This is a genomic window from Actinosynnema sp. ALI-1.44 (assembly GCF_001984155.1).
Classification (GTDB): Bacteria; Actinomycetota; Actinomycetes; order Mycobacteriales; family Pseudonocardiaceae; genus Kibdelosporangium.
Map to the genome: position 1 here is coordinate 286,849 of NZ_MTQO01000044.1, position 114,240 is coordinate 401,088.

The 114,240-nt window shown below is 68.2% G+C and carries 106 protein-coding genes and 2 tRNA genes (2 of these 108 cut by a window edge); 62 read left to right on the forward strand and 46 right to left on the reverse strand.

Annotation, left to right across the window (positions count from 1 at the left end; all coding sequences use genetic code 11):
* The 4 genes from ALI144C_RS19980 to ALI144C_RS19995 form a co-directional block, all read right to left on the reverse strand.
* Positions 1 to 516 carry the 5' portion of a class I SAM-dependent methyltransferase gene (locus tag ALI144C_RS19980; RefSeq protein WP_076988618.1) on the reverse strand. It extends 135 nt beyond the left edge of the window, so 516 of the gene's 651 nt are visible here — the first part of the coding sequence; its start codon is at positions 514 to 516; its stop codon lies beyond the left edge, outside the window.
* Positions 513 to 1,991 carry an MFS transporter gene (locus ALI144C_RS19985; RefSeq protein WP_076988619.1) on the reverse strand — a complete coding sequence of 493 codons (1,479 nt, stop codon included), beginning with the start codon at positions 1,989 to 1,991 and terminating at the stop codon, positions 513 to 515. The genes ALI144C_RS19980 and ALI144C_RS19985 overlap by 4 nt, the downstream gene beginning before the upstream one ends.
* A 153-nt stretch (positions 1,992 to 2,144) precedes the next feature.
* A complete protein-coding gene (locus ALI144C_RS19990; protein ID WP_076988748.1) occupies positions 2,145 to 2,459 on the reverse strand; it encodes an NIPSNAP family protein in 315 nt (104 codons plus the stop codon).
* Positions 2,460 to 2,507: 48 nt separating this feature from the next.
* Entirely contained in the window at positions 2,508 to 3,530 is a 1,023-nt protein-coding gene (locus ALI144C_RS19995) for a medium chain dehydrogenase/reductase family protein (protein ID WP_076988749.1), read from the reverse strand.
* A gap of 379 nt (positions 3,531 to 3,909) precedes the next feature.
* On the opposite strand from ALI144C_RS19995, the gene ALI144C_RS20000 reads away from it, so the two are divergent.
* Positions 3,910 to 4,248 (forward strand): hypothetical protein, encoded by a 339-nt coding sequence (locus ALI144C_RS20000; RefSeq protein ID WP_076988620.1) that lies wholly within the window; start codon positions 3,910 to 3,912, stop codon positions 4,246 to 4,248.
* A gap of 2 nt (positions 4,249 to 4,250) precedes the next feature.
* Here ALI144C_RS20000 and ALI144C_RS20005 read toward each other — a convergent pair whose 3' ends face one another.
* The 6 genes from ALI144C_RS20005 to ALI144C_RS20030 all read right to left on the reverse strand — a co-directional run bounded on the left by ALI144C_RS20005 (position 4,251) and on the right by ALI144C_RS20030 (position 10,058).
* Positions 4,251 to 5,108: a carbohydrate ABC transporter permease gene (locus ALI144C_RS20005; RefSeq protein WP_076988621.1), complete on the reverse strand. Its 858-nt coding sequence runs from the start codon at positions 5,106 to 5,108 to the stop codon at positions 4,251 to 4,253.
* Entirely contained in the window at positions 5,089 to 5,967 is an 879-nt protein-coding gene (locus tag ALI144C_RS20010) for a carbohydrate ABC transporter permease (protein WP_076988622.1), read from the reverse strand. Before ALI144C_RS20010 ends, ALI144C_RS20005 begins: the two co-directional genes overlap by 20 nt.
* A gap of 11 nt (positions 5,968 to 5,978) precedes the next feature.
* On the reverse strand, positions 5,979 to 7,322 hold the full coding sequence (locus tag ALI144C_RS20015; protein WP_076988623.1) for an ABC transporter substrate-binding protein: 1,344 nt from the start codon (positions 7,320 to 7,322) through the stop codon (positions 5,979 to 5,981).
* Between the two features lie 328 nt (positions 7,323 to 7,650).
* Entirely contained in the window at positions 7,651 to 8,694 is a 1,044-nt protein-coding gene (locus ALI144C_RS20020; RefSeq protein WP_076988624.1) for a CU044_5270 family protein, read from the reverse strand.
* Between the two features lie 8 nt (positions 8,695 to 8,702).
* Entirely contained in the window at positions 8,703 to 9,248 is a 546-nt protein-coding gene (locus ALI144C_RS20025) for an RNA polymerase sigma factor (protein ID WP_076988625.1), read from the reverse strand.
* A gap of 48 nt (positions 9,249 to 9,296) precedes the next feature.
* Positions 9,297 to 10,058, reverse strand: coding sequence for a beta-N-acetylglucosaminidase domain-containing protein (locus ALI144C_RS20030; protein ID WP_202819000.1), 762 nt, complete (start codon positions 10,056 to 10,058; stop codon positions 9,297 to 9,299).
* A gap of 202 nt (positions 10,059 to 10,260) precedes the next feature.
* Between ALI144C_RS20030 and ALI144C_RS20035 the strand changes: the two genes are divergently transcribed.
* Both ALI144C_RS20035 and ALI144C_RS20040 read left to right on the forward strand, forming a co-directional pair.
* A complete protein-coding gene (locus ALI144C_RS20035; RefSeq protein ID WP_076988627.1) occupies positions 10,261 to 11,088 on the forward strand; it encodes an LLM class flavin-dependent oxidoreductase in 828 nt (275 codons plus the stop codon).
* Between the two features lie 100 nt (positions 11,089 to 11,188).
* The gene (locus ALI144C_RS20040; protein ID WP_076988628.1) at positions 11,189 to 12,130 is read left to right on the forward strand and encodes an outer membrane protein assembly factor BamB family protein; all 942 of its coding nucleotides are present in this window, start codon (positions 11,189 to 11,191) and stop codon (positions 12,128 to 12,130) included.
* A 263-nt stretch (positions 12,131 to 12,393) separates the two neighbouring features.
* On the opposite strand, the gene ALI144C_RS20045 is transcribed toward ALI144C_RS20040, so the two are convergent.
* On the reverse strand, positions 12,394 to 12,825 hold the full coding sequence (locus ALI144C_RS20045; RefSeq protein ID WP_076988629.1) for a hypothetical protein: 432 nt from the start codon (positions 12,823 to 12,825) through the stop codon (positions 12,394 to 12,396).
* 132 nt (positions 12,826 to 12,957) lie between these two features.
* Here ALI144C_RS20045 and ALI144C_RS56780 point away from each other — a divergent pair, with 132 nt between their 5' ends.
* Entirely contained in the window at positions 12,958 to 13,293 is a 336-nt protein-coding gene (locus ALI144C_RS56780; protein WP_202819001.1) for a hypothetical protein, read from the forward strand.
* Positions 13,294 to 13,564: 271 nt separating this feature from the next.
* Positions 13,565 to 13,690 (forward strand): hypothetical protein, encoded by a 126-nt coding sequence (locus ALI144C_RS58435; protein WP_269086687.1) that lies wholly within the window; start codon positions 13,565 to 13,567, stop codon positions 13,688 to 13,690.
* A gap of 60 nt (positions 13,691 to 13,750) precedes the next feature.
* On the opposite strand, the gene ALI144C_RS20055 is transcribed toward ALI144C_RS58435, so the two are convergent.
* From ALI144C_RS20055 to ALI144C_RS20075, 5 genes are all read right to left on the reverse strand, one after another.
* Positions 13,751 to 13,824: transfer RNA gene (locus ALI144C_RS20055), tRNA-Ile, on the reverse strand.
* Between the two features lie 131 nt (positions 13,825 to 13,955).
* Entirely contained in the window at positions 13,956 to 16,517 is a 2,562-nt protein-coding gene (locus tag ALI144C_RS20060) for a DUF6493 family protein (protein WP_076988630.1), read from the reverse strand.
* Positions 16,514 to 17,845: an SWIM zinc finger family protein gene (locus tag ALI144C_RS20065; RefSeq protein ID WP_076988631.1), complete on the reverse strand. Its 1,332-nt coding sequence runs from the start codon at positions 17,843 to 17,845 to the stop codon at positions 16,514 to 16,516. The genes ALI144C_RS20060 and ALI144C_RS20065 overlap by 4 nt, the downstream gene beginning before the upstream one ends.
* 38 nt (positions 17,846 to 17,883) lie before the next feature.
* Positions 17,884 to 18,189: a hypothetical protein gene (locus tag ALI144C_RS55605; RefSeq protein ID WP_168211299.1), complete on the reverse strand. Its 306-nt coding sequence runs from the start codon at positions 18,187 to 18,189 to the stop codon at positions 17,884 to 17,886.
* A gap of 165 nt (positions 18,190 to 18,354) precedes the next feature.
* Entirely contained in the window at positions 18,355 to 19,512 is a 1,158-nt protein-coding gene (locus tag ALI144C_RS20075; protein WP_076988633.1) for a cytochrome P450 family protein, read from the reverse strand.
* 271 nt (positions 19,513 to 19,783) lie between these two features.
* On the opposite strand from ALI144C_RS20075, the gene ALI144C_RS20080 reads away from it, so the two are divergent.
* The gene (locus ALI144C_RS20080) at positions 19,784 to 21,253 is read left to right on the forward strand and encodes an FAD-dependent monooxygenase (protein WP_076988634.1); all 1,470 of its coding nucleotides are present in this window, start codon (positions 19,784 to 19,786) and stop codon (positions 21,251 to 21,253) included.
* A gap of 72 nt (positions 21,254 to 21,325) precedes the next feature.
* Here the strand turns inward: ALI144C_RS20080 and ALI144C_RS20085 are convergent, their stop codons facing one another.
* From ALI144C_RS20085 to ALI144C_RS20095, 3 genes are all read right to left on the reverse strand, one after another.
* On the reverse strand, positions 21,326 to 22,648 hold the full coding sequence (locus ALI144C_RS20085) for an MFS transporter (RefSeq protein ID WP_168211300.1): 1,323 nt from the start codon (positions 22,646 to 22,648) through the stop codon (positions 21,326 to 21,328).
* Between the two features lie 2 nt (positions 22,649 to 22,650).
* Positions 22,651 to 23,061, reverse strand: coding sequence for a PPOX class F420-dependent oxidoreductase (locus ALI144C_RS20090; protein ID WP_076988636.1), 411 nt, complete (start codon positions 23,059 to 23,061; stop codon positions 22,651 to 22,653).
* Positions 23,062 to 23,134: 73 nt separating this feature from the next.
* Positions 23,135 to 23,584: a nuclear transport factor 2 family protein gene (locus ALI144C_RS20095; RefSeq protein WP_076988637.1), complete on the reverse strand. Its 450-nt coding sequence runs from the start codon at positions 23,582 to 23,584 to the stop codon at positions 23,135 to 23,137.
* A gap of 856 nt (positions 23,585 to 24,440) precedes the next feature.
* Here ALI144C_RS20095 and ALI144C_RS20100 point away from each other — a divergent pair.
* The 12 genes from ALI144C_RS20100 to ALI144C_RS20155 all read left to right on the forward strand — a co-directional run bounded on the left by ALI144C_RS20100 (position 24,441) and on the right by ALI144C_RS20155 (position 36,028).
* Positions 24,441 to 25,130 carry a response regulator transcription factor gene (locus tag ALI144C_RS20100; RefSeq protein ID WP_076988750.1) on the forward strand — a complete coding sequence of 230 codons (690 nt, stop codon included), beginning with the start codon at positions 24,441 to 24,443 and terminating at the stop codon, positions 25,128 to 25,130.
* Between the two features lie 270 nt (positions 25,131 to 25,400).
* On the forward strand, positions 25,401 to 26,885 hold the full coding sequence (locus tag ALI144C_RS20105; RefSeq protein WP_076988638.1) for an FAD-dependent monooxygenase: 1,485 nt from the start codon (positions 25,401 to 25,403) through the stop codon (positions 26,883 to 26,885).
* Positions 26,882 to 28,150 carry a beta-ketoacyl-[acyl-carrier-protein] synthase family protein gene (locus ALI144C_RS20110; protein ID WP_076988639.1) on the forward strand — a complete coding sequence of 423 codons (1,269 nt, stop codon included), beginning with the start codon at positions 26,882 to 26,884 and terminating at the stop codon, positions 28,148 to 28,150. Before ALI144C_RS20105 ends, ALI144C_RS20110 begins: the two co-directional genes overlap by 4 nt.
* Positions 28,147 to 29,358, forward strand: coding sequence for a ketosynthase chain-length factor (locus tag ALI144C_RS20115; protein WP_076988640.1), 1,212 nt, complete (start codon positions 28,147 to 28,149; stop codon positions 29,356 to 29,358). Before ALI144C_RS20110 ends, ALI144C_RS20115 begins: the two co-directional genes overlap by 4 nt.
* Before the next feature lie 8 nt (positions 29,359 to 29,366).
* Positions 29,367 to 29,627: an acyl carrier protein gene (locus ALI144C_RS20120; RefSeq protein ID WP_076988641.1), complete on the forward strand. Its 261-nt coding sequence runs from the start codon at positions 29,367 to 29,369 to the stop codon at positions 29,625 to 29,627.
* 21 nt (positions 29,628 to 29,648) lie between these two features.
* Positions 29,649 to 30,422, forward strand: a complete 774-nt coding sequence (fabG, locus tag ALI144C_RS20125) for a 3-oxoacyl-ACP reductase FabG (protein ID WP_076988642.1) — start codon at positions 29,649 to 29,651, stop codon at positions 30,420 to 30,422.
* Between the two features lie 11 nt (positions 30,423 to 30,433).
* The gene (locus ALI144C_RS20130; protein ID WP_076988643.1) at positions 30,434 to 31,384 is read left to right on the forward strand and encodes an aromatase/cyclase; all 951 of its coding nucleotides are present in this window, start codon (positions 30,434 to 30,436) and stop codon (positions 31,382 to 31,384) included.
* 6 nt (positions 31,385 to 31,390) lie between these two features.
* The gene (locus ALI144C_RS55610) at positions 31,391 to 32,746 is read left to right on the forward strand and encodes an FAD-dependent monooxygenase (protein WP_076988644.1); all 1,356 of its coding nucleotides are present in this window, start codon (positions 31,391 to 31,393) and stop codon (positions 32,744 to 32,746) included.
* On the forward strand, positions 32,743 to 33,492 hold the full coding sequence (locus ALI144C_RS55615; protein ID WP_076988645.1) for an SDR family oxidoreductase: 750 nt from the start codon (positions 32,743 to 32,745) through the stop codon (positions 33,490 to 33,492). The genes ALI144C_RS55610 and ALI144C_RS55615 overlap by 4 nt, the downstream gene beginning before the upstream one ends.
* Before the next feature lie 30 nt (positions 33,493 to 33,522).
* Positions 33,523 to 34,098, forward strand: coding sequence for an NADPH-dependent FMN reductase (locus ALI144C_RS20145; protein ID WP_083753230.1), 576 nt, complete (start codon positions 33,523 to 33,525; stop codon positions 34,096 to 34,098).
* 9 nt (positions 34,099 to 34,107) lie between these two features.
* Positions 34,108 to 34,932, forward strand: a complete 825-nt coding sequence (locus ALI144C_RS20150) for an LLM class flavin-dependent oxidoreductase (RefSeq protein WP_076988647.1) — start codon at positions 34,108 to 34,110, stop codon at positions 34,930 to 34,932.
* Between the two features lies 1 nt (position 34,933).
* Positions 34,934 to 36,028 (forward strand): FAD-dependent monooxygenase, encoded by a 1,095-nt coding sequence (locus ALI144C_RS20155; RefSeq protein ID WP_076988648.1) that lies wholly within the window; start codon positions 34,934 to 34,936, stop codon positions 36,026 to 36,028.
* Between the two features lie 3 nt (positions 36,029 to 36,031).
* Here ALI144C_RS20155 and ALI144C_RS20160 read toward each other — a convergent pair whose 3' ends face one another.
* Positions 36,032 to 36,370 (reverse strand): hypothetical protein, encoded by a 339-nt coding sequence (locus ALI144C_RS20160; RefSeq protein WP_076988649.1) that lies wholly within the window; start codon positions 36,368 to 36,370, stop codon positions 36,032 to 36,034.
* A gap of 111 nt (positions 36,371 to 36,481) precedes the next feature.
* Here ALI144C_RS20160 and ALI144C_RS55620 point away from each other — a divergent pair, with 111 nt between their 5' ends.
* Positions 36,482 to 36,820: a hypothetical protein gene (locus tag ALI144C_RS55620; RefSeq protein ID WP_168211301.1), complete on the forward strand. Its 339-nt coding sequence runs from the start codon at positions 36,482 to 36,484 to the stop codon at positions 36,818 to 36,820.
* Between the two features lie 73 nt (positions 36,821 to 36,893).
* Here ALI144C_RS55620 and ALI144C_RS20170 read toward each other — a convergent pair whose 3' ends face one another.
* On the reverse strand, positions 36,894 to 37,262 hold the full coding sequence (locus ALI144C_RS20170) for a DUF6907 domain-containing protein (RefSeq protein ID WP_076988651.1): 369 nt from the start codon (positions 37,260 to 37,262) through the stop codon (positions 36,894 to 36,896).
* A 748-nt stretch (positions 37,263 to 38,010) separates the two neighbouring features.
* Between ALI144C_RS20170 and ALI144C_RS20180 the strand changes: the two genes are divergently transcribed.
* Positions 38,011 to 38,697, forward strand: coding sequence for a helix-turn-helix domain-containing protein (locus ALI144C_RS20180; protein WP_076988652.1), 687 nt, complete (start codon positions 38,011 to 38,013; stop codon positions 38,695 to 38,697).
* 48 nt (positions 38,698 to 38,745) lie between these two features.
* On the opposite strand, the gene ALI144C_RS20185 is transcribed toward ALI144C_RS20180, so the two are convergent.
* From ALI144C_RS20185 to ALI144C_RS20195, 3 genes are read right to left on the reverse strand one after another with little or no spacing between them, the layout of a single operon-like run.
* Positions 38,746 to 39,705, reverse strand: coding sequence for an acyltransferase domain-containing protein (locus tag ALI144C_RS20185; protein WP_076988653.1), 960 nt, complete (start codon positions 39,703 to 39,705; stop codon positions 38,746 to 38,748).
* Positions 39,706 to 39,707: 2 nt separating this feature from the next.
* Entirely contained in the window at positions 39,708 to 40,034 is a 327-nt protein-coding gene (locus tag ALI144C_RS20190) for a TcmI family type II polyketide cyclase (protein ID WP_076988654.1), read from the reverse strand.
* Between the two features lie 16 nt (positions 40,035 to 40,050).
* The gene (locus ALI144C_RS20195; RefSeq protein WP_076988655.1) at positions 40,051 to 40,869 is read right to left on the reverse strand and encodes an SAM-dependent methyltransferase; all 819 of its coding nucleotides are present in this window, start codon (positions 40,867 to 40,869) and stop codon (positions 40,051 to 40,053) included.
* Positions 40,870 to 41,054: 185 nt separating this feature from the next.
* Between ALI144C_RS20195 and ALI144C_RS20200 the strand changes: the two genes are divergently transcribed.
* The 13 genes from ALI144C_RS20200 (at position 41,055) to ALI144C_RS20260 (ending at position 54,093) form a co-directional block, all read left to right on the forward strand.
* Positions 41,055 to 42,083: a methyltransferase gene (locus ALI144C_RS20200; RefSeq protein WP_083753212.1), complete on the forward strand. Its 1,029-nt coding sequence runs from the start codon at positions 41,055 to 41,057 to the stop codon at positions 42,081 to 42,083.
* Between the two features lie 9 nt (positions 42,084 to 42,092).
* Positions 42,093 to 43,211: an acyl carrier protein gene (locus tag ALI144C_RS20205; protein ID WP_076988657.1), complete on the forward strand. Its 1,119-nt coding sequence runs from the start codon at positions 42,093 to 42,095 to the stop codon at positions 43,209 to 43,211.
* A complete protein-coding gene (locus ALI144C_RS20210; RefSeq protein ID WP_076988658.1) occupies positions 43,208 to 44,674 on the forward strand; it encodes a class I adenylate-forming enzyme family protein in 1,467 nt (488 codons plus the stop codon). Before ALI144C_RS20205 ends, ALI144C_RS20210 begins: the two co-directional genes overlap by 4 nt.
* Positions 44,667 to 45,854, forward strand: coding sequence for a decarboxylase (locus tag ALI144C_RS20215; protein ID WP_076988659.1), 1,188 nt, complete (start codon positions 44,667 to 44,669; stop codon positions 45,852 to 45,854). The genes ALI144C_RS20210 and ALI144C_RS20215 overlap by 8 nt, the downstream gene beginning before the upstream one ends.
* A gap of 1 nt (position 45,855) precedes the next feature.
* The gene (locus ALI144C_RS20220; protein ID WP_076988660.1) at positions 45,856 to 46,095 is read left to right on the forward strand and encodes an acyl carrier protein; all 240 of its coding nucleotides are present in this window, start codon (positions 45,856 to 45,858) and stop codon (positions 46,093 to 46,095) included.
* Complete coding sequence (locus ALI144C_RS20225; RefSeq protein WP_076988752.1) at positions 46,092 to 47,231, forward strand: acyl-CoA dehydrogenase family protein; 1,140 nt, start codon at positions 46,092 to 46,094, stop codon at positions 47,229 to 47,231. The genes ALI144C_RS20220 and ALI144C_RS20225 overlap by 4 nt, the downstream gene beginning before the upstream one ends.
* The gene (locus tag ALI144C_RS20230; protein ID WP_237774230.1) at positions 47,224 to 48,297 is read left to right on the forward strand and encodes an acyl-CoA dehydrogenase; all 1,074 of its coding nucleotides are present in this window, start codon (positions 47,224 to 47,226) and stop codon (positions 48,295 to 48,297) included. The genes ALI144C_RS20225 and ALI144C_RS20230 overlap by 8 nt, the downstream gene beginning before the upstream one ends.
* Positions 48,276 to 48,764, forward strand: a complete 489-nt coding sequence (locus tag ALI144C_RS20235) for a 4'-phosphopantetheinyl transferase family protein (protein WP_076988661.1) — start codon at positions 48,276 to 48,278, stop codon at positions 48,762 to 48,764. The genes ALI144C_RS20230 and ALI144C_RS20235 overlap by 22 nt, the downstream gene beginning before the upstream one ends.
* Positions 48,761 to 49,684 carry a hypothetical protein gene (locus tag ALI144C_RS20240; protein WP_083753213.1) on the forward strand — a complete coding sequence of 308 codons (924 nt, stop codon included), beginning with the start codon at positions 48,761 to 48,763 and terminating at the stop codon, positions 49,682 to 49,684. Before ALI144C_RS20235 ends, ALI144C_RS20240 begins: the two co-directional genes overlap by 4 nt.
* Positions 49,681 to 51,168 carry an amino acid adenylation domain-containing protein gene (locus tag ALI144C_RS20245; protein WP_076988662.1) on the forward strand — a complete coding sequence of 496 codons (1,488 nt, stop codon included), beginning with the start codon at positions 49,681 to 49,683 and terminating at the stop codon, positions 51,166 to 51,168. The genes ALI144C_RS20240 and ALI144C_RS20245 overlap by 4 nt, the downstream gene beginning before the upstream one ends.
* 271 nt (positions 51,169 to 51,439) lie before the next feature.
* A complete protein-coding gene (locus ALI144C_RS20250; protein ID WP_076988663.1) occupies positions 51,440 to 52,888 on the forward strand; it encodes an MDR family MFS transporter in 1,449 nt (482 codons plus the stop codon).
* A gap of 258 nt (positions 52,889 to 53,146) precedes the next feature.
* Complete coding sequence (locus ALI144C_RS20255; protein ID WP_076988664.1) at positions 53,147 to 53,617, forward strand: NUDIX hydrolase; 471 nt, start codon at positions 53,147 to 53,149, stop codon at positions 53,615 to 53,617.
* The gene (locus ALI144C_RS20260; protein ID WP_076988665.1) at positions 53,614 to 54,093 is read left to right on the forward strand and encodes a hypothetical protein; all 480 of its coding nucleotides are present in this window, start codon (positions 53,614 to 53,616) and stop codon (positions 54,091 to 54,093) included. Before ALI144C_RS20255 ends, ALI144C_RS20260 begins: the two co-directional genes overlap by 4 nt.
* A gap of 12 nt (positions 54,094 to 54,105) precedes the next feature.
* On the opposite strand, the gene ALI144C_RS20265 is transcribed toward ALI144C_RS20260, so the two are convergent.
* Positions 54,106 to 55,143, reverse strand: a complete 1,038-nt coding sequence (locus tag ALI144C_RS20265) for a LacI family DNA-binding transcriptional regulator (protein WP_076988666.1) — start codon at positions 55,141 to 55,143, stop codon at positions 54,106 to 54,108.
* A gap of 32 nt (positions 55,144 to 55,175) precedes the next feature.
* Between ALI144C_RS20265 and ALI144C_RS20270 the strand changes: the two genes are divergently transcribed.
* On the forward strand, positions 55,176 to 56,381 hold the full coding sequence (locus ALI144C_RS20270) for an MFS transporter (protein WP_076988667.1): 1,206 nt from the start codon (positions 55,176 to 55,178) through the stop codon (positions 56,379 to 56,381).
* Here the strand turns inward: ALI144C_RS20270 and selD are convergent.
* On the reverse strand, positions 56,326 to 57,309 hold the full coding sequence (gene selD, locus ALI144C_RS20275; protein ID WP_076988668.1) for a selenide, water dikinase SelD: 984 nt from the start codon (positions 57,307 to 57,309) through the stop codon (positions 56,326 to 56,328). The two genes, ALI144C_RS20270 and selD, sit on opposite strands and share 56 nt — an antisense overlap.
* Before the next feature lie 23 nt (positions 57,310 to 57,332).
* Here selD and ALI144C_RS20280 point away from each other — a divergent pair.
* From ALI144C_RS20280 to selB, 3 genes are all read left to right on the forward strand, one after another.
* A tRNA-Sec gene (locus tag ALI144C_RS20280) sits at positions 57,333 to 57,427 on the forward strand.
* A 21-nt stretch (positions 57,428 to 57,448) separates the two neighbouring features.
* Positions 57,449 to 58,726 carry an L-seryl-tRNA(Sec) selenium transferase gene (selA, locus tag ALI144C_RS20285; RefSeq protein ID WP_076988669.1) on the forward strand — a complete coding sequence of 426 codons (1,278 nt, stop codon included), beginning with the start codon at positions 57,449 to 57,451 and terminating at the stop codon, positions 58,724 to 58,726.
* Complete coding sequence (gene selB / locus ALI144C_RS20290; RefSeq protein WP_076988670.1) at positions 58,717 to 60,444, forward strand: selenocysteine-specific translation elongation factor; 1,728 nt, start codon at positions 58,717 to 58,719, stop codon at positions 60,442 to 60,444. Before selA ends, selB begins: the two co-directional genes overlap by 10 nt.
* Here selB and ALI144C_RS20295 read toward each other — a convergent pair.
* Entirely contained in the window at positions 60,434 to 60,838 is a 405-nt protein-coding gene (locus ALI144C_RS20295; RefSeq protein ID WP_076988671.1) for a VOC family protein, read from the reverse strand. The genes selB and ALI144C_RS20295 overlap by 11 nt on opposite strands.
* A gap of 86 nt (positions 60,839 to 60,924) precedes the next feature.
* On the opposite strand from ALI144C_RS20295, the gene ALI144C_RS20300 reads away from it, so the two are divergent.
* A complete protein-coding gene (locus ALI144C_RS20300; RefSeq protein WP_076988672.1) occupies positions 60,925 to 61,512 on the forward strand; it encodes a TetR/AcrR family transcriptional regulator in 588 nt (195 codons plus the stop codon).
* A gap of 8 nt (positions 61,513 to 61,520) precedes the next feature.
* Here ALI144C_RS20300 and ALI144C_RS20305 read toward each other — a convergent pair whose 3' ends face one another.
* A complete protein-coding gene (locus tag ALI144C_RS20305) occupies positions 61,521 to 62,225 on the reverse strand; it encodes a TetR/AcrR family transcriptional regulator (protein ID WP_076988673.1) in 705 nt (234 codons plus the stop codon).
* 107 nt (positions 62,226 to 62,332) lie between these two features.
* Between ALI144C_RS20305 and ALI144C_RS20310 the strand changes: the two genes are divergently transcribed.
* Both ALI144C_RS20310 and ALI144C_RS20315 read left to right on the forward strand, forming a co-directional pair.
* Entirely contained in the window at positions 62,333 to 63,133 is an 801-nt protein-coding gene (locus tag ALI144C_RS20310) for a sigma-70 family RNA polymerase sigma factor (protein WP_076988674.1), read from the forward strand.
* 160 nt (positions 63,134 to 63,293) lie between these two features.
* Positions 63,294 to 64,121, forward strand: a complete 828-nt coding sequence (locus tag ALI144C_RS20315) for a class I SAM-dependent methyltransferase (protein WP_237774231.1) — start codon at positions 63,294 to 63,296, stop codon at positions 64,119 to 64,121.
* Positions 64,122 to 64,151: 30 nt separating this feature from the next.
* On the opposite strand, the gene ALI144C_RS20320 is transcribed toward ALI144C_RS20315, so the two are convergent.
* Positions 64,152 to 64,739, reverse strand: coding sequence for a DUF2087 domain-containing protein (locus tag ALI144C_RS20320; RefSeq protein WP_143230744.1), 588 nt, complete (start codon positions 64,737 to 64,739; stop codon positions 64,152 to 64,154).
* Positions 64,740 to 64,906: 167 nt separating this feature from the next.
* Between ALI144C_RS20320 and ALI144C_RS20325 the strand changes: the two genes are divergently transcribed.
* Positions 64,907 to 66,016 carry a S1 family peptidase gene (locus ALI144C_RS20325; protein ID WP_076988756.1) on the forward strand — a complete coding sequence of 370 codons (1,110 nt, stop codon included), beginning with the start codon at positions 64,907 to 64,909 and terminating at the stop codon, positions 66,014 to 66,016.
* Between the two features lie 37 nt (positions 66,017 to 66,053).
* Here the strand turns inward: ALI144C_RS20325 and ALI144C_RS20330 are convergent, their stop codons facing one another.
* Positions 66,054 to 66,908 carry a LysR family transcriptional regulator gene (locus ALI144C_RS20330; protein ID WP_076988676.1) on the reverse strand — a complete coding sequence of 285 codons (855 nt, stop codon included), beginning with the start codon at positions 66,906 to 66,908 and terminating at the stop codon, positions 66,054 to 66,056.
* A gap of 71 nt (positions 66,909 to 66,979) precedes the next feature.
* Between ALI144C_RS20330 and ALI144C_RS20335 the strand changes: the two genes are divergently transcribed.
* Positions 66,980 to 67,939 carry a nitrilase family protein gene (locus ALI144C_RS20335; protein WP_202819002.1) on the forward strand — a complete coding sequence of 320 codons (960 nt, stop codon included), beginning with the start codon at positions 66,980 to 66,982 and terminating at the stop codon, positions 67,937 to 67,939.
* Positions 67,940 to 68,416: 477 nt separating this feature from the next.
* Here the strand turns inward: ALI144C_RS20335 and ALI144C_RS20340 are convergent, their stop codons facing one another.
* Together ALI144C_RS20340 and ALI144C_RS20345 are read right to left on the reverse strand one after the other, a co-directional pair.
* Positions 68,417 to 69,355, reverse strand: coding sequence for a hypothetical protein (locus ALI144C_RS20340; protein WP_076988677.1), 939 nt, complete (start codon positions 69,353 to 69,355; stop codon positions 68,417 to 68,419).
* Positions 69,356 to 69,383: 28 nt separating this feature from the next.
* Complete coding sequence (locus tag ALI144C_RS20345; protein WP_143230745.1) at positions 69,384 to 70,298, reverse strand: hypothetical protein; 915 nt, start codon at positions 70,296 to 70,298, stop codon at positions 69,384 to 69,386.
* 560 nt (positions 70,299 to 70,858) lie between these two features.
* Here ALI144C_RS20345 and ALI144C_RS20350 point away from each other — a divergent pair.
* From ALI144C_RS20350 to ALI144C_RS20385, 8 genes are all read left to right on the forward strand, one after another.
* A complete protein-coding gene (locus ALI144C_RS20350; protein WP_076988679.1) occupies positions 70,859 to 71,677 on the forward strand; it encodes an alpha/beta fold hydrolase in 819 nt (272 codons plus the stop codon).
* Positions 71,678 to 71,726: 49 nt separating this feature from the next.
* Positions 71,727 to 72,446, forward strand: coding sequence for a type 1 glutamine amidotransferase domain-containing protein (locus tag ALI144C_RS20355; RefSeq protein WP_076988680.1), 720 nt, complete (start codon positions 71,727 to 71,729; stop codon positions 72,444 to 72,446).
* 25 nt (positions 72,447 to 72,471) lie between these two features.
* Positions 72,472 to 73,170: a phosphoribosylanthranilate isomerase gene (locus ALI144C_RS20360; protein ID WP_076988681.1), complete on the forward strand. Its 699-nt coding sequence runs from the start codon at positions 72,472 to 72,474 to the stop codon at positions 73,168 to 73,170.
* Entirely contained in the window at positions 73,171 to 73,860 is a 690-nt protein-coding gene (gene upp / locus ALI144C_RS20365; protein WP_076988682.1) for a uracil phosphoribosyltransferase, read from the forward strand. It abuts the gene before it with no gap.
* Between the two features lie 113 nt (positions 73,861 to 73,973).
* Positions 73,974 to 78,002 carry an amino acid adenylation domain-containing protein gene (locus ALI144C_RS20370; protein WP_202819003.1) on the forward strand — a complete coding sequence of 1,343 codons (4,029 nt, stop codon included), beginning with the start codon at positions 73,974 to 73,976 and terminating at the stop codon, positions 78,000 to 78,002.
* 3 nt (positions 78,003 to 78,005) lie between these two features.
* The gene (locus ALI144C_RS20375) at positions 78,006 to 78,959 is read left to right on the forward strand and encodes a pseudouridine-5'-phosphate glycosidase (RefSeq protein ID WP_076988684.1); all 954 of its coding nucleotides are present in this window, start codon (positions 78,006 to 78,008) and stop codon (positions 78,957 to 78,959) included.
* A 98-nt stretch (positions 78,960 to 79,057) separates the two neighbouring features.
* Entirely contained in the window at positions 79,058 to 79,783 is a 726-nt protein-coding gene (locus ALI144C_RS20380) for a HemK2/MTQ2 family protein methyltransferase (protein ID WP_237774232.1), read from the forward strand.
* Positions 79,784 to 80,013: 230 nt separating this feature from the next.
* Positions 80,014 to 81,351 carry an FAD-binding protein gene (locus ALI144C_RS20385; protein ID WP_076988685.1) on the forward strand — a complete coding sequence of 446 codons (1,338 nt, stop codon included), beginning with the start codon at positions 80,014 to 80,016 and terminating at the stop codon, positions 81,349 to 81,351.
* Positions 81,352 to 81,430: 79 nt separating this feature from the next.
* On the opposite strand, the gene ALI144C_RS20390 is transcribed toward ALI144C_RS20385, so the two are convergent.
* The 3 genes from ALI144C_RS20390 to ALI144C_RS20405 all read right to left on the reverse strand — a co-directional run bounded on the left by ALI144C_RS20390 (position 81,431) and on the right by ALI144C_RS20405 (position 84,659).
* Positions 81,431 to 82,648, reverse strand: coding sequence for an MFS transporter (locus tag ALI144C_RS20390; RefSeq protein WP_076988686.1), 1,218 nt, complete (start codon positions 82,646 to 82,648; stop codon positions 81,431 to 81,433).
* 234 nt (positions 82,649 to 82,882) lie between these two features.
* Entirely contained in the window at positions 82,883 to 83,536 is a 654-nt protein-coding gene (locus ALI144C_RS20395) for a TetR-like C-terminal domain-containing protein (protein ID WP_076988687.1), read from the reverse strand.
* A 415-nt stretch (positions 83,537 to 83,951) separates the two neighbouring features.
* The gene (locus tag ALI144C_RS20405) at positions 83,952 to 84,659 is read right to left on the reverse strand and encodes a response regulator transcription factor (RefSeq protein ID WP_083753215.1); all 708 of its coding nucleotides are present in this window, start codon (positions 84,657 to 84,659) and stop codon (positions 83,952 to 83,954) included.
* A 424-nt stretch (positions 84,660 to 85,083) separates the two neighbouring features.
* Between ALI144C_RS20405 and ALI144C_RS20410 the strand changes: the two genes are divergently transcribed.
* From ALI144C_RS20410 to ALI144C_RS20420, 3 genes are all read left to right on the forward strand, one after another.
* A complete protein-coding gene (locus ALI144C_RS20410; RefSeq protein WP_237774233.1) occupies positions 85,084 to 85,557 on the forward strand; it encodes a MarR family winged helix-turn-helix transcriptional regulator in 474 nt (157 codons plus the stop codon).
* A 151-nt stretch (positions 85,558 to 85,708) separates the two neighbouring features.
* Entirely contained in the window at positions 85,709 to 86,362 is a 654-nt protein-coding gene (locus tag ALI144C_RS20415) for a mycothiol-dependent nitroreductase Rv2466c family protein (RefSeq protein WP_076988691.1), read from the forward strand.
* Between the two features lie 83 nt (positions 86,363 to 86,445).
* Positions 86,446 to 87,417, forward strand: a complete 972-nt coding sequence (locus tag ALI144C_RS20420) for an EamA family transporter (RefSeq protein ID WP_083753217.1) — start codon at positions 86,446 to 86,448, stop codon at positions 87,415 to 87,417.
* Here the strand turns inward: ALI144C_RS20420 and ALI144C_RS20425 are convergent.
* From ALI144C_RS20425 to ALI144C_RS20435, 3 genes are read right to left on the reverse strand one after another with little or no spacing between them, the layout of a single operon-like run.
* A complete protein-coding gene (locus ALI144C_RS20425; RefSeq protein WP_076988692.1) occupies positions 87,414 to 88,613 on the reverse strand; it encodes an MFS transporter in 1,200 nt (399 codons plus the stop codon). The two genes, ALI144C_RS20420 and ALI144C_RS20425, sit on opposite strands and share 4 nt — an antisense overlap.
* Positions 88,610 to 89,833: an alpha/beta hydrolase gene (locus ALI144C_RS20430; protein WP_076988693.1), complete on the reverse strand. Its 1,224-nt coding sequence runs from the start codon at positions 89,831 to 89,833 to the stop codon at positions 88,610 to 88,612. Before ALI144C_RS20430 ends, ALI144C_RS20425 begins: the two co-directional genes overlap by 4 nt.
* Positions 89,830 to 91,248 carry an AMP-binding protein gene (locus ALI144C_RS20435; protein ID WP_076988759.1) on the reverse strand — a complete coding sequence of 473 codons (1,419 nt, stop codon included), beginning with the start codon at positions 91,246 to 91,248 and terminating at the stop codon, positions 89,830 to 89,832. Before ALI144C_RS20435 ends, ALI144C_RS20430 begins: the two co-directional genes overlap by 4 nt.
* 132 nt (positions 91,249 to 91,380) lie before the next feature.
* Here ALI144C_RS20435 and ALI144C_RS20440 point away from each other — a divergent pair, with 132 nt between their 5' ends.
* Positions 91,381 to 92,499, forward strand: coding sequence for a PucR family transcriptional regulator (locus ALI144C_RS20440; protein ID WP_076988694.1), 1,119 nt, complete (start codon positions 91,381 to 91,383; stop codon positions 92,497 to 92,499).
* A 44-nt stretch (positions 92,500 to 92,543) separates the two neighbouring features.
* On the opposite strand, the gene ALI144C_RS20445 is transcribed toward ALI144C_RS20440, so the two are convergent.
* From ALI144C_RS20445 to ALI144C_RS20455, 3 genes are all read right to left on the reverse strand, one after another.
* Complete coding sequence (locus ALI144C_RS20445; RefSeq protein WP_076988695.1) at positions 92,544 to 99,068, reverse strand: type I polyketide synthase; 6,525 nt, start codon at positions 99,066 to 99,068, stop codon at positions 92,544 to 92,546.
* Complete coding sequence (locus tag ALI144C_RS20450) at positions 99,065 to 100,816, reverse strand: fatty acyl-AMP ligase (protein WP_076988696.1); 1,752 nt, start codon at positions 100,814 to 100,816, stop codon at positions 99,065 to 99,067. Before ALI144C_RS20450 ends, ALI144C_RS20445 begins: the two co-directional genes overlap by 4 nt.
* 319 nt (positions 100,817 to 101,135) lie before the next feature.
* Positions 101,136 to 101,990, reverse strand: coding sequence for an alpha/beta hydrolase (locus tag ALI144C_RS20455; RefSeq protein WP_076988697.1), 855 nt, complete (start codon positions 101,988 to 101,990; stop codon positions 101,136 to 101,138).
* 131 nt (positions 101,991 to 102,121) lie between these two features.
* On the opposite strand from ALI144C_RS20455, the gene ALI144C_RS20460 reads away from it, so the two are divergent.
* Positions 102,122 to 103,438: an MFS transporter gene (locus ALI144C_RS20460; protein WP_076988698.1), complete on the forward strand. Its 1,317-nt coding sequence runs from the start codon at positions 102,122 to 102,124 to the stop codon at positions 103,436 to 103,438.
* Here ALI144C_RS20460 and ALI144C_RS20465 read toward each other — a convergent pair.
* Positions 103,358 to 105,433, reverse strand: coding sequence for an MMPL family transporter (locus ALI144C_RS20465; RefSeq protein ID WP_076988760.1), 2,076 nt, complete (start codon positions 105,431 to 105,433; stop codon positions 103,358 to 103,360). The two genes, ALI144C_RS20460 and ALI144C_RS20465, sit on opposite strands and share 81 nt — an antisense overlap.
* Positions 105,434 to 105,803: 370 nt before the next feature.
* Positions 105,804 to 107,333, reverse strand: a complete 1,530-nt coding sequence (locus tag ALI144C_RS20470; protein ID WP_083753219.1) for an FAD-dependent monooxygenase — start codon at positions 107,331 to 107,333, stop codon at positions 105,804 to 105,806.
* Positions 107,334 to 107,410: 77 nt separating this feature from the next.
* Here ALI144C_RS20470 and ALI144C_RS20475 point away from each other — a divergent pair, with 77 nt between their 5' ends.
* Genes ALI144C_RS20475 through ALI144C_RS20485 form a run of 3 tightly spaced genes read left to right on the forward strand, consistent with a single transcriptional unit; the run spans position 107,411 to position 108,625 of the window.
* Positions 107,411 to 108,073, forward strand: coding sequence for a TetR/AcrR family transcriptional regulator C-terminal domain-containing protein (locus ALI144C_RS20475; protein ID WP_076988699.1), 663 nt, complete (start codon positions 107,411 to 107,413; stop codon positions 108,071 to 108,073).
* Between the two features lie 46 nt (positions 108,074 to 108,119).
* Positions 108,120 to 108,449, forward strand: coding sequence for a plasmid stabilization protein (locus ALI144C_RS20480; RefSeq protein ID WP_076988700.1), 330 nt, complete (start codon positions 108,120 to 108,122; stop codon positions 108,447 to 108,449).
* Positions 108,446 to 108,625 carry a hypothetical protein gene (locus ALI144C_RS20485; protein WP_076988701.1) on the forward strand — a complete coding sequence of 60 codons (180 nt, stop codon included), beginning with the start codon at positions 108,446 to 108,448 and terminating at the stop codon, positions 108,623 to 108,625. Before ALI144C_RS20480 ends, ALI144C_RS20485 begins: the two co-directional genes overlap by 4 nt.
* Position 108,626: 1 nt before the next feature.
* Here ALI144C_RS20485 and ALI144C_RS20490 read toward each other — a convergent pair whose 3' ends face one another.
* Complete coding sequence (locus ALI144C_RS20490; RefSeq protein ID WP_076988702.1) at positions 108,627 to 109,355, reverse strand: GAF and ANTAR domain-containing protein; 729 nt, start codon at positions 109,353 to 109,355, stop codon at positions 108,627 to 108,629.
* 237 nt (positions 109,356 to 109,592) lie between these two features.
* Between ALI144C_RS20490 and ALI144C_RS20495 the strand changes: the two genes are divergently transcribed.
* From ALI144C_RS20495 to ALI144C_RS20505, 4 genes are all read left to right on the forward strand, one after another.
* Complete coding sequence (locus ALI144C_RS20495) at positions 109,593 to 110,120, forward strand: DUF6328 family protein (protein WP_143230748.1); 528 nt, start codon at positions 109,593 to 109,595, stop codon at positions 110,118 to 110,120.
* The gene (locus tag ALI144C_RS20500; protein WP_143230749.1) at positions 110,092 to 111,174 is read left to right on the forward strand and encodes a carboxylate-amine ligase; all 1,083 of its coding nucleotides are present in this window, start codon (positions 110,092 to 110,094) and stop codon (positions 111,172 to 111,174) included. Before ALI144C_RS20495 ends, ALI144C_RS20500 begins: the two co-directional genes overlap by 29 nt.
* Positions 111,175 to 111,294: 120 nt before the next feature.
* A complete protein-coding gene (locus ALI144C_RS55625) occupies positions 111,295 to 111,438 on the forward strand; it encodes a hypothetical protein (RefSeq protein WP_168211302.1) in 144 nt (47 codons plus the stop codon).
* Between the two features lie 152 nt (positions 111,439 to 111,590).
* Positions 111,591 to 112,883, forward strand: a complete 1,293-nt coding sequence (locus ALI144C_RS20505) for a M28 family metallopeptidase (protein ID WP_076988703.1) — start codon at positions 111,591 to 111,593, stop codon at positions 112,881 to 112,883.
* A 51-nt stretch (positions 112,884 to 112,934) separates the two neighbouring features.
* Here the strand turns inward: ALI144C_RS20505 and ALI144C_RS20510 are convergent, their stop codons facing one another.
* A complete protein-coding gene (locus ALI144C_RS20510) occupies positions 112,935 to 113,690 on the reverse strand; it encodes an SDR family oxidoreductase (RefSeq protein WP_076988704.1) in 756 nt (251 codons plus the stop codon).
* Positions 113,691 to 113,723: 33 nt separating this feature from the next.
* Positions 113,724 to 114,240, reverse strand: the 3' portion of a protein-coding gene (locus ALI144C_RS20515) for a class I SAM-dependent methyltransferase (RefSeq protein WP_237774234.1). The gene runs 215 nt beyond the window's last position; 517 of the gene's 732 nt are visible here — the last part of the coding sequence; its start codon lies beyond the right edge, outside the window; it ends in the stop codon at positions 113,724 to 113,726.

Sequence of the window (114,240 nt, forward strand, 5' to 3'; positions counted from 1 at the left end):
GTCGACCACCGGGCGTCGGCGATGGCGGTTCATCACCGGACGCCACAGGAACAGCACGAGGTCCCCGCCTGGTTTCAGGACCCGGTGCGCCTCGCGAACCGCGCCGACCGGGTCGGGCATCTCCTCCAGGCTGTAGCCGTAGAACAGCGTGTCGGCCGTGTCGTCGGCCATGGGGAGTTTGCAGCCGTCGCCGGTGACGCACACCGTGTCCGCGCCCGGCAGGCCGTCGAGGTCCTGCTGGAGGGATCGCGTGCCACGGGCGGAAGGGTCCAGTGCGATCAGGGTGCTGCCCGCACCGAGGTGGGCTTTCAGTGCCCGCGTGTAGAAACCGCCGCCGCTGCCGACCTCGAGGCACACCCCGCCGGGCTTGCGGGCGATCACGCGGACGTCGTAGCGGGGCAGGTCCCAACCCAGTACCGCACGCAGCGCCGGGCTGCTGATCAGCTTGTACAGCGCGGCCGGCGTGCGCCATCCCCCGCGGACAACGGGGTCGGACGTGCGCTCAATCGTGGTCATGCTGTGGTTTCCTTCGTTTTCGGGAGGGCACGCGCCGCTGCGATCGCGGCGACGACGAACAGGACGGCACCGGTGACCATGGCCAGGCGCAGGCCGTCGACGAACGCGGACTTGGCCAGTTCCACCAAGTTCGCACCGGCGTCCGCGGGCAGGCCCGAGGCGATGGTGATCGCCTCGGTGAGACCGTCGCGGGCAGGAGTGGCGGGCATGCCCGCGGCGTACGCGGCAGTGGCGAGGCTGCCGAGGACAGCGACACCCAGTCCCGCGCCGAGTTCGTAGGCGGTTTCCTCCACGGCCGCTGCCGCGCCTGCTTGGTGCGCCGGCGCGGCGGCGAGCAAGGCGTCGGACGCCGCCGTGAGGGACACCGAGACGCCGAAGCCGATGGCCCCGAGGACGGGCCCCAGCAGCCAGAGGTTCTCGGTCTCGGTCATCCCGGCCGCGGCGCACAGCAGGGCCAGCGCGCCGATCGCGAAACCGGCGAGGGTCATCATGCGGTTGCCGAACCACTGCAGCAACGGACCCGCCACGACACTGCCGACCACGGCCGCGCCCATCACGAACAGCAGTCGCAGCGCGGCCTGCATCGGCTCCAGCGCCAGCACCAGTTGGAGGTACTGGGCGAACAACAGGCCAAGGCCGACAACGGACATCAGCACGAGCAACACACTGCCGACCGCGACCCGGAACGCGGGCTGGCGGAACAGCGACACGTCGAGCAGCGGCGCGGTCAGGTGGCGTTGCCGGTTGACGAAGACCGCCAGCAGCACGAGCCCGATCAGCCCGGCGAGCGGGCCGAGCACGTACATCGCCCCGCCGTGCGGGGTCTGCTTGACCGCGAAGGCGACTCCGACGACGCCGAGGGCGGCCAGCACCGCGCTGCGCACGTCCCACGGGCCGTCCGGCGGGTCGGCGGATTCGGGGATCAGCCAGTAGGTCAACGGAATCGCCAGTACCATCACCGGCACGTTGATCAGGAACGCGGCGTGCCACGAGAACGTCTCGACCAGGAAACCGCCGAGCAGCGGCCCGAGCACCGCGCCGGAACCGGCGATGCCGCTCCAGATCCCGATCGCCATCCGGCGCTCGGCCCGGTCGGGAAACGCCTGGCGCAACAGGGACAGCGTGGCAGGCATGATCATCGCGCCACCGACGCCGAGCAACGCCCGCGCCGCGATCAGCACCGCCACGTTTCCAGCCAGCGCGCAGGCCAGCGACGCCAGCCCGAACACGACGTAGCCCAGCACGAGGACCTTGCGTCTGCCGTAGCGATCGCCCAGCGTGCCGAACGCGAGCAACAGAGGCGCGGCTACCAGCGAGTAGGCCGCGATGATCCACAACTGGCCAGTGGCGGACGGACGCAGGTCCGCGGCGAGGGCGGGCAAGGCCATGTGCAGCACTGTGGCGTCCACGGAGACCAGCAGAAGACTGGCGCAGAGGACAGCCAGCACGACCCAACGCCGACGGATCACAGGCATGGGCCCCGGCTCGTCATCAGTGGTAACGGGATGCACGTCTCCACTGTGACCAAGACCTGTCGTGCCCACCTCATCCCTGAGGATTCTCTCAGGTCATCCTTTGGTCGAACCTCGACCCCGACCCGAGTGGCCGTGTTTCGTGTGGTAGAGACGTCAGCGCACCGTTGCGGCGGGCAGAACCACCGTGTGGTACGACTCGATCCGCGAAACAACGGACTCCCGAGGCCCCTGCCGCCAGATGTCGCTGCCGTAGAAGGCGCCCTCGAGCTCTTCGCGCTGTTCCACGGAGTCGAACGCCCGGATCAGGTACGCCTCCTCGTCGCCGTCTTCGCTGACCATCGACGCGCCGCTGGCGACGACGTGGATGCCCGCTGCCGCAAGGAGGGGAGTGACTTCGTCCCGCATGATGGAGACGAAGTCGTCGATCGTCCCCGGCTTGAGCCGGTACGTTCGGATCTCCAGGATCATCGTGTCCTCCCCCATGGTCGACAGGCCCCAGGGTAGTGCCGGACGCGATCACGCGGGGTCGGGAACGAGGACGACCTTGCCCGCCGCGGTACCGGACTCCGCGAACCGCATCGCGTCGGCGACGTCCAACAGCGGGAAGGCGCGGGCGATGCGTGCGGTGATCGCACCGGCGGCGACCTGCCCGAACACGGCTTCCATATCCGCGCGCAGTGCGGCCTGGTGGCGCTGCGGGTTCAGCTTGCGGCCCGCCCAGATGTTGAAGAACGTCGCGGAGCGGCCGTTGGGCAGCGCGTTCCACAGCAGGAGCTGGCCGATCAGGGCCAGTACCGGCAGTTTGGCGTTGCCCTGCTGGTCACGGGTGGCGGCGGTGCCGTACGACACGAGCACTCCGCCGCGGCCGAGCATCGACCACGAGGTGCGGATGCCTTCGCCGCCGACGTGGTCGAACACGGCTTGCACGCCGTTCGGGGCGATGGCACGGACCGCGGCGGCGGTGTCGGTCTCCCGGTCGACCGCGATCGCGCCGAGCTGCTCGACGTACGGCATGTGCCGCTTGGACACGATCCCCACGACCTGGGCGCCCATGTGCTGGGCGAGCTCCACCAGCAGCGAGCCGACCCCGCCGTTGGCGCCGAGCACGACCACGGTGTCACCACGGCCGACCTTGCCGATCGTGAGCATGCGCCGTGCCGTGACGCCGTTGACGATCACCGCTTCCGCGGCCTCGGCGGTCACGCCGTCCGGCACGGGAACGAGGTCGCTGGTGGGCAGCACCAGCCGGTTCGCCCAGCCGCCGACCTTGGTCAACGACGCCACCCGCTGCCCGACGACGAACCCGGAGTTCCGGTCGCCGAGCGCCTCGATCACGCCGACGACGTCGTAGCCGGGCACGAAGGGGAACGGTGGCTGGTCGTAGTACTTGCCGCGGCGCATCTGCTGCTCGGCGAACGACACCCCGGTCGCCTCCATCCGCACCAGCGCCTCCCCGCCCGCCAGCCGCGGCACATTCCTGGTGCGCACCTGCAGGCCCTCCGGCTCGACCACACCGGGCAACTGGATCTCCGTGATCATGATGTCTCCTCCGTCTGGCGTCCTGCCTGATGGGGACAACGATGCCGGGGCGGTGGCCGCGGTCGCGTCGGTGACGATTACGTAGATCACCGCCGAGTACGCAGTCACAGGTCAGAGCGAGTTCGCGGCTAGGTCGTGTTTCACATGTCCGGTCGATGAGAGGCGGGATCGGGGCGGTTCCTGGCGTCGCCGCGCGGACGCCGGAATACTGGTTGTCTTTTGGTGTTCGCGCGGTGGCGTCAGGGACCGCATCCGGCCCGGCTATCGCGATCGGACATGTGAAACACGGCCTAGGTAGTCGTCACCGACGCGAGCGGGACCGCGCCAGGGGAAAGGTTGTTGTCAGCACACAGCGACTCGAACTCTCTCGGAGGAAACAATGACCACCCAGCGCCCCACTCTGCTCGTCCTCATCTCGGCCTGGGCCGTCGCCGTCATGGTCGCGGGCCAGTTCGCGATGATCGCGATCGTCCCGGTCGCGCTCGTGCTCTACGGCAGCCTGCGCGGCCCCAGCGTACCGCTGCTTCGCTGGTCAGGCGTCGCGCTGGCCGCCGTCTACGCGACCCCGCTGGCCATGTGGGCGATCGGCCCCGACCGCGCGCCGAGCCTGTCCAAGGACATGCACCCCGCCCTCGCGGGTCTCGTCGTCGCCACGGCCGTCGTGGTCGCCGTCGTCAACCACCTCGCGCGGCGCAGGTCCGTGGCGAAGGCGGGGTGAGATCAACCCTTGAGCGCCCCGGTGGTGAGACCTTTGGTGATCTGGTTGTGCATGATCGCCGCCACCAGCAGCACGGGGACGACCGTGATCAGCATCCCGGCGAACAGCGTGACCCAGTTGGTGCCGTAGTTCGCCGCCTGGCCGAGCTGGAACAGCCCCAAGGGCAGCGTCATGTTCTCGTCGGACTGGATCAGCACCAGCGCGTAGAAGAACTCGTTCCAGTTCTGCAGGAAGCTGATGATCGTCACGGAGGCCAGCCCCGGCCCGAGCAGCGGGGCGATCACCGAGAGGAAGGTCCTGGTCGGGCCGGCGCCGTCGACGGCGGCGGCCTCCTCCAGTTCCCCCGGCAGCGTCCGCATGAACCCCACCAGCACGAACACGTTGAACGGCAGGTTGTAGGTCGCGTAGACCAGGATCAGCCCGAGCTTGGTGTCCAGCAGACCGAGGTCCAGCAGGGTCAGGTACAGCGGGATGAAGGTCACCATCCACGGCACCATCAACCCGAGCAGGAACACAGTCAGCACCACACCGTTGCCCCTGAACGGGATCCGCGCGAGCGGGTAGGCGGCGAACGCGGCGACCACCACGCCGAGCACGGTCGCCGACACGCTGACGATCACACTGTTGCCGAAGTACGACCCGACGTGCGCGTCGGCCCAAGCGTTCGCGTAGTTCTCCCAGTGCGATGACGTCGCCCAACTCCACGGCGAGGTCTGCAGGAACTCGGTGTTCGTCTTCATCGACGAGTTGAACACCCAGGCGAACGCGCTCACGCTGGACAGCGCCACGGCGCCGAGGCACAGGTAGATCACCAGGTGGTTGCGGCGCCACGGCGCACGGTCAGTATTCGAGCGGATCACGCTTCAGCACCTTGTTCAGGATGACAGCCACCACCAGGATGATCACGACGAGCACGACGCCCATCGTCGCCGCGTAGCCGAACTGGCCGAACTCGAAAGCGATGCGGTACGACAGCGTCCCCACCAGCTCCGTCGACATGAACGGGCCGCCGCGGGTCATGATGTACACGTACGCGAACGCCTGCATGCTCTGCACGAACCAGAGCACGATCAACACCCGAAACAGGTCGCGCATCATCGGCAGCATGACGCTGCGGAACACGCGCCACTCCCCCGCCCCGTCGATCCGGGCCGCCTCCAGCACTTCCTTCGGCAGCCGCTCGAACCCGGCCGACAGCAGCACGACCCAGATCCCGATGCCGTGCCACACCGTGACGAACGCGACCGACGCCAGCGCGGTGGCCGGGTCGCCGAGCCAGGTCTTGGCCAGCGCGCCGAGCCCGACGTTCGCCAACGCCGGGTTGATCAGCCCCAGTGTGGGGTGCAGCAGGAACTTCCACAGCAGCGACACGATCGCGACCGACAGCACGACCGGCGCGAAGACCACGAACCGGAAGAACCGTTCGCCGCGGAGGCGCTGGTTCAACGCCCACGCGATGGCCACCGCGGGCGGGAACAGCATGCAGCCGCCGATCAGCGTGATCAGGAACGTGTTCGCCAGCGCACCGCCGTAGTCCGGATCGCCGAACAACCGCTGGTACTGCTCGAGCCCCACGAACCGGGACATCCCGGTCCGCGAGAACTCGTTGAACGACAACACGACCGTACTTCCCAGCGGGTACAGGAAGAACACCCCGAGCAGTGCGACCGCCGGCAGCAGGAACGGGATGACGATCCGCCGCTGGGCGACCCGGTACACAGCGAAGCCCCTCAGTTGCCGTGGACCCGGCGCAGGCCCTTGTCGAGCTCGTCCAGTGTCTGCTTGGCGTCCTGCTTGCCGAACATCAGCTTCGCGATCTGCGGGTACACGACGTCCTTCGCCTTGCTCTGGGTCAGCGCGTACTCACGCGGGTTGAACGCGTCCGCCCCGGCCATCACCTTGTCGATCCCCGGGATGCCGGGCGGGCTCGGCACGCCGGTCACCGCGGACACCTCGCCGATCTCGTCGGCTCGCTTGGTCTGCACGTCGACACTGGTCAACCTGCGGGCCCATTCCAGTGCCAGCGGGATGTTCCGGCTCTTGGCGGCGACGGCGACGTTCTGCAGCGCGGCCATCATCGCCTTCTGGTCACCCGCGCCACCCGGCACGGACGGGAACGCGACCACGCCGATCTCGAAGTCCCGGGGGATGACGTTGGCCATCTCGCTGACCAGCCAGGTGCCCATCAAGATCATGCCCGCCTTGCCCTGGAAGAACTGCGCCTGCGCGGCGGTGAAGTCCGTCCCCTCGAACCCCTTGAGGAACGAGCCCTTGTCACGCAACTGCTGCAGCATCTGCAGGCCCTGCAGGAACCCGGGGTTCTCGGTGATGTGGCCCTTGCCCTCGGTCAGCACCGCCCTGGTCTTGTCGTAGCCGACCGTGCGCATCCAGAGGTGGTCGCTCCACATTCCCATGTACGGCTCGAACAGGCCGGTGATCGCGATCGGGTCGACGCCACCCGCCTTGAGCTTGTCGGCCACCGCGAGCAGTTCGTCCCAGGTCGTCGGCGGCTGGATGCCCTGCTGGCGGAAGATCTTGGCGTTGTAGAACAGCACGTGCAGCGACAGCTCGGACGGGACGCCGTAGATCTTGCCGTCCTTGGGGTGCTGCATGAACTTGCGCAGTGTGGGGTTGAACCGCTCCAGCCACGGCTTGCCGGTCTGCGGGTCGACCTGTTCCAGGTACGGCTTGAGGTCGAGCAGCGCACCGCTGTCGGCCCATTCGACCTTCGCCGGGTTGGTGCCGTCGAACATCTCGTAGTCGACGTCGAGCGGCTTGCCCGCGCGCCAGCGCTGTTCGATCGCCGGACGGGCCAGGGTGTTGGCGAACGTCAGCTTGATGTCCGTGCCGCTGTAGTCGGCCTTGACGCCGTCCGCGATCCCTTGCAGCAGCTTGAGACCGGGCGTGCCCTCGGCCGACAGCACACCGACCTCCAGCGCCCTGCCCTTGATCGAGTCACGCCAGTTCGCCGGGTCGGGCCCGGCGGTCGGCGTACCGCCGCCACCACTGCAGCCGGTCACCACGAGGCTGAGCGCCACGGCCCCCAGGGCGGCCAGCCTGCGCATCGGTGTCATCGAGGAACTCCTTCTTCGGCGCAGCCTGACGTGCGCGCGTTCCAACTCATCCGTTCAGGGAAACTGATGCCCACAATGGACAGAGGAGGAGCCCGCACCCATCCCCCCAGTGGATCGGCGTGTTCTTCTCGGCGCAGAACATACTCGGCCCGGGCACGGATTGGCCAGCCGGTTGCCGCGATCATTTCCGGGAGCGCTCCCAGAGCCGCCCGAACAAAGCTCCACAGTGGAACAGACGCGCGGAAACCGCAGGTGCCCGGCGCACACGGCGAACGCTGCGGAAAACGGCAGATTCGCCGTGTGCGAAACGGCACAGTGGGCAACCCGGTCAGGACGGGCGGGTCCCCATCCCGTCCACGACCGCTGTCCTGGACGACCAGGTGCTGTGCAGCCTGCCGTTGGTCCATTCCCGCGTCCCGATGAACCGGCCCGTCTTCGGGTCGACGACGATCTCCATCTTGGCCACACCGCCGTCGACGCCGATCGCGACACCGACCTGCCCATCCAAATTGGAAGACTGGTCGGTGATGCGCAATGACGGCATCAGCGCGAGCGCCCGGTAGTAGGCCGCCCGGATCCGGGCCGGTGCCGCCGGGGAGCCGATCACGTAGCCGGTCTGCACCAGCATCTGCACGTCGGGGTGCTGGCCCCGGTCGGCCGTTTCCCTGCGCAGCTGGTCGTACAGCTCCTGCTGGCCGGTCGGTATCTTGTCGTAGGCCTCCGGTGGCGTACCGCCGAACCAGCCGTTGCGGCCGTCGCACGGCTTGCGGCCCGCCTCCGCGGCGCCCCAGTCGCCGCAGGGCGCCCGGACCACTTCGGCGGCGTTGCGCTTCGGCAGGTCGAGGTCGATCCCCTCGGCCTTGACCTCTTGCTCACTGCCGACGATCCACTTGCGCTGTCCCTTCGGGTACCGGCCCATCCACTCCTGCCTGGGGTCGGCCGGGATCCACAGCTCGGGCGTGGACTCGTTCACGAATTCGTAGACCTTGTTCTTCCCGCCGACGTAGGCCAGGTGCCAACCGTGCGACCTCGAGTACAGGTACTGGCCGGGTTTGAGCACGGGATCCACGTTCTTGATCTCGTCGGCGGCCTTGATGAGCACCTCGGCGGCGGAGGCGTAACGCGGGGAGTCGGTGAGCGTCGGCGCGACCAGCGCCCCGGGCACGATCGCGGCGACGACCGCGGACGCGGCAACCCACCTCCCCCAGTGCCGCCGCCGCTTCGGCCTCGGCGCCTCGGTCGTTTCCGCCTTGGCAACCGCTTGCATCAGGTTCTCGCGTGTCTTGCGCAGCACTTGTTCGTCGGGCTCGACAGCATGCAGGTCGGCGAGCGCACGGGTGAGTACCGGCGGCAAGAAGTCCTCGTCAGTCATCACAACTCCTAAGCCGTCAGGCTGAGTATCTCGGAGCGAAGCAGCTTGCGGACCCGGTGCATCCGGGACCGCACGGTGCCCACCGGAATGTCCAGTGCGGCAGCCACCTCGGCGAACGACAACTGGGCCCAGGACGACAGCAACAACACGTCACGGTCGCCCGCGGGCATCTCGGCCAGGACACCGGCGAGCCGTCGGGTGGTTTCCTGCGCGTCCACCCGATCGGCGACTGTGCTGTCCGGCGCGGCCACGTGCGTCCCCGCCGAGCCCGCCGCCCGCGCGGTCAGCCTGAGCACGTGCACCTCCTGCGCGGTATGCCTGCGCAGGAGGTTCGTCGCGATGCCGAACAGCCACGCACGCACGACCGATCGCGTCGGGTCATAGGTGTGCCGCCGTTCCAGCGCGACCAGGAAGGTCTCGCTGAGCAGGTCGTCGGCCGCCGTCCCGACCCTCCGGGCCAGATACCGGTACAGGTCGCTGCCGTGCCGGTCGTACAGGCTGCCGAACACCGCCGGATCGGTCACGTCTGGCCGATCGCACTCGGTTGTCGTCATGTCCTTACTTCCGAGAACCTCGTCGAAGCGTTCACGGCCTGGCCGCCGTCAGCCATGCGGCACGATCTCGTACACGACCGGCGGCGACCCCGTTGCCCACTTCAGCCTGATCGTGTCGGTGGTCAGACCGCGCACCGGCAGCGGGGTGTAGCCGCCGATGAGCCTGCCGATCGGTACCCCCCGGTCCCCTGCCCTGACCTGCACTTCGGCGCGTGCGTCCGCGAGGACGACGATCTTGTCGAGTTCGCGGGCGGTGGGCAGGGTGAAGGTCAGCGCCTCGCCGTCGGCGGGCGGGCGAGTGGCGCGGCCGGGGTTGGCGGCGACGAACTCGCGCTGCACGCGGTTGATCACGTGCGCCTGTGCGCTGGCCGCCGCGGCCAGGCCGGTGCCGAACGCCGCACGGTCCTCGTCGCAGTTCCACCGTTGGTGGTCGATGTCGTCGAGAGCGACGACGAACATGCGCACACCAAGCCGGTACAACGAGGTGAACTTGGCGATCAGCGCGTCGGTCTCCGACGGCCCCGAGTAGCAGATGGACAGACCCGGCGACAGGACATAGCCGAACTCGACGTGGTTGTCCTTGGCGCGCTTGACCAACTCGTCGAGCCGCGCGAGGTGGTCCGCCGGGTAGGGCTGACGCCACTCGGCCCGCAGATAGGGGTCGTCCTTCGGCGTGTAGAAGTACAGGTTCATCTTGTGACGGCCGAAGTAGCCGAAGCTGTCCAGCCGCGCCTCATGCGTCCACGGCGGGCCGTAGAACCCTTCGACCACACCGCGCCAACGCAGCGACGGCCAGTCCCTCACTTCCACGCCGCGCACAGTCGAGCCCCGTGTACACGCTCAGCGCAGATCAACGCCGCCTCCTCGTGATGGTTGCCGCATTTCCGTCTCGCCACACATCTGGTCGCTTCCCGGCGGAAACATCGGACCACAAGGAGCGGCGGATCAGTAGCCCCAGGAGGTGTGACGACCCAATTCGCGGCCCGCGAAAACAACGCACCACACTGACCGGATGAACCTGCGCTATGGGGTCTACCTCCCCCCGTTCGGCCCGTTCGGTGATCCGAGAGTCCTGGTCGACCTGGCCGTACGAGCGGAGGCAGCCGGGTGGGACGGGGTGTTCCTGTGGGACCACGTGATCGGAGCCGTCGCGCCGATCGCCGACCCGTGGACCACGCTGGCCGCCATCGCACACGCGACCGAGAAGCTGATGCTCGGCCCGACCGTCACCCCATTGCCCCGGCGGCGGCCCTGGGTGGTCGCCCGCCACGCGTCCACCGTCAGCAGGCTCTCGGGCGGCAGACTGATCGTGGGCACCGGCCTGGGCTCGGACGAGTCCGGTGATTTCAGCGGATTCGGGGAAACCACGGACCTGGCGACCCGATCGGCGATGCTCAGCGAAGGACTGGCGGTGATGCGGGCGATGTGGACCGGCGAAGCCGTCGACCACACCGGCACGCACTACCGAGCGCGCATCCCGGCGACAGAAGCGGAACCACACCACATCCCGGTCTGGATGGCCGCCTCCACGGTGAATCGCGGTGTGTTGACCCGCGCCATCGGCTGCGACGGGATCTTCCCCAACCCGGAAGACCACGAACTGACCCCGAACGAGATCACCGCGCTCCGCCGCGACCTGGACGACGCCGGTCTGGCGACCGACCGGCCTTTCGACATCGTGGTACGCGGCAACGTCAGCCCCGCATGGCAGGAAGACATGGACGCGGACCTTCCAGAACTCGCCAAGGCGGGCATGACGTGGTGGCTGGAGTCGTTGATCCACTTCGACCCGCTGGACCTGTCGATGGCCGTGGTCGACGCGGGCCCGCCCCGCCTGTGAACCGGAGTGCACAGCGCATTTCGGTTTTTGGTGTGGATAGGATGCGAAATTCCGGGCCACGGGAGCATTGATACACCATCTGACGCAGGGGCGACGGATCATGACCAGCACGTTCGCGCGACGAATACTTCCGATCATCGCCATCGGCGTAGTGGGAGCACTTGTCGCGCTCAACTGGAGTTTCAACGTATTCGGCCTGCGCGCTGAAACCGGTGAACGACAGTGGCACATCAAGCTCAAAAGCCGCGAGCAGCAGGCAGAACCCAACTGCACCGTGTACAACATGAGCCCAGGGCCCCAGTCCATCGCCATCACCGCCTCGTGCATCGAGTTCACCACGTTCGTCGAACTCGTCGCGGAGATCGCCGCCGATGGCAAGATCACCCGGACACGAACCGTCTCGGCGAAAGACGCACAGGTCGGCGATATCGGGTCAATCAAGATGATATCCGGCTTCCCGGTCGTTCTGTACGTGCACCCGAAGGACACCAACGACAAGGTCCCGAGCGTCGTCAGCCTCGACCAGGCGTGGAACATCCAAGGAGTGATTCGCGAGGAACGAACCACCGGAATGACCTCCGACGAAGCCCTGACGTTCGCCTCAGCCGGATTCAACGTCATGCCCGCGGGAGCGTACCCCCAACCCTCCCGCGCCTTGGTGAAGGACACGATGATGTACGCATTCACCAAGCCCAACACAGGAAAGCCGAACAAGGCGGTGGCCGTCGACCTGAAGACAGGAAAGCCCCGGTGGGAGTCCCAGAACGACGGCAACCTCTACCTGCAGATCTTGGCCGTCCAGGACGACAAAGTATTCGTCCTGGAATCAGGCCTGAACGAGAACAAAGATCACAACCAGTCAATAGTCACGCTCGACACGACCACCGGAAAGGTGGTGGACAAGGTGACCACGAAGATCGAAAACCCCAAGGGCGAATCAGTCGTCGCGATATCGTACGCCTTCGTGTACGCGGATCAGAGGGCGTACGCGGTGAACACGGCCAACGACGACAGGACGTGGCTCGCGTACAGCGTGGGCTAACACCGATCACCTCATGCTCGGTACATGCTCCCGGCGAGATTCGTTCGTACAGCAACACCACGCACCGGGTCGAACTCGGCACGATTCACGACACTGACTGGAACGCCAGGCGCTGCCTGCACAGCGGCGAATCCGCCGATTCACCAGGGCATTGGGCAGCCGCCGATGTCGCGGCAGAACGATGGTGACTCTGTTCCACGGGTGGTGCGTGATGCAGGGCCCCGGCAAAGTCGCTCAATGACGCCCGGCGTTGATCACTGTCACTACCCACTGCCGTTCCGCTCAACGCGAGTGTGCGGCTCGAGCGCGAGGTGCGTCGCGTACGTGTCCGTCGGATCGATGTCGGCAACCGTCTGGCGCGCCGCTTTCTGATCGCCCCGATCTCGCAGCAGACACACAAGCTTGTAGAACGCGGTCTTGTCGCCGCAGTCGGCGCGATGCCGTAGTTCACTGTCGCGCCCCTGCTCGTACAACAGGCGGTCCAGCCGTCGTCGAGCACACCGATCGCGCTCTCCCCACCTGGCGAGTTCGTCGAGCCGCCCCGCCTTCGCGAGCAGGTCCATGTGCCACAGGTGTGCGTCGTGAAGGTAGGGGTCGGGGCTGGAACACTCCGCAACGGAGCCGACAACCGTGATTGCCTTATCCCAGTCACCGCGCTTCTCCGAAGCCCGCACCACCGCACCCCAGTCGTCCATGGCGCTCAGTATGCTGCCGGGAGCACCCAGCAGGCTAATGTGAGGGCCGGGGCCCTGGCGGCTGTACGGGCTGTGCCCGCATTGCCATCATCGCTGATCTCGTCGTTGTCCACGGCACGGGCTGGTGCCACTATGCAGGCCTCGGTCGCTGGACTGCCTGCCGCCCTTGCTCTCGTGCCCGATCCTCGTGCCCGCCGGAGCCTGCTGCTCCAAGCCCTCGATCCCGACCTGCTTGCCGCCGCGATCGGGATCCGGCTCGCCGCAGGGATTCCCGCGCCACGACCCGGCGCGAAGCGTGCCATCGCCGTGGATGGCAAGACCCTGCGAGGCTCACGTAGCCGCAACTCCGTCGCCCGGCACATCCCTGGCGGCCGCCGAACCAGCTCGCCACTCTGCCCTGGCGGGTCGTCCCCGACGCTGACCGCGACACCGCACGCGGTCACGGACGCCGCGAGATCCGCACCCTGAAGATCCTGTCCGTCTCTACCGGCATTGACTTCCCCAACGCCGCCCAAGCCATCCAGATCCGACGCCGACGCTGTCCCCTCGACCAGCCAAACGCTTCACCACCGAAACCGTCTACGCGATCACCGACGTCCTCGCGCACCAAGCCAAGCCGCCACAACTCGCCGACTTGATCCGCAGCCCCTGGTCCATCGAGAACACCGTGCACTGAATCCGCGACGTTACCTACGACGAAGACCGCTCCCAAATCCGCACAGGCGCTGGCCCTCAAGTCATGGCCACACTCCGCAACGCCGCCATCAGCGCCCTTCGCCTGGCCGGATTCACGAACATCGCCGCCGCCAACCGCCACCGCGCCCGCAACGCCGACCGACCACTGGCCTTGCTTGGCATCACATAAGGACTTTGCCGGGGCCCTGGGGCATGATGGCTCCCCGAGTCAGCCGAGTGGCCGTGTGAGAGCTCCCGGCGGGGCTTGAACCCGCGACCTCGACGTTATAAGCGTCTTGCTCTGACCGGCTGAGCTACGGGAGCGTGCAAGTACCTGATCCCCGGGTGGCTGCCCCGGGGCCGGGTATGCACTGGCTCAGCGCGTTCGGCATGGAACAAGTGTGGCACGGCGAGCGGCGCTGCGGTTGCTTGGTCGTCCGAGCAAACGGCGGATTCTATGCCGGTAGGGCTGCTGCCAGGCGTTTTGCCTCCGTGATGGTTCGGCTGGTGCCGCGGCGGTTGGCGACGGCGGTCAGTGCGGGGATCGGGCTGGTGGGGCGGACTTGTTCGACGAGTTCGACCGCGAGGGCGAGGAGATCCGCGAGGCGCTGCGGTGGGCGGTCGAGATCTTCGGCGAGCATGGGCGGTAGGGCGGCGGCGATGGTGTTCCATACGTGTGTTGCCGCACCGGATTGGGACAGGTCGCGCAGGCAGGGCACGACCCGGTTGAGGCTCAACTCCACCTCGGCGGCGAGTGTCCCTATCTGGTGCCCGAAGGCTTCCGGGTTCCAGCGGTCGCGGGCCGCGAGCGTGAGGAGTGCGTCCACGGCTTCGGCGCGGTCGTTCTTGTCATGGGCGTCCAGGCCGTGGGCGAAGGCCCGCGCGCAGTGCTCTCCCATCTCGCCGACCGTACGGCTGAGCGCTGTAAGCATGGCGCTGCCGCCGCGTCCGCGTAGAATCTTCTCGTACAGCATCGGCACCATGTGCTTGGCGATCAGTTCGGTGTGGGCGGGCAGCAGAGTCGGCCACGTGGTGGCGAAGTAGTTCCAGTGGTACCACTCACGTGGTTTCAGCTCAGCCGACAGGATTTCGCCGAGGGTTCCGGCTTCGGCCACCGTGCAGTCGTGACTCAGCCAGTGCGCCAAGCGTTTGCCCGCGACTGTGCCCAGGGCGTCCGCTCGGACGGCCAGGGTGGTGTCGCGCTGGTTCGGCAGGCGCAGCAAGGCTTGGGTGAGGTCGTGCTCCCATGGTTCCCAGCCCTCGGCCGCCGCCTGGGACAGGCGCTCCAGCAACACCTCCGGGTCGATCAGGCCGCTGAGGTGCGTCGGTGTGGCGACCAGCATCGGCCGGGGCGCATAGGTCAGGCCCAGCGAGATCTCATGCAGCCGGTGGGCGAGGACGCGTTCCGGCGCGAGCAGATCGTACTTGGCCATGTGTCGACGCCACTGTGTCTCGCCGACCACCGCCTCGGCCGGTGGGTACGGCGTCGTGACGGTGGCGTCGCACGGCCCGGCCGCGGCACTGATCAGCGACGCGAACTCCTCCGACTCATGGATGCGGTGCCATTGCTCGATCGAACTCCAATCCTTGTGTCCTCGCGGCAGGTACGAGCTCAGCAGCGTGGTAGACGCCTCCAGCGCGGCGGTCAGGCCTGCCCTGTCGCGGTGGGCGAACGCCACCAGGCCCGCGACGAGCCGCTCCACCTCCACACCGTCCACGCCGTCGCCGGTTCCGTAGTGGTGGGCCTCCAACGCTTCCACGAGTTCAGGCACCGACTCGACCGGCGCCGGAAACGCCGATTCCTCCGGCGCGGGCAACAGCGTCGTCACCGGCGCCTGCGGCGCATCGACCGCACCGAACGCCGTGGCCGCCTTGGCCCGGAGATCCGCCGGTAACACGCTCGCAGCAGCGGCCAACTCGTCCCGTGTCGCCTGCGACGCGGCAGGGGCGTGGGCGACCGCTATGTCCAGCGCTTTCGCCTGGATGTCCGCGGCATCATGCTCGAACAACGCCGCGAGCACACCTAACGCGTCGTCGACGCGGCCCGGCTGATCGGTGATCGCCACCCTGAGCCGATCGATCTGCGACCGGACCAGCTTCTTCTCCGACCGGAAGAACACTGCCCTGCTGCTGTCAACCAGAAGCTCGAATTCCAGTTCCCCGGCGGCGTCGGCACGGAACAGCTCGCGCTGCGCGACACCCGCGACCGTCGAGTGCGCGTCGGCCAGCAGGGGCACGTAGTCCCGGAGCCGTGCGACGATTTCGGCCAGGTCCGGTTCGACCGCCTCATAGACCCGCAGATAGCCGCGGACGTCACCGAGGCGGCCACCCCGTTGCAGTGCGGCGATCGCGCCGTCGATCACCATGGCGCGATCGACCTCGCCCTGCGCCACCCAGGCGGCGATCCGCCCCGGCCAGCGCTCGCGGGAGTACGCGGACCCGTCGACGATCTGACCGACCCCGGCGACCTCGAACAACCGCGGGACCACCGCCAGCCAGCGTGGATCGACGACTTCCTTGTCCGCCCACTCGTCGCGTAAGGCCAGCGCGTACACCATCCCGTCCGTCATCGGCGGGTCGATGCCGGTCAGCGCCAGCAGGTTGGTGACCAGCCGGAACTGGTGGTCGTCGAACCGCCGGGCCGGCAGGCGGGCGGCCAGCCGTTGCGCCAGGTCCGGCAACCACGGCACGTCCCGGGCCTGCAGGACCTCCAGCACGATACCGACCAGGTCGGTCTCCTTGCGCCACGCGTGCGCGTCCAGACTGTTCCAGAAACCGTTGCGCACCAGCCACGGCGCCAGTGCCGACGCGCTCGGCAGGATGCCAGCGCCGACGATGGACAGACCGCCGCGCAGCTGCCATGTTCCCGCCTCGCCGGAGCGGGCGGTGTGTTCCAGCTCCTTGGCCGGGCCGACCAACGCCTTGCGCTCGGCTGGGCCGAGATCGCACACCGCCGCCGCCAGGTCCTTGTACTTCCGGCTTCGACACAGCTGCTCGATCCGGTCCCAGGCGCTCATCGCCCACTCCCCCGCACGATCTCGGCCGCCAGAACGTGTTTGCATTTACCGCGCGTGCCGCGGTAGTCCAACCACCACGCACAAGTGCACGACGCGTCGGCGCCCTGGAACCTCACCTGATACCCCTTCACGGACAGCACATCCCCATCCCCTGTCACAGCCCCCGCCTCGACCAACGCTCGCGCGTTGCGCAGCCGTGGGTTGAACTGTTCGACCGACTCGGCGGCGTACGGCAACTCCCGGTGGAAGTACGACGCCTCGGCCAGGTCATAGCCCACTCGTCCGCTCACGCCGAGCTGCACAAGAGCGGCTCGCACACGGTCACGCGACAGCCCCGACCGTTCGGCCAGTTCGCCCGGCTCCACCCGGGGCTCGAACTCCAGCAGCGCCCCGATCAGCTCGGCGTCCTGCCCGACCTCTTCTCCGGCAAGGAAGCCCAGCACCGCGCCCTCGCCGGAGAACCCGCGGTTGACCTCCGGCGACAGCACGAGGACGAACGTCATCCCCGGTAGCGCCAGCTCCCACGCGCTGGCACAGGGCAGACTGCGCGCGTCCACGACCGGACCGTACACACGCAACGACTTCGCGTGACGCAGCAGCGGCAGTAACGCCTCAAGCCGTTGCGGCCCGGCCAGACACACAGCGCCCGGCATCGGGCGCGCCGCGAGTCGCAAGGACCGGCCCGCCGGGACGGCCCACGACGCGCCACGGGACCGAGACGACGAGGACAGCGACCGGAGGAACCGGGCGGCCTCGGCCACCGGCAATTCCGCCCGCGGCTCGAACCCGGCCGTGATCACCGGCAACTCCGCGAAACCGCGCAGCCACCGCTGCGGCAGTTCGACCTTCTTCTCGACGGCCACGCCGTCCATTGTGGTCACTGTGACCTCGTCGGGGCCGACCGCGAGCCGCAACGGATCCCCGCTGCCCACCCGGGCGAGCATCCGCCGCAGCGGCTCGTTGACATCGACATTCGTGGTACCGCGGTCGAGGACCTCACCGTCCAGCCCGGCGGAGAGCACATCGAGCCGGGCGTAGACGCCGCAGCAACTCGCGAACGACTCGAACCGCAACCGGTCGCCGTTGCACGTGACCACCGGATCGCGCAGGCGCACCTGGGTCGGCTGGAAGTACCGGCTGGCCGCGACCTTCGCCACCGAGTGCAGGCACGCGGCCGCGGCCGCCGGCTCGGTGAGGAACCCCTTGAAGAACAACGGGTTCTCCACCGGGCGGCGCAGCGCCGTGCCACCCGATGTCTGCAGCCCCAGCAGCCCGCCGGTCAGTTCCGACGACCGCAGGTAGCGGTATTCCTGTGCCACTCCTGTCATGATCGCGACTTTACGGGCAGGGTCTGACAATTCCGGGATCACCGGTAAAGCCGCTGGTCAGCAGCGAGCGGTGCGGGGAAGGGGACGAGATGACGCGGGAGCCGACCAGCCACGAGCGGATGACAGGGCAGCCGTGGAACGCGTCCTATCAGGACGAGCCTGCGCCATGGGACGTCGGCGGACCACAGCGGGCGGTCGTACGCCGGACCGCACCCCATCAGCCAGAACGACCAGCGAGCGGCGTTCGGCAGCCAAGCCGGGTGAACCGTCGCCGCCATCGAACCCGACCGGGTCCAGACGAGGTTCCACGGCGACAACGGCGCACCGGCCTGGCTGGCGACCATCACCCGCTCCTAGTGCTGTGACCGGATATGTCCACCGGGGCGCATCCCATGCACCTGCATGAAACGCAACCAATGTGGCCTTGGTTGCGCCTGGCGCACCGAAGGCCACATTGGTTGCACGCCACGCGAGCGGAACCGGTGAACCATTCCGGTCACGGCACTAGCTCACCAAGTCACGGGCAGCTCGGACGGTCCGCGGAACCGGCGCTGCGTGTGCCAGCGGATGGTGTCCGGGTCGACCGCCAGGCGCAACCCGGGGAAGCGGGTGACCAGGCCGGTCATCGCGACCTCCAGTTCGACGCGGGCCAGCGCGGCGCCGAGGCAGAAGTGCAGTCCGTGCCCGAACGCCAGGTGCGGGTTGTTGCCACGCCTGAGGTCCATCTCCTGCGCACGCGCGAAGATCTCGGGATCACGGCTGGCCAGCGCGTCGGACACGATGACGAGGCTGCCTGCCGGGATGTCCACCTCGCCGACGGTCACATCCGCCGTGGGCACCCGGAACCCCGGCGTCAGCACCGACGGGTACAACCGCATCAGCTCTTCCGACGCGGCGGGCACACCGTCCGGGTTGGCGGCCAGTGCGGTGTATTCCTCCGGCCGAAGCAGCAACGCGTGGATGCTCTTGCACATCTGGTTGGCGGTCGTCTCGTATCCGGCGGGCAACAGCAACACACCGAGGTTGATCAGCTCTTCCTCGGTCATCCGCTCGTCGGCCCGCGCCGACACGAGTTCGCTGAGCAGATCCTCCTTGGGGGACTTGCGTTTGTCGGCGATGATCGTCGACAGGTAGGAGCGCAGCTCGTTCACCGCGGTCAGCTTGGTCTCCGCGGTGTCGGCCGTGGACGCCAGGATCATCGACCGCTCCTGGAACCAGCCGCGGTCGTCGTAGGACACGCCAAGCAGTTGGCAGACAACGGTGATCGGCAACGGCAGGCACAAGGCGTCGACCAGGTCCGCCGGTGGGCCCTGCTCGGCCAGGTCGTCGAGCAGTCCGTCCACCATCTGCCGCACGCCCGGCCGCATGCTTTCGACGCGGCGGCGGGAGAACGCCTTGGCCACCAGGCCACGGATGCGCGTGTGCTGCGGCGGGTCCATGTCGAGCAGCATGTCGCCGGTGCTGCTGGCGCCGGGGCCGGTGTAGTTGGTTCCCCTGGTGCGGAACACTTCCTGGCGGCTGAAGACCGGATCGGACAGGACGTGCACCGCGTCGCGGTAGCGCGTGACCAGATAGGCCGTCTGTCCGGTGGGGATGGTGACCAGGGTCGCCGGGCCGACGTCCTGGATGTCCCCTGCCGGTGGCGGAGTTGCTTCGGTGGTTGTCATCGGCTTTCCCCTTACGCACACGGCGGAAATTACGCGGCGACAACCAGCTTCTTCGACACGTCGAGCGGAGTCAACGGAACACCGGACAGGGCAGGCGCAAGTCTGTGTCAACGCTTTCCCAAGTCACCAAAGGAGTTGTCAACTCTGCCGGTCGGAGCACAAGAATCCACGGATCCCTTTCCCTTGCCCGCGTGCGGACTTACGTTCGCACAAGCGGAATTTTCAGCCCCCGTCGATTTCCGCGTGCCACCACTTGCCAAGGGAGAAGGACATGGACACTGCCGTTGTCGTCGTCGGCGCGGGCCCCGCGGGCCTGATGCTGGCCGGCGAGCTTCGGCTCGCCGGTGTCGACGTCATCGTCGTCGAGAAGCTCGACCGGCCGTCGGGCGAGTCGCGAGGGCTCGGCTTCACCGTGCGCACCATGGAGGTGCTCGACCAGCGGGGCCTGCTGCCGCGGTTCGGTGAGCTGACGACCACCGCGAACCACCACTTCGGTGGCCTGCCGCTGAACCTCAGCGGGCTCGACGGCGCGCACCTGGCGAACAAATCGGTGTTGCAGTCACAGACCGAGGAGGTCCTCGAGAAGTGGGTGATCGACCTGGGCGCGGAGATCCGCCGCGGCCACGAACTGCTTTCCCTCACCCAGGACGGCGACGCGGTCGAGATCGAGGTGCGCGGACCGGCCGGTGACTACCGGCTGCGGTGCGCCTACCTCGTGGGATGCGACGGCGGGCGCAGCAAGGTCCGCAAGAGCGCCGGTTTCGACTTCCCCGGCACGGCGGCCACCATGGAGATGTTCCTCGCCGACGTGCGAGGCGTGCGGGTGCAGGAGCGCAAGTTCGGCGAGACCGTGGCCGGTGGCCTGGTCATGGCGGGTTACCTGGACGACGACTTGGTGCGGCTGATCATCTGCGAGCACGGCAGCGCGCCGAAGCAACGCACCGGGCCCGCGCCGTTCGAGGAGATCGCGGCCGCGTGGACGCGGCTGACCGGGGAGGACATCTCGGCCGGCACGCCCGTGTGGACCAGTGCGTACGGGGACTCGGTCCGGCAGGTCACCAGCTACCGGATGGGCCGGGTGCTGCTGGCCGGGGACTCGGCGCACATCCACCTCCCGGCCGGTGGCCAGGGCATGAACGTCAGCATCCAGGACTCGGTCAACCTCGGCTGGAAACTGGCCGCGGTGGTCCGGGGCAGCGCGCCGGACAGCCTGCTGGACACCTACCACACCGAGCGGCACCCGGTGGGCCAGGCGCTGCTGAAGAACACCCGGGCGCAGGGCATCCTGTTCCTCGGTGGGTTCGAGGTCCAGCCGATCCGCGACGTGCTGGTCGAGCTGATCGAGTTCGACAGCGTGCGCCTGCACCTGTCCCGCATGGTCAGCGGCCTGGACATCCGGTACGACATGGGCGAGGACGGTCACCCGCTGCTGGGTCGCCGGATGCCGCACGTGGACCTCGTCGAGCACGACCGCAAGACCAGCACCACCGAGTTGTTACACCCCGGCCGTGGAGTGCTGTTGGACTGCGCCGACGACGCGGGGATGCGGGCGGATGCCGATCCGTGGGCGGACCGGGTGGACACCGTGACGGTGACACCGCTCAACGAGAGCGTGAACGCGCCGTTCTACGGCGCGAGCTCGTTCCTGATCCGACCAGACGGCCACGTCGCGTGGGCGTCCGGCGGCAGAACGAGCGTCGCGGCGGCACTCGAACGATGGTTCGGTCCCGCTTCGCGCTGATCTCCTCCGACCTGCCGGACGTCGACGCCGCCGAGATACGGGTATCTCGGCGGCGTTCACCTTTGTCGACAGTTACGAACCGACTTCCTGCCTGGCACGGGTGCGTGCCACGACGAACCCGGCCAGCACCATGGACGCGGCCGCGAGCGCCGCGCCCCACCGCAACGCCGACGAGCCGGTCACCGCCCACAGCGCTGCTCCGGCCGCCGACCCGAACGCGTTTCCCAACTGGCGCACCAGGCTTGAGGTGGCCGCGGTCAGCCCGAGCCGCTCACGCGGCGCGTTGCCCATCAGGAAGACCTGCAACTGCCCGTTGAACATGCCGAATCCGGCACCGACCACGGCCAGGCGCCAGAACAGGTCCGCCGGTCCCCCGGTGGCGAGCAACAGCAGGACGAACCCCACGGTGATCACCGCGGCACCCGCCACGGCGACCGGTTTGGTACCGACGCGGTCGGCGACCATGCCGGCGGCATAGCTGGTGGCCAGCGCGGCAACGGGGTACGCCAGCAGCACGAGACCAGCGGTGCCCGGCGTGGTGCCGAGCCCGTGCTGCAGGACGAACGGGAACACCAGAACGAGCACGTGAATTCCCACGTACACCAGGGCAAGCGCGACGTGCGGCCCGAGCACTCCGGGCGTGCGCAGCAGTTCACGCACCGGGACAGCGTCCGCGCCGCGATACCACGTCACGACAAGCGGTACCGCCAGCACCGACACGATCAGCCACACCGGGCTCTCGGTGACGGCGAAAGAGAGTCCGAAGAGGACGGCTATCGCGCCGCCGCCGAACGTGGCCGCCTCGACCAGCCAACGGCGTTGTGGCCACGTCAACCGGTCACCGAGCGGCAGTTGCCCAGCGGCCAGCAACGCGACGACAGCCAGCGGCGGGATGGACAGGTAGAAAACCCACGGCCAGCCAAGCGATTCGACGATCTGCCCGCCGACGACCGGCCCGGTCACCCCACCGGTGGTGCCGAACAGCATGATCACACCGAACGCCCGCGCCCGTGCGTCCGGCCGAACCGACACGGTGGCGAGTACCGACGACAGCGCCAGCAGAACGGCGCCGAACGTGCCCTGCACCACCCGCGCCGCCACCAGCCACCCGATGCCGGGCGCGAGCCCGGCCGCCGCCGTCGACAGGGCGAATCCCGTGCACGTCAGCGCCAGCGCCCGGCGCGGGTCGACCGCGTCGACCCATCGCCCCGCGCACAGGCCCAGCCCGATGATCGGCGTCAGGTACCCGAGCACGACCCATTGCACGGCCGCCGTGGACGTGGCGAGGTCGTCCTGGATGGACGGCAGCGCGATGTTCACGATCGTGGCGTCCAACTGGGCGACGAACACCGCCAGTCCGGCGGCGACGACCAGGCTCCATCGGCTGCGTTCCACGGTCATCGCTTCCCGGCGGCGGCGGGGTTGACGTTCTCGATGCCGAAGCTGATCACGCGCCGGGGGTGGACGCGGATGATCGCGCCGTCGTAGCCGACGTCCGCGCCCTCCCACGCCGAGTCGACCGGTTCGGTGATGGCCTCCGCGTGGCCGCGGATCTCGACGCACCGCACCTGCCAGGTCTCGGGCGACACCACGTCGTCGACCACGAATCCGACGCGGCCGTTGGCGGTCACGTTGCGGAACTTCTGGCTGGCGGCCATCCGGCGGCCGCCGATGTCGATCGTGCCGGTGCGGGTGTTGTACCGGTAGACGACCGGCTTGACCTGCAACGAACCGGTGGGGTGCGCGGTGGCCAGCCGGCCGAGCGGCTGGCTGGCGAGGTAGTCGAGTTCGATCTCGGTGAAAGGCATGGCAGTCCTCGTGATCCGGGGTCGGTGGTCGTGCGGGCCGGTGCGGGCCGTACCCGCACCGGCCGGGGTGTGGTCAGCCGACCGGGTAGCGGTATCGCGGCGTCAGTTCGATGCTGTTCATCCGCCAGCCGCGCTCGGTGCGCACGCAGCCCACGTGGGCGCCGGTGACGTTCACGCTGACCGGGGGCGCCTCGTTCTCGCGGCCGATCAGCACCCCGATCACGTTGGCGGTCACCGTCGCGCGGTCGCCGTCCAGTTCGATGCCGAGGCTGGACCCGTTGTGCTGTGTGGCCTGGTAGTGGACGTTGAGCTCACGGGTGATCCGGACGACCTCGGCGCGACCCGCGATCGGTTCCCCACCGCCGACGACCAGGGTGATGTCGTCGGTGTACATCTCGTCGGCGTCGTCGAACTCCTGTGCGTCCAGTGCGCGCCAGTTCCGCGTGAGCAGTTCGGAGATCTCGGCTCGGTCCGACAGCCTGCGCAGCAGAGTGTCCTGTTCGGTCGTGAATGTGTTCGTCATGTTCGCTCCACATCGGAACTCGGTGGCATGCGGAAAGCAGCTTCTCTTGGGTCGACCCGACCACAAACGCTGAAATGCCCGACTCCAGCGGGCTCACGCTCGATCCTGGCTTATCCGCCGACCGGTGGCAACCCGCGTCCGGATACACATGGCGCCGTTGAAAATCCGCGTCAAGTGAACTCAACGGCATCGCCAGAAAACATCCAGGTCCTCGTCAGCGGTCACTGGTGGCACATCTCGTGCGTACCGGATGGATGCCCCTCGCCACAAGCAGGACCCGACTACCGCCGCGAGTCAGACACGCCCGAGGCAGGTCGACAACGGCGAAATCAGACAAAAGGATCGAGTGAATCATCCTCAGCGGACGGTTGAAACCCACACCACTTTTACGCAGCTCTAGCCATTCACCTACATTCAGGGGCGAGAATCACATCGGCGACCGCGCAAAAAGATACCACCCAACGGGGTACCAGTAAGCCCAGCCTAATATCACCCCACGTGTGCCCACCCGGCGAAACACCGGTTCGTCAACAGTACGAACAGGTGAAAAAATCTACACCGGCAGCGTCCCCGGCGACTCTCCGTGAAACCTGTCAGGGTTTGACCCGCTTGACAGCCCTGCGGTCATCTATTACCCAGGTTCACAGGGACCACTCGTTCCGCTGGGAAACCTGGGGAGATCGTTGAACGTCGCTGGAAAACCTCTGCGCCCGCACACACCGCCTGGGCGAAGGAGGCGTATTCCACTCACGTAACAGCCCGGAAACACACGAGGGCGCAGCACGCCCAAAACCGGGCCGGGTGTTCGCAATAACCGGCAGGCACCGTACCGCACCAAGCACTGGGGATTATGATCATGCACTCGCTTCGCATCCTGCTCGTCGAGGACCGGGAGAAGTCCAGCTCGCTGCCACACACCCTGTCGCGCCACGGCTACGACATCGCCACGGTCGGCACCGGCGGCGAGGCGCTGACCGCCAACGACGACGCCGACCTGATCCTGCTCGACCTCGAACTGCCCGACATGGACGGTCTCGAGGTGTGCAGGCAGATCCGACAGCTCAGCGACACCCCGATGATCGCCTTCACCGACGGCGGCGCGCAGCTGGAGCGCGTCCTGGTCCTGCAGGCCGGCTCGGACGACTGCATGGACAAGCCGTACGAGTTCCGCGAGCTGCTCGCCAGGATCGAGGCGCTGATGCGGCGGCTGCGGCCGCGTCAGCGGCCCCGCGCGGTCGAGCTCAGCCTGTCCATCGGCGCGCTGGAGATCGACGCGACCGCCCGCGAGGCACGGCTGGACGGCAGGCACGTCGAGCTGACCCGCAAGGAGTTCGAGCTGCTGCACTACCTGGCGCGCAACGCGGGCACCGTCGTCACGCGCCAGCGGCTGATGGCCGAGGTCTGGGGCGACCAGACCCCGCACGCGGCCAGCGTGCGCGCCAGCCGGACGATCGACACCCACGTCGGCTCGCTGCGCAGCAAACTCGGCGGCAGCGGCTGGATTCGCACCGTGCGCGGGGTCGGCTTCCGCTTCGCCTGCCGTTAATCGCGCTCGAATCGCATTTTCCGCACGGCAGTTGCCGCCCCTTGGCAGACGCTTGACAAAGCTTTGTGGTTGTTCTTGCAGCTCACGCGTTGACGCGGGGCACGGGCGGCGGCAAGACTCGATATCAACACACCGACAGCACCGAAAAACCCAGACAGCCCGTCAGAAAGCACTGTCCTGGTGCGGAAACCTTCTCCATTCGACACCCACGCGAATTGATCGCGGGTGGTTTCCGCGCTGCCATCGTACGCACGAAGGGAACGACAGCTCATGGTCAATGGGAAGCCCGTTGACGCTCCCGTGATCGTCGTCGGCGCCGGGCCGTCCGGCCTGATGCTCGCCGCCGAACTCCGGCTCGGCGGAGCCGACGTCATCGTCCTTGAGCGGCTTGCCGAGCGGACCGGGGAATCCCGTGGGCTTGGGCTGTTCATCCGCACCATGGAGGTGTTCGACCAGCGCGGCCTGCTGCCGAGGTTCGGCAACCCCGAACAGAGCTCGCTCGGCCACTTCGGTGGCGTGCCACTGGATTTCAGCGTTCTCGACAACCCGCACCTGGCCAACCGCACGGTGCCGCAGTCGCAGACGGAGACCGTGCTCGAGGAATGGGCGGCCGAACTGGGCGCCGACATCCGCCGTGGGCACACTGTCCGCGCGATCCGGCCCGACGACGACGGTGTCGACGTGGAGGTGGCCGGGCCCGACGGCACTGTCCACACGCTACGCAGCCGGTACCTGGTCGGCTGCGACGGCGGGCGCAGCCTGGTCCGCAAGCAATGCGGTTTCGACTTCCCCGGTGTCGCGGGGACGATGGAGATGTTCCAAGTCGACCTCAAGGGCATCGAGATGAAGCCGAGGGAGATCGGCGAGAAGGTCCCCGGCGGCATGGTCATGGGCGGGCCGCTCGAGGACGGCGTCTTCCGGATCACCATCTGCGAGCAGGCCAACCTGCCCAAGGAACGCACCGAACCGGTCACGTTCGCCGAGACCGTCGAGGCGTGGAAACGCCTGACCGGTGAGGACATCTCGGCGGCGACCCCGGTCTGGATCGGCGCGTTCACCGACGCGACCAGGCTGATCACCGAGTACCGGCGCGGCCGTGTGCTGCTGGCGGGCGACGCGGCGCACATCCACCTGCCCGCGGGCGGCCAGGGCATGAACACCAGCATCCAGGACTCGGTCAACCTCGGCTGGAAACTGGCCGCGGTGGTTCGCGGTGACAGCCCCGACAGCCTGTTGGACACCTACCACACCGAACGCCACCCTGTCGGCGAGCGGCTGACGATGAACACCCGCGCGCAGGCGCTGCTGTTCCTGCGCGGCCCGGAGATGATGCCGCTGCGCCAGGTGATGACCGAACTGGTCGAGTACCCGGAGGCGCACCGGCACCTGGCACGCATGGTCAGCGGCCTGGCCGCCCGCTACGACGTCGGCGAGGGCACGCACCCGCTGCTCGGCGAGCGGATGCCACTCGTCGAACTGATCACCGCGGACGGCAAGACCACCACGACCGAACTGCTGCGCCCCGCTCGTGGCGTGCTGATCGATTGCGCGGACAACGCCGACCTGCGCGCCGCTGCCGAACCGTGGGCCGACCGCGTGGACGTGATCACCGCGTCCCCGCACGAGAGCGGCCCGCTGGACGGCACCGCGGCGGTGTTGCTGCGGCCCGACGGGCACCTGGCGTGGACACCCGAGAGCAGCGACGACCTGGCGACCGCGCTGGAGCGCTGGTTCGGCCCGAAGGAAACACGATGACTCGCAGAGAAGTGGCGATCACCGGGATCGGGGTCGTCTCCCCCGGCGGGATCGGCGTACCGGAGTTCTGGTCGCTGCTCACCGAGGGGCGCACGGCCACCCGGCTGGTCACGTCGTTCGACCCGGCGCAGTTCCGGTCGCGGATCGCCGCGGAGGCGGACTTCGACCCGGCCGAGCACGGCCTCGGCCCGCAGGAGATCCAGCGGATGGACCGGGCCGCCCAGTTCGGTGTGGTGACCGCACGGGAAGCCGTGCGCCGCAGTGGCCTTGACGTGTCCACTGTGGATCCCGGCAGGATCGCGGTGAGCGTCGGCAGCGCGATCGGCGCGTCCATCGGTCTCGAGGAGGAGTACCGGGTCGCCAGCGACGACGGCAAACTGGACCTGCTCGACGAGAACTACGCGTCCAAGCACCTCTACAACTTCTTCGTGCCCAGCTCGATCGTGGCCGAGGTGGCGTGGGCGGTCGGCGCGGAGGGCCACGCCACCATGGTCTCCGACGGCTGCACGTCCGGTGTGGACGCGGTGGGCTACGGTTGCGAGCTGATCCGCGAGGGCTCGGCTGACGTGGTGATCGCGGGCGGCACCGACGCCCCGATCACGCCGATCACGCTGGCCTGTTTCGACGCGATCAAGGCGACCACCCCGCGCAACGACGACCCGGAGCACGCCTCCCGGCCGTTCGACGCCAGCCGCAACGGGTTCGTGCTCGGCGAGGGCGCCGCGATGTTCGCCCTGGAGGACCTGGAGCACGCACGCCAACGCGGCGCGCACATCCACGCGGTCATCTCGGGCTTCGCGGGACGCTGCAACGCCTACCACATGACGGGCCTGAAGACCGACGGCCGCGAGATGGCCGAGGCGATCCGTGTCGCGATGGACGAGGCACGCGTCAACCCCGAGGACATCCAGTACATCAACGCGCACGGGTCGGGCACCAAGCAGAACGACCGGCACGAGACCGCCGCGTTCAAGCGCAGCCTCGGTGAGCAGGCGTACCGGATCCCGGTCAGCTCCATCAAGTCGATGATCGGGCACTCGCTCGGCGCCATCGGCGCGATCGAGGTCGCCGCGTCCGTCCTCGCACTGGAGCACGACGTGCTGCCGCCGACCGCGAACCTGCACACCCCCGATCCCGAGTGCGACCTGGACTACATCCCGGTCACCGCACGGGAGCAGGACACCGACACCGTCCTGACGGTCGCCAGCGGGTTCGGCGGGTTCCAGAGCGCGATGGTGCTCACCGCACCGGGAGCGAGCCGATGAAACCGTCCACAGTAGTCACCGGGATCGGTGTCACGGCACCGAACGGCCTCGGCACCAAGGCCTACTGGGCCGCCACACTGGAAGCCACCAGCGGCATCGACCGGATCACCCGGTTCGACCCGAGCCGCTACCCGGCCCGGTTCGCCGGCGAGGTGCCGGGGTTCGTGGCCAAGGAGCACCTGTCCAGCAGGCTGCTGCCGCAGACCGACCACATGACGCGCCTGGCGCTGGTGGCGGCGGACTGGGCGTTCGCCGACGCGGGCGTGCAGCCCGACCAGCTCGACGGGTACGACATGAGCGTCGTGACCGCCAGCTCGGCCGGTGGTTTCGAGTTCGGTGAACGCGAGCTGCAGGCCTTGTGGAGCAAGGGCAGCAAGTACGTCAGCGCGTACCAGTCGTTCGCGTGGTTCTACGCGGTGAACACCGGGCAGATCTCGATCCGCAACGGCATGCAGGGCCCGAGCGCCGCTCTGGTGAGCGACCACGCGGGCGGGCTGGACGCGATCGGCCAGGCCAGGCGGCAGATCCGCAAGGGCACGCCGCTGGCGTTGACCGGCGGTGTGGACGGTTCGATCTCGCCGTACGGCTGGATCTCGCACCTCGCGAGCGGCCGGATCAGCACGGCCGAGACGCCGGACCGGGCCTATCTGCCGTTCGACGCGGCCGCGTCGGGCTACGTTCCCGGCGAGGGCGGCGCGTTGTTCGTCCTGGAGGAAGCGAACGCCGCGCGAAAGCGGGGCGCCGAGATCTACGGCGAGATCGCCGGATACGCGTCCACCTTCGACCCGCGGCCGGGCAGCGGACGGCCACCCGCGCTCAAGCGGGCGATCACGTTGGCGCTTCAGGACGCCGGTATGGCGCCACAGGACATCGACGTGGTGTTCGCCGACGCGGTCGCCGTTCCGGAGCTCGACCGGCTGGAGGCCGAGGCGATCACCGAGGTGTTCGGGCCGCGCGGGGTGCCCGTCACCGCGCCGAAGACCATGACCGGACGGCTGTACGCGGGCGCCGCCCCGCTGGACGTCGCCGCCGCGCTGCTGGCCATCCGCGACGGCGTGCTCCCGCCGACCGTCCACATCGAACCGGACGACGGTTACCAGCTGGACGTGGTGACCGGGATCCGGACAACGCCGCCGCGCAGCGCTCTCGTGATCGCCCGCGGGTACGGCGGTTTCAACTCGGCCGTCGTCGTGCGGTCCGCTCGCTAGGAGGAAACATGTCCGACAAGTTCACCATCGAGGACCTGAAGTCGATCCTGCGCGAGTGCGCGGGTGAGGACGAGGGCGTCGACCTCGACGCGCAGATCCTGGACACCAAGTTCGAGGACCTCGGCTACGAGTCGCTGGCCATCTTCGAGACCACCAGCCGGATCGAACGCGAGTACGGCGTCTCGCTGGGTGAGGAGGCCCTCAACGACGCCGACACGCCCCGCGCTCTGCTCGACATCGTCAACGCCCGCCTGCTCAGCCTGGCCTGACCCCACCGAAAGGGAACTGCAATGCCGAAAGTAGCCCTCGTCACCGGCGCGACCAGCGGTATCGGCCTCGCGGTCGCCCGTGCCCTCGCCGGGCTCGGCCACCAGGTCTTCATCGGGGCGCGGACCGCCGACAACGTCGCCGCGACCGTGAAATCCCTGCAGAAGGAAGGCTTCGACGTCGACGGCACCAGCCTCGACGTGCGGGAGCCCGGCGAGGTCCGCGGGTTCGTGCAGGCGGCCGTCGACCGCTACGGCCCGGTGGACGTCCTGGTCAACAACGCCGGTCGCACCGGCGGCGGACCGACCGCCGACATCCCGGACGAACTGTGGCACGACGTGATGGCCACCAACCTCAACAGCGTCTTCCTGATGACCAGGGAGGTGCTCACCACCGGCGGCATGCGGGACAAGAAGACCGGCCGGATCATCAACATCGCCTCCACCGCGGGCAAGCAGGGCGTGGTGCTCGGCGCGCCGTATTCGGCGTCCAAGCACGGCGTGGTCGGCTTCACCAAGGCGCTGGGCAACGAACTCGCCCCGACCGGCATCACCGTGAACGCCGTCTGCCCCGGTTACGTCGAAACGCCGATGGCACAGGGTGTCCGGCAGCGGTACGCGGTGGCGTACAAGACCACCGAGGACGCCATCCTGGAGAAGTTCAACGCCAAGATCCCGCTCGGCCGGTACTCCACGCCCGACGAGGTCGCCGGTCTGGTCGGCTACCTGGTCTCGGACACCGCCGCGTCCATCACCTCGCAGGCGCTCAACGTCTGCGGCGGCCTCGGCAACTTCTAAGGAGCGGTGACGTGTCCAACGAGAACCTGCGTGAGGTCGAGCACGAGATCACCGTGCGGGCCGGAGCGGACGAGATCTACCGCCTGCTGGCCGAGTGCGTGAACTGGCCGCGGCTGTTCCCACCGACGGTGTACGTCGACCGGACCGAGATCTCGGCCGAGGAGGAGCGGATCCGGATCTGGGCGACGGCCAACGGCGAGGCCAAGAACTGGACCTCACGCCGCTGGCTCAAGCCCGCCGAGCGGCGCATCGACTTCCGCCAGGAGGTCTCGCCGCCGCCGGTGGCGTCCATGGGCGGCGGCTGGATCATCGAGCCGCTGTCGGAAGGCGAGAGCCGTGTCCGGTTGCTGCACGACTACCGGGCGATCGACGACGACCCGGACAGTCTGAAGTGGATCGACGAAGCCGTTGACACCAACAGCCGCAAGGAACTCGGCGCGCTGAAGGAGAACATCGAACGGGCGGCGGTGACGGCGCGGGAGGACCTGATGCTGTCGTTCGTCGACACGGTCGAGATCGCGGGCTCGGCCAAGGACGTCTACGAGTTCGTCAACGAGGCCGACCGGTGGACCGAGCGGCTGCCGCACGTGGCCAGGGTGTCACTGCAGGAGGACACCCCGGGCCTGCAGGTCCTGGAGATGGACACCCGGACCAAGGACGGCTCGACGCACACCACCAAGTCGGTCCGGGTCTGCTTCCCGAACGAGAAGATCGTGTACAAGCAGACCACGCTGCCCGCGTTGATGGCGTTGCACACGGGTTACTGGGAGTTCGTCGAGCACGACGACGGCGTGACCGCGTCCTCCGAGCACACGGTCGTGATCAACACCGAGAACATCGCCAGGATCCTCGGCGCCGACGCGACCGTGGCGGACGCGAAGAAGTTCGTGCACAACGCGCTGAGCACCAACAGCCGCGCGACCCTCGGGCACGCCAAGGACTACGCCGAGAAGCGGAGCTGAGCCGTCGTGCGGGACACGTCCGTGATCGTGGTCGGCGCAGGCCCGGCAGGGCTGTTGCTGGCCGGTGAGCTGCGGCTCGGCGGAGCCGACGTGATCGTGCTGGAACGGCTGGCCGAACCGGTCACCGAGTCACGGGCCTCCGTGCTGCACGCCCGCACGATGGAACTGTTCGACCAGCGCGGCCTGCTCGACGAGCTGGGCACGCTGCCCAACCTGCCGATGGGCCACTTCGGCGGGCTCCCGCTCGACCTGACGGCCGACACGCGTTACCCGGGGCAGTGGAAGCTGCTCCAGACCCGGACCGAGGCGCTGCTCGAGCGTTGGGCCACCGGGCTCGGCGCTCGGGTGCGCCGCGGGTTCGAGGTCACCGGGCTGACCGAGAAGTCCGACTGTGTCGAGATTTCCGGCGTCGAAGTATCGGGCACAGTCGTGCTGCGCGCGGACTACGTGGTCGGGTGCGACGGTGAGCAGAGCACGGTCCGGCGGCTCGCCGGGTTCGACTTCCCCGGCGAGGACGCGGGCCGCGAGCTGATCAGGGCCGACATCACCGGCATCGAGATCCCGAACCGGAAGTTCGAACGGCATCCGCGTGGACTGGCGAACGCCTACCGCTACCCGGACGGCACGACCAGGCTGATGATGCACGAGTTCGGTGCCCGGCCCCAGGGCACCGAGCCGACGCGTCAGCAGCTGGTCGACACGTGGCACCGGATCACCGGCGAGGACATCAGCGGCGGGGCCGTGGTGTGGCTCAACGCCTTCGACGACACCCGCAGGCAGGTGGCCCAGTACCGCAAGGGCCGGGTCATGCTGGCCGGGGACGCCGCGCACCGGCAGCTCCCGACCGGCGGTCAAGCGATCAATCTGGCCCTGCAAGACGCGATGAACCTGGGCTGGAAACTCGCCGCCCAGGTACGCGGCGACGTCGACCTGCTGGACACGTACCACGAGGAACGCCACCCGGTCGGCGCGCACGTCCTGGCCAACATCGCCGCACAGACCCAGTTGCTGTTCAGCGACCAGAACATCGAACCGGTCCGGACCGTGATGGCCGAACTGATGGCGATGGAGCCGGTCCGCAACCACCTCGCCGAGATGATCAGCGGCCTCGGCATCCGCTACGGCGATGTCGGCAGCCGCATCCCGCCGATTCCGGCCCTGCGTACGGGCAAAGGTGTGCTGTTGGGCGGCGATCGGGCCGTCGCCGCACCCTGGGCCGACCGCGTCGAATTCGCCGACGAACTGGGCTTCGGCAGCGCCCTGATCAGGCCGGACGGCTACATCGCCTGGGTCGGCGGCACCTGCGGAACCCTCGAAGCCGCACTGCGCCAGTGGTTCGGCGCTGACAGGAGGACGACATGAAGACGGCACTCGTCACCGGCGCCAGCCGTGGCATCGGCCGGGCCATCGCGCAACGCCTCGCCCGCGACGGAGCACTGGTCGCCGTGCACTACGCGACCGAGGCGGACGCCGCCGCCGACACGGTCCGCGAGATCGAGGCGAACGGCGGACAGGCTTTCGCCGTCCAGGCGCGGTTCGGCGCTCCCGGTTACGTCGACGACCTGTTCGACGCGGTGGAGAGCGGGCTCAAGTCGCGGACCGGCGCGTCCACACTGGACATCCTGGTCAACAACGCCGGGATCAAGCTCGTCCGGGACCCGGAGGAGACCACGCGGCAGGACCTGGACGAAGTGTTCGACGTCAACGCCAAAGCACCGTTCCTGATCATCCAGCGCGCCGTCGGCCTGTTGCCGGACGGCGCCAGGATCATCACCATCTCCTCGGGGATCACGCGCTTCGGCAACCCGCAGGAAATCGGGTACGCGATGAGCAAGGGCGCGGTCGAACAGCTGTCCCTGCACTGGGCCAAACACCTGGGGCCACGGGGAATCACCATCAACACCGTGGTACCCGGCGTCACCGACAACGGCACCGAGCCGGTGTTCCGCGACCCGCAGATCCGGGCGCACCTCTCGGAGATGGCCGCGCTGAAACGCGTCGGCGAGACCACCGACATCGCCGACATCGTCGGATTCCTCGCGAGCACCGACGCCCGGTGGATCACCGGCGCGCTGATCAACGCCAGCGGTGGCGCGCTGCTCGACTGAACTGGCGGCGCCCACGTGGAAGGGATGAGCATGCCGGAGCACCCCATCAGGCTGGCCGTGATCATCGGCAGCGTTCCGGGCAGCAGCACCGGCCCGGTCATCGCCAGGTGGTTCGTCGGCGAGGCGCGGCAGCGCGACGACATCCGCATCGACGTCGTCGACCTGACCACCGGGCCGCCGCTGAGCATGGCAAGACCGACCTGGCCGCCGAAGATGTCCGCACTGGAGACGATCTCGCCGAGTCTGGCCGCCGCCGACGCGTTCGTCATCGTGACGCCGGAGTACAACCGCAGCTTCCCCGCTGTGCTGAAGAACGCGATCGACTGGCACTTCACCGAATGGCACGCCAAACCGGTCGGGTTCGTGTCCTACGGCGGCCGCTCGGGAGGGCTGCGCGCGGTCGAGCAGCTCCGGATGGTGTTCGGCGAACTGCACGCCGTGCCGATCAGGGATGTCGTGAGCTTCCACGGCAGGTGTTTCGACGAGCACGGCAGGCCGCACGACCGCGAAGGGTGTGACGCGGCCGCGAAGGGCATGCTCGACCAACTCTCCTGGTGGGCACGGGCGCTACGCGACGCGCGGGCCGCACGTCCCTACCAGACCTGAGGAGAGCCCGTGGACCTCATATTCGGCGCGAACATCGATCCGGCCCACGCCGACCCTGCCGGGACATCGCGGCTGGCGTCGCGGATCGACCAGGCGGGTCTCGACCTGATCACCATTCAGGACCACCCGTACCGCCCGGCGTACCACGACACGTGGACGCTGCTGACGTACCTCGCGGCCAGGACTCAGCGCGTCGCTTTCGTGCCCACGGTGGCGAATCTGCCGTTGCGGCCGCCCGCGATGCTCGCGAAGGCAGCCGCCAGCCTGGACTCGCTCACGGGTGGCCGGTTGCGTCTTGGGCTGGGGGCAGGCGCGTTCTGGGACGACATCGTGTCGATGGGCGGGCCGCGCCGGTCACCCGGCGAGGCCGTGGACGCGCTGAGCGACGCCATCGACCTGATCCGTTCACTGTGGACATCTCCTGCGTTCGGCCCGACACCCAGTCGCGACTTGGAGATCTGGCTCGGCGCCAACGGCCCGCGCATGCTCGACCTGGTCGGCACCAAGGCGGACGGCTGGCAGCCGTCCCTGCTGCACATGGGCCTGGACCGGTTGCCGGCGGCGTCCGCCCGGATCGACGCGGCGGCGACACTCGCGGGCCGCTCACCCGGCTCGATCCGCAAGGTCTACAACCTCGCCGGAACCATCGGTTCCCCCTCGGCACAGCCGTTCCACGGCTCGGTGCGGCAATGGGTGGACCAGATCGTCGAGCTGGTCGGCAAGTGCGGCATGAACGGCTTCGTGTTCTGGCCGCAGGAGGACCACCACAGGCAGATCGACGTGTTCGCCGCGGAGGTCGTCCCGGCCGTCACCGCCTCGATCAAGGAGGATTGAGATGCCACGCACCCAGGTCCTGGTGGCGGGAGGCGGCCTGACCGGCCTGTCCGCCGCGGTGTTGCTCGCCTGGCACGGTGTGCGATGCGTTGTCGTGGAACGCCGCGCCGAGCTCCTTGCCCGTCCGACACCGCGCACGGTGAACCCACGCACAATGGAGGTGCTACGCCAGGTCGGGCTCGAACACGTTGCCGTCCGACGCAGTGACTCAGCGGCGGAAACCTCGGCGGTGAGCCCGTGCGCGGCCGTTTCGATCGTCCAGGACCGCTTCGAAGGCATGTTGCGTGAACGCGCCGAAGCGCTCGGCGCCACAGTGTCCTTCGGCACGGAACTGAAGTCCTTCAACGCCTCCGCGGACAGTGTCACAGCCACCGTCGCCGAGGACGAGGGCGAGTACACAATCGAGGCGGACTATCTCATCGCCGCGGACGGTGCCGACAGCAACACCCGCCGCGAGCTCGGTCTGGCTGCTGACGACCACAGGTGCCGCTTCGGGAGGGTGTTCCTGGCCGGGAAGTCGGCCAGCACCATGCCGCACGACAGCGGCGACATCTTCCTGCAGGACGCCCACAACTTGGCGTGGAAGCTGGCGGCGGTGGTCAAAGGCATGGCGGGCCCTGCGCTGTTGGACACGTACCAGACCGAACGCCACCCGGACACCGTGCCGCCCCCGGCGCCGGTGGATGCCATGACGCTGGGTTTCAGGTACTGCTCGGAGGCCGTGATCGACCCCGGTGGCAACGTCGCGTTGCTCCCCTCCCAGCTGCGGGGGCAGCCCGGCAGCCGGGCACCGCACGTGCCCGTCGCCTTCTTCAATCGCCCGATCTCCACACTGGACCTCTACGGCCGGGATTTCGTCGCACTCGTCGGCTCAGCCGGGGCATGGCAGCACGCGGGCGAGGGCCTGCCGGTGCGGACGTACCGCATCGGCACGCACCTGCGCAGCGACGCCGACCTGGACGCCGCCCACGGCATCACCCCGGACGGGATCGTGCTGATCCGCCCGGACGGTTTCGTCGCGTGGCGCAGCCCAGGCCCCGTCACGGACGCGACGGAAGCCATGGCCAAAGCGCTGCGCACGATCCTGGCCCGCTGATGCTCACTCGACCGTTCGGTCGGCGCGTGTGGCGACCTCGGTGAAGTACTGGCGCAGCAGCGGCTCGTCCTCGAGTTGCACGCGCACCCCTGGGTTGTAGGTGTACGTGAGCTCCAGCTTGTCGGGAAGCCTGGCGAACAGCGGCTCGGTCGGCGACTTGATCGTGCCGATCCGGATGGAGCCCTTGACTGTCTTGCCCTTGAAGAAATCCAGGCGCACACCCAGCCAACGCACCGGGACACGGACATCGGGCAGGGAGGTCGGCGGGAGGCTGAAGACTTCGAAGATCCCGCGGTCGTAGCGGAACAACACCTTGCCGAACTCCAGCTCCAACGGCTCCACGGCGGCAGGATACCGTGGCCCACGGCAGGTAACGATCAGGGTCGCGTCGACGATCTTGTGACTGCCCCGTCTTCCGGGTGCTGACTCCTGACGAAAGCGTGGATTTCGAAGATGCGACTCCGGTTGTCCCTGTCTCTTGGCGCGCTGGCCTTGGTCGCGGCCTGCGGTACCGAACAACCACCGGTGGTTCCGCCGCCGGTCCCGGCTCCACCGACCAGCGTGCCCCCTTCGGTAACACAAGAAGCGAAGGTGCAACAGCAGCCGTCGGCGACGCCAACACCGCCGTCGAAGCAGGCCGCACCCAAAACGCAGACGAGCAAGAAACCCGCGAAGCCGAAGGAGCCGGACCCGGCGATCGCCGCGCGGGAGCGGATCAGGCGGGAAGCGATCGAGACCCCTCTGCCCATCCCGCCTGAGGCGACCCAACCGCACTACGCGACACCGGGCTGAGCCGAGCACCGCTCCTACCGTTCATCGGGAACAGTGGTAGTGACGAGCACGCGGTTGTCGGTAGCTTAGCTGGTCATTCGGCAAGTGCCACCATGTCGAGCAGTGCCTCGGCGACGCGCCTTGCCTCAGTTGGGAGCAAGTGAAGCTTCGTACGATCGCCTGGCAGTTGGTCCACGATCACGCGTGGTCCGATCTCCCGAACGTGCTGGTCGAGGTAGATCACCAGCTCGGTTGGCCGGTAGTCCGAAGCCTTGTGCGGCGATTGCCCATGGACACTCATGTCCTCGCTTGACAACTGGACCTCACGCACCTCGTCCGACACGTGCCGCCGGTCGCCGCTGTCGAGGTTGTCCTCATGGAACTTGTCGCACCATGCCGGGCAAGGCTCGTGCAGCCAGAACGGCCGTGCGCGGTCCCCGTCTGCAGCAGGCGTGCTGCTCATGAGTCGTGTCCTGTCAGTTCTCCAGGCATTACCAGGGTGCACCCACGCAACTGTCTGACCAGGCTGAATGCCTGTACCCACCTAATCCGCAGGTCGTCAAACGCGAAGGCGTCGGTGCCCACAAGAATGGGTCCTTCCTGGCCTGGCGCGTAGAGCTTGCCGCGTACACCGACAACGGGACACTCGAGGACCCGCACCACCGCCGCACCACGTCGTAGTCTCGGGCACAGCCGCATGGACACTCCCGCGCAGCGCAGACATATCGGCGGCTCGACGTTCGCCATCGCATCCGGCCAGCCTGGCCAGTCCTCCCGAAAGTCCGGCAAGAGCCACAGAATCCCGTCCGGCGTTCGGTCGGCAGCGTCGCCGCAAACCTGACACAGCAGTCGCCGCATCGCCCGACGCTGCCGCAGCGAGTGGACCTCACCGAAAACCGGCTTCCCCGCACCTGGACACGAGGCAGAACGAACCCACAGGACGCCGTACGCGTCACGGTCAACGATCGATTCGTCCAGGTAACCAACGCCGCCGCCGGGCCGCAAGATGACCTCGCCGGACACGTTCTGTTCGGCTGACCACGCCGTGACATAGGGAACCGCCAGACCCCCCGAACGGGGTATCTCGGCCCGTTGACCTGCGGCGCTGTCTACATGCAAGCTCATAGGCGTATCGTCGTCAGCACAAACAGCCCGCTGAACAGGGACGGAGACAGCAGGTGTCAGCAAAGGTGTCAGCATCCGTCAGCAACATGAGTGACGGTGAACGGCTCCGTGCCGGACGCAACTACGCGGGCTACTCGCTGCGCGAACTGGCGAAGGCGACCAGCTATTCCGCTGGCTACCTCGGTCAGGTCGAAACGGGTGTAAGACCCGCAACGCCGGACGTGATTGCGGCCTACGAGCAAGTTCTGGGAGCAGGCATGCGACGACGCGACATCACCCATCCCCGACTGCGCAAGATCCAAGACGACAAACACCTTGAGCAGATCCGCGAAGCAGTCGAAGCAGGAAACCCCGGTATCTTCATCGAGGGTCCGACGTCCAGCACGATCGACGCGGCGGTCTGCCCGTTGCTGGGGCCCAACGGGATCGAGAACTTCCGCCGCTGGGCCAAGGAAGGCGAGACGAGCACACTGCGCGCGAACGCGGTGTCCATTGTCGGGTTCCTGCCGGGCCGGGCAAACGCCGAACTGGTTGCCGAAGTGCTCAGCAGCGACGCGAAGGTGCGGCGTCTGTGCGTTGCCTCCGAGGTGTCCAGGCTCATGCAGTGGGAGTGGTCGATCGCGCTCGCCGTGGCCGACGACCCGTCCACCGCACCGGACCCCGTCGCACTCGCCGCGAAACTCGCGAAAACCGCCGTGGATCCCCAGGACAGCGAAGGCCGCTGGTGCGCGGGGTGGCTCCTGCAGCGGCTCGCGCCGGTCCTCGGAGAATAAGACCAGCACCGCCCCACTGTCGGATCCGGACAGTGGGGCGGTGATTTGTCAGTGGCTCAGCTGTGCCAGCCCGTCACGCCACGCCGTCAGCGTGCCGCTTGCCCGTGTCGGGGACAACGAGACCACGCTGCTGCGCCTACCGCGGACAGCGGGGTGTTTCTTTGCCAGCATGGACAATCCCTTCCCTGGTCCGGCCTCCACGACCGTGTAGTCTCCCGCGCCGAACAGTGTGTCCAGGGCAGGCCAGTACAGCACTGGCGCGTCGAGCTGCCGTGCCCAGAACTCCGGGGTGACGGCTTGCGACGGAGTCACCGGGTGGCCTGTTCTGGTTGAGATGATCGGGATCCGCGGCGGACGCAGGGTCACACCGGCGAACCCCGCCTCGAACTTCTCCCCTGCCGCCACCACCGCCGGGCAGTGGAAGGGTTGCCGGGAGCCCACTCGCATCGAGCCGATCCCGTTGGCTGACAGCACCTCCCGGACCTGGACCAGCTCTGCTTCCGGACCTGACACCACGGTCAGGTTAGGCGCGTTGATCGCCGCGATGCCCGTACCACCGGAGTGGTCCAGGTAGCGCTCCACGTCCGACGCCGCCGCCGACACCGCCAGCAGGCCGCCGCGCGGGGCGGTGGCCATCGCCTCGTAACGGGCCAGGATGACCTGGGCCGCACCGGACGGGTCGAACACTCCCGCCAGTGCGGCCGCGGCCAGTTCTCCCACGCTGTGCCCGATCAGCACCGACGGGGTGATCCCGCGCTCCATCAGCGTCCGGCCGAGCGCGTATCCCAGAGCGAAGAGCAACGGCTGTGCCCGTGACGCGTCGTCGAGCGGCACGCGCGGCTGTTCGCTCAACCAGTCGGCCCGCAGTTCCGTCCCCACCGTGCCCATCGACTCGAAGAACGAGTCCATGGCCGCGGTGAAGACCGGTTCGGCGCCGTGCAGTTCCACGGCCATGCCCGGGTACTGCGCACCCTGCCCCGGCAGCACCAGGGCGATCGGGCTGGTCATGGTCAGGGCTGCCAGCGGTAGAACGACTTCGCGATCGCGTCGGTCGGCTGCTTCCACGTCTTCGGGTCGTACGGGTCGATCATCGCGATCAGCTTCTGGCTGATGTCCACGAACAGCGGGTGGTCCATCGCGTTGCGGATCGCCTCGCTCGAGTCGTGGTCGTCGTCGAACTGCTGCAGGTGGAAGTACAGGTCGTTGTAGTTGAACAGCTCACGCCGCCGCGTGCCCATCAGGTGGGGCATCTCGGAGTCGTCGAAGTTCGCGAAGTGACCGGCGATCAGGTCCTTCTCGGCGGGCTTCATCCGCCCGACGATCAGTGTGGTGTACATGGTTTCCCTTTCTGTTTCACGGCTTGCGGGCGACGCCCGCGTACAGGAAGACGTGTTCGGAACCGTCCGGCAGCGCACCGTCCGGCCGCCACTTCGGCATGTGCACGAGACCCGGCTCGACGATGTCCAGCCCGTCGAAGAACCGGGCGATCTCGGCGCCGGTCCGCATCGCGACCGGCTCGCCCGCACCGCTGGAGATCCGCTCGAGCTCACCGGCCGTCTCCGGCGTGAAGTCGGCGGTGAACTGGGAGAACAGCAGCATGCTGCCGGACGGCACCGCCGCGAGGTACTTCGCCACGATCCCGTACGGGTCGTCGGCGTCGTGGAACAGGTGCATCAGGCCGATCAGCATCACCGCGACCGGCTTGTCCAGGTCGATGACCGCGCGCAGCTCCGGGTTGGCCAGGGTGGACGCCGGGTCGCGCACGTCGCCGTGCACCACCGCGGTCGAGTCCGACCCACCGGACAGCAGCGTGCGGGCGTGCTCGAGCAGGATCGGGTCGGTGTCCACATAGGCCACCTTCGCGTCCGGGCGCACCTGCCTGGCCACCTCGTGCGTGCTCGGCGACGTCGGCAGACCCGCGCCGAGGTCGAGGAACTGCCCGACGCCCTGCTGCGCGGCGTACCGCACGGCCCGGCCGAGGAACGCCCGGTTGGCCCTGACCACGCCGCGAATCCACGGCATGGCGGCGATCAGGTCGTCGCCGACCTTGCGGTCGGCCGCGAAGTTGTCCGTCCCGCCGAGCATGTAGTCGTACACCCTGGCGGAATGCGGGACCTCGGTATTCAGCCCGACGCTTTTCCCGTCGGCCGTTGTCGTTGGATTCCCGGTCATGTCACCGTTTCTAACCGAGGGGATTCCGCCGTGTCGACAGCACGGCACGGCAATCCGAGGACATTTGTAGTGTTGACGATTCCCTTGCACAGAACTGGAGGTTTCCTGCAACGGCGGGTGTTGAACATTTGTCCCTGCCGCGCCGAAGCTGCTGACACGGGCTGATCGCCAAAGGGAGGGCACCGATGCGGCAGGATGCAGGCCAGGCGCTGATGCGACTGGTGTGGGGCTACACGAGCACCGGACTGGTCGTCGCCGCGCTGCGGCTCGACCTGCCCGACCGGCTCGCCGACCGCACACGCTCCACAGCGGACCTCGCGGACGAACTCGGCGTGCACGAGCCGTCCTTGCGGCGCCTGCTGCGGGCGCTGACCGCGATCGGCCTCACGTCCGAACCTCACGCCGGGCACTACGCGCTGACCTCGGTGGGCACGTTGCTGCGCAAGGACGTGCCGGATTCACTGCACGCTGTCGTGCGGGTGAGCACCGACGAGACGATCCTGCGCGGGTGGCGCGATCTGGACTGGAGCGTCCGGACCGGACAGATCGCGTTCAACCGGGTCTACGGAACGGATTTCTTCACCCACATCGCCGAGGACGCCGAATTGTCCGCGTTGTTCAACGCGTCGATGGGCGAGGGTACGACCGAAACCGCCGAGGCGATCGCGAAACACTACGACTTCTCCCGGTTCGGCACCGTGATGGACGTCGGCGGCGGCAACGGAACGCTGATCGCCGCGATCCTCACCGCCGAGCCGCGGCTGCGCGGGATCGTGTTCGACAGCGAGGAGGGCGTCGAGCAGGCAGCAGGCGTCCTGGCCGACGCCGGTGTCGCCGACCGCTGCGAGGTCACGGCAGGCGACTTCTTCCGCGAGGTGCCCAAAGGCGCGGACCTGTTGCTGCTCAAGAACATCCTGCACGACTGGGACGACACGCAGGCGGCGGCGATCCTCACCAACTGCCGTGCGGCGATCCCCGCCGACGGCAGGCTGGTCCTCGTCGAGTCCGTGCTGCCCGCGACGCCGGAGCCGGGCGGGCCACCGGACGACTACCTGATGGACATCAACATGCTGGTCAACTTCGGCGGGCGGGAACGCACCGAGGGCGAGTTCCACGCCTTGCTCACTGCGGCTGGGTTCCAACCGCGGCACGCGGTGCGGGTGGGCGAATTAGACGACCACCTCATCGAAGCCGTCCCAGTCACCAGAAGCTAGGAGATCACCATGGCCACACCGTCGCCGGACTCTGTACACGCGAACCTGATGGACTGTGTGCAGACCAACCTCGCGGTGCTCGCCGACCACCACTACGGCCCCGACGCGCACCTGAACCTGGGCGCGCAGTTGACCTTTCACTGGCGGCACCGCTCGAACGAGCTGCCGACCGTCGAACCGAGCCTCGCCAAGCAGATCGCGGCGGCCGAGGACCTGCTCGGCCTGGTCGCGCGCGACCGGGCGACCGTCGCGGGGCCCGAACTGTTCGATTGGACCGCCGGACGTGACCTCGTGTACGTCGTCGCCGACGCCTACGAACTGCCCTGGGTGCCGTACTTCGGCAACCAGCACATGGAACACAGCTTCCTGCTCGCGCCTGACTGCACGGTCATCGACGCCTACGCCAACGAAACCCAGTGGGGAACGGCCGCGCCCGGCACGTGGAAGCTCTGCGACCAACAGCTGTGCCTGCCGCAGGCCGAGGTGTTCCACTTCGAACCCACCACACTGGGCCTGCCCCGGCTGACGCCGTCGCTGGACGACGGCAACGTCGACGGCTACATCGCGGCGTACGAACGTGACCCGAACCGGTCACGAACAGTCGAGCGACTCACGCTGGAAACCTGGTTGCTGACGCGGTCACGCAAACTGCACGCCGCGTTCCAGCAGGTGCACGGCCGACCAGCCGACGACATGGCAGAGCACCTGCGAGGCTGGGATTCGTTGTCCGAGCAGGCTTACCTGGCGTATCGACGCGTGCTGCGCGGCCGGGACGAGCCGCCGTGGCTGGTGGGCAGGCTGGCTGAGCTGCTGGCCGCCGATCGTGCCGTGTTCGCTGTGCCCACACGAGCCGCCAACGCCTACAGCGGCCCGTTGACTGGCGACGCGCTGCGCCGGGCGGTTGCCGCGATCGCGAGCGCGGTGCTGGGGGTCACCGAGGCGAGGCTGCTCGGCGGCCTCGAGTTCACGACGTTGCCCCGGTTCAGCTCGTTCCGACTGGTGGAGATCATCGAACGGCTGGAGGACGACCTCGGCGTCGAACTGGACCCGGCCGACCTGGTCCCCGAGAACCTGCACCGGGTCGACGACCTGTGCCGCATCGCCCGACAACCCGGAGTCCGCGCATGAGCCTGGTACACCACATCGCCGACGAGGCCGCGCGGCGCTGGCCGGACCGGCCCGCGATCACCGGTGGCGACACCACCCTGACCCATCACGAGCTCGCGACGGCCAGCCGCCGGACAGCGAGGTGGCTGTTGGACAACGGTGTGCGGCGCGGTGACCGGATTGTCCTGGTGAGCCCGTCGTCGGTTCTGCACCCGGTGCTGATCTACGCGGCGTCCCGGATCGGCGCGATTATCTCGGTTCTGCACGAGCAGACCACCGAATGGTCGCTCACGCACGTGCTGGACGACTGCGAACCGGTCCTGCTGATCTCCGACGACTTCGCCGCGACAGCGCGGGCCAGGGCAATCAAGGCGGTCCGTACGGACGAGGTGTCGCAGGCAACCGGCGACACCGGTCCGGACCCCTTGGCGGTGGACGCGTTGTTCCTGCTCTACACCTCGGGAACCACGTCGGCGCCGAAAGCCGTGGTGAGTACGCACCAGCCGGTCGTGTTCGCGGTGAACGCCATCCAGTCCGTGCTCCGGTACAGGGAAACGGACGTCATCTACTGTCCGCTTCCGCTGTCCTTCGACTACGGCATGTACCAGCTGTTCCTCGGCGCGGTGTCCGGGGCCAGGGTCTGGTTGGGGCGCCCGGCCGAGGTCGGGCCGTCGCTGGTCGGCAAACTGGTCGCTTCGGGAGCCACGGTCCTGCCCGCGGTCCCCGCTGTGGCAGAGGCGCTCGCGCGGCTGCTGCCCAGGCATCGAGGGCGGAAACCCGCGCTTCGGCTGCTGACCAACACGGGTGCCGCGATGCCAGGAAATGTCCTTTCGGAGTTGCGGGCCGCCCTTCCGGGCCTGTCGGTCCAGTTGATGTTCGGCCTGACCGAGTGCAAGCGTGCCACGATCGCGCCGCCGGACGCCGACCTGGACAACCCCGGGACCTGCGGTGTGGCGCTGCCGGGCACCGAGGTGTTCACAGTGGACGAATCAGGCGTCCGGCTCGGCGCCGGTGAGATCGGCGAGATCACGGTCCGCGGGCCGAACGTGATGTCCGGGTACTGGCGGCAGCCGGAGATGACCGCGCGACGGTTCGTCCGCCGCGACGGCCTGTTCCCGGAGTTGCGGACCGGCGACCACGGCTGGCTCGACGAGGCCGGGCACCTGCATTTCGTCGGCAGGCTCGACGACATCTACAAGGAACGCGGCCTGCGGGTCAGCGCGACCGAAGTCGAGGCCGCGGCCCGGCGCGTCGCCGGGGTGGAGTCCGCGGTGGTCCTGCCGCCGAACGACGGCCGCCCGGCGGTCCTGGTGGTCGTGACCGATCACGCGCCGCAGCACGTCCTGGCCGGGATGCGCCAGGAGATCGAGGAGTTCAAGATCCCCGGCCGTTGCCTGGTCGCCGACCGGCTGCCGTTGACCGGCAACGGGAAGGTCGATCGCAAGGCAGTGGCCGCGATGCTCGTGGAGGCCGACGGTGGATGACAGGCTGCCGGAGACCCCGGCGTACGTGTACGACCTCGCGGAGATCCGGGCCAACCAGGAGGCGTTGGTCCGGGCCCTGCCCGACCGGTCCATCCTGTACTACTCGCTGAAGGCCAACCCGCATCCGGATGTGCTCGGCACGATCCGCCAGGGCGGCGCTCGCGCCGAGGTGTGTTCACGCGGGGAACTCGACGCGGCGCTCGCGACCGGCTGGTCCGCGGACGAGATTCTCTACACCGGGCCCGGCAAACGGGACGAGGATCTCGCGTATGCCATCAAGTCGGGCCTGGACAAGTTCTCCGTGGACTCGGTGACCGGTTTGGACCAGCTCGACCGGATCGCCTCGGCGCACGGCGTCCAGGCGCGGTGCCTGCTGCGGGTCAACGACGACCAGCCGGTCGCGGGGCAGGGTCTGGCGATGACCGGTGTCGCGTCCCAGTTCGGTGCCGACACCTCGTGGGTGCTCGCCGAGCCGGAGAAGTTCACGTCACGGCCGAACGCGATCGTGTCGGGCCTGCACCTGTACATGGGCACCAACATGACCACAGTGGACGATCTGGTCGCGCAGTTCCGGCGGTCGCTGGACACCGGGATCGAGCTGACCGAGGTGCTCCGGCAGCACGGTGCCGACATGCACATGCTGGATCTCGGCGGCGGGTTCGGCGCGCCGTTCGCCCGCGCGGGCAGCGCGGTCGCCCTCACCGGGCTCAAGGACGAACTCGACCGGATGCTCGACGGCCACGACCTGGTGATCGCGTTCGAGTCCGGTCGTTATCTGGTCGGTACCGCGGGCACGCTGTACACGACCGTGCTCGACGTCAAGCGGTCGCACGGCAAGCGGGTCGTGGTGCTGGATTCGGGGATCAACCACCTCGGCGGGATGTCCGGCCTGCGCCGCCTGCCGCCGCTGGTCCCGGACGTCACCTCCCCCGGCGATCTCAGCGGCGCGATGCTGGCCGGTCCACTGTGCACGCCGCTGGACCTGTGGGCGCGGTCGGCGCGGATTCCCGATGTCCGGCCGGGTGACGTGCTCGCGATTCCGAACGTCGGGGCGTACGGCCTGTACGCGAGCCTGGTCGCGTTCCTCGGCCACCCGCTGCCGGTCGAAGTGGTCGTCGACGGCGACGCCCCGCCCAGGATCTCCCGGCTGGCTCTCACTAGGAATTCAACGGAGACATGACATGGACGCGCGTTTCACCGAACTGCTCGGCAAGTTCCTGAAGTTCGCCGACGGCAAACCGATCACCGAGGACTCGGACCTGCGGGCGCTGGGTCTCGACTCGATGCAGTCCATCGAGTTGCTGTTCGCCATCGAGGACACCTACGGCGTCTCGTTGCCGGACGACGAGATGGGTGACGCCACGTTCGCCACCGCGGGCAGCCTGTGGCGGGCGATCGCGACAGCGGGAGCGGCCGCATGAACGAGCTCGTCGACCAGGTCGTCCAGGTCGCCGAACGGCACGTGGCCCGCGCCGACCGGGACGCGGTGTTCCCCGTCGAGGCGCTGGCGGAGTTGCGGCGCACCCGGCTGCTCGGCCTGCTGGTCCCGGCCGAGTACGGCGGTCTCGGCGGGACCCTGGCCGATGTCGTCGACGTGGGCATCAAGCTCGGCCGGACCGACATGTCGCTGTCGATGATCTTCGTGATGCACTGCCAGCAGGTCGCCGCGGTCGTCCGGCACGCGCACGAGCCGTTCCGCGCGGACCTGCTGAAACGCATCGGCCAGGGGCAGGTCTACCTGGCGTCGGTGACCACCGAGGCGGGCAAGGGCGGTCACCTGCGCAGCGCGGAGTCCGCGCTCAGCGGGGACACGGCACTGGCCGTCGACCGGTTCGCGCCGATCGTGACCGGCGGCGCGCACGCGGACGGCTTCCTGATCACCATGCGCAGTCCGGACGCCGACTCCCCCAACCAGGTCTCGTTGGTCTACGCCGACCGCGACCAGTTGGAGGTGACCGCCTCCGGCGACTGGCAGCCGATGGGCATGCGTGCCAGCCACAGCGTGCCGATGAAGCTGGTCGGCAGCGTGCCCGGGGAGCAGGTGATCGGCGAGCACGGGGCGTTCGGGGACATCGCCACCACCATCTTCGCACCGCTGGCACATCTGGGTTGGTCCGCCGCGTGGCTCGGAACGGCCGCGGGCGCGTTGTCGCGTGTGCTGCGGATGATCCGCGGCAAGGAGGGCCGCGACCGGTTCGACATCAAGTCCGAACTGCTGCTGACCAGGCTTTCCACCGCACGGCAACGACTTGACGGCGTGCACGCCCTGCTGCGGCGGGCCGAGCACGTCGTGGCGACCGCGCCGGACCTGTCCCAGCCGGTCAACCAACTGCTGCTGAACGCGTTGAAGATCACCGCGGCCGAACAGTGCCACGCGGCGGTGAACGACCTGGTGGACGCGGTCGGGCTGCGGCACGGCTACCTCAAGGACTCGCCGACCCGGCTTGAGCTGGCCCTGCGTGACCTGCGGTCGGCCGCGTTGAACTACAGCAACGACCGGTTGCACCTCGCGGACGGCCGGCTCGCGCTGCTCGACCCGGAGGTCCGCTTTGTCTGATCTGCTGGTCGCGCCCTCGCTGACCGGCGTGCTGAACGGCCTGGCCGCCAGTGCGTCGGGCCGCGACGTGTGGCGCGCACTCGGCCGGGCCCGGCTGATCGAACAGGTCGGCACGGACCCGGACCGGCTGGGACGTCTGCTCGCCGCGGTGGACCGGCGTTTCCCGGTCGGCACGACACTGTCGGTGTGCGTGCAGGTGGCGACCGTGCTGCCGATCCTGGCGGACGGCCCCGCCGAGATCCTGCACCGGGTGCGAGCCGGGATCGACACGATCGCCCTGGCCGCGACGGACATCGGGTCGGGTTCGGACCTGACCGCGCTGCGCACCGAGGTCCGGCTCGGCGACGACGGGATCGACCTCACCGGCGACAAACGCTGGATCACCAACGCGACCACGGCCGACGCGTTCCTGGTGCTGGCCAGGCACAAGGCGGGACGGCACTTCTCCAGCTTCACGTGGGTGCTGGTGCCCGCGTCCGCGCCGGGGGTGACCGTGACACCGGCGGACACACCCCTGTTCGAGGGTTCCGGGGTCGGGCACATCAGCTTCGACCACGTGTGTTCCGGGCAGGTCATCGGACGTCCTGGCCGTGGCCTGGCCACGTTCGCGCGGCACATCGGCACCGAGCGCCTCGCCGGTGGGCTGTGGTCGGTGGCGTTGTGCCGCCGTGTCCTGGCCGACACGCTTGAGCGCTTGTCCACACGGTCCTACGGCGAGAACACCCTGTGGCATCTGGACAGCGTCCGGCAGCGGTTCGCCGAGTGCCTTGTCCGGCTCCGCCAACTGGACGCGTTGACCAGGACCGTCGGCAGCCGGATCGACACCACCACAGCGGCGTTGGTGAAGGCCGCCGCCGCGAGCACTGTCGATCATGTTCTCGCCGAATGCGCGCACCTGCAAGGCGCCGACGGTTTCGCGGCTGACGGCGTGCAGCACCTGCGTGCCCAGGCCGGGCTGTTCGGGGTGGGCGGCGGCGTGACCGAGGTCGTTCTGTCCACTGTGGCCGATGACGCGCTGTCACTGCTGCGCGGGATGGACCCGGAATGTTCACCCGGACTCGGATAGTCCGGGTGGCCGCCGGGATCTGGGTCGCCACCGGCCCCCTGCCCCGGGGGATGCGTGAGTCGGCGGCGGCCTGGCGGCTGCTGCGGAGGTTGCTGCGGGTGGTCGTTCCGTCCGCCGCGGCGGACGACGTGGTGACACACCCAGGCGGCAAGCCCTATCTGCGCGGTCATCGGGAACTGGGGATCAGCGTGTCGCACGACCGGGGCGCTGTCGCGGCGTGCGTCGGTGTGGACCGGGCTGTCGGCGTCGACGTGCAGGTCCCCGACGGGTCGCTGGAACGCGCGTGGGCGTGGACCGTCCGCGAGGCACTTGTGAAGACCACCGGGGAGGGACTGGCAGGCAGGCCGTGGGACATCGACGTCCCACCGGGGCGCGGGTCGGGCACGTGGCGGTCGTGCCACTGGGTCAGCCTGCGCGGCCGGTCGTCGATCCCGGTCAGCTACGCGTACCGGAAGGAAGCCCGATGACCTGGATGACACCGTCGGCGGAGTTGAGCTGCTACACCGCGAACCTCGCGGAGTACCTCTCGTGGGAGATCACCGACATCCGGTGGCACATCGCCTCGGCGATCCGGCTCGGCGTGCGCACCGAACCCGATTCCCGCCTGGTGTTCTCCCAGCACACCCGGATGGATCGCGGCAACGGCCGGGAACTGGCCTACCGGGGCGCACAGCCATGGGACGCGGCACGCGAGGCGCTGGCACGGGAACTGGCCGACGCGGGCCAGGTGCTCGTGGTGACCGACGCCGCGCACCTGCCGTGGTCGCCGTATCCCGCCGACCAGCACGGTCCACATTGGATACTTGTACGCGCGGCGCGCACCGGGACCTGGCTGGCCGTGGACAAGTTCAGCACCATGACCATGCACGGCAGGCAGCGACCGTTCGAGGGCTGGCTCACCGATGCCCAGCTGCGGCACGCCATGACACCCATGCCTGGTTTGCCGGACGCCGTGCGGAACAGGGACGCCCACGCGCTGGGTTCACGAGTCCCGTTGCCACCCGACACGTCCTACCGCTGGTTGGTCAGGACAGCCACGTCCACGCCTGCCGCCGACGAGTGGTCCGTGGACGCCCTGCCGACGCTGCGCCGCCTGGCCGACCGGCTGGCCGCAGACGGCAGGGCCGTGGTCGACACCGTGGACGACCTGTGGGCGGCCGGTGTGCACCAGCATTTCCGGCTGACCGCGTTGTCCGAACGTGGACTGGCGCCGCTGCCGCTGGTCCAGCCCGTGCTCGTGGCGTGGACGAAACTCGCCCGCTCGTTGCGCTTCGCAGCCAAGTCGGTACAGCGCGGTACCCCCCGGCCCGATCTGGTCGTGCCCGCGTTCGACCGGCTGATCACGGCCACCGACAAGCTGTGCACCGAACTGGTCGCGGAGGTATGACCACCATGCAGGCCCCCTGTCAGACGATGTACGACTGGTTCGCCGCGTCCGTCGCCGACGGCCCGGACCGGGTCGCCCTGGAGGTCGGCTCGGAGCAGCTGACCTACCGCGAGCTTTCGGATCTGGCCGGTCACGTCGCCGGTCAGCTGATCGCGCGGACGGGCGACGTGCCACGCCGGGTCGGCCTGCTGGCGGCACGCAGTGTGCTCGCCTACGCCGGATACCTGGCCATCCAGCGGCTCGGCGCGACCGCCATCCCACTCAACCCGTCGTTCCCGCCCGCACGCAACGCCACCGTCGCCCGGATGTCCGCGATGGACGTCGTACTCACCGATCAAGCCACGCCGGACATCCCGGTCCCCGTGGTGGAGGCACGACGAGTCGACGGTCCACCGCCGACGCTCCCCGCGTCCACGGCGGAAGCGGACGACATCGCGTACATCCTGTTCACGTCCGGGTCGACAGGGGCTCCGAAAGGCGTGTGCATCGCACACCGGAACGTCACCTCGTACCTGTCGCACGTGATCCCCCGCTACGAGGCCGGTCCGGGCGCGCGGTTCTCCCAGTTCTTCGAGTTGACGTTCGACCCGTCGGTGTACGACATGTTCATCGCGTGGGGTTCCGGCGCGACGCTGGTCGTTCCCACCCGTGGCGACTTGTTGTCACCCGTGCGGTTCGTCAACCGCGGTCGCGTGACGCACTGGAACTCGGTCCCGTCGGTGATCTCGCTGGCTCATCGGATGAAGGCGCTGAAGCCGGCCAGCATGCCGGGTCTGCGGTGGAGCATGTTCTGCGGCGAACCGCTGACACTCCAGCAGGCGGCGGTGTGGCAGGCGGCCGCGTCCGGCAGCGTCGTGGAGAACATCTACGGGCCGACCGAACTGACCGTGACCTGCACCGAATACCGGCTACCGCGCGGTAGCTGGCCTGAACCGCCCAACGGCACGGTCCCGATCGGCCTTCCCTACCCGCAGTTGGAACACCTGGTTCTCGACGACGGTGAACTGTGCGTGCGCGGACCGCAACGCTTTCCCGGTTACCTCGACGAAGCGGACAACGTCGGCCGTTTCCTTAGCGAAGACAAACAAATCTACGACGGCTCGACGGAACTGACCGACGCGCACTGGTACCGGACCGGTGACCGGGTGACCTGCCTCGACGGCCAACTCGTCCACCTCGGACGGATCGACCACCAGGTGAAGATCCGCGGCTACCGGGTGGAACTGGGGGAAATAGAAGCGGCCATGCGCAGGCAGCCCGGCGTCACCGACGCGGTGGTGCTCGCACTGCCGGGACGCGACGAAACCGAACTCGTCGCCGCCTACACGGGCACAGTTCAGGACCCGGACGACCTCCTCACCGCGCTGGGCACCGGGTTGCCGCCGTACATGGTGCCGCGCACGATCACCGCTTTCGACACATTCCCGCTGAACCAGAACGGAAAGGTAGACCGTCGAGCCCTCACCGACTCGTTCATCGCTTGAAGGTGATCGAGGTCACCCCACCGAAAAACCCGGGGTGAATTTTCTGTTCTCGCTGAGCTGAAACACCCGCTGGGCCTGCGGTTTCAGCCCACTCGCCCGGCACTGCACCATATTCGGATGAAGTCGTCGCCCGGATCGGGAAGACTCGTCCCGGCCGATGAGTTTGGACAGTTGTGTCGGTCCTCTGAGGTAAACAGACCGATGTCCGTGCCGGGGCAGCCTGGGGGTTGCGCGGCGAGTGCGAGCAGGAAAACGAAGAGGTAGCAAGACGATGTCAGCTGTGACCCAAAAACGACCGGCCAGATCGGCCGGCCGCACACCCGCCGTGGTGCGGCTGCTGGTGCTCGCCACCTTCGTGGTCATCCTCAACGAGACCATCATGCTGAACGCGATCCCGCGGCTGATGGAGTCGTTGCACGTGACCCAGCAGTCGGCGCAGTGGGTGTCCACGGCCTTCATGCTGACGATGGCCGCCGTGATCCCGACGACCGGCTGGTTCCTCCAGCGGTTCACCACGCGCCAGGCGTACGCGGTCGCCATGGGCGTGTTCCTGGCGGGAACCGTGATCTCCGCGATCGCGCCGACGTTCCTGGTGCTGTTGCTCGGCCGGATCGTGCAGGCGTCGGGTACCGCGGTGATGATGCCGCTGTTGATGACCACCCTGATGACCGTCGTGCCCGAACAGGACCGCGGCCGGGTGATGGGCAACGTCATGCTCGCGATCTCGGTGGCGCCCGCGCTCGGGCCCACAGTGTCCGGGTTCATCCTGCAGATCGGGTCCTGGCGGCTGCTGTTCGTGGTGGTGCTGCCGATCGCGGGCCTGATCGCGTACTTCGGCCTGCGCAAGATGACCAACATCGGCGAGCCGCAGGTCAGCTCGATCGACTGGCTCAGCGTCGCGGTAGCGGCACTCGGCATGGGCGGCGTGGTGTACGGCCTGAGCCTGTTCGGTGAGAACGAGATCGGCCTGGGCATCACCATCGCGGCCATCGGCGCGGTGCTCGTCGCGCTGTTCGCGTTCCGCCAGGTGAAGCTGCAGCGCACCAACTCGCCGCTGCTCGACCTGCGCACCCTGGGCCACCGCACCTTCCGCATCTCGTTGATCCTGCTGTCCATCGGGTTCCTCGCGATGCTCGGCGCGATGTTCCTGCTGCCGCTGTACCTGCAGAACCTGCGTCACCTGAGCCCGTTGCTGACCGGTCTGCTGCTGATCCCGGGTGGGCTCGCGATGGGGCTGCTCGGACCGGTCTTCGGCAAGGTCTTCGACCGGTTCGGCGGGCGCGTGCTGGTCGTGCCCGGCGCGCTCGGCTCGCTGCTCGCCCTCGGCGGGTTCACCCTGTTCTCGCTGACCATGCCGTACTGGCAGATCCTGGGCCTGCACATCCTGCTGATGGTGAGCCTCGCGGCGATGTTCACCCCGATCTTCACGATCGGCATGGGCGCGCTCCCGGCCCACCTGTACTCGCACGGCAGCTCGATGCTCGGGGCCCTTCAGCAGCTCGCGGGCGCGTTCGGTACCGCGCTCACGGTGACCCTGTTGTCCACGCGTGCCACCCAGCAGATGTCGGAAGGTGTCGCCGTCGACGCGGCGCAGCTGAGCGGGATGAAGCTGGCCTTCGGAGTGATGGTCGTCTTCGCGGTGGTCACGCTCGCGCTGACGTTCATGCTGCCCAACCGGCCTGACACCAGCGAAGAGGGCAGCCCGGCCATGGCTCACTGACCGCGGTCGACCGCGCACGCTCCGGCGGTTCGAATCTGTCGTCATCACGCCAGGTGAACCAGCCCGGTGACCAGAACAGGTCACCGGGCTGTTCTCTCTGTGCCGCTGTGTCCGGCCAGCCGAGCCGGAACAACCAGCACAGCCGGAGCGAGCAGCCACGTCCAGTGACAGACTGTCAACCCTCCGTCGCCCACTGGCCAGTGCGGCGGCGCTAGGTTGCCTGTGAGCAGCGAGTCAGCGACTTCGGAGGACGCCTCGATGAGCCAGAGCCAGCCCGACTACATCCCGCGCGCCTTTCCTGTCTCAATCAAAGGCGTGGTCGTGCGAGACGGAAAAGTGCTGCTGCTCAAGAACGACCGGAACGAGTGGGAACTGCCTGGGGGCCGGATCGAACTCGACGAGACACCCGAAGAGTGCGTCGCACGTGAGATCACCGAAGAGACCCAATGGAAAGTGACCACCGGGCCGATCCTCGATACATGGATGTACTACATCGACGTGGCAGAGAAGCACGTGTTCATCGTGACCTACGGCTGCTACGCGAATGGCGACACAGAGCCGGTGCTTTCCCATGAGCACAAGGAAATTGGCTTGTTCGCCGAACACGAAGTGGCCACTTTGACCACCACGCGGGTACGTGGCTTCCGGGCATCATTGCCTACGCGCACCCGTGAAGCACAAGAACTCGACAACGCGCTGGACGCCCTCTACGAGCAGGAGATTCAGTGACCAGACTGGCCGTCACAGGACACCGCGAACTGCCTGCTCGGACCGCAGAACTGGTCGCCGCTGGTCTGTCGGCCGAGGTCGCCAAGCACGCCGGACCTGATCTTGTCGGCCTGTCCTGCATCGCTGACGGCGCGGACAGCCTCTTCGCGCAGACCGTGCTCGACGCAGGCGGTTCGCTGGTCGTCATTGTGCCAGCCAAGAAATACCGCGACGGCCTTCCGGGGTCGCATCAAGCCACCTACGACGGCCTGCTCTCCCAAGCCGTACGGATCATCGAACTCGACCACATCGAGCCCAACTCCGACGCTTACATGGACGCCAGCCTGCGCATGCTCGACGAAGCAGACGAACTCGTCGCCGTATGGGACGGACAACCAGCCCGCGGCTACGGCGGCACCGCCGATGTCGTCACTGCCGCCCGCGAACGCGGCCTCACCGTCGCCGTCATTTGGCCGGACGGTGCCGTACGAGACTGACGTGTCCGCAAGTCATCCGCGAGTCGTGGTCCTGCGTACGACGGACCATGCGTCGGCGTAAGAGTCAGGTTTTCCGCCGAGCGCGGCTTGTGCGCACGCCGCGCCCTGGTCTCGTAGCGACTGTGCCACGGTCGTGAGGCCGAGTCGTTGTGCTACGGCCGCGTCGTCCCATCCGGAGACAGTCATGTCGTCGGGAATGACGCGGCCGGCGGCGTGCGCGGCTCGGACGACGCCAGCTGCTTGCTCGTCGCTCATTGCCGCGATCGCGTCCGGCGGTTCGTCGGACGCCAGCAGGGTCGCTGTGATGTGCTCGGCCTCGGTCACGTCATTGCGTGCGCACACCGCGACGACCACGTCGTGCCATGCGATACCCAACTCCTCGGCGGCTTGCCGGTAACCCTCCAGCCGGTGCCGCGTCACCGCGAACAGCGCGCTCGACGGGGCGACCCCTGGGGTAATCGTGCTGATCCGTTCACGCGACAACGGGCAACTCACCACCGCCGGACGTTGGGCGCCCGCGAACACCACGAGTCCCACCGCGTAGGCGGCTGCCCGGTTGTCGATGGTCACCAGGCCCATGCCGCGTACCGCCGGGCCGCCGTGCACCACTGCCGGTCGTTTCGTGGCCCGCACGGCCGCGATGATCGGGTCGTCGTCGGCAGTGGTCCACACGATGAACCCGTCGACGGCCGCGTCCCGGACCCGGGTGACGTCATCCGCGGCGCCCGTGATCGGCACGATGGTCACGCCATATCCGTGACCAGCGCAGACGTCCGCGATTCCGGCCAGGAACGACACCGCCTGCGGGTCGTCGAACGCGTAGCTCAGGTGCTCCCCCAGCACGACTCCGAGTGTGCGGGTGCTGCCGCGCCGCAATGATCGGGCACTGGGATCCGGTCCGGCGTATCCGAGCTGGGCCGCGGCGGCGAGCACCTTCGATCGTGCCTGGTCGGACACCCGGTTGGGCTGGTTGTACGTGTAGGACGCGGTCATGACCGACACACCAGCCAGTTCGGCCACTTGTGCGAGGGTCACGCGCTTGGATCCCATGGCGGCGAGCCTAGATGTGTATCGTTACACATATGGGTGGACCTGTCCTCGGCGCGGCGCGTCCGATGATCGTCTCGGCCTACGTGGCCTTCGCCGCTTTCGGGGCGTTCTGGGGGCTGTGGGGCGCCGCCGTGCCGAGCGTCCGGGACCAGGCGGGGATCAGCGCCGGACAACTCGGCTTCGCCTTGTTGTTCATCGGCGCCGGTGCGCTGCCCGCGATGGTGGTGATGGGCAAGGCACTCGATCGGTGGGGGCTGCGGCTGACAGCCGTGACCACCGGCGCGCTCGGCCTGGTGGGCATCGGGCTCGCACTGACCGCGGTGGACCTGGTGAGCCTGTGCGTCGGCCTCGCCGTGGTCGGCGCGACGAGCGGTGCGGGCGACGTGGCCATCAACGCGCTCGCGGGACGTGCCGAAAGGATCGCCGGGCGGCCGGTGATCATCCGCGCCCACGGGGTCTTCTCCAGCTTCGTGGTCATCGGCAGCCTCGCGACCGGGGTGGCGGCGGAGCTCCCGCTCGTCGTCTCGTTCGTCGCGGTCGCAGTCATCGCGTTGGCGGCAGGAGCGGTGTTGCTCAGGCTCGTCCCCGCGCACGCCACCGCATATGGCCACACAACGACGACACCGGTGCCGACAGCGCTGTGGCGAATCACCCCCTTGATGATCATCGGGGTGCTCGGCGCGCTGGCCTTCGCCGCCGAGAACGCGCACCAGAGCTGGAGCGCGGTCTTCGCCCGTGACGAACTCCAGTCCAGCGCCGGGTTGAGCGCTGTCGCGCCCGCCGTGTTCGCCGCGACGGTCGCGATCACGCGTTTCATCACCGGCGGTCTCAAGTCCGTGAACGCCCGCACGGTTCTGCTCGTCGGTGCGTCGGCTGCCGCGACCGGCACGGTGGTGATCGCCGCCGCTTCCACGTTGTTCGTTGCGGCACTGGGTCTTGCGGCAGCCGCGGCGGGCACGGCGGTGCTGTTCCCGACGATCGTCAGCGTCGTGTCCCGCAACGTCGACGAGTCACACCGGGGCCGCGCGACCTCGGTCGTGACAACCGTGGCCTATCTCGGTTTCCTGCTCGGCCCGGTGTACGTCGGCCTGTGGGCGGAGGCCGTGGGCATGCGGGGCGCGATGCTTTCGGTCGCGGCCCTGTCCGTCGCCCTGTTCGCCCTGACGCCGATCCTGCTACGCCTCAGCGGTTTCGAACGACGACGGCGTGCTCACCACGCGGCACCAACTCTCCGATGACGGGCGCTCCCGGGATTTCCCCGGCCAGCAGCAGACCACCGGAGGTCTGCGCGTCGGCGAGCAGCAGCGCCTCGGACTCGTCCACGGCGGTCAGGTCCGTGTGCGGCCGGACCCAGTCGAGATTCCGTTTCGTGCCGCCGCTGAGGTAGCCGTCGCGCAGCGCCTGCCTGGCGCCGTCCAGGTAGGGCACCGCGGCGGCGTCGATCACGGCGGTGACACCGCTGGCCCTGGCCAGTTTGTAGGCGTGGCCGAGCAGGCCGAAGCCGGTCACGTCCGTCGCGCACGTGATCCCGGCGGCCAGCGCCGCCAGGGACGCGGTGTCGTTCAGTGTGACCATTGTGGCCACGGCGTGGTCGAACACCTCACCGGTCGCCTTGTGCCGGTTGTTGAGCACGCCGAGGCCCAACGGCTTGGTCAGCGACAACGGCATCCCAGGCCGACCGGCGTCGTTGCGCAGCAACCGATCCGGGTCGGCGGTTCCGGTCACGGCCATGCCGTACTTCGGTTCCACGTCGTCCACGCTGTGCCCGCCGCCGACGTGGCAGCCCACCGATCGGGCGATGTCGTAGCCGCCACGCAGTGCCTCCGCGGCGAGTTCCAACGGCAGGACGTCACGCGGCCACGCCAACAGGTTCAGCGCGACAAGCGGCATTCCGCCCATGGCATACACATCGGACAACGCGTTGGCGGCCGCGATCCGCCCCCAGTCGTAGGGATCGTCGACCACAGGCGTGAAGAAGTCGGTGGTCGCGACCACCGCGACACCGTCACGCAGCCGGACGACGGCGGCATCGTCCCCGCTGTCGAGACCGACCAGCAGGTCGTCGGCCGGTCCGTGCAGACCTCGTACCACCTCTTCGAGTTCACCCGGCGGGATCTTGCAAGCACACCCGCCCCCATGCGCGTACTGTGTGAGCCGGACCGTCATACGGTCATAGTGGCATGACTCGAGGAGGCGTTTCCGGTCTGGTGGTCGGCACAGTCTTCAAAACTGTTGAACGGCAGTACCTGTCGTTGGCGGGTTCGATTCCCGTCCGCCTCCGCCACAATCCATTGAGGACACCCGGATGACCGACCCGCGCAGGCGCGTCCCCCGCACGGACGCGCTGCTCGCCGACCCCCGCCTGGCCGCCGCGACGCGGGAGCTGGGCGGCGCGCTGGTGAAGCAGGCGATCGTCGAGGCGCAACAACGAGCCCGGAACGGCGAGATCCCGCCGGACGCGGTCGCCGACACGGCAGTGGCCAGCCTGCCCGGGAACGCGACCAGCCTGCGTGCCGTGATCAACGCGACCGGCGTGGTGGTGCACACGAACCTGGGCCGTGCGCCACTGTCGGACGCGGCCCGCGCGGCCCTGATCGCCGCCGCCGGATGCACGGATGTCGAATTCGACCTGGCGACCGGGCAACGCGCCCGGCGCGGGCGCGCCACGATCGCGGCGCTCGCCGACGCGGTTCCCCAGGCCGGTGCCGTGCACGTCGTGAACAACAACGCCGCCGCACTGTTGTTGTGCGGGCTCGTGGTGGCCGCCGGGCGGGAGATCGTCGTCAGCCGGGGTGAGCTGGTGGAGATCGGCGACGGGTTCCGGATCCCCGAGCTGCTCGCCGCGTCCGGCGCGACTCTGCGCGAAGTGGGCACCACCAACCGGGTCCACCTGCGCGACTACGCCGAAGCGGTCGGCGAGGACACCGGGTTCGTGCTGAAGGTGCACCCGTCGAACTTCCGGGTCACGGGGTTCACCCACGAGGTGGGTGTCGCGGAGCTGGCGACGCTCGGGCCGCCTGTGGTGGTGGACATCGGTTCCGGACTGTTGCGGCCGCATCCACTGCTGCCGGACGAGCCCGACGCGGCGACAGCGCTGGCACACGGCGCCTCGCTCGTCACGGCCAGCGGCGACAAGCTCCTCGGTGGGCCGCAAGCCGGGTTGTTGCTCGGCGACGCTGGGCTCGTCGAGCGACTGCGCAGGCATCCGGCCGCACGGGCGATGCGGGTCGACAAGCTGACGCTGGCCGCGCTCGAGGCCACGGTGCGCGGTCCTGAGCCGCCTGTCGCGGCGATGCTCGCCGCCGATGTCGAGCGGCTGCGTGCACGGGCCTGGGCGCTGGTGAAACGGCTCGATGTGGCTGAAGTCCAGGACACTGTGTCGGCGGTCGGCGGCGGTGGCGCGCCAGGCGTCGAACTGCCGAGCGTGGCCGTGAGCCTGCCCAGCCACTACGCCGAAGCGTTGCGGCGCGGGGCGCGGCCGGTTGTCGGCCGGGTCGAGCGTGGGCGCTGTCTGCTGGATCTGCGGACTGTGCACCCGGATGAGGACGACGCGCTGGTCGACGCGGTGCTGGCATGCACGTAGTCGCCACCGCCGGCCACGTCGACCACGGCAAGTCCACGCTGGTGCGCGCGTTGACCGGCCGGGACCCGGACCGCTGGGCCGAGGAGCGGCGCCGTGGCCTCACGATCGGCCTCGGGTTCGCGTGGACGACGTTGCCCGGCGGCGATCCTGTCGCGTTCGTCGACGTGCCCGGCCACGAGCGGTTCGTCCCGACGATGCTCGCCGGAGTCGGCCCGGTGCCCGCCGTCCTGTTCGTGGTCGCCGCGGACCAGGGCTGGCAGCCGCAGTCCGCCGAGCACCTCGCCGCGCTCGACGCGCTCGGCGTCCGGCACGGACTGCTCGTGATCACCCGCTGCGACCTGGCCGATCCCGGCCACGCCAGCGAGCGGGCACTGGCGGAGCTGCGCCGCACGTCGTTGCGCGACACCCCGGTCGTCCACGTCAGCGCCGCGACGAGAGCCGGATTGGACGAGCTGCGACACGCCCTGGACCGGTTGTGTGCCGCGCTTCCCACGCCGGACGAGGACGCGGACGTGCGGCTGTGGATCGACCGAACGTTCAGCCTGCGCGGGGTCGGCACGGTCGTCACCGGGACCCTGGCCGCGGGCACCATCCGAGTCGGCGACGAGCTGACGCACCGGGTCCGTGGCCTGCAGTCGATGGAGCAGGACACCGACGAGGTTCGGGCGGTGGCCCGGGTCGCGGTGAACCTGCGCGGAACCGACCGCGAGGGAATCCAAGCCGGGGACGCGCTCACCACGCCCGGCGCGTGGACGAGGACAGCGGAGATCGACGTCGCGCTGGCAGTCGAGACACAGCGGGAACTGCATCTGCACATCGGTTCCGCCGATGTCGCGGTGACCGTGCGGCGGCTCGGCCCGCACAGTGCCCGGCTGCGGCTGGCCCGCGCGTTGCCGTTGCGGATCGGTGACCGCGTCCTGCTGCGGGATCCCGGTCTGCGTGTCATCGTCGCGGGCGCCGACGTTCTCGACCTGCACCCGCCCAAGCTGGTCCGGCGGGGCGACGCGCGACGGCTGGACGCCGAGCTGGCCGAGTTGATCGGCAGGCCGCTGTCCGTCGTCGCGGATCGCCTGCTGCACCGCAACGGCTTCATGGCCGAGCACGAGTTCCGCATGAACGGCCTGCCTGTCACGGGAACCCAGGTCGGTGCCTGGCGGGTGCATCCGGCGAGATGGCGGTGGCTCCTCGAACGGGTGCCGACCGTGGTCGACCGGTGGTGCGAGGCGAATCCGTTGCGCGTGAAGGGCATCCCGGTGGACGCGGTGGCCAGGGAGCTCGACCTGCCGGTCGGCATCGCCACACCGCTCGCCCAGGCGGCCGATCTGCCCATTGTGGATGGTCACATACCAGGACGAGCACTGCTTCCCCGTGCGGTCGAACTGGCGCTGGCCACGCTCGCCGCCGACCTGGCGACCAAGCCGTTCGCCGCCCCGACCGCCGACCGGTTGGACGAACTCCGCCTGGGGCGGCGGGAGCTGGCTGCCGCGCACGCCGTCGACCGAATTCTCCTGCTGCCCGGCGGGATCGTGCTGATGCCGGGCGCACAACGACAAGCGGCCGACATCCTCGCCGCGCTCCCCCAGCCTTTCACCGTCAGCCAGGCCCGCCGCGCGCTGGACACGTCGCGGCGAGTCGCTTTGCCGTTGCTGCAACTACTCGACCAGACCGGCGTCACCGAACGCCTGGACGGCGACCTGCGCACGACCGTTACTGCGTGAACTGGTCGACGTACTCGCCCGTCGGCGGGATGGGCTGGATGACGTCGACCAGCACACCGTTGGGGTCGGCCACGATGAAGTGCCGCTGCCCGAACGCCTCGCTGCGCAGCGACAGCACCTCGGTCAGTCCCGCGCCGTCGACGAGCCTGCGGCGTTCGGCGTCGACGTCGTCCACCTCGAAGTTCAGCAGCAGGCCTTGCACCCGTGTGCCGTACCCGCTCGGGATGGTCGAGTGGGCCGGGTCGAGGATCGCCAGTTCCCAGTCGCCGCGCTTCAGGCTGACGTACCAGTCGGCCTCAAAGGTGAGCTCGAAGCCGAAGTGGTCTCGGTAGAAGTCCCGCGTCTCGGCGACCCGATCGGTCATCACGACGGGATAGAAGCTGGTCAGTGCCATGGTGCCCCCCTTGCAAGAAACATACCGACGGTCGGTTTGTTACGTCGAAGATAGGAAACCGACCGTCGGTATGTCAAGATGCCGAGGTGCCCCGCACCAAACAGCAGCAGCGCGAAGAAACCGTCCAGGCGCTGAGCGCCACCGCCCGGCGCCTGTTCGCGGCACACGGCTACGGCAATGTGGGGCTGGAGACCATTGCTCAAGCCGTCGGTGTCAGCAAAGGAGCGCTCTACCACCACTTCAGCAGCAAGGCCGACTTGTTCCGGCACGTGCTGGCCGACGTGCAGCACGACGTCGGCGAACAGGTCGCCCGCGCTGCCGACGCGGAAACCGATCCGTGGCAAGGACTGCTCGCCGGGTGCCGCGCGTTCCTTTCCGCCGCGACGGATCCGGAGGTCCAGCGGATCATGCTGGTCGACGGTCCGGCCGTGATCGGCTGGCAGGACTGGCGGGCCCTGGACAAGGAGTCCTCCGCACGGCACCTGGCCGAGGCGCTGACCGCACTCGTCACCGACGGGATCATCGCGGACAAGCCGGTCGAGCCGATGGCGCGCCTGCTGTCCGGCGCGATGAACGAGGCGGCCGTGTGGCTGGCCCACTCGCCCGACCCGGCAACGGATCTCGCCGCAACGATGGCCGCCCTGGAACCGATGATCGAGTCCCTGCGTACCTGATCGTTCAGCTATTCGGGGGACGGCGGGAACTTCAGGTCCGGCGCCGCCAGCGGCGCGTGGGGGTCCAGTTCGAAGCCGCCCGCGCGCAGCGTGTCGTCCAGGATGCTCCACACCCACCGGGTGAGCAGGGCGACGAACTCGTCGTGGCCGATCCGCTGGGGATCGGCGAGCCACTGCGCCGTGCAGGCGTCCACGAGTCCCACCACACCGAAGGCGACCGGCCCCGCGACCCGGGTGTCCATGCCGAACATCGCCAGGTAGTGCTCGAACAACCTGGTCAGGTGGTTGCCGATGGCGGTCTTGACGTCGGCGCTCGCGTTCGGACCGTCCCCTGCGGACAACGCGTGCATACTGAGGTACCGGTACAGGTACTGGTTCTCCGACAGCCAGCGGGTGTGGCTGCCGACCGCGGAGCGGATCATCTCCATCGGGGTGCCGTGCAGGTTCCACAGTGGCGCCAGATCGGTGTGGATCAGCTGCATCGCCCGCTCGGCGATGGCGCCGTGCACGTCCGCGGCGTCAGTGAAGTGCTTGTACAGCTGGGTTCGGGCGACACCGGCTTCCTGTGCGATCAGTTCGGTGGACACCCCGGGGCCGCGCTCGGCGATCACGCGCAACGCGGCTTCGACGAACTCCCGGCGACGCCGTTCACGCTGACCCGCCCAGCGTTTCGCGCGGCCGTCCGCGGAACCGGGATGTGCCGACGAAGGCATACCCAGAGTTTACCGTTCACTCGATAATTGATACATCCGTGTACCTGATACAGTCCTGTACTCGTTACCGCGAGTCTGGCCGATACGGGGAGACGGAGGCCGGCGCGATGTCGAACGCCGCCTACGAAGACGCGTCGGATGTGGCGCTGCTCAACGCAGTGCGGACGGGCGACCAGAGTGCCTACGGGACGCTGTTCCGCAGGCACGCGGGATCGGCGCGGCTGATCGCAGGCCAATGGCTGCAAGGCCCGGCGGAGCAGCACGACCTCGTCGCGGAGGCGTTCGCCAACGTCCTGGCCGCCATCCGCGGCGGCAACGGACCACGCGACAACGTGCGCGCATACCTGCTGGTCACCATGCGGCACTTGGCAATCAAGTGGCGACGCCACCGCGACCAGGTCGACTTGTACGGCACAGTGCCAGAAAACGGGCCAGAAAACGGGCCGGAGAACCACGGGATCCTGCACGGCACCACGGCCAGGGCGGACGAGATCGTGCAGCGGCTGTGGAACCAGGACCTGGCCTGGTCGGCATTCCGCAGCCTGCCGCCACGCTGGCGGATGGTCCTGTGGCGGACGGAAGTGGAGTCGGCCTCCCCCGCCGACATCGCCCCCGTCCTGGGGATCACGCCCAACGGCGTGGCCGCGCTGGCGATGCGCGCACGTGAAGGCCTGCGCCAGGCCTACCTCCAGGCACAGGTTCCCGCTACGAACAACCAAGCCTGCCAGCGAACACGGCACCAGATGGGCACGTGGACGCGCGGTGGCCTGCCACACCAGCGCGCCCGGCCGATCACCGAACACCTCGCCGGCTGTGTCGACTGCCGTGCCGTGGCCAACCACCTCGCCGACGCCAACCGCGAACTGCGACCACGCAGACAGGGCGCCGCGAAGGCGTTCACTCTCTGACATCTCTCATCACACCAACGAGTGAGTACTGCCATGACCGCACCTGTCCCGGACAACACCACGGCGATCCTGAACGAGTTGGTCAGCGAATGGCGGCTGGTATGGGAAAGCGCCGGCGAGCCCGAGTCGAACGGTGAGGACTCCGCCTAACATCCTGACCGTGGAATGGGAGTGGGACGAGAAGCTGTACGCCGGAAGCGCCGTCCATTACGGCATCGGCCGAATGCCCTATCCGGACGGCCTCGCCGATGCCGTCCGCGACGAACTCGGGCTCGACGGAACCGGGCGGCTGCTGGATGTCGGCTGCGGTCCCGGTTCGCTGACTGTGTTGCTGGCGCCCATGTTCGCCGCCGCGACGGGTGTCGACGCCGATCCCGGCATGATCGCCGAGGCACGGCGCCGAACCGCGGGGACCGCCATCGACTGGCGGCGGTTGCGTGCCGAGGAACTCCCCGCGGACTTGGGGACATTCCGGGTCGTGTCGTTCGCGCAGTCGTTCCACTGGATGGATCAGCCACTGGTCGCCCGCCGGGTTCGCGGCATGCTCACCCCGGACGGGGCCTGGGTCCACGTCGGTGCCACCACCCATCGCGGCACCACGGAGGCAAGTGACGGCACCGCTCACCCGCATCCCGTTCCACCGTGGGACCGGATCGACGAGTTGGTCGCCCGCTATCTGGGGCCGGTTCGCCGGGCAGGACGCGGCCTGCTGCCGCATGGCACTCGTGGTGGTGAGGAGGATGTCATGCGGCAGGCGGGGTTCACCGGCCCTGCCCGGGTCACCATCGATGGGGGACGTGTCGCCGAGCGCACTGTCGACGAGATCGTCTCGGCGGTGTTCTCACTGTCCAGTTCGGCGCCGCACCTGTTCGCCGATGGCCTCGGCGCCTTCGAAACGGATCTGCGCCACCTCCTCGGCGAAACGTCCCCCGACGGACGCTTCGCCGAGCGGACCAGCGCCGTCGAGATCGTCATCTGGCGACCGTGACGGTGGCGTCGGGCACGATCACGGCCTTCGCTAGGTCCGCCAGTAGTGCTGGTTGTCGTTCTCGATGAAGCCGTTGCCGATGAGCACGCCCAGCAGGAGGGCGGGTTTGCCGTGCCAGGCCTTGAGGACCTCGTCGACCTCGAGCCTGCGGTACATGACGCCCGGCTCGAAGCCGGACGCGATGTGTTCCAGCACGATCATCCATTCGTGGCGGGTGGCCGGGAAGTACGCCAGCCGCCCGTCGCGGCAGAACCGGTCCAGCACCTCCGCACGCTCAGCCTCCGGGTCGGCCGAGGTGCGCATGGTCGGCAGCGGTGCCGCCGACAGCTTGTGCGCGAGGACGTCGGCGTCGGCCCAGCGGTCCGGGACCTGGACGAACTGCGCACCCGGTTCCCAGTCCGGTGGCCGATACTCGGGGTGGGACCACGGGTGGCCCGCCGCCGCCCATTTCGCACGGACTTCCCACACACCGTCCAGTGTGGTGTCCGCGTAGCCGAACTGGGTGCCGCAGCAGAGGCAGATGTCCTGGGAGCCCGTCCCGCCATCCCATGTCGGGGATTCGTAGTGGAACCCGCAGACACGGCAGGTGTACTCCCGGTGAGGATGATCATCCGCCATGCGGCCAGTGTAGATCGGATGCCGCACCCCCGCCGATGACCGGAACGAGCCAAACCGCCCGGTCAGTTTCGGTCGAAATCTTGACCTGGGGGCTTTCGTGCCGCACGCTCGACGAGAGAGCGCTCTCACCCCCTCGTTTCCCCACCCTGCATGGAATGAGAACGATGATGAGGCTCCGTAAGACGCTGAGTGTGTCCGTCGCGGTCGCCGCCGTGCTCGCCATGGCGCCGCCCGCGCTCGCTGTGTCCTATTCCACCGGCCTGCTCGACGCGATGGCCAAGGACCTGGCCATCACCACCGGACAGGCACACACCCTGATCCGCCAGGAAGCCGCCGCCGCGCGAACGGCCCCGCAGGCCGAACGCGTGGCCGGGGAGGCTTTCGGCGGCAGCTGGTTCGACCCGGCCCGCGGTCGTCTCGTCGTCGGCCTGACCGACCAGAGCAAAGCCGCCGCGGTCGAGGCGACCGGCGCGGACACCGTGCCCGTCGCCGTGTCGGCCAGACAGCTGGACGCTGTCAAAGCCCGGATCGACCAGCGGAAGGCGCCTGCCGCGGTGCACAGCTGGCATGCCGACCCGCGCACCGGCAGCGTCGTGATCACAGTGGACGACGACACCGCCTCCGACGTCACCGCTTTCCTCGACGCGGCCAGGGCCGCGGGCCCGGTGACCGTCCGCACCACCACCGCTCCACGGCCACGGACGTTCGCGGCCGGAACGGTCGGCGGCGACCCGTACCACATCAACGGCAACACCCGGTGCTCGATCGGCTTCTCGGTGGTGGGCGGGTTCGTCAGCGCCGGGCACTGCGGCGGCGTCAACAGCAACGTGACCGGCTGGGACGGCTCGCAGATGGGCACGTTCGCCGGGTCCTCGTTCCCCGGCAACGACTACGCGTACATCCGGACCGGCTGGGGCTGGTGGAACGTGGGTGTCGTGCTCGGCTGGGGTCAGGTGCCCGACCAGTTGGTGCGCGGCTCGTGGGAGGCACCGGTGGGCAGCTCGGTGTGCCGCTCGGGCTCGACCACCCATTGGCACTGCGGCCAGATCCAGGCCAAGAACGAGACCGTGAACTACCAGCAGGGCGCGTTCCACGGCGCGACGAAGACCAGCGTGTGCGCCGAGCCGGGTGACTCCGGCGGCTCGTTCATCACCGGGGACCAGGCCCAGGGCGTGACGTCGGGCGGCTGGGGCAACTGCTCCGGCGGCGGTCAGACCTGGTTCCAGCCGGTGAACGAGATCCTGTCCACGTACGGACTGCAACTGTCCACGCTTTGACGCACTCGGTGGGCACGGCCGATCCCGGCCGTGCCCATCAGGGGGTCCTGTCCAGCACTGCCAGGAAGTTCGCGACGAGCGCGGTGTCCTGCACCGGGCGCCACGCGATCCCGACGTCCCAGACCGCCGCCGGATGGTCGAGCTGGGTGAAGGCGACACCGGCCGGGGCGATCCGCGTCGCGGTGGCCGGCACCAGCGCCGGGCCGACACCGGCGGCCACCAGGGCGAGAACCGTCTGCAGGTCATGGGTTTCGTACAGGGTGGCCGGGTGGATCCCCCACGCCGCACAGAGCTTGTCGACCTGCCCGGTCAGCCCCGGTCCCTTCGAGCGGCCCAGCCGGACAAGCCCTTTGTCGGCGACCCACCGGGCGACGTCCCCGGGCACCGCGGCGGAGCTTGCGACCACGAGCCGGTCACGTCGCAGCACGCGCTGGGCGAACCCGTCGGCCACGGGCAGCCGCACGAACCCCGCGTCCAGCTCGCCGGTGGTGATCCGGTCGATCTGCACGGTGGACGGCAGGTCCTCCAAGCTGATCTCGACATCCGGGTACACCTGCCGGAAGGCGGCGACCGCGCGGGGTGCGAGGTCGATAGTGGACAGCCCGAACCCGAGGGACAGCCGTCCGGTCGCGCCACTGGCGAGCCGCCTGGCCCGGCGGGTGAACTCGTCGGACGCCACGACCAACTCACGAGCCTGCGGCAGCAGTGTCGCGCCGAACTCCGTGAGCGTGGCGCCGTGTCTCCCCCGCGCGAACAATGTCCCGCCCAGCTCGCGTTCCAGCGCCTGGATCTGCTTGGTCAACGCGGGCTGGGTGATCGCGACGCTGGCCGCGGCCGGGCCGTATCCGTGGTGGTCGGCCACTGCGACGAAGGCCCGCAGCCTGGGATTCATTCCACCAGGTTATGGCATACGTCCAAAGATTCATTGGACGCATGGAACTCGGCCGGGTTCTGATGAGGGGCATGGTGAGAGTCGCAGCAGTCCAGTTCGAGCACCAGGCCGGGGACAAGTCGTACAACCTGGGCCGCGTTGAACACTTCGCCCGCCAGGCCGCCGCCGCACAGGTGCAGCTCGTGGCGTGCCCGGAGATGTGCATGGTCGGGTATTGGCACTTACGGCGGCGAAACCCGGACGAGCTGCGTGCACTGGCCGAACCGGCGGACGGGCCGTCGGTCACGGGGGTCCGCGAGCTGGCGCGGGAGCTCGGCATCGCGATCGGCGCCGGATTCCTGGAGAGCTCCGACGGCCAGCTGTTCAACTCGTACGCACTGTGCATGCCGGACGGCGCCCTGCACGTCCACCGCAAGCTCCACGCGTTCGAACACCCGGCGATCAGCAGCGGCGACGGCTACACCGTGTTCGACACGCCGTGGGGTGTGCGCATGGCGATCCTGATCTGCTGGGACAACAACCTCGTCGAGAACGTCCGCGCCTGCGCGCTGTCCGGGGCGACGGTGCTGATCGCGCCGCACCAAACCGGCGGAACCGCGTCCCGCAGCCCGCACGGGATGCGTCCGATCCCCCTGTCGCTCTGGGAGAACAGGCACAACGACGCGGAGACGATCGAGCGCGAGTTCCGTGGCCCCAACGGCCGTGGCTGGCTGATGCGCTGGCTCCCGGCGCGTGCGCACGACAACGGCATGTTCGTGGTCTTCAGCAACGGCGTCGGCCGCGACGACGACGAAGTGCGCACAGGCAACGCCATGGTCCTGGATCCCTACGGCCGCGTCCTGGTCGAGACGTCGGCGCCTGCCGACGACATCGTCGTCGCGGAGCTGGACCTCGATCTCGTCGGGCTCTCCTCGGGCCGGCGGTGGATGGCGGGCCGACGGCCGGAGCTGTACGGAATCCTCACCACCCGCACGGGCAACGAACGTGACCCCCGCGCAGCGCGGTTCGCCACCGAACCGGTCGACGGCTGAGTGCCCGTCTCACAACCGGGGCTAGGGCGACGAGCTGACGGACAGGTGGTGCGTACACCATTGATCGTGCGGCATGCTCAGCTCATGGACCGCCAGCCTGTCGTGCCGTCGAGGCGCCGCCGAGCGAGCCTGAAGCCATTGCGATGGTGGTGGGTCGCAGCCGCCGCCGTGATCGTCAGCGTGCAGCATCCATCAGCAGACCACAATGGACAAGGATCCGGCCATCACGGCACATGGCATGACCTGATCCACACAGGCGAGCATCGGGACCAAGCGACAACAAAGTCCACTTAGGACATGATGCTCTGAGTCCTGAGACGGGCGCCGACTAGCGGCTGTTGCTGGCGCGGTCGCTCATCGCGGTGTTCCGGAACGCGGCGCACTGCCATCTTCGTGCCGCGCTGCCACTTGTTCAGCACGTCGACGTGTGCTCGCGATCTGTGCACGTCCCAGGAGCGTGCCAGCCAGCAAGGTGACTTACGCTCTCTTGTCCGCCCATTCCAGGACACGCGACGCGCGCAGGGTGTTCCACCGGCTCGGCGCGCCGTCGCCGTCCTCCATGACGAAGTGGACTTCACCCGGGTGCGTGTCCTCCAACAGCCATCGGCCGTCGTTCTGCCGTTTGGACCGCACGAGTTCGATCGCCTCGGCCTGCCGGGGATCAGCGGTGTCCGCCGCGCGGAAGTAGTCCAACGCGCGCAGAACGTCGTAATGCCACCAAACCGGGTACGAGAACAGCAACCAGGACGGTTCGACGACCTCACCCGTGCTGAGCCTGTACAGCAGGCGGCGGCTCAGCAGGTACTCCTGCCCGCGCTCCCTGGCCTCGGTGATCCGCGCCGAACCGCCGGTCGCCTGCTCGTAGTCCAGCAGTCCTTCGAGCACACAAATGGTCGTGTGGAACGACGAACGGATCGAGCCGTGCTCGGCTTCGCAGTTCCAACCGCCGTCGGCGAGTTGTTCACCGAGCAGCCGCGTGACGATTCCTTCGACGTCCACGCCGAAGTAGATGCCCAGCGACACCGTTCGACCGTTGATGCACGGCTCGACCTCGCCGTCGAAGAACGGCTGTCCGGCGTGCTCCCACCGGCAGTTGCGCGTCACCAGTTCCGTTGTCTCACGCACGATCGGGGCGTTCGGGTCGACGCCGAGTTCGCGCAGCAGCGACAGTGCGGGGAACGTCGACGTCCACGGTTGACCGGCCGAGAAGTCACCGCGGAAGTCGGCCGGGAAACACGCGCCGCCCGCCCATTGGCCGTCGCTGCCGCGTAACGCCAGAAGCCGGGCGCCCCAGCCTTCCTGCGCGACCCGCGCGCGTTCGGCGGCGACCTGGTCCGGTGAGGCGTCGGTCAGGTCCCGCAGGACCTGCCAGCGCAGCGCCGGATCCGACTCGAGCAACCAGTCCAGAACGACCATGGGCGCAGCTTACGCCGGGGCCGTCGCGTCAACTGGTCACCTGGAGGGTGGCGACCTTGCCTAACTTCCAGCCGTCGGCCGTCTTGGCCATCTCGAATTCGATGCGCAGGACCCGTTCGGCCGGTTGCGGGGTGGCTGTGCTGGAGACTGTGGTCTTCACCAGCGCGAGGCCGGTCACCACGTCCGCTGTGGCAGTTTTCGCCGCGACCATCGGGTCTCGTGCGACTGTCACGTTCGTGCGCGACTCGCGCAGTTGCTGTGCGGAGTTGGCCGTCGCCTGGCGCAACTCGGTCAGCAACGGATCGGTGGTGGCGGCCTGCTGACGTTTGAGCGAGTTGTCGATGTCGTTGCCGTCGAGGCTCATCAGCGTGACGACGCCGCTGTAGGCGGCTGCCACGCCCTGGTCGCGGGCATCGGCAACCGGATCGCCGGGCGCTTTCGGGACCGACTTGAGCGCCGGGTTGGCCGTGATCTCGTTGAACCGCCACGCGCCTTGCTCGCGTTGGCCGACTACGAGGATCGACGCGCCGCCTGTGGTGGGCGGGCCACCTGGTCGTGTCCCGGTCTGGTCGACCATCACGAGCACTCGTGCGGTGGTATCGGTCAGCTCGGACACCGCCGCGTCGTGCACCTTGGCGGTGATCGTAGTCCCGGACTGGCGGACCGGGCCGAGCAGCTTCTCGACCTCCGACAGCGCCGAGCCGGTCAGATACTTCGTGACCGCCTGCTGCTGCGCGCCGGGATCAGCCGGGGCGAAGCTGAACACCCCTTCGACCGCTCTCTTCGTCGCCGCCAGCACGTCCTCGGTCGCCTTGGTGTCCACCAGTGCCAGGTTGGCGGGCTTGGCGGGCTTCGCCTCGCCGGCCGGGGAAACGGCTGTGCCCTGCACGGTCTGGGTACAACCCGCGAGCAACACCACGCACAGAATCGGCCAAACCCTCACAGCTCCCCCATCCCCGTACCGACACCAGCCCACGGCCATCTCACCAGACCGGCGTACGGCCAGCCAGTCCACACCGTGTAGCCGATGGTTGAGCGCAGCCGTGAAACACTCAACTCCAGTTGAGAACAAGTGCATCACTTGGCTGATGACCCCGAGTATCTCGTGACCTAATCTCAATGTCGCACGCCGCTTCATGCGGAAGTACAGCGGGGTACTTCACCGGGGATCGAGGTAGTCTGGCCACTGGGGGGATCAGATCGCATGCCAGTCAGAACGCAGGGCAGTCTGACCGCTCGAACCGAGCGGATATCAACACTGCTCCGCGTCATCATGTGATCGATGATCCCGTATCGCGGCCACCCCGGAATGCCCGCCAGGAGACGATGACACGGCGCGGGAAGTGAATCATTCACACCCGGCGTGACAAACCACCATGAATGACGCGTGCGCAGCCGGTTCAGCAGTACATGGTTATCAATAGCGTTATCAGTGATCACATCGAGCGGCGCGCCCTGGTGAACAACGAATCACGTCGCCCAGCTAACACTCGAGGAGAAAGAATGGATACGCGTACAGTATTGGCCGGAAACTCCCGCTTGAAGTACACCGTGAGCGGGTCAGGTCCGGTCTTGGTGCTGGTGCACGGTGTCGGCAAGGGAGGACAGGCGGCTTTCGGTCACCTGATCGACGATTTCGCGGCGCGAAACACCGTGATCGTACCAGATCTGTCCGGGAGTGAGACAGCCGAGGACGACGGCGGTGACCTGACCATCGAGCAGTTGGCCGAGGAAGTCTCCGCGGTCATCACAGACCACGGTGCCGACCAGGTCGATCTGGTCGGTTTCTCACTGGGCGGAGCGGTGGTCGCGGCGGTGGCCGCGCTCCACCCCGAGCAGGTGCGACGGCTGATCCCCGTGGGCGGCCTCGTCCAGACGGACACGTACATGCAGAACCTGATCAGCCTGACGCTGAGCCAGAAACACGACGCGATGGCGTTCGGCCGGATATTGACCACGACCGCGTTCAGCCCGGGGTACATCAACAGCCTCCCGAGCCTCGCGGACGCCGAGAAGCTGGGCGCGGAACTCAGCCCGTCACGGGGCCGGATCCGGCAGTTGGAACTGCTGCTGCGCGTAGACATCCGGGCTCTCGCCGAGAAGGTTCAGGCGGAAACCCTGGTGGTCGGCTGCAACCCCGACGCCGCTGTGCCCGCGGAACACTCCCGGCAGCTCGACGCCGCGATTCCGAACTCCTCCTACGTGGAGATGGAAAGCGGTCACATGGTGCTCATCGAGAAGCCCGTCGAGTTCGTGAAATTGGTCAACGATTTCCTCGCGAGCACGCATCCACTGTCCAACCGGTCCACGGCGGCCACCTGAGCAACGGGTGAGAGCGACCATTTCAGCGGGGTAGAGTCGAGAGGAAGAGATGGCGAACATACTACTCGCGGTCAGCAGTCACGACACTTTGGGAAACACCGGCAACAGCACCGGCTACAGCGTTTCGGAAGCAGCCCATCCCTACCGTGTGTTCGTCTCGGCAGGCCACACCGTGAACTTCGTGTCCCATCGGGGTGGCGAGCCTCCCGGCGTGGTCTTCGACGGCGAGGAGAACGACCCGGAGGTCAAGGCGTTCCTTGCCGACGACCGGATACAGGCGAAACTCGCGGCAACGTCACAGGCGTCCCAGGTCCGGTCCGCCGAGTACTCGGCGATCTTCTTCGCCGGTGGGCACGGGGCGATGTGGGACTTTCCGGAGTCGGCGGGGCTCGCTCGGCTCGCTCGCGAGATCTACGAGCGCGGCGGTGTCGTCTCAGCGGTCTGCCACGGCCCGGCCAGCCTGGTGAACCTTCGACTGTCGGATGGTTCATACCTGGTCGACGGGAAGAGAGTCAGCTCCTTCACCAACGAGGAAGAGGCCCAGTTGGGCCTCGTCCACGTGATGCCGTTCCTTCTTGAAGATCGTTTGAAAGAACGAGGCGCGATCCACTCCAAAACACCGAACTTCGTCGCGCACACCGAGAACGACAATCGGGTGATCACCGGGCAGAACCCCGCATCGGCCGCCCTCGTCGCGGAACTCGTCGTCAGCGAACTCGCCCACATCAACGGCGCACATGCAGGCCGAGCGAAGCCGAACGGCTCGTGATGGCCGTCGGCAGAGGGAGACCACCATGCGGAATCTGATCCAGGTCGCCGGAATCATCGACCAGGCCGAAGCGGACATGGTTCTCGAGGAGGGCGCGGACTGGCTGGGCTTCGCCCTGCGACTGCCCGCGAAGAACGAGGACCTGTCCGAGGCGGACGCGGCGGCGATCGTCAAGGCGATCCAACCCGAGCACCGGGGTGTGATCATCACCTACCTGACCGATGCCGACGAGATCAACGAGTTCTGCACTGAAATGGGCGTCGGCGTCATCCAGCTGCACGGCGACGTCAGCCCGGACGAGCTGCGGAGACTGCGGCACATCGCACCAGAGCTGTACATCTTGAAGAGCCTGGTCGTCAAAGCGGACAACATCGACGAGTTGACCAAGACCGTCGAGGACTCGGCCGACTGGGTCGACATGTTCATCACCGACAGCTTCAACCCGGCGACCGGCGCCAAAGGCGCCACCGGCCTGGTGCACGACTGGGGCGTCAGCGCCGAACTCGTCCGCCTGTCGCCGCGGCCGCTGATGCTGGCAGGCGGGTTGACCCCGGACAACGTCGGGGACGCCATCGAGAAGGTTCGCCCGGCCGCCGTCGATGCCCACACCGGCCTCGAGGACGCCACCGGCCGCAAGGATCGCCTGAAGGTGCGCAAGTTCGTCGACGAGGCGCGTCAGGCGTTCGCCCGCATCGCGGCAGACCGTCCGGGAGGGGCGAGTTGAATGGTCAACGCGACCCAGTCCGTGGCGCACTCGGTACACCTGTTGCCGCAGACCAAGCAGTTGCGCGCACTGCACACGATCATCCGCAACGGACAGGCCAGTCGGGACGACTTCGTTCGCCACGCGAGCAGGATCATTCGTCAACTGATCGAGGCCGGACTGGAGCAGATGCCGTTCGAGCCGCATCAGGTGCGGACACCGATCGGACATGTCTATGACGGCTTGCGCATCACCGCCCCACTCTGCGGTGTGTCCGTCGCCCGCGCCGGCGACAGCATGGAAGCCGAACTCCGTACGATATTGCCGGGGATTCGGCTCGGCAAGATCCTCATCCAGCGCGACAAGGTGACGAAGCTGCCGCGGTTGTACTACTCCGCACTGCCGCCGGATGTCATGAACCGGCATGTGCTGCTGTTCGACCCCATGCTCGCCACCGGGGGCACCGCCTTGGCGGCGATCGGGGTGCTGCTCGACGCGGGCGTGCCGGAACAGCACATCGTGTTCATCAACCTGTTGTCGGCGCCGGAAGGCGTCGCCGCGGTTCGTGAGCGCCATCCAGGCGTGCGGATGGTGACTTCGTCCATTGAGGAACGTCTGAACGAGAACGCGTACATGCTTCCCGGCATCGGCGACTTCGGCGATCGGTATTTCGGGACAGACGTGGCGCCGCGGGACGAGTTGCCGAGATAGCCGTCATACCCGAGTTCTGTTCGGCGCCGAGTACCAGAGCCGGCACCACGTTTCAGCAGACAGCGTTCATTGGGGGAAAAGTGCACCGTTCGTCCACTACGACAACGAATCCCGTGGAACCGAGTCTCCTCGACCTGCTCCACGAACAGGCCCGATTACGACCGGACGACACAGCCGTCGTGTCCGGCGACGACCGCATGACCTATCGCGAACTGGTCCAACGCAGTTCCGAACTTGCCTCTCGCCTGCGCGGCCTCGGCATCACGGCCGATGACTGTGTCGCCTTGTTCGTCGAGCCTTCCGTGGATCTGATGGTCGGTGTGTGGGGAATCCTGTTCGCAGGCGGCGCCTATCTGCCCCTGTCACCGGACTACCCGCCCGAACGGTTGCGCTACATGGTTGAGGACTCCGGCGCCAAGGTCATCGTGTCCCATCGCGCTGCCGCGGGCCGGGCCGCCGAGCTGGCAGCCGAGGGCACGGTGATCGTCGCGTTGGAAGACACCGGAAACCCCGGCGGGGCCGGCGTGGTCACGGCCGCCGACCCCAGCTCACTGGCATACGTCATCTACACCTCAGGCAGCACAGGCAAGCCGAAGGGTGTCATGATCGAACACCGCAGCATCGTCAGCCAGATGCGCTGGCTCGCGGCCGCCTACGGCCTGAACCAGAGCAGGACCGTGCTGCAGAAAACCCCGATGAGCTTCGACGCGGCACAATGGGAGATCCTGGCACCCGCGGTCGGTGCTGCGGTCGTGATGGGCGGCAAGGGCATCTACCGCGATCCCGAGCGAATAATCGACACCATCCGAACACACGACGTCACGACCCTCCAGTGTGTCCCCACGTTGCTCCAGGCATTGCTGAACACGGACGAGTTGTCGACGTGCGCAACGCTCGCGCAGATCTTCGTCGGCGGTGAAGCGTTTTCCGAAAAGCTCGCACAGCAGTGCTTTGACGCCCTACCGTTCTGTGAACTCGTCAACCTGTACGGGCCGACCGAATGCACCATCAACTCGTCGGCGTACACAGTGGAAAGGGCTGCTCTCGGGGGAGACGCGAGCGCGATCTCGATCGGCACCCCGGTCCACGGCACTGAGTACCACGTTCTCGACCATGACGGGTCCCCGGTGGCTGTCGGCGAGGTCGGCGAGCTGTACATCGGTGGGATTCAGGTGGCACGGGGCTACATAGGCCAGCCTGAGCAGACAGCGCGCCGCTTCGTGGACAACCCGTTCGGTGGCGGGAAACTGTTCAGAACAGGCGATCTGGTCTCGTGGAACGCCGACGCCACCGTGCAGTTCGTCGGCCGGGCGGACAACCAGGTGAAACTGCACGGCTTTCGGGTCGAGCTCGACGAGATCCGCCTGGCCATCGAAACCCACCACTGGGTGAGGCACGCCGCGGTGATAGTCAAGGTCCACCCGCGCACCGGGTTCAAGAACCTGGTCGCCTGCGTGGAGCTGAACCCGAAGGAAGCGGCCCTGATGGACCAGGGCAACCACGCCGCGCACCACCAGTCGAAAGAGAGCAGGCTCCAGGTCAGGGCGCAGCTGACGAACGGGGGCGTCCGGGATGCGGCGGACATCAGCGGCAGGCCGGTGACCGATCTACCGGGAGCTGACGCGACGGAAGAACAGCGCAGGCAGGCTTTCGCGCGCAAAACCTATCGGTTCTACGACGGCAGTGCGGTTACGAAATCTGACATACTCCGACTGCTCGACCACGAGACCTCCGAGGTGCCCACACGGGGGCAGCGGGATCTCAGTTTCGGAGAGTTGGGCGAGATCTTGAGATGCTTCGGGCAGCACGTGAGCCCGGAACGCCTCCTGCCGAAGTACGCCTACGCGTCACCTGGTTCGCTGTACGCCACACAGCTGTACCTGGAGATCGCGGGGATCGGCGCCCTGCGCGCAGGAATCTACTACTACCACCCGATCAACCACCAGCTGGTCCTGATCAACGAGACAGTCGACCCGGGAGCGTTCTCGGTGAAGGCGCACTTCGTCGGCAGGAAGCGCGCGATCGAACCGATCTACCAGAAGAACATCCGGGAAGTGCTGGAGATCGAGACCGGGCACATGGTCGGCTTGTTCGAGGAAGTGTTGCCGTCATACGGTTTCGACATCATCGCCTCGGACTACGCGCCTGCCGTCAAGAACAGGCTGGACGTCGCCGAGGAGGACCACTACCTGGGCACGTTCAAGCTGATCCCCTACTCGGGACCGCGACCGGACGATTCGCTGGATGTGTACGTCCAGGCTCACCCCGGAAAGGTCACCGATCTGCCCGCCGGCCAATACGCGTACGCGGACGGGCGACTCGAACTGATCTCGTCCGAGCTCATCGAGCGCCGACACGTCATCGCCATCAACCAGGCCGTGTACGACCGGGCGAGTGTCGGGATCACCGTGATCAGCCGGGCCGAGCCGGCCTGGCGGTGCTACATCGACCTCGGCCGCAAGCTGCAGCGGCTGTCGATGAACGACCTGAATCTGGGATTCATGTCTTCCGGGTACAGTTCCCAGACCGGCGACGACCTCCCGTCTGCCATCCGAATCGACAGTATTCTGAAGGGCACCGGCCGGGAGACCGGTCCGTCCTATTTCTTCGTCGGCGGCGGGGTGAGTGACCAGCAGCGGCTGCACGAGGGCATGAACGAAGACGTCGTGCACATGAGTGGCCCGGCCGAGATGATCCGCAACGACCTGCTCGACTTCCTGCCGGACTACATGATCCCGCACAAGGTGGTCGTGCTCGACAAGCTGCCGACCACTCCCAACGGGAAGATCGACCTCAAGGCACTCGCCGCGTCCGACAGCACTGACGTGGACGTCGCCGGGCATCCCTTCGTCGCGCCGCACACCGCGGTCGAACGGCGGATCGCCGAGCTGTGGCAGAAGGCGATGAAGCTCGAGCACGTCTCGGTGCGGGACGACTTCTTCGCCGCCGGTGGGAACTCGTTGATCGCCGTCGGGTTGATCACCGCGATCAACCGGGAGTTCGCGATCTCATTACCGCTACAGGTGCTGTTCGAATCGCCGACGATCGAGCAGCTGGCCGACCGGGTTTCCGGGTCGGGCACCGGTCCGGTCTCGCGGTTGGTCCCGTTGCGACCGGAGGGGGCGGCGACGCCTGTCTACTGCTGGCCCGGTCTCGGCGGATACACCATGAACCTCCAGGCTCTTGCCAGGAACATCGGCGCCGACCGACCGTTTTACGGAGTGCAGGCGTACGGCATCAACCCCGGTGAAGAGCCGTACGCGACCATCAGGGAGATGGCGGCCGAAGACGTCGACGCCATCAGGAAACAGCAGCCGGAAGGTCCGTACGCGTTGTGGGGGTACTCCTTCGGTGCCCGCGTTGCCTTCGAAGCCGCGTACCAACTGGAACAGCTGGGCGAGAAGGTCGACCACGTCGTCCTGATCGCCCCCGGCGCGCCCAAGATCGACTCGGCCGACGAGCAGGAACAGGCCGCGACCTATGTCAACAGAACCTATGTGACGGTCCTGTTCTCTGTTTTCGCTGGTGCGATCGATGGACCGCTGTTGGAGGACTGTCTCGCGGCCACCAGAGACCGTGAGAGTTTCGTGGGCTTCATCGGCGAGAACTTCACGGGCCTGGACGTCGACACCGTCCGTCGGATCGTCAGGGTCGTGGAGCGAACTTTCGAGTTCAGCTACTCGTTCCGCGAACTGGCCGAGCGGAAGATCAACGCGCCTATTGCCATCTTCAAGGCCACGGGCGACGACTATTCATTCCTGGAAAGCAGCGGTGGGTACTCGGCGGCAGCCCCGGCTGTCGTCGACCTCGGCGCCGACCACTACTCAATTCTGAGAGATCCGGACGTCGGCGACCTGGCCACGGCGATCCGTCGACACCTGGACTTCTGGAAGGAGCGAGTAATGCCCCACATCAACGTCAAGCACTTCCCGGCACCGCTCACCCCGACGCAACACGCCCGACTGATCTCCGCGTTGACCAAGGCGATGACGAACGCGTTCGATTGTGACGAAGGAGCGGTCTCGATCGCGTTCGAACCGATCGACAAAGAGGTGTGGAACGAAAAGGTCTACGTCCCGGAGATCGTCAACCGCTGGCACACCCTCGGCAAGGTCCCGAACTACGAGCCAGAGGGAAACTGACCGATGACCGCCAACACGGCACGGAAGACGGGCATTCCGCTGGTCGTCGACGACGAGGTGGCCGAAGCGATCAGCGAGGGGCTGCCAGTCGTCGCGCTGGAGTCCAACGTCATCTCCCACGGTTTGCCGTACCCGGAGAACGCCGCGACTGCCGAGCGGGTCCAGGAAGCGGTTCGGGCGGGTGGTGCGGTGCCCGCGACGATCGCTGTCGACAACGGCGCGATCGTCGTCGGCATGTCCGGTGCCGACATCGAACGGTTCGCCTCGACGCCGGACATCCCGAAGGTGAGCAGCAGGGACCTGCCGGTCATCCTGGCGCAGGGCCGGATGGGAGCGTTGACGGTCGCCGCCTCCGTCGTCGGAGCGGAGCTCGCCGGTATTCCGTTCTTCTCGTCGGCCGGGATCGGCGGGGTGCATCGAGGCGCGGACAAGACAATGGACATCTCCTCGGATCTCATGCAGTTCACCCGCTCGAAGGTGGCCGTGGTCTGCGCGGGCGCGAAGAAGATCCTGGACCTTTGCCTGACCCTGGAGTTCCTGGAAACGCAGTGCGTACCGGTGGTGTCCTACCGGTCCGACGATTTCCCGGCGTTCTACTGCGTGTCCAGTGGTCTGCGCAGTCCGCGGCGACTGGACGACGACGAAGTGATCGCCCGGTCGATCGAGAACCACTGGGCGCTGGGGAACACCAGCTCGTTTCTCATCACGACGCCGGTGTCCCCGGACGAGGCGATCGACAGCGACGACGTCGACACGGCCATCGCCGAGGCCATCGCCGCGGCGGAGCGGGATGGCATTCGAGGGCAAGGGATCACGAAGTACCTGATGCGTGCGGTGGATGCGGCAACGGAAGGCCGTTCGACGAAAGCCAATGTGGCGGTTCTGGTCAGCACCGCGCACGTCGGCGGCCGGCTCGCCGCGGCACACGCCAAGTACCGTTCGGAAATACGAGGGTAACGGGGCCGAAATCGCTCCGCCCCGACACCAGAGTTCATGACGACGCCTCCTTGGAAACAGTTGTCGTTGGGGAAACAACAAGCGAGAGGGATCGAACTGTGAAACCGAATCAGCCGGGCAGTGGCCTGGGAACGGCCGGCTACCGGCCGACGATGTCGGATGAGCGTGTGGAGGAAATCCGAGAGCTGCACAAGCGGCTCGTCGCGCCCGCCCAGGATGGAGCAGACACCGAACAGACTGTTTCCTGGCTGGGGTTGACGTTGAAGGTGCCGTCGGAGGTCATGACGCCCTGCGCGGTGTCACCCCTGTTCGGCAAGGCTGTGGCCGATGAAGTGAAAGAGGGTGACCGCGTACTGGACATGGGTGCCGGGAGTGGCGCCCACGGTATCGCCGCAGCACACAAAGCCGCTGAAGTGATCGCTGTCGACATCAGCCCGTACGCGGTGGCGGCTGTTCGCGCCAACGCGGAGCTGAACAACGTGGGTGACCGGGTCAAGGCACATCAGAGTGACATCTTCGAAAACGTCGAAGGCCTTTTCGATTTGATCATCTTCAACCCGCCGTTCCACTGGTTCCCCGCCCGCAACGTCGCCGAAGCCGCCACCACCGACGAGAACTACGCCGCACTGACGAGGTTCTTCCGGGAGGCGAGGGGACACCTCGCGGACGGCGGCCGCATGATGATCTTCTTCAGCACGGTCGGCGACATCGACTACCTCCGCAAGCTCATGCGGGACGCGGGTTTCCGTCAGGAGTTGGTGTTCCAGCACAGCGGGGACTTCGCCGGGATGCCCGCGGACTACTTCACGTACCGCCTGTCGTGAGACGAGAGTAGAAAACGGGACCGCACGACACCCGCGGCTCGCACAGTGCTCTGCCACAACTGGGCGTTGTGGCAGAGCACCATGAGTTGATCAGACAAAACACCGGAGTATGCGGAAATTCTCAGTACGATGGTGGGGACCGTATTCGACGCGGACTCGCCCACTGGATGATCCCAGCACCAGGCAGAACGCCCGTCGGAGAAGCATCAGTCGACTGTGGAGGAACAACAATGGAACCCCCTCATCTCGACGGGGAATTGCTGAAGGACGAGGCCTCGCGGCAGGCAGCGGCGGTGGATTTCGGCAACCTGGTGCACAATGTGCCGATTGGTGTGCTGCGGCCCGGCTCGACGGCGGATGTCGGCAGGATCCTTCGCTGGATGGGTGACGAAGGCAAGCAGGTCACCCCGCAGGGAGAGCGTCATTCGGTTTACGGACGGTCCCAGGTGGATGGTGGCGTCGTCGTGGACATGTCCGGCCGCAAGGATGTGCACAGCGTCGAACGGGACCGAATCGTGGTCGACGCGGGTGCGAAATGGAGCGATGTGCTCGACGCCGCACTGCAGGAAGGTCTCACGCCGCCGGTGCTGACCGAATACCTTGAGTTGTCCGTCGGTGGCACGATCGTGGTCGGCGGTGTCGGCGGTACGACATGGCGTTACGGCACGCAGAGTGACACCGTGCTGGAACTCGAAGTGGTCACCGGCGACGGCCGCGTCATCACCTGTTCGCCAGACCGAGAGCCGCGACTGTTCGACGCCATGCGCGCGGGCCTCGGCCAGGTCGGCATCATCAGCCGGGCGACGCTGTCACTGACGCCCGCGCAGGACAGCGCCCGTCGATACCAACTGATCTACGGCGACCTCGACACGATGCTCGCCGACCAGCGAGTGCTTTTGCGGGAAGGGCGGTGGGACTACCTCCAGGGTGCCGCGGTGCCCGGCGAAGCGGGCGGTTGGACGTACCTGGTGGATGGTTCGAAGCTGTTCTCGGGTGCCGACGCCCCCGACGACGACGCGTTGCTCGCCGGGCTGTCGGACGACCGGGCACAGGCGCAGATCGGCACCTTCCCGTACTCCGACTACGCGTACCGGTTCGCCCCGCTGGAGAAATCGCTCCGGTCGAACGGTCACTGGTTTCACCCACACCCGTGGCTGGCCACCTTCATCGGTGACTCCGCGGCCCAGTCGGTCCTGGCCGCCGAGCTGGACCTGCTCTCGATGGCCGACCTCGGCACGTACGGACGGGTCCTGATATTCCCGCTGCGCACCCGGTCGATCCGAAGCCCGTTGATGCGGCTGCCCGCCGAGGAGGTGTCGTTCGCGTTCAATCTGCTGCGCTTCCCCGTGACGGACTCCGAGGAAGCGGCGAACGCGATGGTGAAAGCCAATCGAGCGATCTACGAGCGGGTACGCGCGGCAGGCGGAACGCTGAATCCGGTGAGTGCCTTCCCGATGTCGACGGAGGAGTGGCGCACGCACTTCGGCTCCCGGTGGGACGGGTTGTGCACCGCGAAGGAGCTCTACGACCCGAAACACGTGCTGACCCCCGGGTATGAGGTCTTCTGATCCGATTTCTCCGATCACGTCGGCGCGGTCGCCACTCCTGGCGACCGCGCCGACGCGTGTCAGCGGTGTCCTGGACAGGCTACGAGGTCGCGGTGACTCCCTGATCGGCTCCGGCAGATGTGGCCGGCGCCCGGTGCCAGGCGAGTGCGACAAGCAGTGAGGCTCCGGTCAGGATCACACCGAACCACACAACACTGGTGAGGCCGAGGCCGTCGACGACGAGTCCGCCGAAGAACGCTCCCAGCGCGATCGACAGGTTGTACTGCAAGGTGTTGATCGCCATCGCCGCTTCGAACGCATCCGGTGCGGCGGCCAGTGTCATGTTGATCTGGGACAGGTTGGCGGCACCGAAGGAGATTCCCCACAACCCCACCGCGGCCATCAGACCGACAACGCTGCTGCTGATCGTGAGCAGGAGCAGCATGGACGCCAAGAGCCCGCCGCAGGACACGAGGAAACTGACCCGCAGATTCTTGTTCACCGTGTGTCCGGCGATCACATTCCCGACCGCTCCGCCGAGGCCGAACACAACCAGGGCGACAGTGAGATAACCCGCCGTATTCGTCGCATTGTTCTCGACGAAGGGCCGGATGAACGTATACACCCCGAAGTGCCCCAGCACGTACAGCATGACGGTGATCATCACCGCGCGGAGGCGGACGTTCTTGATGGGAAGTCCGAAGACCTCCCGGACCGAGACCACTCCCTGCGACGGCAGCGGGGGAACCAACGCGGCGACTGCCAGGAACACCAGCGCGCTGAGGCCGCTCCAGATGTAGAACGTGGTCTGCCAACTGGTCAGGTCTTCGAGGAACGTGCCAAGCGGGATGCCGACCACCGTGGCGATCGACATGCCGGACATGACAACCGCGGCGGCCCTGCTGGCGTGGCGTTGCTCCACGATGCGCATCGCCATGCTCACGCCGATGGCCCAGAACACGCCGTGGGCGAACCCCATGACGAGTCGAGTGGCCAGCAGCAGCGGGTAGTTCGGCACGGCGGCCGTGATCAGGTTGCCCACGGCCAGTACCACCAGCAGTGCCGACAGCAGAAGACGGCGGTCGGCCCGCCTCGTCCACCCGACGATGAACGGCACTCCCAAGCCTGCCGAAATGCCGAAAAGGGTGACCATCAGAGCGGCGGTTCCTGTCGGCACTCCCAGGGTCGCGCCCATCGGCGTCAGCAGGCCGATGGGCATCAGCTCAGTGGTCACGAAGGTGAACAGACTGGCCGTGATGGCGACTACGCCCAGCCATGCTTTGGCGGATGACCGCGTTGTTTCATCGCTCGTGGTCATAGACTCTTCCTCGCTGATCATAGAGGTGAAGGACAAACACAATTTCCGTGACGGTTATTCGATCGGACTGAACTGAAGATCGGATCGCGCTGGGGACCGCAGGTGTGTTCGAAAGATGACGAAAAGGCGGCGCGGTTGATCAGCCGCGTTGGTGCACGGTGTGGGCACCCATCAGAACCGGGTGCTCACAGTGGGGTGAATCAACAGTGGTGGTGAATCAACTGGGGCGGTGAATCAATCGTGATGCAGGAGTCGAGAACTGTCGTGCCGCTGACCGCGTTGCTCGCTGATGAGCACCAAGCGCTCGAAGTCGACCGCTGCTCCCCGCAGCACGATGTCCACCAGTCGCCTCGCCGACGATTGGTCGATCGGTGCGCCGCCGAACAGCGCGCGCTGGTAAGCCGTGGCCGCCAGCAGGTCGACGAGGGCGTCCGTGTCGACATCCGGCCGCAGGTCGCCCCGCTCGACCGCACGTTCGATCGCGGCGGTCGCGGCCTGCTTGCTCGGCCGCACCAGCACGGAAACCAGGTGTTCGTGCAGTTCGGGATCGGCAGCGCAGTCGGCGATCAGCGGCGCGAGGATCCCGTTCGGCAGTTGGGCGTGCAGTGTCTCGGCCAGGAGCCGCACCGTCCGGGTCAGGTCGCATCGGGTGCACCCGGTGTCCGGAGTGGGTGGCGCCACGAGGATCGACGCCAGAGCGCAGATGACCAACCGTTGCCGCTTGGGCCACCGGCGCCGGATCGCGGCTTTCGTCGTACCCGCAGCGGCCGCGACCTTTTCGAGGGCGAACTTGGCGTACCCGCAGTTGCGCAACGCCTCCACCGTCGCGGCCAGAACGGCCGCGTCGATCGAGGGGTCGCGTGGTCGACCTGCTCCGGCGGGACTCAACGCTCGGCATCCCGAGGGCCCTGACGGAGCTCGACGGCGCCGGTGCCCGGGCCCGTCAGGGGGGTCGACCGCGCCACATCGCGCGCGTCAGACCGGCTGACCGGTAACCGCCACCTCGTGACCCGGTCCCCCGCGAGACCGAGTGTGTCCCCGCAGAACTGCATTGCCCGCTCAACATCCTCCACGTTCGACACCCCATGATCCAACGTCGTAGCTCGCACGGCAACCTCCAAATTCGATCCGCACCGAGTCGGATCGTATTTGATCCACTGGTCACAGGCAACTACTTGGCCTTGATGGCAGGTCGAAGCGCACGCGACCCGGTGGAGTCGTAGACCACGGGCGTCACCGCCGCCACTGCGGCGATCACGCCTCCGATCCGGTCAACCCGCCATGAGGCGTGTTCGGGTCGGGATCAGCTACGCGGGCTGTCCGCCGAAGGAAAGCCCGCCTGAAAGGCGAACACGACCGCTTGCGCGCGGTCCTGGAGATCCAACTTGTCGAGCAGGTGGGAGATGTGCGACTTCACTGTCGATTCGCTGATGGACAGCAGCGCGGCCACCGCGGCAGGCGTCTGCCCTCGGGCGAGCAAGCCGAGAACCTCGACCTCTCGTGCCGTGAGGCGCGAGAGCTTCCCCATCGCGCAGACGTCGCCGACCGGTAATCGCTCAAGGAGCCTGCCGATCAGCGAATCGATGACGGAGGGGGTGAAGAACGACTGCCCACAGGCCACGAAACGAATGACCTGGACAAGCATGGAAACACCGTCCGCTCGTCGCGCCAGCCCCCGAACGCCCGAACGGAGAGCACCCAGCGCGTCATCAGGAGACCACCCGTCCGTGAGCGCGACCACGGGTACGGGATCCTGGGAATCGACCCACGACGGCGGCAGGAGATCGAATTTCACCGAGCCGCCGACCCATTCGGCGACGACGACGTCCGGCCGAGCTGTCCGACCGGTCGACTGGTTCTCCGGAGAGCCGACAGGAGCGAGGGCCTGAAGATCGGATTCGTCGTCGATCGCTGCCCGTAAACCCGCACTCGACAGCGCATCCATCCCATGAATTGCGATATGTTTGACAAACGAATTGTTTTTGTCAATTTCTTTACGAACCGGCAGCATCGTCCCCCAACTCCTCCGCTCGCGCGTCTGCGCCGAATAGCCCCACGCCTCTGTAACCTAACACCCAGCACGCCACCCTCGTGGTACTCGTCAAGTCCAATTGAGATGACTCTGCCCCATCGTGCACCGGGGAGGTTACCCGAGAAGCAGGGACTGAAAACGTGTCCAAGCTGGTCGAGAACAGTGATTTTCATGAACGATCCGAGCGAAATGATCACGCCTTTGGACGGTGCGGCGGTGGGGTTTGCCCGGCTCATTAGACAGGCACGCGGCCGGAGTCCGCTGAAGCCCGCACACCGCCATGCGCGTTCGTCCGCCAAGCCGGAGACCTCGGCGATTGGGTACGCTCCCGGTTGTGCCGGATCATGTTGACAGAATTCTGGGGCAGTGGGCTGGCGCCCGACCCGACCTGGACGTTTCGCCGATGGCGGTGATCGGGCGAGTGACCCGACTGGCCCGCGTATTGGACAGCGAGATGCGCAGGACGTTCGCCAAGCACGACCTCGACCGCCCGGCGTTCGACGTACTGGCCACGTTGCGCCGCTCCGGCCGCCTGACCCCGGTCGAACTGATGCGGTCAGCCATGATCACCTCCGGTGCGATCTCCCAGCGACTGGACCGGCTCGAGGCTCGCGGCCTGGTGACCAGGCAGCCGGACAGCACCAACGGCCGCCGGGTGTACGTCGACCTGACGGCGGAGGGCCGCGAGTTGATCGACCGCGCCCTGCCTGACCACGTCGACACCGAGCACCGCCTGCTGAAGTCGATGACCAGGGCCCAACGGGACAAACTGGCCGGCACACTGCGCAACCTCCTGCTGGCACTCGACGACTTCGCCGAAGAGGACAGCGAACCGGCCGCGGGTCCGACCGGTCCAACACCGCCGCGTTTGACTTAGCGCTAAGTCCGCTATAACTTAGCGCTAAGTGGTTGACGCGACGGTGGACCGAGCGCGGCCCCCGGGGTGTGAGTCCCAGCGGGAACAGTCCGGCCACCACGTACTCAGCTTGATCAGTTCCACTTCCCGGTCGAGAAGGGGTTGATTTCGCATGCCCGCGGTGCCCGCGACGAGTTCGGACGGACAGACCGCCACTGTTGTCGACATGTGGGTCGATCCGCGTTGCCCATGGGCGTGGATCACCTCCCGCTGGCTGCTGGAGGTCGAACAGGTGCGACCCGTCGAAACCCGCTTTCACGTGATGAGCCTTTCGGTGCTCAATGAGGGACGGGAAGTGCCGGAGAAGTACAGGCAGGGCATGATCGAGGGCTGGGGTTGCGTGCGTGTCTGCATCGCGGCAGAACAGCAGCACGGCAATGAAGTACTGCGGCCGCTCTACAACGCCATGGGCACCCTGATTCATCTGAAGAAAGCCGGTCTGGGCCGGACCATGATCACCGCCGCCCTCGCGGAAGCCGATCTACCGGCCGAACTCGTCGATGCGGCGGAAGACACGGGCTATGACCCGGCGCTGCGCGCCAGTCACCATGCCGGTATGGATCCCGTCGGCACCGAGGTCGGCACTCCGGTCATCCACGTTCCAGGGCCTGACGGAGAGCCCATCGCGTTCTTCGGCCCGGTGATCACCCCGATTCCGCGTGGTTTGGCCGCCGGTCGCCTCTGGGACGGCGTCCTCGCGGTGACAAGCACCGACGGTTTCTTCGAACTCAAACGGAGCCGGAACCGCGAAGCCAGCTTCGACTGACGCACGGGTCGAGCGGGAAACGCAAATCCCTCCAGGGTCGACGTGATCCCTGACCGGTGCACAGTCACGGAAGGCAGCGCGATATGAAAAGCGACCGCCAACTCCTGACGGCAGGGGTGACAGCGCTGGCACCCGCGGTGTGGGGAAGCACTTATCTGGTGACGACCGAATGGCTGCCGCCCGACCGACCGCTGCTGGCCACTACCGCGCGGGTGCTTCCCGCAGGACTGTTGCTGCTCGCGTTCGTCCGCACATTGCCGGGCCGGAATTGGTTATGGCGCACTCTGGTGCTCGGCACGCTCAACATAGCCGCGTTCAACTTTCTGCTGTTCGTCGCTGCCTATCGCCTGCCGGGCGGCATCGCGGCAATGATCATGGCGGTCCAGCCGATGGTCGTTCTGCTCCTGGCAGCGCTGCTGATGAGAGACCGAATTCGCTTCGTGCACGTGGTGGCCTGCGTCCTCGGGGCTGTCGGCGTCGTGCTGCTCGTGTTCAAGGGGACAGCGGCGGTGGATCTGGTCGGGGTCCTGGCGGCACTGGTCGCGGCGATCTGCATGGCCACCGGCATCACGCTGACGAAGCACTGGGGACGCCCGGACGGAGTGGGGCTGCTCGCATTCACCGGCTGGCAGCTCACTGCGGGCGGACTCGTGTCGTTGCCCTTCACCCTGGCCGTCGAAGGACTGCCGGCCACCATCACGGGAACCAACCTCGTCGGGTTCGTCTATCTGCTGTCTCTCGGTGCTGCCATCAGCTACGCGGTCTGGTTCCGCGGCATCGAGCGGCTGCCTGCCTTCGCGGTCTCGTTCCTCGCCCTGGGCAGTCCGATCGTGGCGACCCTGCTGGGGTACCTGTTCAAGGACCAGACGTTGACGATTCTCCAGCTGGCCGGAATCGCCGTGATCATCAGTGCCGTGCTGCTCGCCCAACCCAGGCCGACCAGGCAACGGGCGACCGTCGCCCGCCGCGATTCCACTGACGGCACCAATGCCACCGCACTCGACTCGAACCTCCCTGCCGCGCCTGTCCACAACGTCCCCGGGCAGAACACCTAACGCACCGCGCGGACCGGGCGGATCAGTGCTGCGCCGATCAGGGCGACCACGGCGGCCAACAGGTAAAGCCCGGTGTACCCGCCCAGGAGGGTGATCACCGCTCCAGCGACGGCGGGGGCCACAGCCTGGGGCGCGGTGTTGGCGATGTTCACGATGCCCAGGTCACGCGCGCGGCTGGCTTGCGAGGGCAGCACTTCGGTGATCAACGCGTTGTCGACCGCGAGGTAGACGCCGTACCCGACGCCCATCAACGCGGCGGCGACCATCGCCGTCGGCCAGCTCTGGCCGAACCCGAGCACGATCATCGCGACGCCGACGATCACCGACGACACCACCACGAACACCTTGCGCCTGCCGGTCCGGTCCGACCACCGCCCGGCGACCACGCTCGTCAGCAGCACACCGACCGCGTACAGCACGATCAGCACGAACACCGCCTTCGGCGGATCGGGGTGTTCGACCACGTCACGCAGGTAGTACAGCAAGTACAGAGTGCCGACGGCGTTGGCGAGCTGGATGGCGAACCGGCAGCCGAACGCCCACCCCAGGTCCCTGCTGCCGCGCACGCGGAACGGCTCCGGTTTCGGGCGGGTGGCCGGAGGCCGGTCGAGCGGGTTGAGCAGGAACGGCACGATCAACGCGAGCAGCAGCACGGCCAGCAGCAGGTAGCCGTTGAACTGCCCGGTGACGACCGCGGTCACCAGGAACGAACCGACCACCAACGCCAGCGGGACCGGCAGCCCGACGAACGCCGACACCAACCCGCGTTGCCGCACAGGTACCTGGTCGGGCACGGACGCCGTCAGCGCCGCGTACATCGCGTTGGTTCCCGCTTGTACCGCCACCCACAACAACGCCACACCAAGGATGGTGTGCTGTGCGCCGAGCGCGACCAGAGCGGCGGCACACACCAGGCCGCTGCCCAGCACCCACGGCCGCCGCCTGCCGAACCGCGACATCGTCCGGTCGGACAACGCACCGGCGATCGGGCAGACCACAATGGACACGATCGCGGCCGCGGTCGTGATCCAGCCGAGGTTGACCACCTTCGACGCCGCGTCGATCGACTCGATCTGCAACGGCAGCAGCACCTGGATCGGGGTCAGCACGGCGATCGACATACCGAGCGTCGCCGCCGACAACGACCCGACCCACAGCGCACCGACCGGTTTCACCGGCGTGTCGGACACGGTCACGTTCCCTCCGAAATGGACACCTGAACGGTGTGCCTGCGGCCGTGCCCGGAAGGCCCCAGCCGCAACGACAACGCCAGCCGCCCGGCCGGGTCCGCCCTGACCACCACCGTGCGCTGGTCGTACGGTCCGTCGACGGCGATCTTGTGCTCGCGGTCCGGCTCGAACCAGCCAGCGGTCCGCACGGTCGCGGTGCCGCTGCCGATCAGGGTGAACCCGCCGCAGTGCGCGTTGGCCAGCGTGGAGAACTCCATCCTCGGCCGTCTGAAGTGGACACTCCAGCCGCGGACCCGGTAGTCGTCCTCGGCCGAGACGTGGGTGAACGGCGTCGGTGTCGTCGTCGGGTTGGCGAACACGTCCGCGATGGTCGGCAGCGTGGCCCGCAGGTCCTTCGACCAGTACGACCAGTTGTGCGTGCCGTGACCGTAGTGCCAGTCGTGCTTGATGCCGAGCCGTTCCAGGCGCCGGTGCAGGCGCATCGACTCGTGGAACACGATCGCCTCGAGCGGGTCGGGTTTGGCCCGCTCGTTCAACGGGCCGGGCAGGCCGGTCCCGGTTCGCACGGTCAGCGACATGCCACGCAGGTTCGGCGCGAGGTCCCACGGGTTGTGCGCGCGCCACCGCACCGACTGGGTGATCCGGTCGCCCCAGATCGCACCGATCGGTCCCCCGTCACGGCGCGCCGCGATCTCCGGCACGAACGTGTACCGGTTGGTGTCCAACGCGCCGGAGAAACTCGCCGCCGCCGTGAACAGGTCGGGATGCCTTGCCGCGTACGACATCGCACCGAACCCGCCCATCGACAAACCGGCCAGCGCCCGGCCGGAGCGGTGCGCGACCGTGCGGAAGGTCCGGTCGATCCACGGCAGCAGCTCCCCGATGTGGAACGTCTCCCACCGCACTCGGCCGTAGCGGCCCGGTTTGACCCAGTCGGAGTAGAAACCGTTGCCCGCGTGCGGCATCACCACGATGAACGGCATGTCCTCGGTGGACTCGGTCGCCTGTCCCTCGTCGGTCCACGAGCGGTAGTCGTCGTCACCGCCGTGCAACAGGTACAGCACCGGGTACCTGACCTGCGGGTCGTGCCCGTAGCCGTGGGGGAACAGGATCCGCAACCTGGTCGGGCCGTCCAGTACCCGCGACCGCAGTTCGTATTCGACCAGCCGGTCGCCGAGCATCATCCTGGACAGCACGGCCGGCCCGGTCGTGACGGTGCCTGTCACCGCAGTCGCTCCGCCCGTACCGCCGCTCGCCGGACTTTGCCCGCGTCGTCGCGCAGCGGGTGTTCCACCCGCTCGAAGGTCCGGGGCAGTTTGTAGGCGACCAGCCGTTGTCTGAGGTGGTCGAGCAGGTCCTCGACGTCCAACGGCCGCGCCGACTGCACCACCGCGTGCACGACGTTGCCGTACTCGTCGTCCGGCAGGCCGATCACGCAACTCGACTGCACCGCGGGGTGTTCGTCCAGCGCCGCCTCGATCTCGGCCGGGAACACGTTCGCGCCGCCGACCAGGATCATGTCCGGTTTCCGGTCGGCCAGGTACAGGTAGCCGTCCTCGTCGAGCCTGCCGAGATCGCCCTGCGACTCCCAGCCGCCGTCCAGTGTGGTCGGTGTGTCACCGAGGTACCGGTAGGTCGCCGGATCTCCCGGGCTTGGCCGCATCCAGACCTCACCCACCTCGCCGACGGGCACGTCGTTGTGGTCGCTGTCGAGCAACCGGAGCTCGCCGCGCGCGACCCTGCCGACGCTGCCCGGGTGGCTGAGCCACTCCGTGCCCGAGATCAGGCACCCCGCCTGCGCCTCGGTGCTGGCGTACAGCTCGAACACCTGCTCCGGGCCGACCCAGTCCAGCCACGCGTGCTTCAACCACGGCGGGCACGGCGCGGCGCCGTGCAACACGACCTGCAGACTGGACAGGTCGGCGGCGTCCCGTGGTTCCGGTGGCAGCCGCCAGATCCGGTGCATCATGGTCGGCACCAGGAACGTCCACTCCACCCGGTGCGCCTCGACCAGCCGCAGCAGCTCCGCCGGGTCGAACCTGGGCATCACCACGACGTGGCTGCCGGTGAACAACGCCGCGGCGGACATCATGAACGGCGCGTTGTGGTACAGCGGACCGGCGACCAGGTGCACACCGTCGGGCCGCATGCCGAACAGTCCCGCGTACTCGTCCATCACCTCGGCGACGGCGGGCTGGGTGGTCATGATGACCTTGGGCCTGCCGGTGCTGCCGCCGGACGTCGGGGCCTTCCACGCCGGGGCCACCGCCACCGGCAGTGGTTCGTCGGAGGCGTCCGGCTCGATGTCCGGGCCGCCGAGGCCGATCACGAGAGCGGGCCGCACGAGGTCGAGCACGGCCTGCTGTTCGCCTTCCGGCAGCCGGTAGGACACCGGCTGCGGTGTGGCGCCGAGCTTCCACGTCGCCACGGCCGCTTCGAGCGCGCCGACGCCGTTGGGCAGGCCGATGGTCACCAGGTCGCCCGCTGAGACGCCACGCGCGGCGTACGCCCTGGCCAACGCGTTCGTTCGCCTGTCGAACTGCTGCCGTGTGAGGGATGTCCCACCGCAGGTGACCGCCGGGCGGGCAGGATCGGATGCGGCGAGCTGCGCCAGGCGGGTGGCCAGCGGAGTAGGCGGCAAGGCGATGCCCCTTTCCGTGCACGTCGTTGTGTTCCGTACAGAATTGCGTCGACCGGGCACCGCGACAACGGCGATCGGCGCGACGATGGCCGCCACGCCATCCTGGCGGCGCCGGGATTGGAGGAGTCCACAATGACCGTCCGCGCTGTCCTGAGCGACCTGCTGCGGGACCCGGCGATGCTCGACGCCGCGGTGCACCGGCTCGTCGCCCGGATCAGGACGCGCGTGCCCGAGTACGACCGGATCCCGGACGCCGCGCTGCGACAGGGCAACCGGCGGATCATGGTCGCCGCGCTGGCGCACCTGCGTGAGGGGCGGATGCCGGACGGCGCGGAACTGCGGGAGATCAACGGCGTCGGCGCCGAACGGGCCAGGCAGGGCATCAGCCTGTCCGCCGTGCTGGCCGCTTACAGCGTCGCCGGTGAGGAGTTCTGGAAACTCCTGTCCACGGAGGGCAGACGACGCGGCGCGGACGACGCGGCACTGCTGACGATGATGCACCTGATCTGGCGGTGGCTGGACGTGGTGACCGTCGCGGCCGCCGAGGCCCACCGAGAAGTCGAACTGCGCAGCGCCAGGGAGGACGAGCAGCGGATGGGTGACGCGTTGCGCGCGTTGCTCACCCAGGCGCCTTCGGAGCTGGCGACCCAGCAGTACCTCGTGCAGCTGGGACTGGCGCCGGACGGCAAGTACTCCGCGATGCGCGGCAGGCTCGCGCCCGGCGTCACGGTTTCGGCGTTGCGTGCCGCGACGCCCGACGGCGGGCTGGTCGCGGCCGTGGTGAACCAGGAAGTGCTGGGGCTGCTGGCATCGCCGGTCCGGTTGCTGCCGTCGCTCGGCACGTTCGGCATCGGTCCGGAAACGGCCGACCTGCGCGCGTCGTACGTGGCGGCGGGCCGTGCGCTGACCGCGGCGTTGCGGCTGGGCCTGACCGGCCCGCACAGTCTCGCCTCGTTGCGGCTGTCGGGTATCGCCGCGGTCGACGGCGACATGGCCAAGGTGCTCACCGAACGACTGCTGGTCCCGTTGCGGGTCAAGGGAAACTTCGGCGAGGAGATCTGGCGGTCGGTGCAGGCGTACCTGGCGCACGGGCTGCGCGTCGACGAGACGGCCGCGGCCATGCACATCCACCCCAACACCCTGCGGCACCGGCTCACCCACTTCACCGACCTGACCGGCGCGGACCTGCGCGATCCCGCCGACATCGCCGAGATCTGGTGGCTGTCGGCGATCCCGCCGCAAGGCGGGTGAGTGGGAGCGCGCGCGGTACTCCCACTCACCCGGGTTCGTCGCGTTTACTGGCGCACCCGGGACAACGCGGCCGCCAGGTGGCTGGCGATCACGTTGACGTTGGGCGGGTCCAGCACCGAGAGGTGATGCCCGGGGACGACCACCAGCTCCAGGTCCGTGCACACCGCGTCGAACCCGCGAGCCGGGTCGCGGCGGTCGAACCGTTCGTCACGCAACCCACCCGGGACCGGGTCGGCGGCGCTGTAGTAGACCACCGGGCCGTCGTAGCGCGACGGCTGGTAGCGCTCCAGGTGCCGGACGTCGAGGAACGACAGCCTTTGGTGCGTCAGGATCGCCTCGCTGACCCTGGCGTCCACCACTTCCGCGGCGAGGATGGTCGACGCGAGCAGGTCGGCCTGCGCCTCGTCGTCCAGCCGGGCCATCTCGGCGAACGGCAGCTCCACGTGCTTGCCGTACGCGGACTCCAGGAACTCGCCGAACCGCTTGAACCGCCGCTCCAGCTGTTGCACCTCCGACAGCCCGTCCTGGTGCGGCAGCGGGATGATCGGGTCGACGAGGCCGAGCAGGTCGACCCGCTCCCCCGCCGCGGTCAGCTGCTGCGCGGCCTCGTAGGCGAGGAACCCGCCGAACGACCACCCGGCCAGCCGGTACGGCCCCTGCGGCTGGATCCGGCGCAGCTCCGGCAGGACCGCGGCGACGCGGTGCTCCACCGAGGAACCGTCGACCCGGTCGAAGCCGTACACGGGCACGTCCGGGTCGATCATGTCGACCAACTGGCGGAACACCGCGGTGTCCCCGCCGCCGGGGTGGAAGACGAACAGCGGCGGCTGGTACCCGCTCGCGCGCAGCACCCGCACCGGACCGGACCGCCGGTCCAGTTCCCTGAGCTTGCCCGCGATCATCTCGATCGTCGGCTGCGCGAACACCACCGCCGTGGTGAGCGCGTGCCCGCTGCGTTCGGCCAGCAGAGCGGTGACCTCGTCGGCCTTGGCCTCGTCACCGCCGAGGGACGCGAAGTCGTGCGTGACACCGACGGGGACACCGAGCACGTCCTGCCACGCCGCCGCGACAAGCCGTTCCGCCGCGTCCCGTGGCGGAACGAGCACCGTGCGGCGGGGCAGCGGCGCACCGGACGTGTCGTCGGAGACGTCCATTTCCGCGTGCAGCCGTGACACGAGGTCGGTCAGCGTCGCCCCGCGCAGCACGACCGCCACCGGGAGGGTGATCTCGAAGTCGTGCTGCAACGCGTTGCGGATGCGCACCGCGAGCAGCGAGTCGACCCCGAGGCTGGTCAACGGCATGTCGTCGGCCAGCGCATCGGTGCGCAGGCCCATCACCGACGCCACCCGGTAGCGCAACTGGTCACCGGTCAGCCTGCGGATCTCGGCGGGATCCAGTTCCCGCACCGCCTCGATGCCCGGCCAGTCACTGGAATCCGCGGTCGCGGTGACGTGTTCGGCGAGCAGGTCCGCCGTGAACGGCAGCTTCGCCAGTTCGGGGAACGCGGCCACCATGCGCGGCGGGTTGAGCCGCAGCGCACCGACCGTGCCGGGAGCACCGGCGAGCACGTCGGCGATCAGGCTGAGCCCTTCCGCCGGGGTGATCGGGTACACGCCCGGCAGGTCCACGTCCGTCGCGGCACCGACCTCGGCCCACGTGCCCCACTGCACTGTCGTCGCGGGAAGGCCTTGCGCACGGCGGAAAGCGGCGAGGTTGTCGAGGTAGGTGTTGGCCGTGGAGTAGGCGGGCTGTCCGGGCGAGCCCTGCAACGCACTGGCCGACGAGAACCCGAACCACCAGTCCAGGTCGTGCCCGGCGCTCGCCTCGTGCAGCCGCCACGCGCCCTCTGCCTTGGGACGCCACGTCTTGTGCACGGTGTCCGCGTCGAGCATGGCCACGGTCCGGTCGCCGAACAGCGCCGCGGCGTGCACGACGCCGCGCGCGTTCCCGGCCGCGTCGAGGAGTTTCTCGGCCACGCCCGGCTCCGCGACGTCACCGAGCACGATCTCGACGTTCGTCCCGCCTGCCCGCAGTTCCTCGATCACGGCCATGGACGCCGGTTTCGGCGCGCTGCGGCCGTTGAGCACGAGCGTGTGCGCGCCCCGGTCGGCCAGCCAGCCCGCGATCAGCAACCCGAGACCGGTCAGCCCGCCCGTGACGACGTAGCCGCCGTCGGGCCGCACCACCGGCCGCTGCGCGGGATGCGGCGCCGGGACCGGCGCGGCGACCAGCCTGCCGACGTACCGCCGGCCCGCTCGCCACGCGATCTCGTCGTCCGCTGCCGCGGTGGTCAGCTCGATCGACAGTTCCGCCGCGGCCCGCGCCGGATCGGCCCCGTCCAGGTCCAGCCAGGTCGCCCGCAGCGCGGGCTGTTCGAACGACAGCACCCGGACCAGACCGCGCACCGACGCGGGACCGGGCTGGCCGAGATCGTCGCTCAGCACGGTGGCTGCCGACGACGTCACCAGCCACAGCCTCGGCGGCCCACCCGGCAGGTCCACCAGCGCCCGCACCCACTCGGTGGCCGCCAGCACGGACCGCTTGGCCGTGTCGATCCCGTGACCGTGGTCGGAATCCAGCAGCAGCACAACCGACGCGGGGTCGTCGGCCTCGAGCACCGATTTGTCCACATCGGACACCAGACGGGCCTCGACACCGACCGCGGTCAGCGTGGCCAACGCCCGGTGCACCAGCGGGTGTCGCGGGTCGGCGACCAGCAGCACCGGACCGGACTGCCGCGTGGTCGACGCCTCCTGCGACACCCACGTGCGGTGCAGCAGCCGTTCGCGCAACGGGGCGGCGATCTGCGCGCGTGGGATCGGCCGGACGCGGATACCGGTGATCTCCAGCACCACCCGGTCGTTCAGGTCGACCAACCGCAGCTCACCGACCACCTCGTCGGATCCTTGCCGCTGCTCGGCGACGCTCACGTACGCGTACGCGCCCTGGCCGGGGTCGCCCAGCAGCCGGACCGACCCGAACTCCACCGGCATGTGCAGCGTGTCCCGGCTGGCATCGCCCGACAACACCGCCGCGAACCCCTGAAGGCAGCTGTCGAGCAGCACCGGGTGCACGAGATACCCGGCGCGGGGCACCGATTCGGGGATGTCCACGCTGAGCACCGCACCGGCCTTGCCGACCCGGGCGTCGGAGACCCCGGTGAACGCCGCGCCGTACTCGATACCGAGTGACCGCAACCGTTGGTAGAGCTCGGCGGGCGCGAGCGCGGTGCCCGGTTCGTCGGCCGGTTCCCACGCGGTGCCCGAGTCGCCTGCACTGATGACCGTGATGTCGCAGTGCAGGATCCAGGCGCCCTCGGCGGTCTTGGTGTGCACCTTGACCCGTCCGCCCACACTGTCCTCAGCGGGGGTGAACGTCGTGGTGACCGGCGTGTGCTCGGACAGCGGCAGCGGTTGGTGCAGCGTCATTTCCGTGAGCGCGAGCCGGTCAGGGGACGTGCCGAGCGCGGTCGACGCGGCCACGAAGGCCATGTCGACGTAAGACGCGCTCACCAGGATCGGCCGCCCGTCGATGCGGTGGTCGGCCAGCCACGGCTGCCCGCCGGTGCCGAGATCCGCCCGCCACAGGTGGGTCCGCTCGTCCGGCAGTTCGACGTGGACACCCAGCAGCGGGTGCGTTCCCGCCGCGACCGCGCGGGTGATCGGCTTGGTCCAGTGCTCGGTGCGCGTCCACGGCGTGGTCGGCAGATCCAGCAGCCTGCCCCCGGTGGCCGGTGGCGTCGCGGACACCGCCAGCAGGGCACCCAGGTTCGCGTGGAAGTGCCACGTCTCGTCGTCGGAGCGGCGCACCGTGCCCAGCACAGTCGCCTTGCCCGCGGTCTCGGTGATCGCGTGGAACAGCACCGGGTGCGGCGAGATCTCCACGAACGTCGTGTACCCGTCCGCCACCGCGGCCCCGACGGCGTCGGCGAACCGGACGGCGTTGCGGACGTTGCCGACCCAGTACCCCGCGTCGTGCGTGACCGCCGCACGGGGATCGGCCACCGCCGTCGGGTAGATCGACACGGTGGGTTCGCTCGGACGCAGCCCGCCGAGATCCGCCCGCAGCTCGTCGAGCACCGGATCGACCATCCGCGAGTGACCGGCCACGGTGGACTTGACCAGGCGCGCCATCAGACCGCGCCGCTCCACCAGTTCGACCAGCGCGGGCACCTTGTCGTGCCGCCCGGCGACCACGGTCTGGCCGGGCGCGTTGTAGACGGCGACGTCCACGTGATCGGCGATGTCCGGGTGCTCGGCCAGCAGCTTCTCGACATCGGCCGCGGGCAGTTCGAGCACCGCCATCGCGCCCGTCCCCGCGGTGGCCGCGAGCCGGACCGAGCGGCGCACGGCGATCAGCGCGCCTTCCTCGATGCTGACCGCGCCAGCGACCACGGCCGCCGCCACTTCGCCGAGCGAGTGCCCGATGACCGCGGCAGGCTGGATCCCGTAGTGCTGCCACAACCGGGCCAACGCCACCTGGAGTCCGAACAGGACAGGCTGGAGCACCTCGAAAACCGTGGGCTCCTCGCCGTTTTCCAGCACCTCGCGCAGCGACGGCCCGGATGCCGCGAGCAGTGCGCGGTCGACCTCGTCGACCGCGTCGGCGAACGCGGGCTCCTCGGTGAGCAGACGCCTGCCCATCCCGGCCCACTGCGCGCCCTGACCGGAGAACACCCAGACCGGGCCGGGACCGACCTGGTCCCGGTGGCCCAGCGCGACACCGGGCGTCGCGGTTGCCTGCGCCAGCGCGTCAAGACCGCTGATCAGCTCGGACCGGTTGCCCGCGGTGATCACCGCACGGCTGCGGCCGCTGCCCCGGCGTGCCAGCGTGTGCTCCACATCGGACAGTTCGGCGTGCTCACCCGGTCCGGTCAACCAGTCCGACAGCTGCTTCGCCGCGCGGCGCAACCGCGTGACCGACGTCGCGCCGAGCAGGAACTGCCCCGGCTTGGTCAACGGCGTGGCCTGCTGTTCGGCCGTCGGCGCCTGCTCGACGATCACGTGCGCGTTCGTTCCGCCGAACCCGAAACCGGACACCCCGGCCCGGCCCGGCCGGTCCCGGTTGGGCCACGGCTGCTGCTCGGCGGCGACCGCCAGCCGCAGGTCGTCGAACGGAATGTGCGGGTTGGGCTCGGTGAAGTGCAGGCTGGCCGGGATCCGGCGGTTGGCGAGCGCCAGCACCGCCTTGATCAGACCGGTGATCCCGGCGGCGGCCTCGAGGTGGCCGAGGTTGGTCTTCACCGAACCGACCAGCAGCGGTGCGTTCGCCGGACGGCCCTTGCCGAGAACAGCACCCAACGCGGTCGCCTCGATCGGGTCACCGAGCAGCGTTCCGGTGCCGTGCGCCTCGATGTAGTCCACTTCGGCCGGGTCGACTCCGGCCGAAGCGTACGCGGTGCGCAGCAACGCCTGCTGTGCCTCCGGGTTGGGCGCGGTCAGCCCGTTGGACCGGCCGTCGGAGTTGACCGCCGAGCCACGCAGGACCGCCAGGACACGGTCGCCGTCACGCACAGCCGCGGACAACGGCTTGAGCACCACCACACCCGCGCCTTCGGCACGGGCGATGCCGTCCGCCGACGCGTCGAACGCCTTGCACAGCCCGTCCGGTGACGTGACACCCATCTGGTCGAACGTCGCCGTGACGCCCGCTCCCAGCAACAGGTTCGCCCCACCGGCGAGCGCGACCTCGCTCTCCCCCGCCCGCAGGCTCTGGATCGCCTGGTGCACCGCGACGAGCGACGAGGAGCACGCGGTGTCCACCGCCATGCTCGGCCCGCGCAGGTCGAGCACGTAGGACAGCCGGTTGGCCGAGATGCTCAACGCCGAACCGGTTCCGCTCCACGCGTCCACCCGGCTCACGTCACCCAGGGTCAGGTGGCTGTACTCGTTGCCGCTGATCCCGACGAACACGCCGGTCTGGCTGCCGCGCAACGAGTCCGGTGACACCCCGGCGTGCTCCAACGCCTCCCACGCGACCTCGAGCAGCAGCCGCTGCTGCGGGTCCATCGCGGCGGCCTCACGCGGCGCGATGCCGAAGAACTCGGCGTCGAACGTGGCGATCTCGTCGAGGAAACCGCCCCAGCGGGTGGTGGTGGACAGCCGCTCGGCCTGTTCGGGCGAATCGTAGCCGAACTGCTCCCACCGGCCGTCCGGAACCCGGGTGATGGCGTGGCTGCCCTCGACCAGCAGCCGCCAGAACTGCTCGGGGCCGTGGATCCCGCCCGGCAACCGGCAGCCGACGCCGATCACGGCGATCGGTTCGGCCGCGGTCGCCGCAGGCGCGCCCGCCGCCACCACGGGCGCGGCTCCGGTTTCCTTCTGTTCTCCGAGGAGGACTTCGACGAGGGCGTCGACCGTCGGGTACTGCCAGATCAACGCGGTGGGCAGCTCCCGGTCGAGCATGTCCTCGAGGTCACCGACGAGCCGCAGCGCGTCGCGTGAGGTCAGCCCGTACTCGCGGATCGGCCTGCTGGGATCCACTTCGGACTCGTCGAGGGCGCACGCGTCCGCGATCTGTTCGGTCAGCCACTGCCTGAGTGCCGCCGCCGTGCTCGGCGAATTGGTCACTGCGCGCTCCCTTCGGTGTTGGTGGTGCCGGTGGTGTGGTCGAGGTAGAGCTTCCTGGTCGCCGCGCGGGCGATCTTGCCGCTGGAGGTGCGCAGGACGGTGCCGGGCGGGACCAGGACGAAGTCGAGCAGCCGCAGGTCGTGGTGGCGCGCGACGGCGGCACGCACGGTGCGGGCGACCTCGGCGCGGTCCTCGTCGGACAGGTCCAGGCCGCGGTCGTGGTCGGCCACGACGACCGGGCCCTCCTTGCCGTCCCGCTCGATCGGGAACACCGCGAGCCGGTCACGCCGGATCGCCGGGTGCGCCTCCTGCACGGTCGCCTCGATGTCCTGCGGGTAGTGGTTCTTGCCGTCGATGATGATCAGGTCCTTGAGCCGCCCGGTGATGAACAGCTGCCCGTGGTGGATCACGCCCAGGTCACCGGTGCGCAGCCAGCCGGTGGCGGGCTCGGTGCCGTCGGTCAGCCTGCCGTCGAAGCTGTCCGCGGACCGCTGTGGCTGGCGCCAGTAGCCGTCGGCCACGTTGCGCCCGCTGATCCAGATCTCGCCGACGCGCGAGTCCGGCTGGACCTTCCCGTCCGACACGATCCTGAGCCGTTGCCCGACGACGTGCCCGGCCGACACCAGGTTCAACGCCCTGTCGTCGTCCGCCGCCACGTCGACCGCCTCGCCCGCGCCGAGCTTCTCCCGGTCGACGGTGACCACAAGCGGCGGCTCCGGCGGCGTCGTGCTGACGAACACCGTCGCCTCGGCCAGACCGTAGGACGGGCGGTGGGCGTCCGCGGCGAACCCGAGCGGCCCGGCGACCCGTTGGAAGAAGTCGATCGTGTTGGCGCGCACCGGTTCGCTGCCGTTGATGGCGACGCGGACACCGCTGAGGTCGAGTTCCTGCTTGTCCTGGTCGGTCAGCTTGCTCGCGGCGTACTCGAACGCGAAGTTCGGCGCCGCGGTGAGCACGTTGGGGTACGAACCGATGATCTTCAGCCAGCGGGTGGGACGCCGGGTGAACGCGTACGGCGTGGTGAACACCCCCGGGCAGCCCGCGCCGACAGGCAGGCAGACCAACGAGATCAGGCCCATGTCGTGGAAGAACGGCAACCAGCCCGCGGCGGTGAAGGTCTCGTCGACGCCGAACCCGGCGATCACCTGGCGCACGTTGACCGCGACGGCGTCGTGGGTGATCACCGCTCCGGCCGGGCGCCGGGTCGAGCCCGACGTGTACTGCAGGTACGCGGGCTGGTCGGCGGCGAGCGGCACCGGCTCGAACTTCTCGGCGAGCGAGCTGTCCACTGTGTCCACCGCGAGCAGTTGCTTCGGCCTCGGCACGGGCTGCTTGTCGCGCAGTTCGCGGATGGCGTCCAGCGCCGACGACGACGTCAGCCACACCTCGGGGTCGCTGTCGGCCAGTGCGCCGACCAGCCGTTCGCCGTGCGAGGCCACCTCGGGCGCGAACAGCGGTACGGACACCACACCGGCGTACAGCGAACCGTAGAAACCGACGACGTAGTCGAGGTTCTGCGGGCAGAGGATCGCCACCCGCTCGCCGGGGGTGGTCACCTCGGCCAGCCGGACGGCAAGCGCGCGAGCGCGTCTGTCCAACTCGGACCAGGTGATCGATTCGTGGGTGCCGTCGCGGTTCTCGGCGTAGTCGACGAAGGTGAACGCGACTTCGTCGGAGGTGGCCAGCCTCGCCAGCGCGGCGGTCAACGGCTCGAATCCATCCCGGAAATCAGTATCTCGAACAACCATGGTGATCCCACCTGTTTGATTCGTTTGCAGGGAAAACTGGGCAAGGTCATCCCTGGTCCACCTGCCCCGGTGCAGGATTCCAGAACCTCGTTGAATATCGTTTCAACCAGTGTCAATAACCCTCGCGGGGGAGGAGCGCCGCGAGGAAGGTTTCACTTCTTCGAGTAGTCGGATGAGCCAACTCGCCGGAGGCTACCCGCGAGTCAAATAGCGACGCAACGGCCCACCCTGTGAGTCGGGGCACTGCGGGTGGAAAACCCGTTTTCTCATCACCGGCGGAATACGCACAGTAATTTCGCGCCGCCAATTAACTTCGGGTTCAACTTCCGACGAACCCAATCTCACGCTCCGTGAGCGCGGTACGGAGAAACGCCCAAGAACGGTCCAGTTCGCGCTGCCAGTACGGCCACGCGTGCGTCCCCGGACCGAAGCTCGTCCACATCGCGGGATGCCCCAGGTCCGCCAGCCGCCGGACCAGTGCGCGAGTGGTCGGCGTCGTGAGCTTCTCGATCATCCGCTCACCGTCGGCGGGCGGGTCGCCCGGAGTCCGGGTGCCGTCTCCGGCCGCCAGGTACAGCGGCGTGGAAACCAACTGGTCAGCCAGCCAGTACGGATCGTTGGCCCGCCACACCCGGCGGTTGCGCCACCGCGGCCCCCACATGTTGCCGACCCGTTCACCGACGTTGCGCAGCCACAGGCGCAGCACCGCCGCGCGGCCGAACCTGGTCGTCTGCAGCAGGCCGCTGTAGGAAGCCGCCGCGACGAACATCCCAGGATGCTTCGCCGCGTAGACAACGGCTCCGTAGCCACCCATCGACACCCCGGCCACCGCCCGCCGGTCCCCGCCGCCGAACTCACGCTCGACGAGTTCCCGCAGCTCATGAGTGTGAAATCGTTCCCACGCCGGTGTCGTGCCGTGGCTGTCCGGCTCGAGCCAGTCGGTGTAGAAACCCGCGCGACCGGCGGGCGGCAGCACGACGAGCACATCCGCGGCCCGCGCCCGAACGCCGATGTCGGTCTTCTCCGTCCAGCACTCCGGCCCGTCGTCACCCCCGTGCAGCAGGTACAGCGTCGGCCACGTCCGGCCCGATCGAGGGACCCAGTCACGCGGGGTCAACAACCGCACGGTGACCACCCGGTTCAGCGCATCGGAACGGATGTCGACTTCCGCCACATGCTGCTCCAGAAAACGAACCGCTTCCACCCTTTTGTCACCATGGTGATGCATCTGTCATCCTCGTTGTGATCCGGCAGCACACCGGAATACCGTTGAGCAAATAGCCCCACCTAGTCAAGGCGGGAGTGATGACGCACATTTCACGAAGCCCGTGGTGGACCCTCGCGGCGGTTTCACTCGGCGGAATGATGGTCGGGCTCGACGGTACGGCACTGACCATCGCGGGGCCGGATATCGCGCACTCGGTCGGCGCGTCCATGACCGAACTGCAATGGATCGCCAACGCCTATCTGGTCGCACTGGCACTCGCCCTGTTCCCGGCGGGCAGGGCTGCCGACCGGCTGGGCAGGCGCGCGGTGTTCCTCACGGGCGTACTGGGATTCGGCGTGGTGTCGCTGCTGATCGCGTCGACCACCACCAGTTGGCTGCTGATCCTGCTGCGCGGCGCCCAGGGTGTCTGCGGAGCCATGCTGCAACCTGCCGCGCTGGCACTGCTGCGGGCCGCGTTCCCGAGGGAGAAGCTCGACCTCGCGCTCGGGATCTGGGGTGGCGCCGCCGCGGTGTCGATCGCGGGCGGCCCCATCCTCGGCGGGACCATCGTGGAGCACCACGGCTGGCCGGTGGTGTTCCTGATCAACCTGCCGATCGCGGTGATCACGGCCGGGCTCACCCTGTGGGCGACACGCGAGTCCAAGACCACCAAGCGAACAGGCACCGTACGGTCCCTGCTGCGCACACCCGGCGTGTCCCTCGGCGCTGTCCTCATCGGACTGAGCTATTTCTCCCTGTTCGGCCTGCTGTTCTTCCTCACGCTCTACCTGCAGAACGTCCGCGCCTTCAACCCGGTGCGCGCCGGGGAATGGCTGCTGCCGCTGACCGCCGTCATCGTGTTGTCGGCGCCGATCGGCGGCGCGCTGACCGGCCGGTTCGGCCCGCGCTGGCCCGCCGTCGGCGGCCTCGCGCTGATCAGCGTCGGCCTGATCGGGTTCCGGACGCTCGACACGACGACCGGCGCGTACACCTTGCTGCCGTTCTCACTGGTGCTCGGTGCGGGCACCGGAATCGCGCTGATCGCGGCGACGCAGATCGTCGTGGCCAACGCACCGGAGGAGACGTCCGGCCTCGCTTCCGCGCTGCAACAGGTCGCCACCCAGGTCGGCGGCGTGCTCGGCATCCTCACCCTCGGGCTGGTGATGTCGTCGCAGGTTCCCTCCGGCACAACCGATTCCGACGGAGCCACGCAAGGGCTCGGCGACCCCGGGGTCTTCCTCGACGGCTTCCACGCGTCGGCCTTGGTCGCCGCGGTCGTCGTAGCGGTCGGCGCGGTCCTCGCGCTGCGCGTGTCCGGCCGAACCTCCACGAGCTCAGGGCTCCCCGCGGCGCAGCTTGCCGGGCCACCAGATCCGGCGGCCGATGTCCAGCGTGAGAGCCGGTACCAGCAGTGAGCGCACGATCAGCGTGTCCAACAGGACGCCGAAGGCGACGAGGAACGCGATCTGCACCATGAACAGGATCGGCAGCACGGACAACGCGGCGAAGGTCGCGGCCAGCACCACCCCCGCCGACGTGATGACACCACCGGTCACGGCGAGCGCGTGCAGCGTCCCGGCCCGGGTACCGTCCTTGTGCGACTCCTCGCGTACCCGGGTCATCAGGAAGATGTTGTAGTCGATTCCCAGTGCCACAAGGAAAACGAAGGCGTACAGCGGCACAGACGGGTCCGAACCGGGGAAGTCGAGCACGTGGTTGAACACCACCGCCGCGACACCGAGCGTCGCGGCGAAGGACAGCACGACGGTGGCGATCAGCACCAGCGGGGCGAGCAGCGCCCGCAACAGCAACGACAGCACCAGGAAGATCACCACGAGCACGATCGGGATGATCACCGTGCGGTCCCGTTCGGCCGCGTCGCGCACCTCGGTGGAGATCGCGGTCTGGCCACCGACCTTGGCGTCGGCGCCCGGCACAGCGCGGACCGCGTCCCTGATCCGGTCCAAGGTGTCCTGCGCCGCCGGGGAGTCCGTGGTGGCCTGCAGGACGGCGTCGACCTCGACCTTGCCGTCGACCACCTTGGGATTGGCGGCCACGTCCGCGACACCGGGCACCTTGGCCGCCTGCACGACCTGCGCCGCCGTCCGCTCGTTGGCCACGATCACGACCGGTGTGCCCGCTCCGCCGGGGAAGTGCTCGGCCAGCACCTCCTGGCCGACGACGGCATCGGTCCGGTCGAGGAACACGTCCGTCTGACTGACCCCGGTGGACTTCAGCATCGGCGCCAACGCGGCCAGTGCCGCGAGCACAAGCGCGGTGGCGATCCACACCGGGCGGAACCTGCGGCCGACCAGTCCGGCGAGCCGGTGCCACACACCCGGTTTGTGGTGCTTGCCGGGTCGCGTCGGCCAGAACGCCGCGCGCCCGAGCAACGCGAGCGCGGCGGGCAGGAAGGTCAGCGACGCGATGAGCGACGCCGCGATTCCGATCGCGGCGACCGGGCCGAGGCCCTTGTTGGACGACAACTCGCTGAACAGCAGACACAGCAAGCCGAGGATGACTGTGCCCGCGGACGCGGCGATCGACTCGAACGACGCCTTCACCGCCGCGGTGATCGCCTGCCACGACGTGGGGTGGACGAGCAGTTCCTCGCGATATCGCGCGACGAGCAGCAAGGCGTAGTCCGTCGACGCGCCGAACACGAGGATGAAGAGGATGCCCTGGCTCTGCCCGTTGAGGGTGATCAGACCGCTGTGCGCCAGCGGGTAGACCACCGCGGACGACAGGATGAGCGCCAGCCCGGCCGACGCGAGCACCACCACGGGCAGCAGCGGACTGCGGTACACCAATATCAGGATCACCACGACCACGATCGCGGTGATCACGAGCAACTTGCCGTCGATGCCGCCGAACACCTCGCCGAAGTCGGCGGTGAACCCGGCCGGGCCGGTGATGTTCACCCGCAGGCCGTCCGGCAGGTTCTCGGCGGCGATGTCCCGCATCTTCTCGACGGTCTTGCCCGCCTCGAAGCCGTCCACACCGGACACCGGGACGACGACCTGCAGCGCTTCGCCGTTGGGTGCGTTGACCGCGGGGGACGCGGGCCCGGCGAGCCCCGGCAGCTGCGCGATCTTCGACACCCGGTCGGCCGCGACCTGCGCGTCCCCCGGTGCCAGCCCGCCGTCCCTGCTGTAGAGCACGAGCGCGGGCTGGATCTTGCCGCCCGCGAACTTCTCCTGCAGGTGTGTGACCTCGGTGGCCTCGGCGTTGGCGGGCAGGAACGACACGCCGTCGTTGCTCTGCACCTCCGCGAGCTTGCCGGGCTGTCCACCGCCGAGCGCGCCGAACACCAGCCAGGCGACGATGACCAGAGCGGGCAGCACCCACCGGACAGGCCCCGGCCGCCCGCGCCGCTCCTGCTTACTGACGTTCTGGACCTCGACCTGCATCGGCACACCGCCCGGCGAAGATGTGGTTCGGTGGCCAGAACATAACTCGCCAGTAGCTACGACACGCAACCGAACGACCGCGAGTCGTGACCAGCCCCACAACTCGGACCACTGTGGACTCGACGGCCGACATCCGTCCGACCACAGCTGAATTCACAGGAAGATGAACTCCGGGTGTCGGCGAGCGTCGCCTTTGGACAACGCGCGCCGACCAACACCGAACGCTCCATGTGGACGATCACCGTAGCCCGGCCCGGGCTTCTTTGATTTTCGTTACATTGTTATTAACTGTATGCGTAGTCTTGAATGAAGTGATCGAGCCGGGACTTGAGGTGGGTGCCCTGGTCGGGATCCCCGGCGAGGCCGTTGGTCACCCACGACTCGGCGACCGGAGCGAAGTACTCCGGCCGAACCAGTCGGTGAGCGCTTCCGGCAGTCCCGCGGTCCCGTTGTCCGAAGCGGCCCACGCGACATATCCGTCCGGCCGGACCAGCAGTGCGGTCAGGTCGCTGCGGGACGAGTGCTGCGCACGGACCACCCGCACACGATCGGTGTGACCATTCGCGATGGCACGGATCCGGCTCGAGCCAACGAGATCGACCAGCACCGCCGTACCGTCCCGCAACAGTTCGTTGTCCGGCAACGTCAGCGGCGGAACGAACCGGCCGATCGCCGGGTGCGCGGCAGCCGGTGCGTAGTCGATGTCGGTGCCGTTGGCCAAGTCGATGAAATGCCGCTTCGCCGCCGGGATCGCGAGCGTCTCGGCCATCACCTCGCGCAGCGCGGCGACCTGCGGACCAGGACGCATCAGCGCGACCTGGGCGCGGGTGTTGCGCAGCACGCGGGCACCGACGGGGTGGCGCTCGGCTGTGTAGCTGTCCAGCAGCGAATCCGGCGCGAGGCCCCGCACCACCAGGCCCAGTTTCCAACCGAGGTTCGTCGCGTCCTGCAGGCCGAGGTTCAGTCCCTGGCCACCGATCGGCGAGTGGACGTGCGCGGCGTCGCCGGCCACCAGCACCCGGCCGCGCCGGTAGGTGTCGGCTTGACGGGTGTTGTCGCTGAACCGGATGCCCACGTCCAGCTTGGTGACCGTCGCGGCCACGCCACTGACCCGGCGGATGCTGGCCTGCATCTCCGCCGCTGTCACAGGCGCGTCCCGGTCGGCCGGTCCGCCGTCGAACTCGACGGTGGAGATCTCCCCCGGCACCAGCGCCCGGTCAAGCAGCCCACCCCGACCGTGCATGGCGGAGGCGACGGCGTCCGGGTCGGCGAGTTCCGCCACGGCCGACCGCCCGGTCATCGTCGCGTCCGTTCCGGGAAACCGGAATCCGGCGCGTTTGCGCACGGTGCTGCGGCCGCCGTCGCATCCCACCAGGTAGGCCGCACGCACCTGCTCACCGTCGGCCAGCACGGCACGCACGGCCTCTTCTTCGGCGACAACGTCGACGACCTCGCAGCCGGTCCGGATCCGGACACCGAGCCCAACCGCCCAGTCGGCGAGGATCCGTTCGAGCTCGTGCTGTTTGAGCACGAGGTTGGTAACGGTGCCGCGCGGTGCCGGGTCGTCATCGGTAAGCGTCAGACCGCTGAAGTGCCCTCGGGCACGGTTCTCCGCCAGTACGCGCGCCAGTCCGGCAGACCGATCGGCGGCCGCCGGTGCGTGCTCGGCGGCGAAGCGCTCCAACATCGCCCACTGCGCGTGGGCCAACTCGTCGACCAGCCCGCGCAGGCGCAGCGTCTGAACGGTCCGGGTGTTGATACCGCGCAGGCCGAGACTGCGCTGCCTGCGCGTGACCTCGTCGTTCGCTTCCAGGATGAGCGGGTCGGCTCCGGCCAGCCGGAGTTCCCCGGCCAGCAGCAGGCCTGCCGGGCCACCGCCGACCACGATCACATCGGGCACGAGACCTCCACTTACAGCGTATATTTACACTGTAAATATGATACTTACAGCGTAGATCTGTCAAGGAGGGCGGCGCCATGACGCGCAGGGATCCGTTGAACCGCGAGAAGGTCCTGGACGCGGCGCTCGAACTGGCCGCCGCGGAGGGTCTCAGCGGACTGTCCATGCGCAAGCTCGCGAAGGCACTCGGTGTCGAAGCGATGGCGCTGTACAACCATGTCGCCAACAAGAACGACATCCTCAAGGGGCTCGCGGAACGTGTCCTGGCGAGTGTGGCCGAGCCCGACCCCGCGCTACCGTGGGCAGAACGGGTGCGGGCAACAGCCATCAGCCTGCACCGCGCGCTCAACCGGCATCCGGTCGTGCCGTTCGTTCTGACGACCGACAAGGTCAACCCCACGGCTCTGCGGGCGTTGCGGCCACTCGACAGCATTGTCGGCGCGCTCTACGAAGCCGGATTCGACGACCACGGCGTCCGTCAGGCGTGGGGTGCGTTGAACAGCCTCGTATTCGGGTCGCTGCTGCTGACGACCGCCGGTTTCACCGGCAGGCCGGCCGAGGAGGACCAGACGGACGTGTACGTCCGGCAGGTCGACCCCGCCAAGCTGCCGCACTTCCACCGCGTGCTGCCGGCGCTGTCCGCGGGTGACCGCGACGTGGACTTCCGCGTGGCGCTGGACATGCTGATCAGCGGTCTCGTCGCGGCGGCCCCGGTGGGAAGTGAAGGCATGACGACGTGACCACTGGGTACTCCAGGTGCTGAGGAGACGTTGAAGGAGAGAGGCAATGCCGCAGCAGGCGTGGAGCAACAAGCGAGAACGCCAGTACAAGCACATCAAGTCATCGGCCAAGGACCGCGGCGCGAGCAACGACCGGGCCGAGGAGATCGCGGCCCGCACCGTCAACAAGAACCGCGCGCAGTCCGGGGAATCCCGCACCGCCAGCAAGTCGTCGGTGAAGGACAAGTCACCGCAGAGCCGGGGCGGTCAGCGGTCGGGCCGCAAGGGACCGAAAGGCCAGACCAAGGAACAGCTGTACAACGAGGCCAAGAAGCGCAACGTCAAGGGTCGCTCGAGCATGAGCAAGGCGGAGTTGCAGAAGGCGTTGGGCCGATGACCGGTCCCCAGATCGACCCGGACACCGCGGCCAGCGAAGAGCAGGACGCCGACTTCGCCGGCGAGCACACCAAGCCGACGTTCTCCGACGAGAGGTCACCGGAGAAGTCCGACGACGAGTCGGTTCCCGATGGCGAAGGTGGCATGAACCTCGACCAGCAGCGGCGGCCCGACTGAGTCACTCCAGCCGGTGGCCGGCACCGGTCGGGGCGGACGCTTTGCGGACGAAGTCGACCGCCACCAGCCGCAGCTTCGTGTTGGTGTCCTGCGAGTACGCGATCAGCCGCCGGATCGCTTCGTCGGCGCTGATCTTGTGCGTGGCCATCAGGATGCCCTTGGCCTGCTCGATCACCGCGCGTGACCGCATCGCGGCCTCCAGGTGGTCGGCCAGGTCGCGGACCTGCTGGTACCGGCGGACCGTGCGCAGGCCGAAGGTCACCACCGTCACGTAGAGTTCGAGCAGCGTCGAGTCGGTTTCCGCGAAACCGTGGTTGTCGAAGCCGAACAGGTTGATCGCCCCGGCCAGATCCGAGTCGACCCGGAACGGCGCGGCCAGGTAACTGCCGACACTGAACTGCTTGGCCGTGGCGGCGAAGTCCGGCCACAGTTCGCTGGCGTTCTCCAGGGAGAGGCGAACGGTCTCCCCCGTCGCCGCCGCCCGCAGGCACGGCCCGTCCCCGGCTCCGTATTGCGCCTGGTCCACCGCGTATGCCCGCTCATCGGAATACGCCGCTGTCCGCGCCCCGCCGCTCTCGATCGCGGTGATGCTGGCCATGTCCGCGCCCGGCACCACGCGGACCGCCTCGGCGCATATCGCATTGAGCACCTCAGTGCTGTCCGAGGCGTTTTCCAGTGTTTCGATGAGGTCGGCCATCGCCGATCTGACCTCGTCCAGCAAAGCAGCCATGCGAGCATCACCCACCAGTCAGCCGGCTCCATTCACTGCCTTCCCGACGAAGCGGGAAACAGCATAAAAACGCCATCACGAACGGGGCCGCTGACTGCTCAACGAAACCGTCGGCATCCTACCCGCACCTGGGCCTCGGTGATCGCCACGGGTAGGCGCAACGGGGACCGCGTGGCGGCATTTGTCGGCCTATTGGCCTGCGGTTGGCCCGTGTCCCGGCCGGGTACCCAGATCCACATGAGCGACGCCGAGGACTCGCACAACCAGCGGCTAGCACGCAACCTCAACGAACTGCTGCAGGAGTTGCGAGTCGCTCAGGCCGGTGTCCAGATCCTGTTCGGCTTCCTGCTGTCCATTGTGTTCACCGAGCGCTACGAGGAAGTGGACGACTACGTCAGGACGACCCATTTCATCACCGTCCTGTTCACCACGGCAGCGACCGCGTTGCTCACCGCACCCGCGTCGTGGCACCGAGTGCTGTTCCGGCACGGCAGGCGCGAGAAGATCATCGGTGTCGCCAACAAGCTGGCGGTCAGCGGACTGGTGTGCCTGGCCGTGGCGATCACCGGGACGGTCCTGCTGATCGGTGAGATGGTGCTCGGCGGGTGGGGCGCCATCGTGCTCGGCGTCGTCGCGGCGCTGGCCTTCAGCACGCTGTGGGTGTTTCTCCCGCTCCGGGAGCGGATACGTGCTGACCGAACACCACTGGACCACCACGACAGCGACGGGACACCGAGTGAGCAGCAAGCTGACCTTGGGCGTTGAGGAAGAGTTCTTCGTAGTCGATCGCCGTGGCCGCCTGTCCAGGCACGCCGCCGCCGTCGTGGACGCCGCCGACGACCAGGACGGCGAACTGCAGACCGAGCTGACCCGGTCCCAGGCCGAACTCGCCACCGGTGTCTGCCGGGACCGCGACGACCTGCTGGGGCAGCTGCGCTCCCTGCGCGGCGAGCTCGCCACCGCTGGGGCACGCCGCGACCTGCGGCTGCTGCCCAGCGGCACGACGCCGGTCGACGAGGACGATCCGCCGTCGATCACGCCCAGCCCGCGGTACCAGCGGATGGCCGACCACTTCGGCGCCATGATCCAGCGCGTCGCGACCTGCGGCTGCCACGTGCACGTCGGGATCCCGGACGCCGCCACCGGCATCCACGTGCTCAACCACGTCCGGCCGTGGCTGCCGCTGCTGCTCGCGGTGACCGCGAACTCCCCGCTCGAGGCGGGCGCCACCACCGGATACCGCAGCTGGCGCTACCGGAAGTGGTCGCAGTGGCCGTCGGCCGGGCCGCCGCCGGTGTTCTCGTCACCGGACCACTACGAGTCCGTTGTAGACGGATGCCTCCGGTCCGGCGCCATCATCGACCGCGCGATGGTCTACTGGGACATCCGGTTGTCCGAGCACCAGCCCACACTGGAGTTCCGGATCAGCGACGTCGCCGCGACGCCGGACGAGGCCGTCCTGCTCGCGGTGCTCATCCGCGGCCTCACCCACGCCGCGCTCGACACCGACGAGCCACCACCGGACCTGGCGAGCGAGGTGCTGCGTGCCCAGCTGTGGCGGGCAGCTCGCGACGGCCTCGCGGGCCAGTGCCCGTACCCCACGCACGACACGCCGATCCCGGCACACACCGCGTTGAACGAGCTGACAAGCCTGCTCAAGCCGGTGCTGCGGGAGAACGACGACCTGGAGTTCACCGAGGACCTCGTCGCCCGGCTGGGCCGGACGGGCGGCGGCGCGGACCGCCAGCTGCGGACCTTCGACCAGGCAGGTGACCCGCTCGACGTGGTCGACATGCTCGCTGTGGCCCCGTCTACGTAGGAACGCGTCAAGGAGGCCGGGGCCCGCGTCAGGACTTCGTCAGAATCCCTCGCCCGGTTGCCGGATGGGGAGCAGGCTCGTGCTGCTCCCCTCCCCGACTCACCGGAAGCCGATGCTCTGATGGACGACCTGATCTTCACGATCATGCTCATCGGGATGTTCATCCTGATCGCGTTGTGCATCCGTGACGCACAACGCCTACGCGACGCCCAGCGGGATCCGGCCCCGGCCGATGAGCCCCCGGCTCGGACACGCCTGCCGTAACGTCCGCCATCCGATGATCCCCGGCTGGGGCACTGTCCACTGAGAAACATGCGCAAATGGCAATGACAGGGGCCGAACGGACCTACGTCCGGCGGTCCGTGCCAGGGAAGCTCACAAGGTCATCCCTGCCACTCCGCTGGAGGCACCCTCCCATGCGCACAAGATCCCTGCTCGCGCTCCTGATCACCGCGGGCGGCCTGCTCGTCGGTCCAAACGCGACAGCGTTACCGTCGGCCGCCGCGGCCCCGGACGTCCCGCTGGCGAACGTGCAAGCACACCTCAACCAGCTGCAGACCATCGCGACCAACAACGGCGGCAACCGGGCGCACGGCCGTCCCGGCTACCGCGCGTCGATCGACTACGTCCAGGCGCGGCTGAACGAAGCCGGGTACACCACCAGCCTGCAGCCGTTCACCACCAGCGGGGCGACCGGGTGGAACCTGATCGCGGACTGGCCGGGCGGTGACCCGAACGCGGTGCTGATGGCCGGTGGCCACCTCGACAGCGTGTCGGCGGGGCCGGGGATCAACGACAACGGGTCAGGCTCGGCGGGACTGCTCGAAGTCGCGTTGACGGTGGCGCGCACCAACTTCCAGCCACAGAAGCACCTGCGGTTCGGGTGGTGGGGCGCCGAGGAGCTCGGGCTCGTCGGCTCGACCTACTACGTCAACAACCTCCCGGCCGCCGAACGCACGAAGATCAAGGGCTACCTGAACTTCGACATGATCGGCTCGCCGAACCCCGGCTACTTCGTCTACAGCAGCAGCGGCCAGCCCACCGGCTCGATCGACCTGCAGCGCGCGCTGGAGTCGCACTTCACCGGCATCGGCGTACCCACGGAGCTGACGTCGGTGGGTGGCCGGTCCGACCACGCGGCGTTCGCCAGGGCAGGCGTCCCGACCGGCGGGCTGTTCACCGGCGCGGAGGTGACCATGACCGCGGCGCAGGCCCAGAAGTGGGGCGGCACCAGCGGAGTGGCCTTCGACCGCTGCTACCACCGGTCGTGCGACACCACATCGAACGTCCACGCGACCGCACTGGACCGCAACAGCGACGCGATCGCCACAGCCATCTGGTCGCTGTCGGGCACAGGAACGCCACCGGGGCCGCGGTTCGAGACCACCACCCCCGTCACCATCCCCGACCAGTCCACCGTGGAAAGTCCACTCACGGTAAGCGGTGTACCGGGCAACGCCCCCACCACCCTGAGCGTCGGCGTGAACATCACACACACCTACCGGGGCGATCTGATCGTGGACGTCCTCGCCCCGGACGGTACCGCGTACAACATCCACAACCGAGCAGGCGGAAGCGCGGACGACCTGGTCGGCACCTTCACGGTGAACGCCTCCAGCGAGGTCGCCAACGGCACGTGGAAGCTGCGTGTCCGAGACGCGGCATCGGCGGACGTCGGCCGGATCAACAGCTGGAGCCTGCAGTTCTGACCCGCCGGGGAAGGTGGGAACCACGACGGGTTCCCACCTTCCACGAGCGACTCAGTGGGACCGGGTGTCGCGAGCGATCCACTCGGCCAGACTGGTATCCCCGATCTGAGCGCCCGCCTCGGGCAGCAGAGTGCTGTGGCTGAGCACCGCACCGAAGTACGTAGCCCGCTCGTCGGTGACGACCTCACGCGGATCCTGTCGCGCGGCCAGCACAGTCCGAACCCATTCGTCGAGCCCGAGGACATCCGGCCCGGCCACTTCCACCCTGCCGCCGAGCGGAGTGCCAACCGCCGCACGACCGACAGCGGCAGCGACATCGTCCGCCGCGATGGGCTGCGCACCGGCGCTGGGCAGGTGGACCTTGCCGTCCTTCATCGACGTGTCGGCGATCCCCCCGGCGAACTCCATGAACTGAGTGGCGTGCACCAGCGAGTAAGGCAACCCGGACGCCATGATCAGATCCTCCTGGGCCACCTTGCCCCGGAAGTACCCGATCTCCGGGTGCCGGTGCGTGCCGACCACCGTCAACGCCACGTAGTGGCCGACGCCAGCCTCCTTGGCGCCCTCGACGAGGTTGCCAGTGGCCGTACGGAAGAAGTCCAGCACGTCGTCGTCGGCGAACGACGGCGAGTTCGAGACGTCGATCAGCACGTCCGCGCCCGCCAGCACCTCCTTCACTCCTTCCCCGGTCAGGGTGTTCACGCCCGTCGACGGCGCGGCGGGCACGGCTTCGTGACCGTGCTCATCGAGCTTGCCCACCAGTTTCGAGCCGATCAGTCCGGTGCCGCCGATGACGACGATCTTCATGGGTGTCCCTTTCGTGTGCGGACCAGTCAGCAGCTAGGACAGGGCAGCACCGGGATCTGTGACAGGCGTCCGGAAGAAAATCATCGGGTTGGCCGTGCCGGGGTGGACCGGCTCGGTGATCCCGAGGCGGATCCGGGCCCGCATGATCCGCTCGTAGGTGTCCGCCGCTGCCGCCTTGGCCGCGGTGAACGGGTCGATGCCCCGGTCGGCCAGCCATTTCAGCACCACGGCACCCTCGCTGAACGGCAACGGGCGGGCGCGGTGGAACACGTCGTGCACGCTCACCGGAGTACCCGGGCGCAGGCGTGGCAACAGCTCAGCCAGGTACCAGCGGGCGAAACGGGCGGTGTGCGCGGCGTCCACGAACAGGTAGTCGATGCCGTCGGGGACCGCGCCGACGGTGTCCCGCACGTCTCCCTGCACGAACGTCCAGCGGTCGTCGGCGAGATCGGCCGGGACGTCGCGCCGGGCGCCGCCCACGATGTCGAAGGTGGACAGTCGCCCGAAGCCGTTGTCCCGCAGCGCGCGCAGGATCCACGTGGTGGACCAG

Bases quoted from the DNA above. Each gene is read 5' to 3' on its own strand.
- ALI144C_RS20405 (WP_083753215.1), bottom strand. From the start codon at position 84,659: ATGCTGCCGGTTCGTAAAGAAATTGACAAAAACAATTCGTTTGTCAAA.
- ALI144C_RS20000 (WP_076988620.1), top strand. From the start codon at position 3,910: ATGACCACCCAGCGCCCCACTCTGCTCGTCCTCATCTCGGCCTGGGCC.
- ALI144C_RS20185 (WP_076988653.1), bottom strand. From the start codon at position 39,705: ATGACCAGCCCGATCGCCCTGGTGCTGCCGGGGCAGGGTGCGCAGTAC.
- ALI144C_RS20475 (WP_076988699.1), top strand. From the start codon at position 107,411: ATGACGCGCAGGGATCCGTTGAACCGCGAGAAGGTCCTGGACGCGGCG.
- ALI144C_RS20025 (WP_076988625.1), bottom strand. From the start codon at position 9,248: ATGACGACAACCGAGTGCGATCGGCCAGACGTGACCGATCCGGCGGTG.
- ALI144C_RS20190 (WP_076988654.1), bottom strand. From the start codon at position 40,034: ATGTACACCACACTGATCGTCGGGCGGATGAAGCCCGCCGAGAAGGAC.
- ALI144C_RS20420 (WP_083753217.1), top strand. From the start codon at position 86,446: ATGAAAAGCGACCGCCAACTCCTGACGGCAGGGGTGACAGCGCTGGCA.
- ALI144C_RS20205 (WP_076988657.1), top strand. From the start codon at position 42,093: ATGGCCACACCGTCGCCGGACTCTGTACACGCGAACCTGATGGACTGT.
- ALI144C_RS20465 (WP_076988760.1), bottom strand. From the start codon at position 105,433: ATGCAGGTCGAGGTCCAGAACGTCAGTAAGCAGGAGCGGCGCGGGCGG.
- ALI144C_RS20015 (WP_076988623.1), bottom strand. From the start codon at position 7,322: ATGACACCGATGCGCAGGCTGGCCGCCCTGGGGGCCGTGGCGCTCAGC.
- ALI144C_RS20510 (WP_076988704.1), bottom strand. From the start codon at position 113,690: ATGAAGATCGTCGTCATCGGCGGCACCGGACTGATCGGCTCGAAACTG.
- ALI144C_RS19995 (WP_076988749.1), bottom strand. From the start codon at position 3,530: ATGATCACGGAGATCCAGTTGCCCGGTGTGGTCGAGCCGGAGGGCCTG.
- ALI144C_RS20255 (WP_076988664.1), top strand. From the start codon at position 53,147: ATGAGCCAGAGCCAGCCCGACTACATCCCGCGCGCCTTTCCTGTCTCA.
- ALI144C_RS20350 (WP_076988679.1), top strand. From the start codon at position 70,859: ATGGATACGCGTACAGTATTGGCCGGAAACTCCCGCTTGAAGTACACC.
- ALI144C_RS19985 (WP_076988619.1), bottom strand. From the start codon at position 1,991: ATGCCTGTGATCCGTCGGCGTTGGGTCGTGCTGGCTGTCCTCTGCGCC.
- ALI144C_RS20440 (WP_076988694.1), top strand. From the start codon at position 91,381: ATGACCGTCCGCGCTGTCCTGAGCGACCTGCTGCGGGACCCGGCGATG.
- ALI144C_RS20210 (WP_076988658.1), top strand. From the start codon at position 43,208: ATGAGCCTGGTACACCACATCGCCGACGAGGCCGCGCGGCGCTGGCCG.
- ALI144C_RS20065 (WP_076988631.1), bottom strand. From the start codon at position 17,845: ATGACAGGAGTGGCACAGGAATACCGCTACCTGCGGTCGTCGGAACTG.
- ALI144C_RS20495 (WP_143230748.1), top strand. From the start codon at position 109,593: ATGAGCGACGCCGAGGACTCGCACAACCAGCGGCTAGCACGCAACCTC.
- ALI144C_RS20330 (WP_076988676.1), bottom strand. From the start codon at position 66,908: ATGAATCCCAGGCTGCGGGCCTTCGTCGCAGTGGCCGACCACCACGGA.
- ALI144C_RS20450 (WP_076988696.1), bottom strand. From the start codon at position 100,816: ATGGTTGTTCGAGATACTGATTTCCGGGATGGATTCGAGCCGTTGACC.
- ALI144C_RS20325 (WP_076988756.1), top strand. From the start codon at position 64,907: ATGAGGCTCCGTAAGACGCTGAGTGTGTCCGTCGCGGTCGCCGCCGTG.
- upp (WP_076988682.1), top strand. From the start codon at position 73,171: ATGGTCAACGCGACCCAGTCCGTGGCGCACTCGGTACACCTGTTGCCG.
- ALI144C_RS20095 (WP_076988637.1), bottom strand. From the start codon at position 23,584: ATGACGAACACATTCACGACCGAACAGGACACTCTGCTGCGCAGGCTG.
- ALI144C_RS20305 (WP_076988673.1), bottom strand. From the start codon at position 62,225: ATGCCTTCGTCGGCACATCCCGGTTCCGCGGACGGCCGCGCGAAACGC.
- ALI144C_RS55625 (WP_168211302.1), top strand. From the start codon at position 111,295: ATGGACGACCTGATCTTCACGATCATGCTCATCGGGATGTTCATCCTG.
- ALI144C_RS20340 (WP_076988677.1), bottom strand. From the start codon at position 69,355: ATGGTCGTTCTGGACTGGTTGCTCGAGTCGGATCCGGCGCTGCGCTGG.
- ALI144C_RS56780 (WP_202819001.1), top strand. From the start codon at position 12,958: ATGCAGGCCTCGGTCGCTGGACTGCCTGCCGCCCTTGCTCTCGTGCCC.
- ALI144C_RS20180 (WP_076988652.1), top strand. From the start codon at position 38,011: ATGAGTGACGGTGAACGGCTCCGTGCCGGACGCAACTACGCGGGCTAC.
- ALI144C_RS55605 (WP_168211299.1), bottom strand. From the start codon at position 18,189: ATGGTCGCCAGCCAGGCCGGTGCGCCGTTGTCGCCGTGGAACCTCGTC.
- ALI144C_RS20490 (WP_076988702.1), bottom strand. From the start codon at position 109,355: ATGGCTGCTTTGCTGGACGAGGTCAGATCGGCGATGGCCGACCTCATC.
- ALI144C_RS20310 (WP_076988674.1), top strand. From the start codon at position 62,333: ATGTCGAACGCCGCCTACGAAGACGCGTCGGATGTGGCGCTGCTCAAC.
- ALI144C_RS20240 (WP_083753213.1), top strand. From the start codon at position 48,761: ATGACCTGGATGACACCGTCGGCGGAGTTGAGCTGCTACACCGCGAAC.
- ALI144C_RS20295 (WP_076988671.1), bottom strand. From the start codon at position 60,838: ATGGCACTGACCAGCTTCTATCCCGTCGTGATGACCGATCGGGTCGCC.
- ALI144C_RS20245 (WP_076988662.1), top strand. From the start codon at position 49,681: ATGACCACCATGCAGGCCCCCTGTCAGACGATGTACGACTGGTTCGCC.
- ALI144C_RS20170 (WP_076988651.1), bottom strand. From the start codon at position 37,262: ATGAGCAGCACGCCTGCTGCAGACGGGGACCGCGCACGGCCGTTCTGG.
- ALI144C_RS20265 (WP_076988666.1), bottom strand. From the start codon at position 55,143: ATGGGATCCAAGCGCGTGACCCTCGCACAAGTGGCCGAACTGGCTGGT.
- ALI144C_RS20480 (WP_076988700.1), top strand. From the start codon at position 108,120: ATGCCGCAGCAGGCGTGGAGCAACAAGCGAGAACGCCAGTACAAGCAC.
- selB (WP_076988670.1), top strand. From the start codon at position 58,717: ATGCACGTAGTCGCCACCGCCGGCCACGTCGACCACGGCAAGTCCACG.
- ALI144C_RS20270 (WP_076988667.1), top strand. From the start codon at position 55,176: ATGGGTGGACCTGTCCTCGGCGCGGCGCGTCCGATGATCGTCTCGGCC.
- ALI144C_RS20460 (WP_076988698.1), top strand. From the start codon at position 102,122: ATGACGCACATTTCACGAAGCCCGTGGTGGACCCTCGCGGCGGTTTCA.
- ALI144C_RS55620 (WP_168211301.1), top strand. From the start codon at position 36,482: ATGCGACTCCGGTTGTCCCTGTCTCTTGGCGCGCTGGCCTTGGTCGCG.
- ALI144C_RS20120 (WP_076988641.1), top strand. From the start codon at position 29,367: ATGTCCGACAAGTTCACCATCGAGGACCTGAAGTCGATCCTGCGCGAG.
- ALI144C_RS20390 (WP_076988686.1), bottom strand. From the start codon at position 82,648: ATGACCACGAGCGATGAAACAACGCGGTCATCCGCCAAAGCATGGCTG.
- ALI144C_RS20100 (WP_076988750.1), top strand. From the start codon at position 24,441: ATGCACTCGCTTCGCATCCTGCTCGTCGAGGACCGGGAGAAGTCCAGC.
- ALI144C_RS20385 (WP_076988685.1), top strand. From the start codon at position 80,014: ATGGAACCCCCTCATCTCGACGGGGAATTGCTGAAGGACGAGGCCTCG.
- ALI144C_RS20195 (WP_076988655.1), bottom strand. From the start codon at position 40,869: ATGACCGGGAATCCAACGACAACGGCCGACGGGAAAAGCGTCGGGCTG.
- ALI144C_RS20115 (WP_076988640.1), top strand. From the start codon at position 28,147: ATGAAACCGTCCACAGTAGTCACCGGGATCGGTGTCACGGCACCGAAC.
- ALI144C_RS55615 (WP_076988645.1), top strand. From the start codon at position 32,743: ATGAAGACGGCACTCGTCACCGGCGCCAGCCGTGGCATCGGCCGGGCC.
- ALI144C_RS19990 (WP_076988748.1), bottom strand. From the start codon at position 2,459: ATGATCCTGGAGATCCGAACGTACCGGCTCAAGCCGGGGACGATCGAC.
- ALI144C_RS20410 (WP_237774233.1), top strand. From the start codon at position 85,084: ATGGCGGTGATCGGGCGAGTGACCCGACTGGCCCGCGTATTGGACAGC.
- ALI144C_RS20155 (WP_076988648.1), top strand. From the start codon at position 34,934: ATGCCACGCACCCAGGTCCTGGTGGCGGGAGGCGGCCTGACCGGCCTG.
- ALI144C_RS20110 (WP_076988639.1), top strand. From the start codon at position 26,882: ATGACTCGCAGAGAAGTGGCGATCACCGGGATCGGGGTCGTCTCCCCC.
- ALI144C_RS20485 (WP_076988701.1), top strand. From the start codon at position 108,446: ATGACCGGTCCCCAGATCGACCCGGACACCGCGGCCAGCGAAGAGCAG.
- ALI144C_RS20145 (WP_083753230.1), top strand. From the start codon at position 33,523: ATGCCGGAGCACCCCATCAGGCTGGCCGTGATCATCGGCAGCGTTCCG.
- ALI144C_RS20320 (WP_143230744.1), bottom strand. From the start codon at position 64,739: ATGGCGGATGATCATCCTCACCGGGAGTACACCTGCCGTGTCTGCGGG.
- selD (WP_076988668.1), bottom strand. From the start codon at position 57,309: ATGACGGTCCGGCTCACACAGTACGCGCATGGGGGCGGGTGTGCTTGC.
- ALI144C_RS20020 (WP_076988624.1), bottom strand. From the start codon at position 8,694: ATGACTGACGAGGACTTCTTGCCGCCGGTACTCACCCGTGCGCTCGCC.
- ALI144C_RS20105 (WP_076988638.1), top strand. From the start codon at position 25,401: ATGGTCAATGGGAAGCCCGTTGACGCTCCCGTGATCGTCGTCGGCGCC.
- ALI144C_RS20375 (WP_076988684.1), top strand. From the start codon at position 78,006: ATGACCGCCAACACGGCACGGAAGACGGGCATTCCGCTGGTCGTCGAC.
- ALI144C_RS20035 (WP_076988627.1), top strand. From the start codon at position 10,261: ATGAACCTGCGCTATGGGGTCTACCTCCCCCCGTTCGGCCCGTTCGGT.
- ALI144C_RS20045 (WP_076988629.1), bottom strand. From the start codon at position 12,825: ATGGACGACTGGGGTGCGGTGGTGCGGGCTTCGGAGAAGCGCGGTGAC.
- fabG (WP_076988642.1), top strand. From the start codon at position 29,649: ATGCCGAAAGTAGCCCTCGTCACCGGCGCGACCAGCGGTATCGGCCTC.
- selA (WP_076988669.1), top strand. From the start codon at position 57,449: ATGACCGACCCGCGCAGGCGCGTCCCCCGCACGGACGCGCTGCTCGCC.
- ALI144C_RS20060 (WP_076988630.1), bottom strand. From the start codon at position 16,517: ATGAGCGCCTGGGACCGGATCGAGCAGCTGTGTCGAAGCCGGAAGTAC.
- ALI144C_RS20360 (WP_076988681.1), top strand. From the start codon at position 72,472: ATGCGGAATCTGATCCAGGTCGCCGGAATCATCGACCAGGCCGAAGCG.
- ALI144C_RS20220 (WP_076988660.1), top strand. From the start codon at position 45,856: ATGGACGCGCGTTTCACCGAACTGCTCGGCAAGTTCCTGAAGTTCGCC.
- ALI144C_RS20080 (WP_076988634.1), top strand. From the start codon at position 19,784: ATGGACACTGCCGTTGTCGTCGTCGGCGCGGGCCCCGCGGGCCTGATG.
- ALI144C_RS20225 (WP_076988752.1), top strand. From the start codon at position 46,092: ATGAACGAGCTCGTCGACCAGGTCGTCCAGGTCGCCGAACGGCACGTG.
- ALI144C_RS20235 (WP_076988661.1), top strand. From the start codon at position 48,276: ATGTTCACCCGGACTCGGATAGTCCGGGTGGCCGCCGGGATCTGGGTC.
- ALI144C_RS20415 (WP_076988691.1), top strand. From the start codon at position 85,709: ATGCCCGCGGTGCCCGCGACGAGTTCGGACGGACAGACCGCCACTGTT.
- ALI144C_RS20250 (WP_076988663.1), top strand. From the start codon at position 51,440: ATGTCAGCTGTGACCCAAAAACGACCGGCCAGATCGGCCGGCCGCACA.
- ALI144C_RS20200 (WP_083753212.1), top strand. From the start codon at position 41,055: ATGCGGCAGGATGCAGGCCAGGCGCTGATGCGACTGGTGTGGGGCTAC.
- ALI144C_RS58435 (WP_269086687.1), top strand. From the start codon at position 13,565: ATGGCCACACTCCGCAACGCCGCCATCAGCGCCCTTCGCCTGGCCGGA.
- ALI144C_RS20355 (WP_076988680.1), top strand. From the start codon at position 71,727: ATGGCGAACATACTACTCGCGGTCAGCAGTCACGACACTTTGGGAAAC.
- ALI144C_RS20040 (WP_076988628.1), top strand. From the start codon at position 11,189: ATGACCAGCACGTTCGCGCGACGAATACTTCCGATCATCGCCATCGGC.
- ALI144C_RS20090 (WP_076988636.1), bottom strand. From the start codon at position 23,061: ATGCCTTTCACCGAGATCGAACTCGACTACCTCGCCAGCCAGCCGCTC.
- ALI144C_RS20505 (WP_076988703.1), top strand. From the start codon at position 111,591: ATGCGCACAAGATCCCTGCTCGCGCTCCTGATCACCGCGGGCGGCCTG.
- ALI144C_RS20075 (WP_076988633.1), bottom strand. From the start codon at position 19,512: ATGACAACCACCGAAGCAACTCCGCCACCGGCAGGGGACATCCAGGAC.
- ALI144C_RS20335 (WP_202819002.1), top strand. From the start codon at position 66,980: ATGGTGAGAGTCGCAGCAGTCCAGTTCGAGCACCAGGCCGGGGACAAG.